This window comes from Vibrio sp. CUB2, assembly GCF_001557945.1.
GTDB classification, from domain to species: domain Bacteria; phylum Pseudomonadota; class Gammaproteobacteria; order Enterobacterales; family Vibrionaceae; genus Vibrio; species Vibrio owensii.
The window spans coordinates 57,672-173,014 of record NZ_LNRB01000008.1 but is presented as its reverse complement, the minus strand read 5'-3'; the positions used below and the strand labels follow the sequence as shown (position 1 = coordinate 173,014).

Genomic DNA, 115,343 nt, shown 5'->3' with positions numbered 1-115,343 from the left:
GTCTGCGTACTGTGTCGCCATTAGCTGCGACGATCGACATCTCCACGTCCGATGTATAGGAAACATATCCGGTATCTCGACTGATCATTTCCTTTGCTACATCGAACCCGGAGACACCCTCAGCGGCGGCCGTTGCTGAGAGTGTCATGAGCAATCCGAAAAACATCCTCATAGTTAACTCCTTGTTGAAGGACGAGTTTTGTTGTGCAAGTTACAAGAAATTAGACAGGGTTGAACCTGTACGAGTGGACAGTTTCAGCGGGTATTCGGACAGGATAAAAATAGAAACACAGGAGGTAGCATAAAAACTCCGCAACCAATGTGATTCGCACAAGGAGTATTTGTTTTTATGGAGCTTAATCTTTCAGGTAAGGAAATTAACGAGGTGGTCACCAGTATTGATGACATTTTGGGTCCCTCGGAACAGCGCTACTTCGGTGAAGGCTACAAGCGCACTCAATATGAATGCAACATCAACTACGACACGGATTCCGCACAAGGATTAGTCAGTGTTGCGTATCGAACAGATTGGTCACAAAAGAAGACGCAATCTCGTCGGCCTCATCTTAGTACGATTGATGCGTTTCTGATTGCTGGTCGTGTCTCCTACGCGATCATCAAACGCCATTATCAGTTGTCAGCCCACCAGTCGTCTCAAGCGTGGATCCGCCACGTGTCGATTAAAGCTGGCGCAGAAGCGTTAGAGGATCTTGATGCGGTGCGCTTTTCTGCCCAGTTACTTGATACCAGCAGTTCACAAGACAGCTTGTTTGGCACATTAACTCGCGTCAAAACCAAGCTCGACAGTATGGAAATTGAAGTGATCATCGATCATGAGGCGGAAGCGGATCACTCGCAATCTGTCGTGTCATTTTCGGATGAGGATGAGTACTTCAACAGTGATTTCCGTTTGCGTCATTGCCACCTTGCGAACAACACCTTTTGTGACGCCATTTGTGCAGTCTCCAGTGACTTGCTGTTTCAATGCCCAGGCAAACCATCAACGGGCGCGATGGGGCATTACCCCAATGCATTGATGATGGTGGATTGGCTGACGTGTTTTGCTCAGCTGTCGCAGTTGGTGATGTATCGCCTCGATAAGCTGGATCGTAATGAGACTCACAACTTGTGGATGCGCTCTGTCACGGTCACAACGCCGTATCCCATCATCCCTCGTCGTAAACACACACTCACACTTCGTAGCATGAAGAATTCTCTAGTGAAAAAGAAAGACTCTTCATGGCGACTTGCCACCGTAAACGGCTCGGTTTCCGGCCATCCAGAATTCAATCTAACTGCAAAACTATGCCATCAATTACCACAAGGAGAACCAGCGTGAAAATTGCCATTTCAGGAACGTACTCAACCGGAAAAACGACATTAACGGAAGCGCTGGCGATCGCGACTCAAGTTCCACGGACTCAGGCGCGCACCATGCGTGAGATTCTGCCAGATGCGGTGCCGGGTAAAACCTTAGAGCAGTGTAATCCTGCGGAGCTACTGAACTTGGGGCTTAGTCGTTTGAGTGAGCGCGTTGTGAATGAAGAGCGATGTGGTGATCGCTTTTTCTCTGATGGTTCTTGTTTGCATGAATGGGTGTATGGGGCTGCGCGCTTGGAAACTGGGATTAACCCAAATGACAGCGACTTGGTTTTGGCTATGAAAAGACTGATAGGCAAACCGTATGCGTCAATTCACCGTGGTTACATTGATGCTTTTGGCAACGTTGCAAAGCGTCATGCGAAAAAGACCTACAGCAAGTTTGTGCACCTGCCGATTGAATTTGACTTGGTGGAAGATGGCCACCGTCCAGTGTCTGAAAGTTTTAGAACGCTCTCTAATGATCTTCTGCTCTCTACTGTGAAAGAGCTCAACATCCCTTACATCACGGTTGGCGGTGATTTGCGTCATCGACTGATTACCATCGCGGAACACTTTGAGTTGCCTTTATATGTCGACCCAGATGAAGCGATCGAAAAAGCGGTGAATAAGGTGAAAGCAGAGGCGATAGAAAAAGCGGTGAATAAGGTGAAAGCAGAGGCGATAGAAATAGAAAACCACCGCCTGTCTGTGCTGGCGACGCAGCAGGCCTAATTCAAAGGAAGTCTCGAATAATGAAAAAATGGACAAAACCCAGAGCCTTGCTCGCCCTTGTGGGGTGGCTCTGCATCATGGCCCTAGCGTTTGTTGGCTTAGGGAAACTCGGCTTAAACAATGACTATAAAGTGTTCTTTAGCGACGACAATCCAGATTTGATCGCGTTTGAGAGCATCGAAGAAAAATACAACAGCAATGACAGCGTATTGATTGTCTTGCACCCGAAATCGGGCGATGTCTTTCAGGAAAATGTGCTGAAAGCGGTCATGGAACTGACGGAATATGCGTGGCAAACACCTCACTCATACCGTGTGGATTCATTGACCAACTATCAATATACCCATGCTCAAAATGATGACCTGATCGTCGAAGATTTTGTAAACGCGAACCAACTCAGTAATACCCAGCTGCTTGCAGAGAAGAAAGCCTATGCACTTAAACAACCTGAGTTGGTCAATCGTTACTTAGCTCAAGATGCGAACTCGACGGCGATCAATGTGTTGGTGCGTTTGACGACGGAGGGTCAGTCCGAAGAAGTGCGTGAGATCGCGCAGTTCTGGCAGGACAAGATTGCTGAAACTCAGACCCGTTACCCTGACGTGCAGTTTTATCTCACTGGTCAGGTGATGCAGAACGACGCGTTTGGTGAGGCGACACAGCGAGATATGGGCAGTTTGGTGCCGGGCGCATTGCTGCTGATTGTCATCGGCACGGGCATTTATCTGCGTAGCTTGTGGAGTTCGGTGGTAGTGACATTAACCATCATCTCTTCAATCTTCATCGCGCTTGGTGCTGCAGGTTGGCTCGGCATGGCTATTACCTCTCCGTCTGCATCTGCACCGCTTATCATTTTGACCATGGCGGTTGCCGACTGCATTCACTATTTGCAAGGCTATAAACACGCGCTGAATAAAGGCGAAACCAAGCTGGTGGCTTTGCAGCAATCGATGGAGAAACATCGTCTACCCATTATTCTGACCAGTTTGACTACTGCGGTTGGTTTCTTGTCGATGAACTTCAGTGACTCTCCTCCGTTTAACGATTTGGGCAACATCACCGCGATGGGCGTGATTGCTGCTATGTTCCTGACGTTGTTCTTCGTACCTGCGCTTTTGGCCTTGTTACCAGCAAGAAAGAGTAAAGTAGTGAAGCGCTCTGGGCTTGCTAAGCCACTTGAATCCATCGCTCGCAGGGCAATGGTGAAGCCTGGATTAAAGATCGCTGTAGTTGTACTTGGTGGTGGCGTAATTGCTGCAAACTTGGTTCGAAACGATATAGATGACACCTTGTTTGAATATTTCGATGAATCCTATGCGGTGCGCCAAGCGAACGATTTCACATACGCTAATTTAACGGGTGTGGCGAGTATTCAATATGCGATTCGACCAGAACAAGGTGAACTTATTACCTCTCCTGATTTCCTGCATAAGTTGGATCAGTTTGTTCAACAGGCTCGCCAAACCGAAGGCGTGTATCACATTCAATCGCTGACTGACATCATGAAGCGCTTGAACAGCAGCTTGCATAACGATGAAGCGGGTGAATATCGTCTCACCAGTGATCCTGAGTTGTCTGCTCAAACACTTTTGCTTTATGACATGTCGCTTCCATACGGATTGAACCTCAGCAACCAGGTCGCATTGGATAAAAAAGAACTGCGCGTTATCGTGACGGCGAAGAAGATGTCGTCCAATGATTTGATTGCTCTGGAGTCAACGTTACGCAGCCAGTTGTTAGGCTTATTTCCTGAAAGCAGCATTAGTCCTGGAGTGAGCGCTGACATCATGTTTGCGCACATTGGCTATCGTAACAACGTGAGCATGTTGACGGCGTCTGCCGCGGCGCTATTGGTGATTTCCTTCCTTATTGGTTTGATTCTGCGTTCCGTTCGCCTTGGTGTGATTAGCATCTTGCCAAACATCTTGCCGGCTTCCATTGCCTTTGGTTTGTGGGGACTGAGCATTGGTGAAGTTGGCTTGAGTCTTTCCGTCATTGCGAGTATGACACTAGGTATCGTCGTGGATGACACCATTCACTTGCTCTATCGTTATCACACGTCTCGTAAGGAAGGGAAGTCGGAAGAAGAATCGATTGTTACCGCCGTTCGAGAAACTGGCGTGGCAATCATAGGTACCACCATAGTGCTCAGTGCAGGCTTCTTTGTGTTGGCGAGCAGTTCCTTCAAGATGAATGCGGACATGGGCCTGATGACCGCAATCACCATCATTATCGCGCTTGTGCTTGATTTGTTGTTGATTCCTGCCTTGCTTAAAGTGACTGGGAAATCAGCCAAAGCGACACAACACAAACCACAAACCGCCTAATTTACTGACACTCTTGGCTTGTACCATTTGGCTTAGGATATTCGTCCTAAGCCTTTTTTAATCCTCGTACCAACCTAACTCGATCGCTTTTGACACGGCATGCGTTCGGTTGTGTACGTCCAACTTACGATAAATATTTTGTAGGTGGTATTTGACAGTACGTTCACTGATGTTAAGTAAGCGGCTGATTTCCCAATTACTCTTACCCAGTTTTAACCAAGGAAGTAACTCACATTCTCGAGTCGTCAGTTGGCTCTCTGGAGCAGGGAGCGTTTCCACTCGGATGTTACGATCACAGACGTAGCTCGAAGCCATATAGAGGTGGGGCGTTAAAAGATACAACGCGTCGATTTCTTCGCTGGAAGGTTGGCGGTCACCAAACGAGGTGAGGTAAATGGCCTTCTTGTCGCCATGATATCCGGCCAGCAGTAAGCGCTTACCGTAATCTGGATGGGTATGTGAGTCCATCAGGGCCATGATGCCGTGATTGGATTGCTGTAATGCCGCGATTAACGGGTCACTTTCGGCGGTTTTTTTACTAAAGCAGTTGGCAAATTGATCTGGAGAGAAACCATAACAGACAGGGTCTGGAGCGTAATCATCACCAAATAAACCGAGGATACTGAATTCAAAATCAATTTCGTTTTGTAGTTCTCCAAACCAAGCATGAATAGCGTCAGAGCTTTCGGCGCACCTGAGCTGGTTGGAGAGTTCGAACAGTCTTAGCTTGTCCATAAGCAAATGCCTTTCCTAGCAACGTTGTTTAATGTGTTGTGGTTATCCACTTTTATTATGCATGTCTTTTAGTATACCCAAGCGGCCTCAAAAAAGGGATTGAGAGTCCGGTTTTCAGAGCGAATTGAGGTAGGTGAATAAGCTAATAAACTTACGACTCACCTGCATGAGTACCTGAAATACTGAGGTTTTTGAGGCCACTGGGCAGTAATTATTGTCTTTAGTGGAGCAAAAACGAGCAATATTATTTTGGAATGACTTCACATTGTTGGTTTTCACCCTACTTTCATCAACCTAACGACATAAATCACAGTGAAGTCTGGGCTTGTTTGTTACGCTTCGGCATCCCATGCGATGGATCTTTGTAGTACTCCAACCGTAAGAGTCGTACTAGGTCTTTAAACATCCATGTGTGCTGTCCTTGTATTTCCAAATTATCGGGCGCACAATCGAAAAAAACGAGTGAAGGAGTGAAGATGGAACTTGCTGATATTCGTCGTGAGTACACAAAAGGTGGCCTGCGTCGTAAAGATTTAAAAGCAGATCCGATTGATCAATTTAACCTGTGGTTAGAACAAGCGGTACAAGCTGGTCTGACTGACCCGACGGCGATGACAGTCGCGACAGTGGACGAAAATGGCATGCCGTTTCAACGTATTGTGCTGCTAAAAAGCGTCGATAAAGATGGTTTTGTGTTCTACACCAACTTGGGCAGTCGTAAAGCGCAGCAGCTTGAGCACAACTGCAACATCAGCCTGCATTTCCCATGGCACCCGCTTGAGCGTCAGGTTCACATTACAGGCGTGGCTGAAAAGCTTACCGCCATGGAAAACATGAAATACTTCACTTCTCGCCCGAAAGACAGCCAACTGGCTGCGATTGCGAGCAAACAAAGTAGCCGTATTTCAGCGCGTGGCGTACTAGAAGGTAAATTCCTCGAACTGAAGCAGAAGTTTGCCAAGGGTGAAATCCCGATGCCGACCTTCTGGGGGGGGTTCCGCGTTAAGCCACAAAGCATTGAATTCTGGCAAGGTGGTGAACATCGTCTGCATGACCGTTTCTTGTTCTCAAATCAAGAAGGTGAGTGGGACATCGACCGTCTTGCGCCGTAGTCACTTCGATGAAGAGATAAAAAAACACCGCCGAAATTGGCGGTGTTTTTGTTTGAACAGAATCAAGAATCAGCGTTCGCCGTTGAGCACAACAGAAAGCTGATGTTTCAGCAGGGTCTTTGGCACAATTGAGCCGTAACCAGCTTCCATCGCTTTATCGATGAGCTCGTTTTTACTGTTGGCTTCAAACTTAGTGCGCAGACGAGCGACATGTCCTTCTACGGTTTTGGTTGAAATCCCCATCACTTGAGAGATGAATTGCGGCTTTTTGCCATACAGCAACAAGAACAAAGTCTCTTGCTCACGGCAAGTTAGCTTCTCCGGCTCGGGTTTAAGGTTAGCGAATCGGAAGATCGACTGCTGATTCGGTGAGCCGCCAATGGCTCGGCAAACCCAATAGCCTACTTCGATGACGGCAGTATCAGTCAGTTCACGACCATAAAATATGGTGCCAATGATGTTGCCATCGTCATCTCGCCAAGGCGTCTTGGTAAAGATGTGCGCGCGCCAATGACCATCTGGATAAGGGTGTATATCGAGGATCTTTAGCGACTCGCCAGTTTCAATCACGTGTTTATCTTGTTCTCGAAACTCTTGCGCACACTCAGTGGTAGGGCTAGCCATTTCAAAGTCTGTTTTACCGATACAGGCTTCAGGTGAATCGTACCCAATTAACTCGGCGTATTCCTGATTCACATAGCGGAATACCGAATCTTTATCTTTGCATCCCCAACAACCCGGTAGCTGTCGAAGGAGCGACTGTTCTATGGTATTGACTGGAATATTCACAATGGACTCACTACTGCTACTCATCGCCTGCATGATTGCAGGTCGGTATTCTCACTTCGTTTATCCTGTGTTTTTAAATGGCAACCATCACCTTGATCATGCTTTCGAGAATCGCGCCAGATAGAACTGGAAGAGAGAAGGTCGAGCAAGATAACTCAGCGTGATGATTAACGTCAGGATACGGTGAGATGGCCGATATATTATCAGCTTATGCCATTGTTTTCATTGGCGATAGGCAAAAAAAAGCCAGCCTGAAGACGGGCTGGCAACACAAGATATAATCTTGTCGACGTGTAGAAGAGGTTCTAAATTACATAGCGAGGGTCTGCTAAGTAAGTTAGAGGTATCAAGTAGATACCGTTGAGCTCAGGGTCGTATGCATCCTAGAGCTCGAGGTCTAATGTATTGAATTGTGAGCATATTGGTAAGGGGGGAAATCCCTCTATCTCCCTGTTTTTCGGGCATTTCACACGCTTTCGATCGTAATTTTGACCTCGTGGCTTACATTGGTTTGCATTTCAACGACAAGGATCTTTGTGAACGGCTTGTCTCATCTTTGGTAATTTTGGCTATCTGTCCGTTTTTGTTAAAAAAATTGGTTGCACATTGACCGTAAGTTACTCTTACATGATCATCGTTCCGGAACTATGATCATGTAGAGTACCTTGATCGTGTTGGTTTGATCTTGTGCGATTAGAAGGGGGAAGATTTGCAACCCAACCGAGAAGGTATATGATGCCAAGGTGTAAGCCGACTGTATAAAGACGACTGTTCGAAATGAGTGATTCAGATAACCCGAAAGCCCCGCCATATAAAGAGATCATGCTGCCTAAACCAGCAGAGTTGATCACGCTTCCGTCTTATATGGATTGCCATGATCATGCTTATACGCAGATCGTGATCGGCTTGAAAGGACAGGCCGAATTTGAGGTTCGTGGTCAGGGTAATTTGGTCGGGCCAGGTCAAGGTTGCATCGTAACGGCGTCTTCTGATCATGCTTTCGGCGGCGTGATTCATCAATCAGACATTTTGGTACTTAATATGCCAAAGCCTGCCAACGATGATCCCGAGATGCTGCAGAAAATCAACAATCTAGAGCGCTCTCATCTTTACTTCCAATTGGATGGTCAAATCCAAAAGCTGATTCAAATGTTAGTGCAAGAGATGCGTAATCATCCGGACGACTTACTGCTTAGCCGCGCATGTAACGATACCGTGATCGCTCTTATGCAGCGTCATATTTCTGCATTTGAAACGTCGAAGAAAGAATCGCGTTTTGATTTGGACGCCATTGACCGCTACATCGAACAGCATTTGAGTCATAAAATCAGTGTGGCGCAATTGGCTGGCAGTGTGTTTTTGGGTGAAAGCCAATTCCATAGCTTGTTCAAAGATCAGATGGGTATTACACCGCATCAGTACGTACTTGGTAAACGCATCGACATGGCGCGCGATTTGATTGAACAAGGCCACTTAACCTTGGGGCAAATTGCCGAATTCACTGGTTTCTCGAGCCAAAGTACCTTCACGCATACTTTTACTCGTTTACAAGGATTATCGCCTTCTCAGTATAAGAAACAGGTTGGTTAATCTTGTTCATTTAGTTGCTCATTTGGAAAGAGCCGCGCATGAGTCGCGGTTTTTTTGTGCTTGCATTTTGCACAGGAAAATCAAATTTTTTTGCGTAATTCTCCGAAAGTTTTCAGCGCTTTTGTTCGTTTCTCACAAAAGCGCAATTTAAATCCTTCTTATTCAAACAAAATCTGTCGAAAACCTGTCTACTTTTGTTGTAAATGACATGCAAAGATGAATTTTTACAACACAATATATTATCTATTTGCATGTGACTATGTAGATGTTTTGTTATAAAAGCGAGTTTTTAGCAAAAAGCTCGGAGTTTTTGACAAGTATTCTTCTCGCCCTCAAAATACACTGCCAGCCATTGATGATCCTCGAAGCGGTTTTCGAGGAGAGAGATTGAGGAAAACGCATGTTTACTGCAACGAACGTGTTAACACCAGAATTTATCGAGCAGCCGCTTGATAAGTTATGGTCACTGATCTCGCCATTGTACATGGTGGACGAGTCTCAATGGCTAGAGCAACTATTGCCACTAGCAACGCCGACAGCGGAAGAAAAATCGGCAATCACGACCCAAACAACCCAGCTTATCGAAGCTATCCGTGCGGATAAGAAGTCAATCCAGATGATTGATGCGCTATTGCTGGAATACAGCCTTGATACCCAAGAAGGTATCTTGCTGATGTGTCTTGCAGAAGCATTGATGCGTATTCCTGATTCAGCAACGGCGGATGCACTGATTAAAGATAAGTTAAGCGTAGCGGATTGGAAATCTCATCTTAAGAGTTCTGATTCCGTGTTCGTTAACGCGTCAACTTGGGGCTTAATGCTAACGGGTAAAGTGATTGGTCTTGGTGAGCAAGAACCCCAGAGCCCTGGTCAGGCTGTAAACCGCCTGGTAAACAAATTCTCAGAACCTGTGATTCGCAAAGCCATGTATCAGGCAATGAAGATCATGGGTCATCAGTTTGTACGTGGTCGTACGATTGAAGAAGCGCAGAAGAACGGTCGCCCAATGCGCGACAAAGGTTTCACCTACTCATTTGATATGTTGGGTGAAGCGGCGCTGGCTACGGCAGACGCAAGCAAGTACTTCAAAGACTACCTAATGGCGATTGAAGCCGTAGGTCGCGAAACGTACGGCAGCGATACAAGTCCTGCGCCTTCTGTTTCTATCAAGCTTTCTGCACTTCACCCACGTTACGAAGTGGCGAATGAAGAACGCGTGATGACAGAGCTTTATGACACTTTAACGCAGCTGCTTAAGCGCGCTATCGAAGTGGATGTTGCCATCACGATTGACGCAGAAGAAGCAGACCGTCTCGAGCTGTCACTCAAACTGTTTGAAAAACTGTACCGCAGCGACCTAGTGAAAGGTTGGGGCAAGTTTGGTCTGGTGGTTCAAGCCTACTCGAAACGTGCACTGCCAGTATTGGTATGGCTAAACGGTCTGGCGAAAGAGCAGGGCGATCTGATCCCGCTTCGTCTAGTAAAAGGCGCGTACTGGGACAGCGAAATCAAGTGGTCACAACAAGCGGGTTACGAGAACTACCCAGTTTACACGCGCAAAGAAGCGACGGATGTTGCTTACCTAGCGTGTGCGCGCTTCCTACTGAGTGAAGGCGTGCGCGGTAATATCTTCCCGCAGTTTGCTAGTCACAACGCGCACACTGTTACGGCGATTGCTGTAATGGCAGAGCACAAAGATTACGAATTCCAACGCCTGCATGGTATGGGCGATTCGCTTTATAACCATGTGATGGACACTTATGGTCAGCCAGTACGCATTTACGCGCCAGTCGGTAGCCATGCGGATCTGCTGCCTTACTTGGTTCGTCGCTTACTAGAAAACGGCGCGAACAGCTCGTTTGTGCACCGTTTGGTGGACGCGCGTTGCCCAATTTCAGAGCTGACGCATCACCCTGTTGATGTGTTGACCTCGTTTGAGACCTTGCACAACGGTCAAATTCCAATGCCAACCGGCATCTTCCCGGAGCGTAAAAACTCATACGGTGTGAACGTTGATATCGATAGCGAAGCGAAGCCGTTTGAAGCGCAGGTTGAAAGCTTCCTAGCCCAGAAGTGGACAGCAGGTCCGATCATCAACGGCGAAAAACATGCTGAAAGCATGATCAAGGAAAACTCCGCAGAGATCATTACTGCCCCTTACGATCGTCGTATTGAAGTGGGCCAGGTGGCTTTCGCAAGCCTTGATCATGTTTCCGCTGCGATCGAAGCGGCTGATGCTGCATTCCCAGAGTGGAAAGGCACGGCGATTGAACAAAAAGCAGTGTGCCTAGATAAGCTTGCGGATCTGATGGAAGAAAACTTGGCTGAGCTGGTGGCGATTTGTCACCAAGAAGCGGGCAAGACTATTCATGACAGCATTGATGAAGTGCGTGAAGCGGTCGATTTCTGTCGTTACTACGCGAAACAAGCGCAAAACCTTCAACCGTTCGAATTGGAAGGTTTTGATGGCGTGAAACGCATTTCTAGCCGCAAAGGGTTAGGTGTCTTCGTTTGCATCAGCCCATGGAACTTCCCACTCGCGATTTTCCTTGGTCAAGTCACAGCAGCATTGGTTGCAGGTAACACCGTTGTGGCTAAGCCTGCTGAGCAAACTAGCTTAATTGCGGCGCGAGCGATCGAATTGATGCTAGAAGCTGGCTTCCCAGCGGGCGTGATTCAGCTATTACCGGGTCGTGGTGGTGAAATTGGTCATGCACTAACCTCTCACGATGCGATTGCAGGCGTGGCATTTACTGGTTCGACAGCAACAGCGCAGCGCATCAATGTGACGCTTGCCGAGCGTAGCGCGAAGCCAGTACCGTTTATCGCTGAAACTGGCGGTCAGAACGCCATGATTGTGGATAGTACGGCACTACCAGAACAAGTTGTGCGTGACGTGATTCGTTCCGCTTTTGCTTCTGCTGGTCAACGCTGTTCTGCTCTGCGCGTTCTGTTCGTTCAAGAGGATGTTGCGGATCGCATCATCAACCTTATCCAAGGTGCAATGAATGAACTGCATGTTGGTATTCCTTACCTACACAAAACCGATGTGGGTCCGGTTATCGACAGCAATGCGAAAAATAAACTCCTTGCTCACCTAGAGCACATGACAAGCACGCAAACCAAAGTTGCTCAATTGCAATTGGACGAAGCGTGTCAGCACGGTGACTTTGTGTCGCCAAGTGCGTTCGAAATCTCGGGCATTGATGTTCTGAAAGAAGAGCAATTCGGTCCTATCTTGCACATTGTTCGTTTTAAAGCGTCTGAGTTGCCAAACGTGGTTGAGCAAATCAACCAAACCGGTTTTGGTCTCACAATGGGCATCCACAGCCGTAACGAAACCACTTACCGTTGGATTGAAAAACACGCTCGCGTGGGTAACTGCTACATCAACCGCGATCAGGTTGGTGCGGTGGTTGGCGTTCAGCCATTCGGTGGTCAAGGTTTGTCAGGTACGGGTCCGAAGGCAGGTGGTCCTCACTACCTATACCGCTTTACTAAACAACATCTTGTTCAAGCAGAGAAGGCGTAAGGAGTCGCATTATGGTTCATCAGATCACGTATTTTAAAGATGCATTCTCTGCGTGGGAGCAGTGGAATCTGACCGATTTTGATTACAAATGTGAGCATTTGCTGGCATTTAAATCTGCGATTGAAGAGCAGCATAGTGTGGTTGGCAAAGTGGTGTCTTACCACTTGCAGCAAGCGTCTGCTCTGCTGGCAGAAACTCATCAGTTAGTTGGCCCTACGGGTGAAACTAACGAGCTGTACGCAGCGGGTCGCGGTGTGGCTTTGGTCGTTTGTGAAAACAACCTAGCAAATACCGAGAACGCTCTGTACAGCACCTTTGCAATGATCACCTGTGCTCTGATTGCAGGCAACAGCGTGGTGATTTGCAGTGACAATACAGAGCTCACTCAATTGGTTAAGCAGGCTGTAGCGTCAGCAAACTTCCCATCTAACTTAGTCCAAGTGGTTGCGTACGATGCGTCTTCCCCGTTGTTAGACAGCGACGTACGTAGTGTGGGTTATGTTGGGCATTCACAGGTTGAGCATGCGCTTAACCTGCAACTGGCTAAGCGTGACGGTGCCATCGTCGGCTTAGTTTCTGAAACGGATTTAGAGTCACCGACATTGACTCATGATCCTCATCTGTCGTTGCGCTTCATTACCGAGCGTACTCGAACGATAAATATTACAGCAGTGGGCGGTAACGCGACTCTACTCGAGTTGGGAAGCGACTCCCACTAACCTGACTTGTGATACCAATCTGAATCAAAAGAGCCTGAGAGCTTACTCGGGTTGGTATCTCTTACTTTGATGTATTGCTGCGATGGCAAAATATCAAAGCGGGCAAGGAAGGAAATAATTATAACGAGGACTATCAAATGATAGAAAATAGCTTTGCTATCACGACCACTTTTGTGGCGTACTTGCTAATTATGGTTGCCATTGGCGTTTACGCGTATAAGAGGACTTCCAATTCATCAGACTACTTCCTAGGTGGTCGTAGCCTTGGTCCATGGCCAGCGGCACTATCTGCGGGTGCATCAGACATGAGTGGCTGGTTGCTACTTGGTCTTCCGGGGTATGCGTATGCAGCAGGTATTGAAGCGTTCTGGCTAGCAGGTGGTCTGCTTGTGGGTACATGGCTAAACTGGTTAATCAGTGCAAAACGCCTACGTACGTACAGCATCCAAACTGATGCGCTAACGCTGCCTGAGTTCCTGTCGCGTCGCTTTAACGATAAGTCGAAACTGATTCAGACAATCTCTGCGTTCTTCATTCTTCTATTCTTCCTTTTCTACACCAGCTCAGGCTTGGTAGCAGGGGGTAAACTGTTTGAGACCGTATTCGGCTTGGATTACAGCATTGCCGTTATCATTGGCACGGTGTGTGTGGTTTCGTACACGCTATTCGGTGGTTTCTTAGCGGTATCTTGGACGGACTTGGTGCAAGGCCTATTGATGGCGGCAGCACTAATGATTGTACCTGTTGCAGTAATGGACGGTGGCCTAGGTCAACTAGCGACGGACATGCACAACATTAACCCAGAGTTACTAACGCTATGGAGCGACGTGAAAGGTGAGCCTCTATCGGCTATCGCGATCATCTCTTTGGTAGCATGGGGTCTAGGTTACTTTGGTCAGCCGCACATCTTAGCGCGTTTTAAAGCTTCTCGTTCAAACAAAGACCTAACAACAGCGCGTCGTATCGCTGTGGGTTGGACTGCCCTTTCTATGGCAGGTGCAATGCTCGTTGGTCTTGTTGGTCTAGTGTGGGTAACAGGTCACCCTGGTACACAGCTAGATGACGGTGAGAAAATCTTCATGCTATTGGTGAACACAGTATTCCACCCAGTGATTGCAGGTATCCTATTGGCGGCAATCCTAGCGGCGGTAATGAGTACTGCGGATTCACAGCTTCTAGTATCTTCATCAGCTCTTGCAGAAGACTTCTACAAGCAAGTGATTAAGCCAGATGCAACGTCTGAAGAAGTGGTAATGATTGGTCGTGTAGGCGTTATCGTGATTTCTCTTATCGCACTATTCCTAGCAATGACGCCAGACAGCTCTGTTCTAGGTCTTGTCTCTTACGCTTGGGCTGGCTTTGGCGCTGCGTTTGGTCCAGCAGTTGTACTTAGCCTTTACTGGAGCGGCATGAACCGTAACGGCGCACTAGCAGGTATCCTAATCGGTGGTGTGACTATCGTGGTTTGGAAACAGCTAACAGGCGGTTGGTTCGATGTGTACGAAATCGTACCGGGCATCATCTTCTCTACTATCGCTATCGTGGTAGTGAGCAAAATGACTGGTGGTGCAGCACAAGAAGTGCTTGAGCAACACAAAGAATACGAGAAGAAATTGGTTGAGCTAGACTAATCAATCTCAAGTGAAAACAAAGCCCGCGTTCGTCGCGGGCTTTTTTGTGCTTACTCTATGGTTGATGGTCGATGGTGATTTGAATGACTACTAACACCTCAATTAGAGAATTTCTGAGGTATAGTAAAAAACGTGTTGACCCGTCTATCAGTGTAGGGCTGATGCTATGTCTGTACCGACAAAAGGAGCCACTATGCTAACCGTAACCCAACTGGCCAGAGAGTGTGGACTCTCTCGTACTACGATTCTTTACTATGAGCGTGAAGGCTTGCTAGCACCTGCACATCGTTCAGAAAACGGTTATCGCTGGTATGGAGAAAAAGAGATTCAGCGTTTAAAAACGATCTCGTCCTATCGTTCTTATGGGTTACCGATTTCCAGCATACGCACTTTGTTGGCACAGAAAGGCAAATCTCAAGCGGAGATCTTGAAAGACCATTTCAATGAACTCGAACGCGAGATTCAAAATCTGCGAGCGCAGCAAAAAGCGATCGTGGTGCTATTACAAGAACCACAACTGATAGAGGATAACATTGTGACTAAAGAACGTTGGGTACAAATCATGCAAGCGGCGGGTTTCTCTGAAAACGACATGGTGACATGGCACCAGAAATTTGAAGAGATGGAGCCTGCTGAGCACCAAAAATTCCTTGAATCTTTGGGTATTGAGCAAGATGAAATTGTGCGCATTCGTGCTCTATAATTAGCGCCTAAGCAGCGTATTAAAAACCGGTTAAACAAAAATAAGCCTCTTCGTGAGGCTTATTTTTTGTGGCGCTATATTTAATAAAAAAGTTTAATCATAAACTGCCTATTGACGGATCTTTGAGTAAACCACAGTGTTACTCAATTCCCCTGAGGTAGAGAGTCGATCGTGTCTCAACTCACCTTCAAAATCATAACCACAACGCTCTGCGACGGCACGGCTTTTTAGGTTGGTTGAATCTGCCGTAATAGCAATGCGCCTTGCACCAAGATCTTCAAACGCGTAACGCTCTAATTCTAACACTGCTTCGGAAATGTAGCCGTTACCAACAGCGATATCATCTAACCAATAGCCAATCTCAAATGCTGGTACTTCCTGATCTTTAATCATTAAGCCAACGGCACCAATTAAGCGATCGCTTTCCTTCTCGATGATGAAGTAACGCAATTCCTCTTCGAAGCTTTCAAAGTTGGTGATGGCTTTTTCTGTTCCCTCTATCATGGCTTCTAGTGTGAGTACATGTGGCACCCAAGGAAGGTACGTTTCGAGCGTCTTCTGGCAACGTACCACGACTTGATGTGCTTCCTCAGCACGTTCCAAACAAGCGGGGATTAGCTTAAGACGTTTCGTTTCCATATCGGCTCTCCTTTGGGTGAAAAATGAACGAAAAATCATTTAATCAGATGTACTTAGAATGATCTAGTCGTTCGTACAATATTATTCGCTTGGTTTGCTTGGAAGAACCTGAGAGAATCGTACGGTTATTAAACCAACTAGGTTCATTATGAAACTTTTAGTAAGAAACTTGGCTCGTGAAACAACCGAGCAAGAGATGCGCAAACTATTCTCAGCGCACGGCAAAGTAGAACTTTGTACTTTGGTTCTTGATCAAGAAACCGGTTTATCGAAAGGCTTCGGCTTTGTGATCATGCCAGATGAAGCAGAGGCGATTGCTGCACTGGAAGCGCTGAACTTGACCAGCGTAGCGAAAAGCAAGATTCGCGTGAAAGTCGCTCAAGACTAAGGGACATAAAAGCCAGCATCATCGCTGGCTTTTATGTCCCTTCAAACTGTCTCGTCCTGAAATGTGTTTACACATTGAGGACTAATTATGACAACTTCAAATACATCCTACATTAAGCGCACTCAGCGTGATTACACACTAGGCTTTAAATTACAGGTCGTTGATGCCGTGGAAAAAGGCGAAATGACCTACAAACAAGCGCAAGCTGTTTATGGTATCCAAGGTCGCTCAACCGTTTTAACTTGGCTAAGAAAGCATGGAAAAATGGATTGGACGCATAACCCAAGGAAGAACGCCATGTATAAAACTACAAAGCCGAATGAGTCACCCGCTCAAAAAATTAAACGTCTTGAAAGAGAGCTCGAAGACGAGCGGATAAGAAACCTGTTCTTGAATGAAGTCGTCGATATTCTTGACTCTGAGCATGGGACAAACCTGAGAAAAAAGTATCTTGCCAAGGAGCGAGAAGCCTTCAAAAACAGAAAGGACTCAGTTTAGCCAGAGTCTGCCGCTTATGTGGAATATCGAGACAAAGTGTTTACCAAAGAGAGAAACGAGCAACTGCGCGGAAAATAGAAATCCAGCCAGTAAAGGAAATGGTCCTAGAGTTGCGCCGTTATATGCCTCGAATTGGAACGAGAAAGCTACACTTTTTACTCAAACCAAAGCTGATAAAGGCTGGCATTAAGCTGGGTAGAGATGCACTTTTTGACTACTTACGTCATGAAAGGCTTCTTATTCGACCAAAGCGCAGCTATACAAAGACAACCAACAGTCGTCATTGGATGAAAAAGCATCCTAACTTGCTTAAGGAGTTTAAGCCTAGTCGCCCCGAAGAAGTATTAGTTAGTGACATTACTTATGTTCAATCAGACGAAGGCGTCCATTACTTGTCACTCGTGACAGATGCATTTAGCCGTAAAGTTATGGGATATGAATTGAGTAATGAGATGAAAGCAACCGATGTTGTAAAAGCATTACGTATGGCGATAAAAGCTCGCCAATATCGGTGTCCATGTATTCATCATTCAGACCGAGGGCTCCAATATTGCTCAAGCGTCTACCAAAGGCTGTTAAAAGTTGGCGATATAAAACCATCAATGACTGATGGATATGACTGTTATCAGAACGCGTTAGCAGAGAGGGTCAACGGGATACTAAAGCAAGAGTTCTTACTTCATAGGAGTCGGAATATCGAAGAGCTCAAACAGCTAGTAAAGCAGTCCGTTTGTATCTATAACAATATGAGGCCGCACCTTAGTCTCGGGATGAGAACCCCAAATGAGGTGCATGAAAAAAGCCAACTGCTGGGGCAGTTGGCTTAGTGAAAAACTGTCAACGTATTTTAGGACGAGACAAACGAACGTTTTTTGATAAACACAAACTTCACGCTCTGCCCCTTTAGGTCCAACCCAAGTGTTTTCGACGTAAGGTACATTGAGTTTGTTTATCACCGATTTGGAACGTTGGTTTTCCACTAAGTGCCGTACCTTAATTCCGGCTAACTCAAAGTCGACACGCGCGAACTCGATGAGTGCGCTCGTAGCTTCAAATGCGTAACCTTTCCCCCAGTAAGGGACACCGAGCCAATAACCTAAAGTGCCATAGCCATCCTCAACTCTCGGTATGCTCACGGCGCCTAATAACTTTCCTGACTCACGCAAGGTAATAGCGTAGACGACACCTCTGCGCTCTTTGTACATTGATGCATGTCCGTCAATCCATGTTTTCGCCATAGGCAGCTCATAAGGATGCGGAATGTTCGCGGTCATATCTGCGATGATTTTTTCACCCGCGAGTAAAGCGACGCGTTCGCTATCTTCATGCTGGAAAGGGCGCAGAATGAGTCGCTCAGTAAAGAGTTTTGGTTGTGTTGGCATAACGGAATCACCTTACAGATTGAATGACCCACACATCGAGATCAGGTCGGTAAGTTGTGTCGAAGTAGCCCAAATCATCGAACGCAAATCGGACTCCAGTTTCGTTGGCTCTTGGTTGGTTGCCACAAATCACATTAAACATCGTGCTGAGGAAGCGTCCGTGGGAAACCACCAAGTAGCGGCCACTGCCACGTCTGATGATAGATTGAAGGGCAAGGCTTGCTCGGGCGTAAAGCTCAACACCGCTTTCCCCTTCATTGGCAGAGACGACGCAAGGTTGGTACGGGTTGACGAAATCAGCCATAGGGTATTTGTGTTGAGATTCGCTAAAAGGTAACCCTTGCAACGGGCCGTTATCACGCTCCATTAATTCATCATGCGTGGTCATAGGGACATTTAGGTGTGTAGAAAATATCTCTCCAACATGGCGTGCTCGCTGCATTGAGCTACTTAAAATCGCATCGTACTTTCGCCCTTCTTCGGCAAATTGTTTCGCGCGATTTTCGGCTTGTTGAATTCCAATTTCGGTGAGCGGACTGTCGAATCGTCCTTCATGAACGCGTAAATCATCTGCAAGTGAACGTCCATGGCGGACGAAGGTAATATGAATCATCTTACTTCCTTGTTTATCTCTTTAGAACGGCATGTTCTGTACGAAGAGGGAGTTAGCTCCACTGCTTATTTTGCACACAATTCACACTGTAAATTGAAGCCGTTTTGGAGAGATAAATCCGTCTTCTCTCGTAGGCAAGCAGAGCAATATGGGCAATACCGAATGTAAAAAATAAGTACGTACAATCAGTTATGTATGATGTCTCGTAGTATTACATACATAGGTGCTATTTTTCATAATTTGGTCGAAAAATTGAGGTCTGACCAAGGTCTCAGTTTTTGAGTTCTTGGATGTCATTTTTTGGATGTGGAACACAAAAAAGCAAAGGGGCTTTTTTATTGTGGAATTATTTTGAACAAAATATGTCAATTGTCAGTAGCACAGGAAATCAGGGAGAAAGGAAATGCCTAATATTTATTGCTCAGTTTGCAAAAGAACAACGCAGCATAAAGTGATCATGAAGCGTTGTGAACCAGAGCATATCGCTACGCTAACTGGCAAAGTCGTGAGTTTTACTCAGTTGATGGCAAAGTTTGTATCAGGTGAGCATTACTACGAAATGGAACCGCAGTACTACTGCCGTTGCTGTAACCATCGCGCTATCGGTGAAGTGGTTCAACATCCAGCGCGACAGACATCAGCAATCATGTAATCGACTTTTAAGCAGCCAGCTCTTTCTCTGCTGCAAATGGCATTCCATCGATCATAACTGGCCAGCCGTAAGAGGCATATTCAGACGCCAGAGATTTTGCCACTTCGTGTGAAACGGTCGTGTACGTCCATTCACCAACACCAAATGGCTTGTACGCGAGTTGTAGGGTTAACATTGCTTTCTCCTCATTATTTTTGCCTATTATTGCCTTACCATTTGGCTCATTTCTTTTCTTAAAAGCTCATGTTTTTCTATTCAAAGTTCATCATTCCATTTTTTCGTTAACAAAATTATCTTATTAATAAAGTTACCTATATTGTTTGGTCTATTTATAAATTAGATGCATGAATGTTTTCATTTTTAGAATATTTGACGACTTTTTGTTCAGGGCAAACGTTAAATGCCTGCGAGTTTCACACGTTGCTCATTTCACTATTTGCAAACTGAATAGTAACTATTAATCTGGTGATTCCTGAGTTGTTACAAGGATGTGGTGAATGAGTTATCAACTAGACAGAATTGATTTACAGATTTTGAGAGTGTTGCATTCTCGAGGTCGAATTCCAGTGGTGGAATTGGCAAAGCAGGTTAACTTAACCACATCACCATGCTCTGAACGCGTAAAACGGTTGGAAAAAGAAGGCTTCATCAATGGCTATCACGCAGAGCTCAATGCCGAAAAGCTTGGGTTGGATGTGCAGGTCTTTATTCATATTCGTCTTGATCAAACTAGCTTCTCGATTTTCGAGAAATTTGCTAAAGCGGTCGAGTTGATGCCTGAAATTGAAGAGTGCTACTCGCTGTCGGGTGACTTCGATACCATGATCAAAGTGCGAGTGAAGAATATGAAGGCTTATCAGGAATTTATGTCGAGTAAGCTAGGGACGTTACCAGGTGTGATACAAACTCGTAGTGAAGTGGTCATCGAAGAACACAAGACTGGATTTGGTGTAAATCCAGAGCTGCTTGGTTAATACCCACGTTTAGGTTCACATGACAGACACAAAAAAGGAGCCATGGAGGCTCCTTTTCAATTCTCGTATGTAGCTTGTATCAATTAAGCGCTGACGAAAGTGGTCAATACGCCGATCAGGCCACCAAATACGCCACCCCAAACTACGAGCCAGCCAAGATGTTCTTTAATCATCTTCTGTACGATTTCTTTCACCAAAGCTGGTGTCAGTTCGCTAAGGCGCTGATCGATGATGCTTTCGATGTTCTGCTTGATTTCATCCATCATTGCTGGCGATTCCATCTGCTCTTTTAGCGCTTCTTTGATGCTGTCGCTCTTGCTTAGATCGATAATGGATTCTTGCATCTTCTCTACGAATGGTTGGCGCATAGGTTGCAGCGCTTCTGCTCCGCCAAACATCGCTAGCATGCCACCAAACTGAGATCCTTCGATAACTTCAACCAGTGAGTCAAACGCTGGGTTTAGGTCGACTTTCTCAATCACGGGTTCAAGATTGATGTTCACACCACCTGCCATTTCTTTGTTTAAGAAACGGTCGATGTTTGCTTCAGTAAAGAACTGCTCCATCATCAGGTTTTTGATTGCCAGTTTGAACTCTTCGAAGCGCGCTGGAATAACTCCTGAGCCATATAAGCCGGGTACTTTTTCAAACAGCATGTGAATCGCCAGCCAGTTGGTGATCGCGCCAGAAAAAGCGAACAGACCCGCGTACCAAAGGTAATCATTTTGAATGTGATATCCCGCGCCCATCATGGCGATTGCGAGGATATTAGTCAGCAAACTTTTGTTCATAGTGACCGATTATGTATGAGTTGATGAAGTAATAAGTGGGCATGATTTTATACCCAACCGACAGCTAGATGCTAGGTTGAGAACAATAGGATTCATGTGGGCGAGATAGAGTAGGGGCGAAAAAAACAAAACCCGACAATCATTGTCGGGCCACTGCTTTTTCTTAGAAACTCTAAGATTATTTATTATTGTGCTTTTAGAAGCGGAAGACCTTACGGCAAAGTTGGCATTTCCAGCGCTCTGAGTAGCCGAATAATTTATCCGCCCAACTTTGTTTTACTTGTACGATCTGCATTGAACCACATTTACACATAAGCTAATTACCTTATTATTAGATTAATAACTAAGCCATCAATTGAGTATAGCTGTTTCTCAAAAAGTGAAATTACAAATGAATCCAGCGAGATACTCTGCGTTGTGTCCACTGCTAACGAATACGCAACGGGGCGCTATACTAGCAGAAAAAGTGTGATTTGCATTCATAAAGTTGTTTCATAGTTGAGACTTTAAGTGATCATGATCACGTATTGTGTCGAGTGTGAGAATTTTGAGAAGAATAAAAATCGGAAAAAACATGCATTTGTTTTTGTGTTAGATTGGACACTCTAATGCTTTTTATGTGTTTAAAATCAATATGATAATAGAGCTTTCATTTGGCGCGTGAGTATATGAAGTTTAGTCAGTTTCTTATCTTATTTGTGGCAGTGTTGGTTGCAACGTCCAGCATTGTTGGTGTCTTCGGGGTAACAACGCTTGGCGTCCTTTACTACTGCTGATAAAAAACCGACGCCTGTTAGCGTCGGTTTTTTTGTTTGTTATTGAGTTTCTAACTCTTTTAACTTTTGCTGAACGAGTGGGAAGAGATCTTCAAATGGCATGTAGCCAGGAATCACTTCTCCATCAATGAGAATGGCTGGGGTGCCACTCGCCCCCAACTTCATAAATAGCTCATAGTTCTTTTCAATAATCGCTGTGCTCGCATCATCGGTAGAAACATATTGAGCCACATCGTTTGTGGTGGCTACTTTCATGATAGAACGGGCGTTGTGTATTCCCGGCTTACTCATCATAGTTTTTTCCACTTGCTTGAACTTATCGTTGTCACCTTTCCAAACATTAAGTGCGAAAGTAGCAGAGTTAGAGCCATTTCCTCTTTCTTTCAAAGGAACGTATAAATTTACAACTTTGATGTCATTCGGAAGCTCTTTGACGATCTGGTGAAGAACCGGGTCTAGCTTTTTACACCATGGACAACTCAAGTCGGTAAAGACTGCAATGGTGAGCTTTGGATCGGCTGCACCAAACCACGGAATATCAGGGTTGTTAAACATGTAATCGTGATTGTCCGCGAGTGTCTTTTCGAAACCATCTCGTTGCTCGATATAGAGTTCAAGACTCTCGTGCAATGAGTCGACAATCTCCCCGTTGTTTCTAAGAAGTTGCGCAATTTCTTCAATTTTCTGCTCCTGAGTTTTTGCGAAAGACACGGGAGTGAAAGTGAATGCTGCAATCAGTGCAGCGATTAGTGTGAAGTTCAATTTCATGTTTGTTACCAATTAGAATTTTGTCATCGATAAACGGGCAATTAACCCGACAGGTGTTGTGATACCGCTTGTTACGCTCTTTATCTCGCCGTCTTTTATAATGGCGATGGTGGGTGTGACTGCTATTCCCCATTGCTTTGAGATTTCACCACGTAAGTCGTTAATATTGTTGAAGGCATAGTCTTTAGCTGTCATGTAGCGCCTAACTCGCTCATCTGAACCGGAGTTGAGAGAAACCCCAATAACTTGATAGTGATTGCCGAACCAATCGACGGTAGGAGTGACGAACTTACATGCTGCACACCATGTTGCCCAAAAATACACAATCACGGGTTCATCCTTACTCATCTCCATGACATCCAGATACTGCCCAGAAAGGGAATTGCCGGCGAGATGAGGGACATCAAACACCGGAATGTCTTTGGTTCTCCATGTATCCACGGCAAAGACCAATACCCCCGCAAATAAAACGTAGAGGATGGATTCTTCTATCCATGACCTCTTTAGACGTTGCTTTTTCATTATTCACCACGTGCTTTTTCAATGGCGCTAATGACATCGTCACTGGTCAGAATGACAGGCAATTCAATGCCATTTGGTGCTCCTGGCCCAAAGACGATATTGAATGGCACGCCAAACCGGTCGTAGCTTTGTAGGTAGGACGTCACGCTATCACTTGGAACAGTCCAGTCGCCTTGCATAGCCACGATATCTGTACTGTTGAGTTCGCTATAAACGGGCTCTTGCAGTAGAACGCCAACCTTGTTTGCTTTGCAGGTCACACACCAATCTGCAGTGACATCGACAAACACAACTTTTCCCTCTTCAACATATTGGTCGATGGCTTGCGCTGATAGAGTTTCCCACTTTGGCTCTGGAGGCAGGACATTGGTATTGGATTCTTTTGCCACAATCGTTACACCCAAAGTCGCAATCAATAGAGCACTGCAGATTAGGGTGGCTTTGACTCCGTGCACTTGAACCATGCGAGCAAACAGTGCACTCGCGCTGATAGCAATCAATCCGTAGAGCCACTCTTCAGAGAGGTGGTTTGCGAGCAATGACATCAGCCAAATACTGGTGATGAGCATCATCACGCCAAAGGCGTATTTGATTCGATTCATCCACTGACCAGGTTTTGGTAGTGCCATTGCGATGGAAGGAAAGAGCGCGACAGCAATCCAAGGCAACGCCATTCCAAGTGCAAGAGCAGTGAAAATACCAAACATGGTTGGAATGTTGGTCGCAAGTGCGAAAGCGACGGCGGTGCCAAGGAAAGGCGCAGAGCATGGTGTTGCCAATAGTGTGGCAAACATACCTTGTGTGAAATGCCCTATATAGCTGTTGTCACCCTTCGAGGCTAGCCAAGTATTGGTATTCGATGACAACCGAACCTCAAACAATCCCAACATGTTTGCGCCGAACAGAGCAGTAATTAAGAACATAACACCGATGAACCAACCACTTTGGAACTGAATTCCCCATCCAATGGCACTGCCTGATAGCTTAAGTACCGTGAGGAAAAGTGCGATGAGCCAAAACGAAGCAAGAATCCCAACTGCCGAGGCTAAAAACTGGAATCTGACCTGCTTCTTCGCCATACCTTGCGCTAATACAACGCTACTTAGCTTCATGCCAAGTACAGGGAAAACGCACGGCATGATATTCAAAATGAACCCGCCCAACAGCGCGAAAAGCAACATACTGAGAAGGGATGTGTTATCCGATGCAATGGCTCCAGCAACGACGGTTGTCGGTTGTTCAGCCACAAACTCGTCGTCTTTGACGCTAATTGAGATCGCTTCTCCCACTAGGTTTGGTGTTTCCATCCAACTGCTGACGTCAAAAGTCGCAACCAGCTTATTCTGTTCGATTTGGATGTTAGGCAGGGAGAAATTGGCGTCTTGCATTTCTATCGATTGACCATCGACAATCACGTCTGGCTTTTGCCAACCCAGTTGGTGAGTTGCAGTCACTTGAAGTTGCGATTTGCTTTGGTCCCAACTTGCGGTGATGTCGCTTAGCAGTGGTGATGGTTTTGGCACTTTGCTCATGGTTTGAGCAAATTGAAACGCTGCTTCATCCGCTGGAATCAATTCATCAGGCGTGAATTGAAGTTGGATTGGGAAGTCAGTTAAAACACAAATCTCGGTGCACGATGACATAGTCAAAACGGCATCTAAATTTACTGGCTTTGAGATATCTTCCACATGAATCTTCATCGGGAAGATGGCGTTATGTTTGTAGCCTAATGTATCAATACCCAACAGGTCAAAGCGCTCAGGGAAGGTCCAAAACCACTCGACATCAGTGATGTTTTGAGACTTATCCCAATCCATTTTAGGGGCGATACCACCCTCACCGGGGCTTCGCCAGTAGGTTTTCCATTCACCAGCCAAGCGAGCTTCTAAATAGCCGGCCACGGTTTTTTCTTTAGGGTTGGTTCGTCCTGTTAGGATAAATCGAGTTTCGATGTAGGGATGATTTGCTTCTTGCATCCAGCCTGTCGATACAGGTTCTGCAGAAGCAGCAGCTTGCACGCTTAATGTGAACATGGCGTACAAGGTCGCGAATAGCCACAATATGGCTAAACGTAGCGACGTTTTTGAATTTTTCATTTATGAGTTTCCTTAAAGATGAATTTTTTGAGTGTTACTAGAACGCTCGAAAACTCATTCTCTAAAGACACATATCTTGAGGTGTACTCGCCTACCCTTATGTAAGATCGGCTCAGTAAATGGTGGGAAATAAGGTGTTGTCGATAACAGCCACAGGATGAGTGCTAGCGCTATCGTATAAACCAACACTGCCTGATCAGCGATATGATGTTGGTCGAGGTTAATCAGGTGTTCTGATAACTCACATTTCGATGCAGTCTCTTCTCCACTGTCGGTTGCTTGCATCAGAGTTTGTGCAACAGCGCCATCTTCGGAGTATTCAAGCACGCAACTCTGGATAAAGCCGATGTTGTTTGCCAGACACACACCAACGACCCACCACACGAGCAGTAGTGTCCATTTCGTCAGGTTTTGCCTGTGCTTGAAAGAGATCATGAGAAGGGGGTTATTGATGGCTGAATACAAAACATGGAGTATCAGACAAAGCTAATATGAGAAAGTTTCGCGCCTTACTTAATAATTAAGAATTTTTTATGCCGCAGCTTTTCTGGCGCAGTCCGTGCTTAAAGCAAAATTCTTTTAACAAGGCTGTTAGAAGGCAGATATAGAAAAGGCGACTCGGTGGCTTAAACCGAATCGCCTTTGATTGTATTGCTTAGTGCAATGGGGCAGTAGAAAGATTAACTCTCCAACTCTTCCCCAAGGAAGCCACCTGTCTGGTGCGCCCATAGCTGAGCGTAAATGCCGTTGTTGGCAATAAGCTCTTTGTGTGTACCTTGTTCGACGATGTTGCCTTTATCAAGCACAATCAAACGATCCATTTGTGCAATGGTCGACAAACGGTGCGCGATGGCGATAACGGTTTTGCCTTGCATTAGCTCGTTCAAGCTTTCTTGAATGGCAGCTTCAACTTCTGAATCCAGTGCTGAAGTCGCTTCATCAAGTACCAGCAAAGGTGCGTCTTTTAGCAGCACGCGTGAAATTGCAATACGCTGGCGTTGACCACCAGACAGTTTCACACCGCGCTCACCCACTTGCGCATCGTAACCCACGTTGCCGAACGGGTCGGTTAGGGTTTCGATAAACTCGTGTGCGTGCGCTTGCTTAGTCGCTTTAATCAGGTCTTCTTCACTTGCATCTGGATTGCCATACAAGATATTGTCGCGGATTGAGCGGTGTAGCAAAGACGTATCTTGCGTCACCATACCAATATTCGAGCGCAGCGAGTCTTGCGTGACGCTCGAGATTTCCTGCCCATCAATCTTGATGCAGCCTTCTTCTACATCGTGGAAGCGCAATAACAAGTTCACTAAGGTGGATTTACCTGCGCCAGATCGTCCAACTAAGCCCACTTTCTCACCCGGTTTGATATTAAGGTCGAGGTTGTTAATCACGCCTTTTTTCTCACCATAATGGAAGCTAACGTTATCGAAGTGGATGCCGCCTTGAGAAACTTGCAGATCTTTCGCATCGGCTTTGTCTTTGATGTCGATAGGTTTAGACAGCGTTTTCATGCCATCTACTACAGTACCCAAGTTTTCGAATAGGGCCCCGACTTCCCACATGATCCACATCGACATACCGTTGATACGCAGAGCTAAGCTGACAGCAATCGCAATGGCACCAACGCTAATCGCGCTATCCAGCCACAAATAAATCGACAGCGCAGCCACTGAGAACACCAAGAGATAATTGGAGATCTCTACCGCTACGTCGAAGCCGGTCACCAAGCGCATTTGGCGATACACGGTATTCAAGAAGCCTTTCATGCCTTCTTCGGCGTACTCGGTTTCTCGTTTACTGTGCGAGAACAACTTCACGGTTTGAATGTTGGTGTAGCTGTCGACAATGCGCCCAGTCATGGTGGAGCGTGCATCGGCTTGCTCAGTAGCCACGGCCTTTAGTTTCGGAACAAAGTGGATCTGAATAGCGATGTACGCCATTAGCCAAACCAACATTGGGATCATCAAGCGCCAGTCAGCCGCCGCCAGCATCACGATAATACTGGTGAAGTAAACCAAGACATAAACAAACACGTCCATCGTCTTCATGACGGTTTCTCGCACCGCCAAAGAGGTTTGCATCACCTTGGTGGCGACACGCCCTGCAAAATCATCCTGATAGAAGTTCAGACTTTGATTAAGCAAGTAACGGTGTGCAAGCCAACGTACCGACATCGGGTAGTTACCCAGCAAAGTTTGGTGAATCAGCAACGAGTAAACCACCACTAAAACTGGCATGACAACCAGCAATAAAGAGCCGTAGAAAATAAGGTCCGCTTTGTTGTCTTGCAAAAAGGTTTCTGGATTGCTGGTGGATAGCCAATCAACCAACTGACCCATGGCACCAAACAGAGACACTTCTACGATTGCCACAATCGTCGACATGATCGACATGATGATCAGCGGTTTCTCAAAGCCACGCGTGTAATGGCGTAAGAAGGCGTAAATCCCAGTTGGGGGTTGGTCAGGCTGTGATTTGGGGAACGGCTCAGTAAAGCCTTCAAATCGTTTAAACATAACTCATCCTAAAGTTAAAACATTGCCACGTCAGAGAGTGAATTCATCAATTCTTTCTACCTTGGACGAGGTCGAAACACTGAACGTGGTGATAAGACATATTGAGGTCTGCTAGCCAGAAAAGCAGACAAATTACGTATGTGAGAGAGGCGAAAAAATAGTCTAACCGATTGCATTTTAAATGTAACTAGTTGGTTATAAAGAATTCACTTGTGCATTGTTCTTGAGATTGTCATTCACACGCCACAAAACCGTAAATCAGCACGGTGACAATAAAAAGTCGGGCAAAAAGAGTTTTTGTCAGAAATATTTACCTTTGGCTGATGAATTTATTATTAAAAACAGCAAAACCGAAGTTAACAATAAATTTACAATCTCATCATTCTAGTGAAAAGGAATGTTTGGATGCTATTACACGAATCAGTGCCTCAGAATGCACATGGAAAAGAAGAAAGCACGCAAAGTGCTCTGCGTCATACCGCAAATTGCGTTGTGATGGTGCCGCCGAAAGAGTTTCGCTTTAACGAAGAAACCGCGCAAGATAACGAGTTTCAACACCAAGTTTCTCTGACTCAAGAAGAGGTCTCACGTAACACCATGGCTGAATTTTCCGCGATGGTTGAAACATTGCGTAAAGAAGGCGTGCAAGTCGTTGAGTTTGATTACCCTCAATCGGATATTGCCACGCCAGATGCTGTGTTCCCGAATAACTGGTTTAGCACCACTCCAGAAGGCACTTTGTATACCTTCCCGATGGCGTGTGAAAACCGTCAGCATGAAGTTCGCCCAGATGCGCTGGTCGCCGCATTAGCAAAAGCGGGTCGTGAAGTGCATCAACAAGATTCATTAACCGAATACCTCGGAGAAGAAGCCTACCTAGAAAGCACAGGCGTGATGGTGTTCGACCACTTCAACAAAACCGTTTATGCCGCGCTTTCACAGCGTTGTGATCGTCTGGTGTTAGAAGATTATGCCAAGCGCATTGGTTACGATCGCGTGATTTCTTTCCAAACCCGTTTGCCTTCTGGCGCGCCGATTTACCACACTAACGTGATGATGGCGGTGGGTGAGCAGTTCTGCGTGATTTGTGATGAAGTGATCCCTGAGTTTGAGCGTCGCTTTGTGCTTAAATCATTGGCGAAAGATAAGCAGGTGATCTCGATTTCTCTTGAGCAGATGAACCAGTTCTGCGGCAACATCCTTCAGCTGGAAACGGTACGTGGCGATAAGGTTATTGCTATGTCTCAATCGGCTTACGATGCGTTCTCACCAGCACAAAAAAATCAACTGGCGACCCACGGCAAATTGCTGCCATTCGACGTTTCTACCATCGAATCGATCGGCGGTGGCTCTGTACGCTGCATGTTAGGCGAAGTGTTCTTACCAAGCCGCAAAGCCGTGCTATAAACCGCCCCTGAATTTCCCCCCCAAAAGCACCATGTTGAAAGATGTGGTGCTTTTTTATTTGTATCGCAGAAAATGCCCAAATGAATAGCAAAACACTTGTTTCATCCTAATGTGCTCTGAGTATGATTTTGCCCATACATCATGCAGGTGTATTATTTAGCTGCTATTTATGTGTATTGTGTTTCATATAAAAATAAAGGCTAGGTTATGGTTATGATCAACACGTGCAGAAGGGCGGGGTTGTATTGCCTGATGGGAGTGATGTCTTTGCTTGCCATCTCAGGCTGTAATGACTCTACCACTGAAACGACCACCTCATTAACGTCTCAAATCTCTCACCAACAAAGCTTGTCACTTAATGTCTCTAATCGAGTTGATGAGACCGAAATGTCTAATCTAGAACTGCTGTTTGTTTTCGATGTTGCCAATCAGAATGAGACGTTTACCGTTCGAGTACAAGATGTTCTAGGAAGAGAAGTGGCTGGTTTCGATCAGGGGGAAGCATTTCAAAGTAACGTTGTGGTAGTGCCTGAATCTGGCATTGTGCCATTCACATTCGATGTCGATAACGCCAGCGATGTGAATGGTGGTGTGGCTAAGATGACGGTGATTGTGAGAGGGGATGGTTTTTTCTCTAACTCTCAAGTGTTTGATCTGACCCAAACCAAGATGTCCGATAACTATTGGATTGAAATTGTTCCTAAGTCAGAAAAGGCTGAAGAGGCAACTACTTTTGCGGAAGAACGTGTTGACTTAGATGGTCACGTCACCAGTTCTCAGGTGGATGTCGCGACAGTTAGCAAAGATGACAGCACGGATGGAGGAAAAATCCTTGATGGCGCAACTGCCAAGTTATCGATTCCTGCTGGCACGGGGTTCATCGGTGAAGATGGGCAGCCTTTTACGCCTTTAGGAGAGGTTTCTGTTTCGATGATGCTGTTTTCAGCGGATCCAAAAGGCCTAGCTGATGATGAGAATAACCCGCTATACCTTTTCCCTGGTGGTTTATCACCAGATGGATTTGATGGTGAGCTCCCAAGCGATATTACCTCTCCTGACAGCGTGACCTTTATTTCTGCTGGTTTTGTTGCGATTGAGATTGGTGATGAGAGCGGCAACAAAGTGTCATCGTTTGATGGCGAAGGGGTTACCTTGGCATTTGAAGTTCCAAAATCCACGATAAATCCGCAAACAGGTGAACCACTATCTTTGGATGACGGCACGATTCCTATTTGGAGCTATACCGACTCTACGGGTAAATGGCGCTATGAAGGTGATGCCGTCATAGAGCAAGAAAACGAAAACACCTTTACCGTCTCGAAACCAATCACTCACCTCTCATACTACAATCTGGATTGGTATGGACAAGATCGTTGTCAACTTGATGTCGACGTTGTGGATGCGAATGGCGCCCCCAATAATCAAAAATTACGCCTTTCCTTCGCCAAAGCCGGCGGTGGTTGGGCTTACAAGCCTTCTGGGTGGGGCGATGACCCTGAAAAGTTAAACATCAATCGAGTGCCTGCCTTTGCTGGCCATTTTGATCTGCTCGACAGCCAAGGTAATAGCTTACTGGCGTCGATCGAAGTGGACGGTGAGGTAATTGAAGTAGCCGATGGTTCAGAAGGGCTCGATCTCGATGACTTTTGTTTTGGTGTATCGAGTGACTCCACTAAATCGTTCAAGGCGACCTTGAATATTGTAAACCCTCCTCGTATTGATATCGAAACAGGGCTGTCGTTAGTTTGCCCAATCGACGAAACGAAAACTCAGACAGTCGACTCCGGCTATTACTACTTATATTCCGGTTATTCTTATGAAAGTTCGGGTGAAGTAAATGGGGATAGCATTACGTTTTCCAACTTGGTTGAAGACGGGTTATATCGACTCTATTACTACGGTGGGCAGACTTGGGCACAAGTAGAATTTACCGCCAAAGCAGACACGACCACTATTTCACTTATGTCACTTCAATTGTGTGACAAAATTGACCAAGCCATTAAAACCCGCTTGGTATGTACCGACGACGATATGGCCGTCACGCGCTTTAAAGCCGCACCTGAAGCGTATTTTTGGATGTACAACCAAGACTATTCTCACTATTTATGGGGGAGAACAGACTCTGATGGTAACGCCACGCAAAGTGATGCGGTCGAGTCGATTGAATACATGGGCTCAGCCTATTCTTACTTTGAGAACCGTTATTACTGGGGTGAACGTACAACCGCCACGACGAGCGCCGATAATGCGATCACTTTTGATATTCAGTTACCAAGCTCCAATGAATATTGTCTTGCCGAATTACCGATTGATTACCTTCAAACGTTCGTTTTTGCTGAGAACACAGAAGCGCTGGCGGACGGTGTCGCTGAAATCATTATTACCGTTCAGGAGCGCGATGAGTTTGGTACGGCTCGTGAATCGAATTCAGGTGATCTTACCTTGAGTGCTGAACCTGCTGAAGAGGTCATGATTTCTGGGGTTACTTCGAATGGCGATGGTACTTATAGCGCCAAGGTGACGTCTACAAAAGCGCAAGAAGTCGTTATCTCCGGTAAGATTGATGACAATGCCTTAGGAGGCTCTGCGACAGTAGAGTTTATTCCTGTGTTAGATACCAACAGCGCTGACTTCTCACTTGATAAGAGTTCAGCAAGCGCAGATGGTGTTGACGTTATTACCGTGACCTTGCAGCTAAAAGACAAAGAGGGGGATGATTACACCAGTTCTGGCGGTGCAGTCGTTTTTGATACACCAAATGGGTTAACTAAGTTCGACAGCCAAGATAATGGCGATGGCTCTTATACTGTGAAGTACAAAAGCTCTACGTCAGGCTCCTACACAGTGGGAGCTTCGCTAGACGGCAGTAAATTTGCTGAATCCATTTCCTTTGAATTTACTCCAGTTCTTGACCTCAGCAACACTGAATTTACTCGTGATAAAAGTTCTGCGAATGCCGACGGATCCGATGTGATCACAGTAACCATTCAATTGAAAGATACGGAAGGTAACAACTACACAAGTTCAGGCGGCACTCTTCAGCTCTCATTACCAGCAGGCGTGAGTGTAGTTACTTCTCAAGATAATAGTGATGGTACTTATACTGTGAGTTTCTCTAGTTCGAGCTCCGGTACTAAATCAGCAGGAGTGTCGATTGGTGGCAACCAGTTATCCAGCTCTATTTCTTTGTCTTATGCTCAAGTCTTAAATCTATCTGCAGCAGCGTTCAGCCGTGATAAAGACTCCGCGAATGCAGATGGTAGTGACCAGATCACCGTAATGGTTCAGCTAAAAGACACCAATGGTGCTGACTATACATCGTCCGCGGGGGAGATTTCATTCTCTGTGCCTAGTGGGGTAACGGAAGTATCAAATACAGACAACGGTGATGGTTCGTATACTGCTGTCTTTACAACGGTGAACGCAGGTACTTATACCTGTGGTGCGAGAATAGGTAGCACTCAGTTGGCTAACGATGTTGAGCTCACTTTTAATGCCGTCATTGATTTATCGCAGTCGACATTGCAAGCCGATATCACCACTATTGCAGCAGATGGCAACAGCACTGCTCAGTTGACAGTCACGCTGAAAGACTACGCTGGTAATGCGTTTGTACCATCATCGAACGGTCCTGAGCTCACGATTACAGCGGGCCATGCTGATAAGACGGAATTAGTGAATACAGGCGATGGGGTGTATACAAGCAGTGTTAGCGCTAGCGTTGCTGGAGAGGTCACTGTTACCGCGACCTATGACTCTGGAACCATTGGTACATTAAACCTCACATTTGAGGCGGTAGCGCCAAGCGCTTCTCAGTCTACCATCACGAGTGATATTTCCACTTTTGGTGTGGGGGGCGCTCATAGTGCAGTTATCACGGTTGCTTTAAAGAAAGCTGATGGCAGTGCTTACACACAAAGCTACGGAGAGTTGGTGCTGAGTCCACAAGGTACGGGTTTAAGCTATGGCACCCCCGTAGATAATGGTGATGGTACATACACGGTGTCAGTTACTGCAGATACAGCAGGCAGTTATGTCGTGAGTGCAGCTGTTGGGGATCTCTCATTGAGTAATTCGTTGCCTTTAACGGTTACCCAAGTCGATGCTGCAGAAAGTGTTGTAACACCTACGGAGTTAAATGGTTCAGGTGATATCACAATCACGCTTAAAGATTCGAGTGGTACCGATTTAGGGCATGGAGGGCACGTAGTGACTGTTGACTCTTCTTCGGACGCATTCATATTCACAGCTGGGGGATTTGGCTCATTTAGTGATATTGTGGATAACAATGATGGAACCTACTCGGTTTCAGTGACATGTCTCAAATCAACCAATGGCAATAGTTTTAACATTGAAGTCCAAGCCGATAGTACTTTGGTTGGTAGTGTAGATGTAACCTGCCCGTAAATCTCAGACAATACAAAGAAAAATGCCACTCAACATAGAGTGGCATTTTTATGCTTCGTCGCTGTTTGATTTGTTTAATCTAAAGCGACCAATTCTTTCTCACGGGTGTTTTCGCCCACTTCATGACAGCAATGGTTGTGGTGATCCTCGTAGCCATCATACGCGCATTCGCCAATATTGTTTCTAGGACAGATAAGATAGTGACTTCTATCGATCAACTCTGTTTGACATATTGGACAGTACTTTTCCATAGCAACCTCCCACAACTAACGATTGAAAATTTCGTCCGTAGACACGAGTTCAAGGGTAATTTTAGACCCTAGATTATGACCGTGATGTGAAGGTTTTATGTGAGGAGAAGAGTGTGTTCTCTGTCTTGACAAAGCTCTGACAGAGGGCGGAGTGAGGGTTCTTCCCGCATTTTCATTAGAAGTCTGATTTCAAAAGAAAAGGGGAGATTTAAAGCGTCGCTTTATACTTGATGCTTTGCTGTATCACGCCATAATTTTGCAGCTTCTTTTAGAAGGCACATCACAAAGATATTTGTCTTCATTTCGCGCAAAATTGTTGGAGTATTTTGGCTGTTTATAGGTGCGCTTTGAAGTCTTGGGTTTTGGCAATATGTCTTGCAAACAAAACACGGGAAAAAAACAAGGTCAGCGGTTGGGCTGACCTTTTTTCTCGATAATTTTATGAGGCTCAGTAGCTAAGCTCTTCTTTTGGAAATGTGCCTTCACCATTAGAAACGATAGCGTCTATTTGGATAGAAGCGTCCATAAAGATTTCTGATACACCGATGACAGTGCGCGCTGGAAGTTCTTTATAAAAGTAGCTTGCTAAAACATCCTCCACGACTTGCAAGTCACTGATATCTTTGAGCTGAATATTCAGCTTCACGATGTCGTCCATTACATGGTGCACGCTTTTGATGATGGCTTTGATGTTGTCTAAGCATTGCATGGTTTGCTCGCCTATGTCATTGGCAATGACTTTGCCACTCGACGGATGGATTGGCAGTTGTGCAGAAACGTTATTGTAATGCGAGAAAGCGACAGTTTGAGTTGAGAACTTGCTGATTGGTGCCGCCTCTGTGTTGTGGGCGCGAATCACAATCCCATGTCGATCTTCAACGGCTTGTGGTGGCGTTCCGTCTCCATGAGAAACCGTCGCGTCTATTTGCACTAAGGCGTCCATTGGTAACCCCTCAGCTTTGATGATAGTACGAGCGGGCACGTAGGCAACGCTTCTTGCTATCGCTGAGTCTGGAAAAAATGTGCTGTAGACTTGATTGACAGCAAAGGCGTCGTCGAGACTTCTCAGATGGATATTGAGTTTAACAATGTCATCAAAAGGGACATCAATACTATTCAGTATGCTCTTGATGTTTTTCAAACATTGTCGAGTTTGCGCTTTGATCCCGCCCTCAGCAATATTGCCTGTTTCTGGTTCGATCGGCAGTTGGGCTGAAATGTGGTTGTAATGTGAGAACGCAACACTTTGGCTCGACAGCAAACTGGCTGGGGCTTTTACTGTGTTTCTTACCAGCTTGATCAGCTCGCAAGGTTCTTGAGGGTGTGTTCCTTCGCCGTTCGAAATCAGCGCGTCGATTTGAACTAAAGCGCCTTCCAAAGGCAGTGCAGCAACGGCAATTACGCTTCGAGTTGGAAGGTGGCTGATGAAGTATTGTTTATAAACTTCATCGACAGCATCCAGATCGGTCATAGATTTAAGATAAATCGTGATTTTAACGACGTCATTTAAGCTGTGCTCAATGCTATCCACGATTGACCTAATATTGCTTAAGCATTGCTTAGTTTGCTCTTTGATGCCTCCTTCCACTAACTTTTGGCTTTCTGGGTCAATCGGCAGTTGCGCTGAGATATTGTTGTAATGGGAGAAAGCCACTGATTGAGTTGAGCCGTCGTTGATTGGTGCATTTTCTGTATTTCTAGAGACTTTGATGATTTCGCCGTGCATTTCGAATGTTCTCCAATTCTGGCTGCTGTCGGAACGCTGTGGGTGTGTTCCTCCAGGCAATAGATAGCCAGACTAACCACGCGAAACAGAGGCAAGTCTGGCTATGTGTGCCGAATAAAAACGTTAGTTAGTGAATGAGATCGTTATAGGGTGCTGAGGAAGGTCAGGATTTTGTCTTCGTGACGCTTGATGGTTTCTTCGCTTGGCGTGATTGCATCTTTATGAGTGAAGTAAACCAAGATGGCCATTTGCGCCGTTAGGCGGTTCTCTGCTTCGTCGAATGCCACAGAGTATTCACTTTCTAGCGCACCGCGAGTGACTTCCTCTTTATCGTTCGCAGGTAAGCAGTGCAGAAGCATTGCACCTGGCTTCGCTTTTGCCATTAACTCTTCAGTGATCACGTAATCAGGCATGAAGGCAGCTAAGCGCTCTTCTTTCTCATCCATTTGAGTAACCCAGTAGAAGCTGTCGCCGTAGACCACATCACAATCGCTAATTCGCTCCACATCATCGGTGATCTCAATATGACCGCCAGACTCTTTGCAGAACGATTCTGCAAGCTCGACCCATTCTGGTTCCATGTGGTATCTAACCGGCCCAATTTGTTTAAAGCCCATGCCGTATTTCGCACAAGTTAGCATTAATGAACGGCATACATCGGTAGCGTCACCCATGAATGCCAACGTCAGTTCATTAAGCTGACGACCATCAGTGATGTGCTCGCGAATGGTAAATAAGTCAGCCAGCATTTGCGTTGGATGGAAACGGGTATCTAGGCCGTTGATAACCGGTACGGTAGACATGTTTAACAAACCATCTAGCGTTTCAGGGCTGTTAGTGCGAGCCATGATCACATCACACATGCGTGACAAAACACGTGAGGTATCATCAATCGATTCTTTGCCGCCAAGATGGATGTCTTTTGGCGATAGGAACAAAGCGTGACCACCAAGTAGCGTTGCGGCAACTTCAAATGAAACGCGTGTGCGAGTCGAGCCGGCTTCGAAAATCATCCCTACTGACTTTCCTTTGAACAGTTGTGGTACAGCATTGTCTTTACGCGCTTGTTTTAGGTAGCTCATCAATTCCATCATGTTGTCCATTTCTCGGACTGAGAAATCTTTCATAGACACCATATGCTCAATGTTTGCTTTGTGTAGGTCAGTTGCACTTGAAGAAGGTAATTTCATAATCATATTCCTATTTTCATTTGGGGCTTACCTAAGCTCGCCCCTTTTATTTTGAGTCGTTGGATTCGTATGGATTTAAACTTGAGGTACTTGTTGAGTAATGCAGTGGATATTTCCGCCACCGAGCAAAATCTCACGAGCAGGCACACCGTTTACTTCATAGCCAGGGTAGAGCTCCTCTAAGAGCGCAATCACCTCTGCGTCGTATCGCTTATCGAGTAGAGGTAGAACAATCTGGTTGTTCGTGATGAGATAGTTCGCGTATGAGGCGGCCAGACGCTCACCGGCTTCACGCTCCATCCCTTCGGCAATATCAATCCCTGCTGCTTCTTCTTTTGCCATGTACAAAGGACCTGGCATTGGCAGCTTATGGACTTTGATTTTTCGGTCTTTCGCGTCTCTTTGATTTGTTAGGCAGTCGTAGGCTTCGCGACTGATTTCGTACTGCGGATCAGTCGGGTCATCACACCAAGTCAAAACCACTTCTCCGGGTTTGACGATGTGGAGAATGTTATCGACGTGGCCATTGGTTTCGTCGTTGTATAAGCCACGAGGCAACCAAACTATTTTCTCCACATTAAGGTGCTCACGGAGAATTTTGCTCAGATCTTCCTTACTAAGATCTGGGTTACGGCTCTCGTCCAGTAGGCACTCTTCTGTGGTGTACAAGGTGCCTTCGCCATCGATGTGGATTGAGCCACCTTCAAGGATTATTGGCGCTCTGTAACGTGCATCAGCGGTAATTTCACACATTTTCTGAGCCACTTGATCATCGCGTTTCCATGGCCAGTACAGACCATCAACAAACCCACCCCAAGCATTAAACTCCCAGTCGACACCACGACGCTCACCGTTGTCATTTACGACATAGCTTGCGCCGATATCACGCATCCAAGAGTCATCGGTCGACACTTCTAAAACGCGAATATCATCAGGTAAGCGAGATACCGCATTGTCATATTGCTCAGCGCTTACCAGCATGGTGACAGGTGTGGTTTTGTTGATTTGCTTTGCGACGTCGGCAAACACTTTTTGCGCAGGCTTAGCACCGTTACGCCAGTTATCCGTGCGCTCTGGCCAAGCCATCCAAATTTCACTCTGAGGTTCGTGCTCACCAGGCATTCTGAACCCGTCTTGCTTTGGTGTGGTTTCTAATAGCTTTTTCATTGTCTATCTCCTGAACTAAGCCTCAGCTTTTTGTTTCATTTGTTGATTTTTGCGTTTCAAGGCACCGAGTAAGATCCACTCGCCAATTAAGATCGTGGTGATGACGCCGATTAATACCGGAGCGGTGTAGTTCCAATCGGCAACGGTTAGGTCAAGTGCTTCCGGGAAGATGAAGAGCACCACTGCTTGTAAAATCACGAAGAAGCACACAATGGACATCACAAACTGCAACCCTATGCCGCCAGGGACTTTAAATGGGCGTTCGCGTTCACCATCTACCAAGCGCAGCTTGAGATAAGCAGGGAACATGAACAGATAAGGCAATAAGAAAATGCAGCTTGAAAAGGCGAAGATGGACCAAAACAAATCGTCATTACCTTGAGCAAATAGGGCGTATGACAAGATCACCACGGTAGAAACAGTGCCAGTGATATTGTTCGCACCCACTGGGGATCCTTTGTCCGATACCTTTGCAACAGCGGCCGGTAGTTCGCCCTCTTGTGCTGCTTCAGCGGCGGCACGGCTTGCGCCCATTGTCCAACTCACCATGTTGCCGATGAGCGTTAATAGAGCGCAGACACCAAAGAAATACACCATGGCATTGCCCAGCGGACCATCACCAAACAGGGTCTTGAAGGTATCGATTAAGCCTGCAACCAAGCCGATGCTCTCTACAGGTAACGCCATCAGAATGCCAATGGTTCCAAAGATGTAGAGGAACGCAGTGATACCAATAGAAAGGAATACGGCTTTTGGCATATCGCGTACGTCTTTCATCTCTTTGGTCATAGTTGCAACCAATTCGAATCCCATTAGGTTGAATACAATGGCAGGAAGAAATGCCACCGCTGAATCAAGCGTAGGAACCATTGCTGCAAGCGTGAATTCATTCGCCACACCGTGCTTCATCGCATAGATAAAACCGCCTACACCCAATGTGCCGATCACCAAGATTTTTAGAATTGCACCGATGTTGGTGACCCAAACCCCAATGTCCGCTGAGACGTTACAGATCCAAACGGTAAGCCATGTGAGTGCAATACAAATCGCAATTTGTCCCCACAATGAAAGGTCGGGCATAAACAGCTCGGCGAACATACCTGCGAACATGATGTATACCGCAGGCATCCAGAGACCGACGTTGATCCAATAGAACCAAGTGGTACGAACTGCCCATTTAAAATTGAACGCCTCTTTTACCCAATCATAAATACCGCCGTCACCAGGGTAGGTCGTGCTTAATTCCGAGGTGATGAATCCATAGGGAATGACAAAAAAGATCAGCATTACGACCCACCACCCGATTGAGCTGACCCCGATACTGGCGGATGCCGTGAGTGTGTCGACCACCAGTACTGCACATAACGTAAATAGTGCAATACTCATGACCCCCATTTTTCCTTGAGTTTCGTTGCTCATTGTTTCGCTCCTTAACTACCGAATATGGCAATTATTAAAAGTGAAATTTATGTAACGAACCTTGATGCGAATTTAATATCGGCTTTGGAGAGGTTAATTGCGCTGGAAATTAAAAGAAGTTAGGCATTTTTAGAGGAAAAAAACGTAATTATCGAAATACTTGTTCTTGATCAATTTATGAAATTCAGATTTTTCTTACTTAGCTAAGCACAAAAATATATACGAGATCACATATCGAGTTTCAGTGTACTAATAATAATGAGTTCGTGATATCAATAAGGTTTTCTAAGCCAAAATATGGACAGGAATCGAATTGTGATTTTTATCTCCAATCCTTTGCTGTGAATTCATTACAGTGAATTGAGTCTATTCTGACGTCACTTATTTGGAGATTTAGATATGTCAAAACCTATTATTGTTGTGGCTGTTGGGGGGAACGCTCTATTGCAACGTGGAGAGGTGATGAGTTGTGAAAACCAACAGAAAAGTATCGCGCAAACCGCGAGTTCACTGGCTGAATTGAGTAAAAACTACCGTTTAGTCATTGTGCATGGTAATGGTCCTCAAGTCGGTCTGCTTTCTTTGCAGAATAATGCTTACAAAGACTGTCCTCCTTATCCTTTTGATGTTCTTGGAGCAGAGACGCAAGGCATGATTGGTTATTTGATACAGCAAGGTCTTAATGCTGCGATTGAAGACCGCTATACCACGACGATACTGACGCGAATTGTTGTCGATGAAAACGATCCTGCCGTTGCAGACCCCTCCAAGTTCATCGGTCCAGTTTATACCGAGGATCAAGCGAAACAACTTGCTGAGGCAAATCATTGGGTTGTGAAACCTGATGGTGCGCATTGGCGTCGTGTCGTCCCTTCTCCTAAACCACAAGAGATCTTAGAAATCAAAGCAATCAAAGACTTACTTGAAAAAGAACACCTGATTATTTGTGGTGGTGGTGGCGGTGCGCCAGTGATCGAAAAAGATGGGGCATATGTCGGTTTTGAAGCGGTTATTGATAAGGACATGACAGCGGCATTAATCGCAGAACAAATTGGGGCGGAGCATTTGTTGATTCTGACCGATGGCACCCACGTTTGTCTTAACTGGGGAACACCACAAGAGCAAAAGCTAGAGAATGTGACCATTGAGCAAATGAAGCAATATTCTTTCCCTGCAGGATCGATGGGACCAAAAGTTGATGCATGCTGCCAGTTTGTTGAAAAAACAGGACAAAGTGGTCATATCGGTGATTTATCTTTTGCGTTAGAAATCATTGAAGGGAAGTCTGGTACACATATACAAGCATAATATGCAAATAAGTTAATTCACAAATCAATAAGGTCGCATGTCAAAGTTACGGTCGCTTTTGGCGGACATTGATAGTGTGACCTTATATATTAGGTGTTAATTAAAATTTGGAAGGACAACATCACGATGCGAAAAGTTAGTACGGAAACAAAATTGTTGAAAATTAACGAAGCAGTTGTCCGCTTGATGGAAAGGCGAGAAGCGACAGATATTTCGATGTACGACGTTGCTAAAGAGTGCGGAATGGCAACGTCAACGGTTTATCATCATTATCCGAATATAGAAAACTTATTTCATAGTTTATTGGAGAATGTTTTTGTCGATTTCGATTTATTATTAAAGCAATGTGTTGATGAAGAACAAGTTCTACATTGGACCGATATTAATCGAATGATAGAAACCGCTTATGTGAATTACTACAATAACAATCCAATTGCCAAAAAGTTGATATTAGGGCGCCACACGTTTGCAGAGTTAGGTCATGCAGATACAGAACACGATCTTGAGCTAGGGCATCAAGTTGAGATGATTTATCGCCAGTTCTTCGACATTCCTCAGTTACCTCAACCGATTAATATTTTTGCTATATCCCTGCAAGTTGCCGACAAAATCTATTCTCTCTCTTACCGCAAATATGGCTACATCACCCCTGAACTGGCAAAAGAAGCCCTTCGTCTGTCCGAGTCTTATCTTCAACTCTACATTCCCCCTATTTGTCAGAAGGTTGATTTTCATTCGGCGTAAGTTGGTTAGCTCTTGTGAATTAGCATATTTAACAAGTTTCATTCTGATTCATCTTAGTTTGATACAAGCGATAGATGGTCAGTAAATTGGTGATGATAAATGTACTCTCGACCAATGAACCACCGATAGAGCCAAGCCAAATATTGTGGCTGACCCAACAGAAGGAATTAAACAAAATTAAGCTGCGTAGGGTGATGCCTTGTTTGGAAAAAAGCGCCCAAGTGGCGACGGATGATCCTATCACCGTGAGTAGCTCAAAAAAGTGAGTGATGTTTGGAAGGGTCATCAGCCACATCAGAGCAATGAAGAACCACATTACTTTACGTGATTGAGTTTTGATTGAGGCGAAACTGCGAATGCCATTAATGATCACACCAATGGTGGCGACGGTTGCGCCCATCAGGGTAAAGTGAATACCCATGATGAAACAAAACGCCATCATCTGATAGCGAAAGCGCATGTCGTCTTTTTGCCAGAATGCCATCACGCCAACCATAAACGCAATGCCACCAATGCCTTGTGCTAACCAGTTTTCCATTTGTTTCCCTAGAGTGTTGTATCTGGAGCCATGCTTTGAACGAATCAGCCCTCCACAAAGGGAGGGCTGGGCACTTTATCTAAACTGCTAAGGGGTTCCCCAAGAGTCTAAGATTACTTACCAATCATTACTCATTCACAAGTGCTACTGCTTCGCGAGTTAGGCGAGCAAGTTCTTCCCAGTTGCCCGCTTCGATCAGCTTCTTGTCTACCATCCACGTACCACCACATGCCAATACGCGCGGGATAGCTAAGTAATCTTTGATGTTCGCAGGGTTAATGCCACCAGTAGGCATCAGTTCAATGTCGGTGTATGGCGCGAGCAGTGATTTGACCATATTGATGCCGCCAGAAGCTTCGGCAGGGAAGAACTTCAAGGTGGTTAATCCCATTTCCAGTGCGGCTTCAACTGTGCTTGGGTTGTTCACACCCGGTACGATATCAATCCCGATTTCTTGGCACGCTTTAACGGTATTTGGGTTAAAGCCAGGCGATACGATAAAGGTTGCGCCTGCTTCTTTTGCAGCAATTGCTTGCTCGCGGTTTAGTACCGTACCTGCGCCAATCAGCATGTCTGGCTGGGTTTCACGCAGTAGACGAATCGCTTCTGCAGCCGCTGCTGAACGGAAGGTGATTTCAGCCGCTGGTAATCCGTTTTCTGCCAGTACTTTACCCAGTGGGATAATGTCTTCTGCTTTATCAATGGCGATAACTGGGATGACTTTCAGAGCTTTCAATTGTTCTTTAATGCTAGACATGAATGTTCCTTAAACGACGCCAAGCGCCGGTTGTGTGAATGCTTTGGGAATGATGGCACCGCGATGTTGAATCACAGCACCTGCTAGGGCGTTGCCTCTTTGACATGAAGTCGCGAGATCGGCGCCAGCAAGGTAAGCCGATAAAAAGCCACCATTGAATGAGTCGCCCGCCGATGTGGTGTCCACCACTTGAGCGATAGGTTGGGTTGGCACGGCTTGTGGAGCCAGAGCCGCGCTCGAACCCTGATTTGTTGAGTCTTGAACTAAGCAGCCATCTGCGCCGAGCTTGACGATGCATTTGCCCACGCCAAGAGAGGCAAGGCGTTCAATGGTTTGCTCTGGTGCTTCGTCACCCCAGATCAATTGCTCATCATCGAAAGTCACCAAGGCAACGTCCGTCAGTTGATACATGGCTTGGTAAACGTTTTTGACGGTTTGATTATCGTCTTGAGGCCATAGTGCTGGGCGGAAGTTACTATCAAACGCGATTTCAACGCCCTGGGCTTTCAGTTCGACCAATAAGTTGAGCAGTGAAATTCGGTCTTCTTCTGGCAAGATGGCCAAAGAGATACCGCTGAGAAACACCGCATCCACTTGAGTTAATGCTTGCTTAACCAGACCAAAGTTAGGATGTTGAAGTAAGTAACGCGCAGCTGATTGGTTACGCCAATATAAAAATGTACGTTCGCCTTGGTCATCAAGCTGAATCAAGTACAAACCCGGCGTGCGAGTCTCATCGCGCAGCACTAAGTCTGTTGATACGCCTTCGTCTTCCCAGCGAGTCAGCATGCCCGTACTGATTGGGTCATTGCCAAGTGCTGTAACGTAAGAAACTTTAACTTCATCAGGCTTGCTATTGGCTTCGCAGCCGCGGCTCAAATAAACCGCAGCGTTGAGCGTATCCCCACCAAATGTTTGATGCATTGAGCCGAACGGTTTGCCATTCAGCTCAATCATACATTCACCAATAATGGCGATGTGCTTCATTGGTTACGCCCTCTCTTCAAAGTAGCGTTTTGCGTTACCAAAACAGATGTCTTCGACCATAGGGCCAAGCAACGATAGGTCATTTGGAACTTCGCCGTTCTCTGCCCAACGACCAATCATGTCACACAAGATGCGGCGGAAGTATTCGTGGCGAGTGTAAGACAAGAAGCTGCGCGAGTCGGTTAACATGCCGACGAATTGGCTGAGCAAACCAAGTTGAGAAAGCTGTTCCATTTGGCGTTGCATACCGTCTTTCTGATCGTTGAACCACCAACCCGAGCCAAACTGCACTTTGCCCGCGATGCCGCCACCTTGGAAGTTACCAATCATGGTCGCCATCATTTCGTTATCGCGAGGGTTCAAACAGTAAAGAATGGTGCGAGGCAGCTCGTTAGTTTGGTCCATTTCATCCAATAGATGTGCCAGTTCAAAAGCAAATGGGCGATCGCCAATCGAGTCAAAGCCAGCATCAGCGCCTAGTAGTTGGAACATGCGCGTGCTGTTGTTGCGCTGTGCGCCAATATGAAGCTGCATTACCCAGCCCAACTGCGCGTAGCGTTTGCCGAGCCACACTTGAACCGCGGTAGAGAACTGCGCACATTCAAGCTCTGACAGTACTTCGCCACTCAAACGACGAGCCAGCAACGCATCTAAATCAGCCTCGCTTGGGATCGGTGCGTAACGGACGATCTCAATGCCGTGGTCTGCCGCACGACAACCACGTGCATCGAAGTGTGCCAAACGTTTATCAAGCGCACTCAATAAATCATCAAAGCGGCGAATTTCAATGTCTGCTACTTCGCCCAGTTTGTGCATGTAATCCGCAAAGACGTCCAATTCAATCTTGAACGCTTTATCCGGACGCCAGCTCGGCAGCACTTTAACGTTAAAGGTGTCGTCTTCTGCGATTGCTTTGTGGTGTTCTAGTGAATCGATAGGATCATCGGTCGTGCCTGCCATTACGACGTTCATTTGCTGCATGATGCCGCGAGCTGTGAACTCAGGTGTCGCCAGTAACTCATTACATTGGTGCCAAATTTGGTCAGCGGTGTCTGGGCTAAACAGCGTATTGGTAATGCCGAATGGGCGACGCAGTTCTAGGTGCGTCCAGTGGTAAAGCGGGTTGCCCAAGGTTTGAGGAACCGTCTTTGCCCACGCCATGTATTTGTCGTAATCGCTCGCATCACCCGTAATCAAACGCTCTTCAATGCCTGCCGAGCGCATACCACGCCATTTATAGTGATCGCCTTCAAGCCAGATTTGACCCAAGTTATCGAACTGACGATTTTGCGCCACTTCCGCTGGGTTTAGGTGGCAGTGGTAATCATAAATTGGCTGGTGGAACGCATGCTCATGGTACAAGCGACGTGCAGTTTCGTTTGAGAGTAAAAAGTCTTCACACAGGAAATTCTTCATCGTTAACTCCTATTACAACGCAGCGACAGTGGCACGAGCACCGTTATCGATTAGCGATTGGTAAGCACTGCTCACCGCATCTATCACTTGTGGGTTTTGACCAAGCTCTGCAGGGAAGATGGCTTCAACAGCGAGCAACGCAGACACAACAGAAACGTTCAAGCCGTGTTGGTCGCAGGTCTGACGTAGTGTCTCTGCCATTGGATCGCGAACATCAATGTCGTTGCCTTGCTCGTCCACGCCGGATACGTAGCGCATCCAACCTGCAATCGCTGTTGCTAACCAAGAGAAGTTAGAACCTTGAGCAAGATGGAATCGTAAGCTGCCGCCCATGCGTTGTGGGATCTTCTGGCTGCCATCCATCGCGATTTGCCATGTTTTGTGTTTCAAGCTTGGGTTAGTGAAGCGCTCGATAAGCAGCTTGGCGTAGCCTTCTAAATCAGTGCCTTCTGGCATGGTTAGCGAAGGGGCTTGCGCTTGCATCATCATGTCGAATGCCGCTTTGCGGTAGCCTTCATCTGTCATGGTGTCAGAGATGTGCGCGTAACCACCAAGGTAGCCTAGGTAGGCTAAGAACGAGTGGCTACCATTTAGCATGCGAAGCTTCATTTCTTCGTAAGGCACAACGTCAGCAACAAATTCTGCGCCAGCCACGTTCCAATCCGGGCGACCTGCCACGAAGTTATCCTCGATAACCCATTGGCGGAATGGTTCACAAGCGATACCACATGGATCTTCACAGCCAAGTAGCTCAGCGATTTCGGTCAGTGTCTCTTCGGTTGCTGCTGGCACAATGCGGTCAACCATGGTGCAAGGGAAGGTAACGTTGGTTTCAATCCAGTCGCGCAATTCTGGGTCAAGCAATTGAGCGAACTCAAGTACCGCTGCTTTTGCTACGTGACCGTTCTCTTGCACGTTATCGCAAGACATCACGGTAAATGGCGTTAGGCCGCGTTCACGGCGTATCTTCAGTGCTTGCACGATGTAACCCAGTGCTGACTTTGGTTCAGTTGGGTTGGCAAGGTCAGCAATGACTAGCGGGTTGTTTTTATCAAGCGTGCCCGTCGCTGGGTCGGCGCAGTAGCCTTTCTCGGTAATCGTCATTGAAACGATCGCCACTTGTGGCTCTGCCATTTTTTCTAACACCGCTTGAATGCTGTCGAGGCTTGGGTGGAGTGATTCGGTGACTGAACCAATCACTTTTACCTCAGTCGATTCTGCGCCTTTCTCTGCCACAGTGTAGAGGTGGTCTTGCGCGCGCAGCGATTGAATTAAGTCTTCACCACCAAATAGGTTGATTTCGCAAATGCCCCAGTCAGAGCCCGTTTTGCTCAACATTTCATTGGTGAATAGAGCTTGGTGCGCACGGTGGAAAGCACCGAAACCAAGGTGAACAATACGGCTTTTAAGTGTTGAGCGGTCGTAGTCCGGAAGCAGAACGTGGTCATTCAGAGTGGAGTTCGAAATAGTCTTCATTTTGGTATCCCTTTTCCCGCAGGCGAACCTGCGGGATGGTGTATTTTAATAATGCGTAATCTAAAACTTATAACCAAGCGCTTAGTAGCCAAGAACAAGGTTAGGCAAGAACAGGCTTAGCTGAGGAATAAAGGTTACGGCCATTAGGGCTGCAATCAGTGCAACGTAGAATGGAAGTAGAGGCTTAATCACTTTGTCGATGGCAACGTTCGCCACAGAACAACCGATGAACAACGCGCTACCTACTGGTGGGGTACAGATACCGATAGCCAAGTTGAAGGTCATCATGATGCCGAAGTGTACAGGGTCAATACCCATATCCAGTGCGATTGGCAGGAAGATAGGCGTAAAGATCAGTACCGCTGGTGTCATGTCCATGAAGATACCGACAATCAGCAGAATGACGTTGATGATAAGTAGAATCATCATTGGGTTGTCAGAGATAGCAAGTAGGGCATCTGCAATCATGTAAGGAATATCGGCGTTCGCCATCGCCCAAGACATGCCCATTGATGCGCCAACCAGTAGCAATACGATAGAAGTGGTCACCGCAGACTCTAGGATGATCTTTGGAATGTCACGCCATTTCACTTCGCGGTAAATCAACACCGCTAGCACAAAGGTATAAACCACCGCGATAGCTGAGGCTTCTGTTGCCGTAAAGATACCGCCAATGATGCCACCCATGATGATCACAATCAGTGCCAAAGATGGGGCTGCTTTCAAGAAGGTATTCCAAACCATAGCCAGAGAAGGGCGTGCTGCCACTGGGTAGCCACGGCGTTTTGCAATGATACCTGCTACCACCATGATGCTTAGCCCCATCAAGATGCCAGGAATGTAACCCGCTAGGAACAGTGCCGCGATAGACGTACCACCTGATACCAATGAGAACACGATCAGTGTGTTACTTGGTGGAATCAACAAACCAGACGGGCAAGAAGTGATGTTCACTGCTGCAGAGAAGTTTTCATCGTAGCCATCTTTCTTTTGCAGAGGAGACATGGTGCCGCCCACCGCTGCTGCAGACGCTACCGCAGAGCCAGAAATCGAACCAAACATCATGTTCGCCATTACGTTCACGTGTGCAAGTGAACCAGGAAGGCGGCCACCAAGCACTTTTGCAAAGTTGATAAGACGCAGCGCGATACCACCTTGGTTCATGATGTTACCCGCCAAGATAAAGAACGGGATTGCCAGTAGAGCAAAGTTATCAAGGCCTGCCGCCATACGCTGCGCGACAACGGCGATCGCAGGTTCTAGCGGTAAGCTCATTAAAATAGTGGCTAGCGATGACAAACCGATAGCGAAAGAAACTGGTACGCCAATCGTCAATAAGACCGCGAAGCTACCGAATAGGGTGAGAATTAATTGCCATTCCATTGTGGAACCCTCGATTAATCAAGTTGTGTGTCGGTGAGTAGGGCTTCACCAGACGTCAATTGTTTTACACGGTCGAAAGCAAATACCGCAGAGTAGAAGATCATCAGTGCGCCACTGATTGGTAGGCAGAAGTAGATGTAGCCCATTTCCAAGCCAAGCGCTGGTGTTAACTGGCCAGTTGCCAGTGTTTTCAGTGCGAGTTGTGTACCGCCGTGAACCAACACCACGTAAGAGAACAGTGCGATGGCAATTTGGATGACGATTTCATTGATGAGTTTGCGCTTGCCTTGCAGCTTCATTGTTAGCAAGTCGATAGCAAGGTGGCGTTTAAGACCAGTGGTGTATGCCGCGCCAATTAACGCAACCCACATAAAGAGATAGCGAGCAAGTTCGTCAGTAACGGTGCTTGGTTTGCCAATCACATAGCGTGATAACACTTGCCAGACTACGCAAATGACGAGGAAGGTCGAGAGAGAGACCGTAAAGGCGGCCAGCCCCCTGTTGATGTATTTGACCAATTTATTCATTTTTATTTCCTTTAAGTAAATACGCGTACCTCATAACAACTGGTTAACCAATGTAAGAAGTTGTTTCTGTGTAGGGCAGTAACATACGCTAATCTTTCTGGTCGGATTATAAGTTAGCCGATTTGGTTGTCACGTGAGCAGGTTCACAATTGGATTGGTTGACCAATTTAAGGGTTGTGATTGTGATTTTGGTCAATCAATTTGCATTTTTGTTTTGACGATAGGTTTTTTGATCGCCAATAATGGCCTCGAAACAAGAAATACCGTTAAAAAATTAAAACTACCCTACATATTGGACAACCAATCCAAGGAGAATAGAACAATGATGACGCGTAAGACTCTTTTAAGCGCTGTAGTCGGTGCTGCAATGACCTTCGGCGCCACCGCTTCTGCTTATGCTGCGACCACTTTGAAGCTGAGTCACAACCACCCTCGTGACCATGCCGTGCATAAAGCAATGGACTTTATGGCAAAAGAAGTTCGTGAAATGACAGACGGTGAAGTTCGTATCCGCATTTACCCTGATGCACAGCTAGGTACACAGCGTGAATCGATGGAGCTAATGCAAAACGGCGCTCTAGATATGGTGAAGAGCAACGCAGCAGAATTGGAAGCTTTCTCCCCAGCTTACGCAGCATTCAACATGCCTTACTTGTTCCGCGATAAAGACCACTACTACAAAGTGACAGACGGTGAAGTAGGTCGTGAAATCCTGAATTCTTCAGCGGACAGCGGCTTTATTGGTGTGACTTACTACGATGCGGGTGCGCGTAGCTTCTACACCAACAAACCAATTAATACACCGGAAGATCTAAAAGGTCTGAAAGTGCGCGTACAGCCAAGCCCATCAGCGATTGCGATGGTAAAAGCGTTAGGTGGTAACCCAACACCATTGGCATACGGTGAGCTATACACGGCATTGCAACAAGGCGTGGTCGATGCGGCGGAAAATAACATCCCATCGTTCAGCTTGAGCCGTCACAGTGAAGTATCGAAGTACTTCAGCTTAGATGAGCACACTATGGTTCCGGATGTTTTGGTTATCTCAACGAAGACTTACGACAAGCTAACGCCTGAGCAGCAAAAAGCACTGATGAAAGCAGCGGCAGACTCTTCGGAATACATGAAGAAGCTATGGGCTGAGTCTGAAGCGAAAGAGCGCGCGAAAGCAGAGAAGATGGGCGTGACTTTTGTAGAGCCAAATAAAGCGGCATTTGCTGAAGCGGTTCAACCAATGTATGCAGACCTAGAAAAGACAAATCCTGAATTAAATGAATTGGTTGAGAAAATTAAAGCCGTTCAATAATTCACAATTTAATTAGTACGAAACAATCGAAAACAAGGTGTTACCACATTCTGGTACATAGAGGTTGACCAATTGTTATTGGTCGTTATGATGGCGTGAGAAGTTAGATGGAATATAGTGATAATATCATCATGATGCCTTTTGAACCGAAAAGACCGTATCAAGAAACCGGTCTAGTCCTAAGACAAGAGTTAATCAACGGCCTGTACAAGGTTGGTGATAGGTTGCCGCCTGAGCGCGATATCGCAGAACGTCTCGACGTTAGCCGCACAGTAGTGCGTGAAGCGATCATCATGCTTGAGCTGGAAAACCTTGTCGAAGTGAAGAAAGGTTCTGGGGTATATGTCATCAATATTCCATCTCAACCGAACTCCCGTGAAAACGTGATCAGCGATGATGCCGGTCCGTTTGAAATGCTCCAAGCTCGCCAGTTGCTTGAAAGTAACATTGCGGAATTTGCAGCGATGCAAGTAACGCCAGGCGACATCGTGAAAATGCGTGCAGCACTTGAGTTAGAACGAGAAGAACTCGCCAGTGGCACCGCAGACTGCAACGGTGATGAGAAGTTTCACATGTGCATTGCAGAGGCAACTCAAAACTCTGTGCTGGTGGACATGCTGAAGCAATCTTGGGAGCGACGCGAGAGCAGCCCAATGTGGAAGAAACTTCATTCCCACATTGCTGGTCAAGACTACCGTGAAGAGTGGTTAGACGATCACGCCAAAATCCTTGCCGCATTGCAGCGCAAAGATCCAATCGCTGCAAAAAATGCCATGTGGCAACACCTTGAAAACGTTAAACAGCGCCTGTTGGAGCTGTCTGACATCGATGACCCAAATTTTGATGGTTACTTATTCAGTTCCAACCCTGTTGTTCTGCAGGGCGCTGAAAACGGTTAACCACATTGCCGGCTTCGGTCGGCTCTAGTCAGCGCAGCAGCATTATCGTGGCTGCATATTAAGAAGTCGTTGTGCACTTAGTTTGAATAATTCGAGCGGGCTGAGTGCGTCTTAAAAAAGGTGAGTGTCATGGAACAAACTTGGCGTTGGTACGGTCCGAATGACCCAGTGTCGCTAGACGATATTCGTCAAGCTGGCGCAACAGGCATCGTGAATGCCTTACACCACATTCCAAATGGTGAAGTGTGGTCGAAAGAAGAGATTTTAAAACGTAAAGCCATCATCGAAGAGAAAGGCTTAACGTGGTCGGTGGTTGAAAGTGTTCCTGTTCACGAAGAAATCAAAACTCAGACGGGCAACTTCCAACAATGGATCGACAACTACAAACAAACGCTGCGTAATCTTGCAGAGTGCGGCGTAGATACGGTCTGCTACAACTTTATGCCAGTACTAGACTGGACACGTACTGACCTTGAATTTGAAATGCCAGATGGTTCTCGAGCGCTACGCTTTGACCAAATTGCATTTGCGGCATTTGAGCTACACATTCTTAAACGCCCGGGCGCAGAAGCGGATTACACCGAAGCTGAGCAAGCCCAAGCGCTTGAGTACTTCAACAACATGACGGCGGAGCAAATCCAACAACTGACAAGCAACATCATCGCTGGTTTGCCTGGTGCTGAAGAAGGTTACACGTTAGAAGAGTTCCAAGCACAATTGGACCGCTATGCTGGTATTAGCAAAGACAAACTGCGTGAGCACATGGCGTACTTCTTGGCGGAGTTAATGCCAGTGTGTGAATCGCATGGTTTGAAGCTAGCAGTACACCCAGACGATCCACCGCGTCCAATTCTTGGTTTGCCGCGTATCGTTTCGACCATCGAAGACATCGACTGGTTAACCGAAAAAGTACCGAGTAAGATGAACGGCTTAACCATGTGTACCGGCTCTTACGGTGTGCGTGGTGACAACGACCTAGTGAAAATGATTAAAAAGCACGGTGACCGTGTTTACTTCACTCACTTGCGTTCAACCAAGCGTGAAGAAAGTAACCCAATGACATTCCACGAAGCCGCGCACCTAGATGGCGATGTGGATATGTACAACGTGGTGATGGCGATTCTGGATGAAGAACAACGCCGCGCAGAAGTAGGCGATCACCGTTTGATTCCAATGCGTCCCGACCATGGTCACCAAATGCTGGATGATTTGAAGAAAAAGACTAACCCTGGTTACTCGGCTATCGGTCGCTTGAAAGGCCTTGCTGAAGTGCGTGGTTTAGAAATGGCACTGAAGCGCGCGTTCTACACCAAGTAACGATTTACAATGTAAAACTACTTTAAAAAGCGCAGAGTCTCGGTTCTGCGCTTTTTTATGCGAAGAGAGCCTTTAAGTGTTGGGCAGTTTGTCTTTCAGATAATCAATCAAGCAGCGAACTTTAAGAGGTGTATATCGGCTTTGTAAGTACACGGCATTGAAAGGCAAGTTTTGCCCTAAGTAATCACTCATGATTTGTTTGAGTCGGCCCGCTTTAATGTGCGATTCCACCATCCAAATGGGTAATATCACTATACCCATTCCGGTGAGTGCAACGTCTAACAGCACATCGCCGTTGTCACTTTGAAAGTTACCACTAACCGCCACCGAGTGTTCTTTATCTTCTTTTGTAAAACGCCAAATATTGACCTCTTGCATGTCAGAATAGATCAAACAGTTGTGTTGTGTCAGATCATCTGGTTTTTTCGGGGTTTCATTTCTGTCTAAATAACTCGGAGCCGCTAAGACTAACATCGGGTTATCAAATAAATGGCGTGCAACCAGCGTTGAATCCTCTAATTGTCTCGCTCGAATTGCCACGTCAATGCCATCGCTGATCAAGTCTGTGTGTCGGTCACTGAGTCGTAAATCCACTTTGATATCCGGATAGCGCTGGAAAAACTCGGCCATGATGGGTGCAAGCAGAATGCGACCAAACGCAACGGGAGCAGAGATACGCACTGTTCCTTGGGGAGAAGCTGTCTCCGATCTTGCCGCAGTTTCGGCTTCATCCAGTTCACCTAAAATATCAACGCAAGTTTGATAATACCTCGCGCCTGCTGGCGTTAAAGCATGATCGCGACTGCTTCGAGCAAGAAGTTTGACGCCGATTTTTTTCTCTAACGCTGCCACTTTTTTGCTGATTGTCGTTTGTGAGGTATTCATCTCACGACCCGTGGCAGAAAAGCTGCCCGTCTGTACCACTCGAACAAATGCACGCATTGCGCTTAGTTGGTCCATTAGTGTTCTCAATTATTCTAAATACGAATAGATAGTAGTCATTGTAGTTTAGTTTTAGTCGCTTTTGTTTAGTTCTATTATCCCTACCAAGCCGCAAGACAACGCAGCACTAAGAATTACTAAGATTAGATAGCCACTGGAGGCACTCATGGATATACAACAAAAACTACAACAACTACTTGATAAACAGGACATTACAGAAGTTATTTTTCGTCATGCTCGTTCTTTAGATCGTATGGACGCAGAGCTGATGAAGTCCACTTATTGGGAAGATGCCATTGAAGACCATCAAGACCCTATTTTCCCAGACTTATTTTTCTACAACGATAATGCTCACGCTTTTGTAGAACCAGCAATGAAAGGTTTTGAAGCGATTAAGGTCACTCAGCACCGTATCAGCAACGTTCTCATCGAAGTGGATGGTGATACTGCAACAGCAGAGAGCTATGTGTGGGCGTATCACGTGCACGAAGAAGATGGTGTCGACAAAGAGGGCATTTTAGGTGGCCGTCACTTGTACCGCTTTGAACGCCGTGATGGTGTTTGGAAAATGGTGCATCGCTTTACTGTTTTCGATTGGAACCAAAACCAAAATGCGAGCGCAGTATGGTCTCCTGATTTTGAGAACAAATACGTTGGTAAACGTGACGAGGCAGATGAGAGCTATAAGTACATCAGTCGTTGATTTCATCCTATAGCATGTAGACCGCTCAAGCTATGAGCTGATCGCTTATATTTACCCTTGCGTTTAAACGACTTGGCGCAAGGTTTGCTGCTTCAAAATCGATACTAGTTATTGTATCGGGAGGAAACTTCCATGAAATACCAAAATATGATGCTCCCTTTTGTAACCGCATTATTAGGCTTAAGCACCTTAACATCGGGATTTGCATATGCTGATGATGCATCTCAAGGTAGCGCATCGCACCAGACTAACCCTTTGATTGAGAGTCAATCATCAACAGGAATACGTAGTCGGATTGATCCTGCGCTAACCGCACCGTTATCTATGTTACCTCCCCAGTTGAGCGACATTACCCGAGACTCTGTTGACGAAGTTCGAGAACTGATGGCACCAATGCTGAAAGCCAAAGGTGTTGCAGGCGTTACCGTGACAAAACGTCAAATAGAGACAAAAGATGGAAAGGTTAATATTTATATCTATCAACCTGATGGGATACTAAGTACCGCTAAATCTGGATTGTTTTGGATCCATGGTGGTGGCTTCATCTTTGGTAGTGCTGAAACTGATTTTGCCGGCATGTTTGCTAAAGCAGTCAATGCGACCGTTGTTTCAGTTGAATACCGATTAGCACCTGAGCACCCATTTCCAGCTGGCCATAATGACAGCTACGCGGCTTTCTTATGGATGGTCAGCCACGCAAAAGAGTTGGGCGTTGATCCACAACGTATAGCAATTGGAGGCGAGAGCGCTGGCGCTGGCATGGCGGCTAGTTTGGCTTTGCGTAATCGTGATGAACACGGACCAAAAATTGCCCTGCAGCTATTGTTGTACCCGATGCTAGATAACTTGCATGCAACACCATCAGGATCAGTCGAGGACTATCCAGTTTGGAATCGCCAAACCTCTTTTAATGCGTGGGAGATGTATTTAAATGGCACGCCTGGTGAAGATGCCTCTCCGTATGCGGCCGCCGCAAGAGCAAAAGATGTCACTGGACTACCAAAAACTTACATTACGGTGGGCACGGTTGACTTGTTCCGTGACGAAGTGATTGATTATGCTCAAAGGCTCATGGATGCAGGTGTGTCGACTGAGCTTGCCGTATTCCCTGGCGTATATCACGGTGGTCAGATGTTTGTGCCAGATGCTTCGGTATCTAAGCAGATGTCTAAAAGTTATATCAATGCCTTACAGAATGCCCTTAATGATGCTCGTTAGAGCAAAAGGAAAAATGACAATGAACAAATTCAACGCAGGTGATTTATTTCCGTCTATTTCTTTGCCAACCTTTGATGGCAATACTATTGAGGTGGGTCAGCCATCTGAACCAGCTACTTGGCGATTAGTGGTGGTGTATCGAGGCAAACATTGCCCATTATGTACACGCTACTTGAACGAGTTAGAAGGGCTTAAAGCGAAGTTCTTAGAAATTGGTGTTGATATTGTGGCGGTATCAGCGGACAGCAAAGAGCAGGTCGCGAAACATAGGGAACAGATCTCAGTGAACTTTCCTATTGCTTACGGCTTGAGTTTAGAACAGATGCAAACCCTTGGTCTGTATATCTCAGAGCCGCGTTCAGAAAAAGAAACGGACCACTTGTTTGCTGAGCCGGGTTTGTTTGTGGTTAATGATAAAGGTCGAGTGCAAATTATTGATATCTCGAACGGTCCATTTGTTCGTCCAGATCTAAATGTGCTGCTTTCCGGCATAGCATTCATTCGCGATCCTGAGAACAACTACCCAATCCGAGGTACTTACCAACCATCGAAATAGTGTTTCATGTCGAAGGGGCTGGTATAAAATTGGATGGTTCCTAAAAAGATTGTGGTAAAGTCCGCGCCTGCGATTTACCGCATCTTTTACTGCCTCTTCAATCAAAAGCACAAGGTTAAGCTAATGCCATTTTCTACTCTCTCTTTGAGTTCTGAGCTGATTCACGCACTGCCAAAAGACTTCAAGAAGCCAACCGATATTCAGGCTTTGGCAATTCCTGAGCTACTCAGTGGTAAAGACGTATTGGCATTAGCAAACACGGGCAGCGGCAAAACCCTTGCTTATGGTTTGCCTTTGTTGGAAAAGCTAAGTGTGAATCCAGAGCACAAAGCGCTGATTCTAGTACCAACGCGTGAGCTGGCAACGCAAGTAAGCGAGGCGATTAACCAAGTTGGTCAAGCTATTGGTCTCAACGCAGTGTATTTGTGTGGTGGCGTTGATAAAGAGGCGCAACTACAAGCACTTGCGGCAAACCCTAAAATTCTTGTGGCGACAACAGGTCGTTTAGTTGATCTGGCGAACAACGGTTTGGACCTGAGTAATATCCATTACCTAGTGTTGGATGAAGCGGATCGCTTGTTGGATATGGGCTTTTGGCCTGACGTGCAAAATATTGCAGGGCAGGTTTCAAACCAGCGTCAAACCGCAATGTTCTCAGCAACGTTTTCAGATGAGTTGAAGGGCAAAGCCAAGCAGCTGATGCATGCGCCAAAACAGGTAGCAGCTCATCAAGAAAACAGCACCAATCAAGATATTGTCGAAACGCTATATCTCGTCAACAAAGGCAGCAAAACCAAAGCGTTGATTGAACTTATCAAGCAAAATGCATGGGCGCAGGTATTGGTATTCATTGGCGCGAAAGAGAACGCTGATGGTTTGGCGAAGAAGTTGAACAAAGCTGGAATCACAACCAATGCGCTGCACGGTAATAAGAGCCAAGCAGAGCGAGAAGACGCGCTGGCGCAGTTTAAATCTGGGCAAACACAGGTGTTGATCGCTACCGATCTATTAGCTCGCGGTATTCACATCGAGCAACTGCCGGTGGTGATTAACTTTGAGCTGCCAATGCACGCAGAGACTTACGTTCACCGAGTTGGGCGTACAGCCCGTGCAGGTGAGCAAGGTGTCGCAATGTCGCTGGTCTGTCATGGCGAAGCCGAAGCTCTTACCGCGATCCGTAACTTGACGCAACGTGAATTGCCAACGCAAGATCTTGAAGGTTTCCCAGTAACGGATAAGCCATCAACAGGCGAAAGCAAACGCGCCCCACGCGATAAAAAAGCCAACCGCCGAACCAATGCCAAAAAGAGCATTAAGCAGTTCCAAGGCAAGCCGAAGCGCCAAGCGCCTAAAGCTAAATAAACACAGCCAAATAAACAAAAGCCACGCTTCAATACGAGAAGCGTGGCTTTGTTTTATCTGTTGTTTGTATGGTTAGCTTAGTGCATGTTTGATTCTTACCAAGGCTTCATCCAGTGTGCCAGCTGGGCAGCCTAGGTTAAGGCGAACAAAGCCTGAGCCTTCTTTACCGAAAGCTATGCCCATGCTCGGGACAAGCCCTGCCGATACAAATTTTTGTTCCAGCTCGGAGTCGGTCACTTTAAGCGCACGACAATCTAACCAAGCCAAATAGCCTGCTTGTGGGGCGACAAATCTCACATCTGGCAGTTCCGTTTCTACAAACAGCTCAAGTTTGGCGATATTAGCTCGCAGGTAGTCTTTTAAGTCCACCAACCAACCGGAGCACTCTTGATAAGCAATAGTCGCGGCACTCATCGATAGGCTATTGAACACGTCCATGCCATGCGCATCTAGCCTGCGAGTAAACTGTGCTCGGAGTGATTCATCTGGAATCATAAAGTTAGAGATTCGCAGTGAAGACAAGCCAAACGTCTTGCTTGCAGCCGTAGCCACGATCAGACGTTTTGTGAGATTTTGTGGAAGACGCAAAGCCGAGTAGTACTGCGCATCGCCAACCACTAAATCGCCCCATATTTCATCACTTAGCAGCCACACTTGGTATTGCTCACACAGTTCGGCAACCTTTGTCATTTCGCTTTCAGACCAAACTCGCCCCGTTGGGTTATGTGGATTGCAGAAGATCATTGCTTTTGCACCATTAGCAAAGCAGGTTTCGAGATGATCAAAGTCGAGTTGATAGTCGCCGTTGGTTTCCGTCAGTGGGTTCTCGACGACAACACGATCGTTGAATTCAATGATCTTACGGAAGGAGCCATATCCCGGACTTTGCATTACGATGCCATCGCCTTTTTCGGTGAGCATTTGTAATGCCATCGCGAGCCCAGGAAGTACGCCATGTACCGTAGTGATCCAGTCACGCTCAACGTTGGTAGCATGTTGGTTTTGATACCAATCGATAGTGGCTTGGTAGTACGCATCATCGCGTTCTGCGTAACCAAAAATCCCATGCTTCACACGTTGTTGTAGTGCGTCTAACACCACTTGTGGCGCTTTAAAATCATAATCGGACACCCACATCGGGAGTAAATCCGTCCCAGCCAATCCCAGCTTTTGCTGCATAAAGTCCCATTTAACAGAGCCACTTTCCTTGCGGTTCAGAATTTGGTCGAAAGCGTTCATCAATGATTTACCTTATTTTGTTTCTACTGCTGGTGTATTTGAATGCTCTTCAGCAATCAGTTGTTCGTTTTGTTCTGGCTTTGCTTTTGCGATACCAAAGCCGGTGAAGCCATAAATCAGAGCGAAGATGACGCCGGTGTAACATTGAATCGCCCATGGTAGGTAATCCAAGGTTGCCACGCCTAGCGTACCTGCCATGTAGATACCCGCTGCTGTCCAAGGAACCAATGGCTCGATAATGGTGCCGGCGTCTTCGATGGTTCGAGACAGATTCTTCGTGTCTAAGCCCATTTTGCGGTAAGCGTTTTGGAACAACTCACCCGGAATCAACAGCGCTAACTTGCCGTCAGAAGTGGTGAAAACCACAGTGATGGTTGCCACAACGGTCGAAGCAATCAGCTGACCTGTGGTGTGAATCGCATGTAGGAATTTGCCTAGCACCACGTTTAGTGCGCCGGTTAGGCTCAAAATACCAGCGAAGGCAAAGGCACAGAATACTAACAAAATCGTGCTCATCATTGAGAACAGACCGCCACGGTTAAGCAGCTTGGCGATATCTGGCACTAAGCCATTTACGCTGTGACCATTTGCCTCAAAAATGGCTAGGTTGAAGCCGTCTACGTAGGCTTGGAAGCCTTGTTTTAGTGTGAAGTCTTGGAAAAACATGCCTAAAACAATCGCGATAGCCGATGCGCCAAGCATTAATGGCAGAACTGGCTTCTTAGTTAACGCGCCCCATAGGATCATCACTGGCGGGATAAGAAGGAGAATGTTGAAGTTGTATAGATTATCTAAGCCCGAGATGATTTGAACAACTTTCTCTGGCTCGTGAATGTTCGCGATATCAGCGCTTTGACCCGCAAAGAAGAACACCACAGATGCAATCACAAAACCCGGCAGAGTGGTGTAAAGCATGTGTTGAATGTGTTCATACAAGGTGGTACCTGAAACGACAGGCGCAAAGTTGGTTGAATCTGATAACGGTGAGATTTTGTCACCAAAGTACGCGCCAGATACCACTGCACCAGCCGCAGCTGCGAGCGAGACGTCAAGACCTGCTGCCACTCCCATCAGTGCGACACCAACAGTACCTGCAGAACCCCAAGACGTACCGGTACAAACGGAAACGACACTGGTTACAAAGAAAGCGGCAATAAGAATGTATTCAGGGCTGATGACTTTTAGTCCCCAGTAAACCATGTAAGGGATTGTGCCGCTGACCATCCAGCTGGCAATCAAACCACCAACCGAGACCAAAATCAGAATAACTGGCATCGCCTTCGCCAGCTTTTCTACGATGGCGTTAATGATGTCATCCCAGTTGTAACCGATCTTCCACGCGATAAGACCAGTAAAGGCAGCTGAAATCAGCAACAGAACTTCAATGCGAAGTCCGAGTATTCCGTATCCGACAGCCAGAAGTGCAAACATCACCGCAATAGGGGCGAGTGCTAATCCGAACGACGGCAGAGGCTTAGAATTTGTCATGTTATTTATCCTCAGGATCGATGTAGGGTTTGTTCGGAATGGATAGTAACGGTCACATAATAGGCAAAATGAGAGCGGTGTGTTGTTTTCATGTAAGCGCTTACATGAGGTGTGCGAATGTAAGATTCATCACATTTTTATCCGATCTTTTTTATTGCTTTGACGGTTTGACGGCAGACTAAGCTTGCTTCGAATTGATGTAAGTTCGGTGGAGAATAACCATCTTTACTCAAATTTAGCGCCAGTTTCGCTGCATAAGTCGACATTTCATCAATCGGGTTATGCATGGTGGTCAATCTTGGATAGAGGTAGCGAGCAAGCAACACATCATCAAATCCAACCACGGAGATATCATCTGGGACCGACAAACCCTGCTCATGCAAACTTGCCATTAAGCCAGCTGCCATTACGTCGTTAAACGTCACCACCGCAGTGACGCCCGGACAGGATTGAATAAGCTGGCGACCTGCTTGTTCTCCTCCAGACTCGCTGAAGTTTTGGTTGATTACCCAACCCGTTGGGATCGCCAAATTGGCTGCATTCATCGCGTCTCGATAACCTTCAAGGCGGTCGGTTCGATCTTCAATGGGCAAATCACTGGTGACACAGGCGATCTTGCGATGACCTTGCTCAATCAAAAATTCGACCGATTTGCGCGCACCGACTCGGTTGTCTACCCAGACTGAACGATTGGAGATTTGTGCAATGGTGCGGTTGAGTAACACCATCGCCGGAAGCTGTGCAGCGTATTGCATCAGCGTGGTGTCATCGAGCATCTTTGAGTGTACGACCATCGCCTCACAGCCCTGACTGATGAGAAAGTCGAGCCCTTCTTTTTCTCGTTGTGCATTGTGCCCGCCACTGACTACGACCAACTGGCAACCATTGGCACGGGCCACTTCTTCAACGCTCTTGGCGATCAAAGCGAAGAACGGATCGGCTAAGTTGCCAGTTAATAGGCCAAGCGTATTATTGCTGCGGTTCGCCAGCGCTGTTGCTCGTGCATCGCGGCGGTAGTTGAGTTCTTTAATCGCGCGCTCGACTCGTTCTTGTGTCACTGGTTCAACATAACTGGTGCGATTGATAACACGCGAGACTGTTGCCGTAGATACGCCAGCCATGTCCGCGACGTCTTTCATGGTTGCCACTCGATTTCTCCAAGAGGGTAACAGGGTAAACAAAGGAAGATGAAACGTGGCTGAGTGTAGCGGCTATTTATCGTTGGTTATGTTAGTAAGCTCAAAGGATAGAACTTTAGAAAAAGAGGCTGGTTGCTTGTGTCGATAATTCAACAAGATAGGAAGAACAAAAAGCCACAAACCTGACGATATCAGGTGTGTGGCTTATAAGTTTGGTCACTTTAGGGAAGAGAGGAAGGAATTAACCCGCAGTCGGACCAACCAAACGCATTTCCCAATCTTCGACTTCACCGGTTTCTAGGCGGCGTTCAACAAGCTTGCCCCAAGATTCAACCAATGGAAGTTCCGCCAGTTGGCTTAGCTCCGTTTTATCTAGGCAACCAGTAAATACTGCGCCCATGATGCGAGCCAATGACCAGTCTGGGTAAGGTCTTTCGCATAGAATAATTTCGTCACCTGCGCCGATATCGCCTTCTTGCAACACTCGGAAGTACCAGCCTGTTCGAAGCGTGTCTTGCAGTCTTCTCGCCATGTCGTTTTGCTCGAAGCGCACGTTGAGTTTCCAGCAAGGCATGCGCCCTTGGGATACTTCTAACAAGGTTGAGCCGATGCGGATTTTATCTTTCAGGCAAATGGACGCTTCTGTTACGCCGCTTGAGCTTAAGTTCTCACCGAACGCGCCAGCTGATTGGAAAATTGCTTTATCGCCTAACTCTTTCTGCCAAACGGGATAGTGCTCACTTGGGTAAATATGAAGGGCTTTTTGAATCCCACCATGAAAGCGCGGATCGCCTTGTTCGTCGCTGGTAAAACCCAGTTCTGTTGCGTGCTGACGCTGCGGTAGAACCTGTTTGTTAATCGCACTTTTCGCACCATGTGCAAAGACAACGGTTTTACCTGCTAATACGCTGTTAACTACGCCTAACTTCTTCATATTCTTTCCTTATCGCTAAAACTGATTTGCCAAACGGCGTGAGACAAGACCACGTTAGCGCTCGCCCAATGATTTGAATACCGGAATCGCTGCCAGTACTTCAATGCGCTTTTCTGTGCTTTTTAAGTAACGCGTTTCGCTATCTGAAACCAACACATGACGTTGATAACCTTCTGTTTTAGGAAACTTGGTCAACACGGTTTCGAGCGATGCTTCGCACTTATCTTGGTTGATGTTATCAATATCGACTTTGAATAAGAGTTGGTTTTCTTTGGATATTTCAACTTGATACCGCATACGTCGCACCTCACGGCTTCATTCACTTTGCCGAGCATGATAGCCTAGTGAACTCGTGTCAGAGTAGGGATGTAAGGACAGTTAATGATGCCAACCCGCCAAATCGATTCTCACTCCGGTGTCATGACCTCCAATGAGATGATGGCTGCCAATCCCCACTCACCGGCACTGGTTAAGACCATCGATATGCCGAAAGGTTACATTGATGCGATGCACCAACACACGTGGCATCAAGTCATCTTCCCTATCAAAGGGCTGTTGCAAACCAAAACCGATCACTACCAACACCTTGTGCCCCATACCTCTGCGCTGTTTGTACCTGCGGGTATTCAACATGAATCCATCGCGCTAAGCCATACGACATTTGTTGGTATCTATCTGAACCCTGAGTTTGGTACTGAGTACGAGCATCAAGTTAGAACCATCACTCTCACTCCTTTCTTGAACGAGCTGCTACAGGAAATACGCCGTCAATGCGAAGGGTTCGTCAGTGATGAGGAAGTCTCACGATTGCTAGGCGTGCTCAACGATCAGATCATGAAAGACAACGTGCAGACCTTTCAGTTACTGCTGCCAGAAGACAGACGCTTAAAGCTGATATTTGAAGCGCTGACCGACACGCCAGCATTGGATTGGTCACTCAAACAGTGGGGAGAGAAAGTCGGTGCATCCGAGCGAACTCTGTCGCGCTTGTTCTCCAAAGAGTTCAACACCTCTTTTCAACTTTGGCGGCAACAAATTCGGCTGATTTATTCACTCTCTTTGCTGGACGAAGAGCTCTCCATCCAAAGCATTGCAGATCAAGTGGGGTATCAAAACGACTCTTCTTACATCAAAGCATTTAAAGCCTATTTTGAAGTCACCCCACAACAGTTTCGCGTGAATGGTCGACGGGGGACTCTGTCTCTCCTTAGTTCGAAATACTGTTAGTTGATATAGAACCAGCATTAACTCATAAAATCAGCATTTTGCGAGACCATTAACGAAAAACACATCATATGATAAATGAAAGTATCATTTCATAAGGTTATGATTCACATCGGATTTACAGTATGAAATCAAAGCCAAACTTACTGTGAAGTGAGGACGGAAAACCACGGGTCTTAAAGGTGCGAGATAGCCGGGTTGCATTATATCAATGGATACGCCCATCAATAAGGGCGTGAGCTTTATCACTTGGAGTGTGAACAATGTCAAATCGGCTAATCGCGGCATTTACCCTGCCATTCTTGTTGTCTGCTTGCGGAGGAGGAGGATCTGATGACAACCCACCCCCACCCGATACTAATCCTCCTTCGATAACGTTATTCGGCAATGCCACTACGTATGTCGAGTATCAAAATACCTATAGCGAGCCTGGAGCCCTTGCCGTCGATGATGTGGATGGTGAAGTTGATGTCTCTATTACTGGTGTTGTAGACACCAATCAACTTGGTAGTTATGAAATTGTTTACTTTGCCCAAGATAGTAGTAACAACAGCTCGACCGTGGTTAGAACAGTTGAAGTTGTCGATAGCACTGCTCCGATTGTCACGCTGCAAGGTGAAAATCCAATTGATGTTGCTTTCGGTACAGACTTTTCTGACCTTGGTGCAACAGCGATGGACAATGTTGATGGACCTGTCGAGGTTACTATTTCTGGCTTTGTGGATACCAATCAACTCGGTCGTTACGAAGTGGCTTACTTTGCACAAGACAGCAGAGCTAATAGTGCTACGGTCATTCGAACTATCAATGTCGTGGATCGTGAGGCGCCAGTTTTAATTTTGCAAGGAAACAACCCCCTCGAGGTTGCCTTGGGTAGCAACTTTAATGATCCGGGAGCAACCGTTACGGATAATGCTGACGATATGGTTGAAATTGCCGTTAATGGAAGTGTAGATGTTAACACTGTGGGCAGTTATGAAGTGTCATACTCTGCAATAGATGCTTCAGGGAATGAATCTAGCACTACGCGAGAAGTCGTTGTTAAGGATCTTGAAGCGCCCGTTATTAACCTAAATGGTGAAAGTAATATCATGCTCTTTGTCGGTGATATTTATGAGGAGCAAGGCGCAACAGCTTTGGATAACTTGGACGGTGACCTTACAAATGAAGTTGTTTCATCAGGCATAGTCGACCACACTTTAGCAGGAACTTATTATGTGGAGTATTCTGTTTATGATACAGCTGGGAACTTTGGTGAGGCCACACGTGAGGTAATCGTTGTAGAGAAGTCATATGACATTACTTTTAGGGATAGTGACTTAACATTGTACGAAAATGAGTACACCCATCGCTTCTGGTTCGATTTCGTTGAAGAGCAAAATACCTCTCGTAGTTTGACGTTTAAGGTATCAGCGCAATCAACCGCTGATCGTTTTGACTTTACTTTAGATCGCACGTTTAACCCAACAATGGAATCGAGCGGTTACATCGAGCTCACAATTTTTGATGATACCGTTTTTGAAGGTCAAGAAATCATCAGTATTGAAGTTCTAGATGAAGATCAGGAGTTAGTGACGCTAGTCGATATTAAGCTGGAAGACGAGAGCTCTCAACCAATTCGACACGCGCCTTTAAAAACAGATTTTCTAGACACAAGCTCTGCGGTATTCGATGACATACTTTACGTGACGGACGGTCAGAAAGTAGTGAAGTATGACCTAACAAAAGAGCAGAATATCGCATACGCTGAAAATATATTTACTCCGTATTTTTTCCTAGGAGATAGTATTGCTCACAATGGTGAGATGTACTATTTTGCTGATGGCGTTTTGCGGCGTTTAAATAAAGAGTTGCTAACATTTGAATTTGTTTCGTCTGCCCCAGAGGCTCTTGGCGGGAGCTCTCAAATTCAGGTAATCGAAAACAAAATCTATATGGTTGGGGGATTCAATGAACATGGAGATATTACCCGCTCGGCATACAGTTATGATCTTGAAGCACGAGAGTGGAAAACTTTAGCTTCTGCTAATGTTGAGCGCTATGATTCTGCTACCGCTGTTATTGGAGATACCCTTTATGTTTTTGGCGGTAACTACAGTAATTTTGAATACTCAAGCTACAATACACAGAGTGACTCATGGACCTCTTTAGGTACATATCATCCTTTAAACCGTGATAAACATACCGCGGTTACATCAGGAAAATACATATACGTATTGAAAACTGAGCTGTATGGCTATGGCTATCAAGAAGTAATGCGTTACGACACAGAGCTAGATACATGGCAAATACGCTACTTTGATGTCCTTAATTATGCATATCGAGATACATTCATTTATAAAGGCCGCATTTATCTTGTTGGTGGTGATGATGGCATAGAGGGCAGCTCCAGAGTAGACTCTGTTTACTGGGGAGATGACTAAACTCAATTTAAGTTTCATTTATAGCCAGCGTGAGATCGCTGGCTTGTGCTTTAGATTGAAAGAATTACTCTAGCGGCAACTGGAATGTACTCTTGATTTCCTTAACGGAGACGTTGGATTGAATGGCGCTGATGCCTTTTACGCGGCGAATTGTACTGATGTGGTCAAAGTATTCGTCCAAGTCTCTCGCCACCACTTGCACCATGTAATCTGCGCTGCCAGCAATGCAGTGACACATTAAGATCCAATCGGTTTCTGCTACGAAGTCTTCAAAAGGCGTGGTGTTTTCCACTTCATGACTGCCTAGTGTCACCAGTGTAAAACCAGAGACTTGGAAGCCGAGCTTTTTGCGGTTCAACTTCGCCGCGTAACCCTCAATGTAACCTTCCTCTTCCATCTTTTTCCAGCGTCGCCAGCAGGGCGTTTCACTCAGGTTAACGGTCTCTGCGAGCTTGGAATTACTCATGCGACCATCTTTCTGAATATGGTCAAGAATGGCGAAATCGGTACTATCCAATTCAAAGTTGGTGGATTCTTTCTTTTTCATGGTTATTTTGGAAATAGTCTGCTCAAATTGACTTTTATCGTAGCGCAGATAGCAATTTTCTTTCTACCCAAATCGTTAGACTGTTTCACATATTCGTTGATTACTTTTTGGGAGAGAGAGCATGAGTGCTCAATTGTTGGCGGCATTTTTGTTGTTTGCCGTTTCTATTTCTTTAACGCCGGGAGCTGGTAACGTCGCGCTGTTAGGTATTTCAAGCCGATATGGGTTTTCTGCGACCGTGCCGTTTGTATTAGGCAACGCAGTCGGGGTGATCATCATGTTGCTTGGTGCAAGTGTGGGGCTTGTCAGTTTGTTTACTCTTTACCCAGATTTGTACACGGCGTTAAAGTGGATTGGCGCGGCGTACCTACTGTATCTCGCATGGTCGATTGCTACGATGGAACTCGACAATGATTCGAATGCAAAAAAGTCCGGCTTTTTATCTGGCGTTTGGGTGCAAATTCTTAATCCGAAAAGTTGGGTTGCATCGCTGACGGTGTTCTCTCAATTTATCTCACCAAACAATGATTACCTGACTCAAGTGGTGATCATCATAAGTGTGATGGTGGGAACTGGTGTGCTGGGGATGTTTGCTTGGGCGTACTTTGGCACCGTATTGAACCGCTTTATTCAGTCACCACAAAAGGTGGTATGGGTGAACCGATGTATGGGCAGCAGCCTCGCTTTAGTGGTGGTGTTTATGTTGAGTCAGCCCGTTTAGGCTCTTATCCAATTTGACGCGCGCGCCGAGAAAACGTTATATACCCGTTTCGCTATGGCGCGTCATACTTCCTCTAGCAATCCCGTGGTATCCAGATGAGCTTAATTAAGACCAACTCGGCCAAGACAAACACTCGCGTTAATCAACTGAGCTTTGGTTCGCCAAGTGAATCGTTGGTGTTTGAGCATGTTGAGCTAGAGCCACTCGCTTTGGGTAAAGTGCGTGTGCAAATCGAAGCCACAAACATTAATCCAAGTGACCGATTGTCGATTCAGGGAGTAGGGCAGTATCGTCGCACCCATGTACCGCCGCGAGTCCCCGGCTTTGAAGCGGTTGGGCGTGTGGTAGAGATAAACGATCCGCATCAAACCGAATTTCACATCGGGCAAAAGGTGCTGGTGGTACAAAGCGGGACTTGGCAAAGCTATGTCGATGCGCTTGCGGAGAATGTCTTTGCTGTGCCGGAAGAACTTGAGAGTGGCTACGCTTGCCAATTGTATATCAATGCCCTGACGGCTTGGGTGATCACCACTCACGTTGCCAAGTTAGGTAAAGAGGATGTGGTGATCATTAACGCGGGCAAGTCTGCGATTGGTAAGATCTTCGCTCAGTTATCGCACTCTCTCGGATTTACTTTTATTGCGATGAGCTCCGCGCCAGAGCGTTATCCATACGACTCTATTGCAGTGTTAGATAGCAAGCAGGATCTGCAATCTCAAATTAATGCCCGAGAGTTGCTTCAACCGAATGTCGTGTTCGATGCTATTGGCGGCAAAGTGGGAACAGAACTCATCCAAGTTGTGCGCAATTCGGGAACATACATCAATTACGGAACGCTTTCACTTACCCCTTACGAGCCAGCTTTTTTCGCTTGTATGAAGCAAAGCAATATCGACTTCAGTACGTTCTTTTTGCGTTATTGGGAAGAGTCAGTTGGTAAGACCGTTCGCAAACAAGTCTTTGCCGAGATGCTAGAACACTTTATGGAACACCAGATACAACTCGATGTGGATCGTTACCTTCCGTTAGAACAGTTCCAGCGCGCCTTCGAGCTGATAGAAGATGAGTCGGTCACGCTGCAAGGCAAAATTATTCTGACCATGTAGTAACTGTATTCAAACACCTTGAGGTTACTGGGTAAATTGAAGAATAAAAAAGGGATGGAATTCACCATCCCTTTTGCGTTTTTGTTAGGGTTAACGGAACTGTGGCATGTAGTCGAGGTTGGCTTCAATTGTCTCTTCTAGAGCCTTTTCTAGAATCGTCCCAGTGGTCACGAGCGGGTTCAAAATCAATGCTCGATGCGCGGCATTGCGGTCGCCTGTGACAGCCGCTTCTACCGTGAGTGATTCAAAGTCTTTCATCAATTGAATCAAGCGTAGCGTATCGCTTGGGAATGGCGCGACGTTTAAAGCCACAGGTCCCGATTTTGTGATCATGCAGCTGACTTCCACCGCGCAATCGTCAGGTAAACCTGCAATGGCACCGTTGTTACGGGTGTTTACGTGCATGATGGTGCGCTTATCGTTGTAGATAGAGCTCATCAGCTCGCAGGCAGCTTCTGAGTAGTATTGACCACCACGCTTTTCGAGCTCTTTTGGTTTCTCGTTGAGTTCTGGATTGCGGTAGATATCGAACAGTCGTTTCTCCATAGCTTTGACCACTTCACCGCGCGTACCTTCGCCGTTCGCTTCTTCAATCTCTTGGCTCATGATGTCTTCGCTGGTGTAGTAATAGCGCAGGTAAGCACACGGGATCATCCCCATATTGCGCAATAGCTCTTGTGGCCAGTCGAATGGAGGAATGTTTTGCGGCACCAAAGGATCGTTGCCAGATAGGATCTCTTCGACCACTTCTTGAAGTTTGTCACGACCCTCGTGCAGGATCTGGCGTGCCCAGATAAAGTGGTTCAAACCCGCAACTTGCAGTACAAACTCTTGCTCGTTAGCACCGAGCATTTGGGCAATGCCTTTTTGCATGATCACTGGTACGTTACATAAACCGACCGCTTTCACTTTGGTGTGTTTGAGAATCGCTTCTGTCACCATGCCTGATGGGTTGGTAAAGTTTAGCAACCAAGCATCTGGACACAACACTTCCATCTCTTTACAGATTTCCAGCGCAATAGGAATAGTACGACAGGCATTGGCAAAGCCGCCTAACCCGTTGGTCTCCTGACCGATCATGCCGTACTTCAGCGAGATACGTTCATCACGGATTCGACCTTCCAAGCAGCCAGCGCGAAATTGAGAACATACAAAGTCTGCGTCTTTCAAAGCAGGTTTGCGATCCAAAGTGACGTGTACATCAATATGCGACATGTCGTTTTTAGCCAACATGCGACGTGTTAAATCGCCAATGATGCTGACTTTCTCTGCGCCATCTTCAATATCAACCAACCACAGTTCGCCGATTGGCAGTTCATGATTTCGTTTGATCAGACCTTCGATGAGCTCTGGTGTGTAGCTAGAGCCTGCGCCTATGATGGTAATTTTAAGATTCTTTTTCATCGTGATGTTCTCGTTATGGATAAGACAGTTTGATTAAAAAGCATCCTGATGAGCTTCACAAACCAAACAAATCTTGCTATGGATTAGTACAGCTAATTTATAGAGGGTCGAGTGATGGACAGAAAGCAGCAGATGCTCTCCAATATGTACACTTTTGCGATTGCAGGTAAGTTTCTTAGCTTTACCAAAGCAGCGGAAGAGCTCTTCATTACCCAAGGAGCGGTGAGCCAGCGAATCAAATCGTTAGAAGAGCAACTGGGCTTCAGTTTGTTTGTGCGCATGACGAGACGATTAGAACTGACCAAAGAAGGTGAGCGATTACTGCATGCATTAAACCAATCGTTCGACGTTATTTTCTCTGAGCTCGAAGACATCAAGTTCAATGAACTGCGCGGTGAGTTATATATTGGAGCAGCGCCGACGTTCGCCCAGAGTTGGCTATTGCCAAGGTTGCCAGATTTCCAACGTTTGTATCCGCATCTCAATATTAAACTGAGGGTGAAAGCGAGCCGTTTGGACTTTCAGCATGAGCCCGTCGATATCGCAATTTACTACAGCGATAGCGAACATCCGGGTTTTTACCATCAGCGTTTATTTGATGAAGTGCTGTTGCCGGTTTGTAGCCCCAAATACTTTAACGACCATTTTACTGGGCCAGCACCATTGCTTGAGCAGTTGGCCAGCGTGACTTTTATTCATTGCTCTGAATCATTAGAGGCGAGTGAACCCAATCAAGAATGGGCGATGTGGTTGGACAAACAATCTAACCCGCTACTCAACACACTTAATGTGATGGACAGAACGTACTTGTTTAATCACGCCGATATGGCAATGACAGCGGCTAAGAACGGAATGGGGTTGGGGATCGCCCGTGAATCTTTAGTGAAAAGCAGCTTAGAAAACGGTGAGCTAGTGGCACCTTTTGAGCGCGTATGTGCAGAGCGAGGCTATGATTTGATCTGTCTAAACGGGCAACAACACAGACCAAAGAATGCTGCATTTATTGAGTGGCTTGAGACGCAATTGCCAAAGAATGGATAAGGGATGATAGGGAAGGTAAGTCCAACCTCCTCCCTTGATTCATTGGATGAGAAGGGAGGAGGAACAAGTCTTGAAATTAACTTGCGATAATCTCTTCCATCAAAAGGTCTATCTGAACGACGACTTGTTCGCTGGCGTCTTCCATCGCGTTAATTGCGGTCACCATGCCGGCCATGTTGCCAGATTTGGCTTGGCTCATTGCTTCACGTCCGCTGTCATGCACGCCTTTGTGTGGTTCTTCAAGTAACGCATAGCTTCTTAGGTGGCTGTAAGCTTTGCCATCGCCACGGTAGTACCACTGGCCTAAGCGACACTCTGAGTGGCTATTCACCGTTTCACCGAATGCGCCGCTTTGTAGGAGGCGGTAAACGTTGTTTTTCCAGATGGCGTGGTCGAGTTTGACCGTATCTAAGAAAGCACGCGTTGAAGCAATGTGAATCACTTGCTTCATGTGTTCTGACTTCACCACCACTTCATTCACGATGGTGCCAATTTGAGCCGAAGAGGCAGAGACTTCTTCCGCGCAAGTTTGGTTTTCGTCGATGGAGTTTTTAATTGCGCTGACTTGCGTGAGCACTTGGTTAACCAACGAATCAATTTTCTCACTGGCTTCGCTCGCTTTACCTGCAAGTGTTCTCACTTCGTCTGCGACCACGGCAAATCCACGTCCGGCTTCACCGGCTCGTGCGGCCTCAATGGCGGCATTGAGAGCGAGCAAGTTGGTTTGGTCAGAAATCTCTTGAATAGTAGATACAAGGTGCGAAATAGAAGTGGCGGTGTTATCTAATATTTGAACAGATTCAATGCTTTGTGAGGCTTGAGTGCTGATTTTTACAGCTCTGTTATCAAGTCGTGCTAAGGCCTGATGTGTCTGCTTAAACATTTCATCAAGCTGTTGCAGTTCTTGGTTTTCATGCGCCATAGACTGAGCACTTTCGACCATTTCAGTTCGAATGGTTTGGAGCATATCGCCCCCTTTCAAGCTGCTCGACATTAACTCATCACAGTTGTGGTGATCTTGTTGTGCTGAGCCAACAAGTTGTTGGGCTTCTTGGAGCTGATTTTCTAGAACGACAACATCGGTTTGATACTTCTGCTTAAGGTCTGCTAACTCTTGCTTTAGCGCCTCATTTTCTGCTTTGATTCGTTTTAATCCAAACATAGGTTTTATAAATATTACAGAATATTAAAAAATCCATGTTAATCGAGTTGAGTATCGAATACACGATGACTTTCATATCTTTGCTCGGTCGAATCACACTTTTTCTGTAAGGTTATAACCAAGCAGAGGCGTCAGTTCTTAAGAAAGATCTGACAGCCTCTACCTACTTACACTTAGTTGTTATAGCTTTAGAGCTCTTGCATCAATTGGATGTAGTTTCCGCAAGTATCATCTAGCACGGCAATCATCACTGTGCCCGCCTCTCTTGGCTCAATAGAGAACTGTACGCCAAGCGAAGTCAGTCTTTCATACTCACCATTGAGATCATCGACAGCGAAGGAAGTCCACGGAATACCCGCTTCTTTTAGGGAGGCTTGATACACTTTCGCTGGACCAAATGCCATCGGTTCTAACAATAGCTCCACACCCGATTGCTCTTGTGGAGAGACGACGGTTAGCCATTTATGTTCACCGATTGGTACCTCGGTCTTTTTGATAAAGCCAAGAACGTTAGTGTAAAAATCGAGGGCTTTGTCCTGATCGTCCACAGGTATGCTGGTTAGGGAAATTCTGATCACGGGTATTTACCTTTGCTGGATTTGGATGAGGAAAAGATACTGAAAGTGAGGCTCAAAAACTTATTCTAGATTGCTTTTCTGCATTTTTTGAAACGCTTTGGGTGAGTAACCTGTACTCTTTCTAAAGACACTCGAAAACGTGGTTAAGCTCTCATAACCAACCTGAAAACAAGTATCCGTGATTGAGTGACCTTCCCTGAGTAGCGCTTTGGCTTTCTTAATCCGCATATCTCTTAAATAGCTTCGTGGCGTTACGCCATACATCTGTTTGAAAATTCGCACATAGTGAAAGCGCGACATAAAGGCGGCTTTAGCTAAGTCGTTTAATTCGATGTTTTCTGAGTGATGCTTTTCCATAAACGCTTTCGATTGCCTGATCAGGAGAAACTGCTTTGGACTCAACGACATCTCGCTGTATATGCGGTCAATTTCTTGTTCATAGAAGGTCTTTGGGCGAGATGACATCGTATTTCCACATTCTGAAAGCATCGTATTGAGTCTAACACTGCTTCGGCAAGATTGGACATAAGTGCTCGACCTTGCGCGAAATACCTTTCATGCCTCACCCCAACCTCCTTCCTAAATGCGGATTATTTGATGATGATTTGCTCGATCTGATTAAAAATAAATCACTCATTAACGTAAAGAATGTAAATGAGATTAATTATCATTAAGTTCATGTATTATGCTGCGCTCCCTCGTTATTGTTTATAAAATATAAGTAGTATTATGAAACTGAAGTCACTTTCCGCAGCCATCACCTTTGCGATTGCCTCTTTTGCTGCTCACGCTTCTGACGAAAACATCGTCGTTGTCGGTTCTGCTCTTGATCAACTTGTTCAAACTGAAATCAACTCAGAGACATTAGAACAAAAACAAGCGTCTGATATTAAAGACATCCTGAACACCATGCCGAGTGTAACGGTTGACGGTAACGCACGTTACTCGCGCAAGGTTTACATTCGCGGTATGGAAGACAAATACTCGGTTGTCACCATTGATGGTGCACGCCAAGAAGGTCAGTTATTCCACCACTCTGGCGATCAGACCTTTGACCCAGCCATGCTTAAATCTGCTGAAATCACCCTAGGCGGTAACTCGGTACTGTCGGGTGCGGGCGCGATTAACGGCTCATTCAGCTACGAAACGAAAGATCCCAGTGACCTCCTTGCAGAAGACGAAAGCATCGGTGCTCGCGTTAAAACGGGGTATCAAACGGCTTACGAACGCTTCACGACGAACGTTGCGGTTTACGCGAAACTGAACGATGAACTCCAACTGATGGGTATTGCGAACTACTCAGATGACGGTGAGTTGTACATTCCGGGTAAAGATGATGTGACTTCTAAGCAAGGTAAGCTGAAGTCTGGCTTGGTGAAAGTGGTGTTCGTACCAAACGACGCGAACGAGTTCAAACTGTCTTACGACACGTACCAAGACGGTGGTAAACGTCAGCTATCGGGTGAGAAAGCGGGTGCGCTGTACGCACATGATGAGCACAACTACCACTCGATTAACCGAGATACTGTGACGTTCATGCATCGCTACGACAATGGCAGTGATTTGGTGAATCTAAAGACGAACCTATACTACAACCGTCAGTACATGGATCGTGATGCGCTAACTGAAGAGTATGGCGATTGGAACCAAGTGAATGGCGCTTGGGAATTCACCAAAGACGGTGACCTATCAATTCCTTCTCGTGAGTACAACGTGACGACAATTGGTGGTGATATCCGCAACATCTCTTGGGTGGGCGAGCATGAGTTGACTTATGGCTTCGAGGGTTACAAATCAGAGCAGTGGGTTGATTCTGGCCTTGGTCATTACACGTCGGGCTCGAAACTCGGTGAGACGAAGAACTACGACATCGACGGCGGTACAGTAACGGCTTACGGCATCTACGCGCAAGACGCATTCGAGATTAATGACTTCCGCTTTGTTACCGGTCTTCGTTATGACGTGCATGAGCTAGGTGGTGTATTTCAAGGTAAATACGACCAGCTGTCGCCTAAGTTCCAAGGTGAATACCAAACCACAGATAACCTGAGACTGCGTGTTGGTTACGGTCGTCTATTCAAAGGCGCTTCACTACCTGAAACACTGACAATGAAAGCGGCGGCTGACGTAACTCAGGCAGACACCAAAGCCATGACAGGTAACAACTACGAAGCGGGCTTCGATTACGACATGTCTGGTTTGTTGATGGCGGATAATGCGATTCTTGGCTTCACTGCATACCAGTACGATCTGGATAACCAAATGCACCCAACCAAGAACAACAGAACCTTGGCTAACCAAAATGATGTAGAAGTCTGGGGTGTAGAAACCGTATTTACTTACAGCATTGAAGATTTCGACCTTTACGCAAACCACTCATACTCTGATGGTGAGCAAACCAGTCTAGAAAGCGGCAAGACGAGCCACATGAACAAGACGGGTATTCACAACATCAAGGCGGGCTTTAAGTACGACGTAACCAGTGAAGTGGTGTTCGGTTGGGATTCACGCTTCGTTCCGGGTAACGATTACACAGACGAAGACGGCGAAAAAGTGGAGCGCCCTGGTTTCGCAACGCATAACCTTTGGGCTGTGTACGTACCAGATTTCGCGAAAGACCTATCAGTTAACCTAGCGGTTGATAACGTGTTCAATAAGCTATATGCAGAGCACACAGGCTTTGGTATCTCTTGGGGTTCAGAGAAATACACCAGCTACGAAGTGGGTCGTAACTTTAAAGCGTCTGTGGCTTACAGCTTCTAATCACGTTTAACTAAATCACTCCAAAAAACAAAACCCCGATAATTGGTGATCAACTATCGGGGTTCTTTTTATCTCACTTTGCCTATCAAGGCGGAACCAGCATTATTTGGTATGAAAAATCTGCTCAGTCTCTAGCGACGTCATTGCGCGAACTTGGCGCCAGATGTAGTAGAAAATACCAAACATCATCAACATGCTCGGAATCGCAATCATTGGGTAGCTGTACAGCGTTAGTTTACCCAGTTCTTCATTGAACGCTGCTGTACCTGCTGGGCTGGTTACAATCCACGTTGCAAGGAAGTAGTTCATCGCTGAAGAGAATGCGAACGTACTTGCGAACATGTAGTTTGAAGACATTAGGCAGCGGTCAAACGCTTGTGTTTTGCCATTCTGAGCCAGACGCTCGTTAATCAGCGGCAGGTTCAAAATCGTGTCATTCAACAGCATCTTTTGCATCAACGGGTAGCGAGTGAAGGTTGAGCCCAACACTGCAAGACCGATCAAGCCTGGGATTAAGGCTTCTTTCAATGCCAACCAGCGCGTGTCTAGCTCTAACAGGCCAATACCACCGGTTAAGAGCACGCTGATAAAGCCCAGTGCAGAGATGAAGTTAAACTTTTTGTTGCGGATAAGATCCATACCGCCGTACACCAAAGGGAACATCAAAGCGACAACCAATGCCAATGCTGTACCTAGGTGCTCTTCACCACTGAACTTCATCAAAATGAATGAAGGAATGATGACGTTAAACAGGATCTCGAATAATGGATTCGACTTTTTCGCCGTCGTGTTACTCATAATTTTACTGACTCTACTATGTCGGCTGCGATTTTACTTTGGTGGGAAGTGTTCATCTCATTGCGCCAGATGTAAAGCCCTAAAGCCCCGAGTTGTGTAACGACTTATGAAATGAACGCCCAATTATCCACATATATGGGGATCTCTGTTCTTATTTACGAGTGGTGGGGCAAAAATGTGCTGCATCGCGATCTCAAAAGTCGTGTTCGCTTAAGACGCTAAATTTGGCAGTGTTCACCAAGTACTAAAAAGCGCATTCTAATCGCCCTATATTGAATTGGGTTACAACCTCTCGTTGATGCCGCGCCTTATTCAGGTGATGCGTATTTATTTGTTCGTCATGACATGGGCAGGTTGAAAGACCACATTACATCACCGCCGCTCCCTTCGTAACTTATTAAGCTTCATCACTAACTTGAGAGCCTCTTCGCGAGTTTCCCCTGCTGTAATGCTCTTGGGAGTGGCAAACGTGTATTCATCATCCAATAAAACACCTGCTTTTAGGGCGCCTTGTTTCATCATGGCGAGGCTTCTGGATTTTCCATGGCAATGGCCAGATACCAAACCGACCACCTGTGAGCCTTTTGAGGTGATGATTTGGCAAGCGTGTTCTATCGCGCCGGAGGTATTAAAACCACCACTAACGGTGTTGGTTGCTACGTCGTGTTTGGTGTAGGTTTTCTGGTTGGGGATAGGGCTAGAGGATGAGTGCCCCGTTAACGACAAGACGTAATCTCTACTGCTGTCTATCATGCCTTTTAGAGCCGCTTCGCTATCTGGGCTAAGACGTCCATCTTTTTGAAAAGTAGGGACAATATCCACAATATCTCTATGATCCCGTCGAGTGCCAAGATGAAGAGAAGCGACTTTTCTCACAGGCACTTGGGCTGCACCTGTTCGTCGTCTTTCAGCGTCTACTCTTGTTCGATTCGCTGCCCACCTTTGTTGGTCTGCATCGGTAAATCGAAGCTCTTCTGCTCGCGCTCGCCTTTGTCTGGTCAAGCGAGCGGACATCGTATCTTCTCTCCGAGGCTGACTGGTACTCTGATGCACTGCGGGATGCTGAGATTGATACGCACCGCCCGAAGAAGTGTGTGGTCTACCGTCTCGCCTTGTTGGGTTTCTTCCATCCATAGTTGCCTCGACTGAAACAATCAAAGACTAAGAGTGTAGACGCCGTTAGAGCTTCGGTTATGCGTGCCAATGAAAAGGCTCGTTCTGACTATCAAAAAGCGCGTTTAGTCGGCGTATTGAGGCGCTTTCTCTCTCTTCAGTACGATGGTTTTAACTTTTGTTAAGGCCAATGCCACACAGATCGGTTAGCATCTCCAAATACATAATCGAAAGAGGCAGTCGCATGGCAAATAACATAAGTTTTAGATCCTTCTTACCAAGTGATAAAGGGGATTGCCTGCGCATTTTCGATGAAAACTGCCCTGAATATTTTGCAATCAATGAAAGAGAAGATTACGCGGAGTTTCTTGATAGTGATCCTCAAGGTTATGAGGTGTGTTTTCTAAATGGTGAACTCGTTGGTGCTTATGGTTTGAGTGGCAAAACACAGGCATTTCATAGTTTGAACTGGATTTTAATCTCACCAAAAGCGCAAGGAATGAAGATAGGGCATGAGTTTATGAGCCGAGCTATTGATCGTGCTAAGCGCTTAAACGTCCCGCAAATCAAAATTGCTGCAAGTCATTTGTCTGCGCCGTTTTTTGCCAAATACAGTGCCGTAGAACTGAACCACATTCTCGATGGATGGGGCAAAGATATGCACCGTATTGATATGGAATTGAACCTCCCAAAGTAGCCAGATTCGGCTATTGAAAACGCCACGTGAGTATTTGGTCAAAACACTCTGCACCATATGGCGCTCAAATGAATTTTTGTTAGGTTATTGATCTTGGTTATCGAAAGCGTATTTTGCCTTTCGTTATGAATATAAGGACAGACAATGCCAACAAAGATCTTAGTGCCAGCATTGGCGCTACTTCTCAGCGCATGTGGCGGCGATGGAGACTCGTCATCACCTGCAGACAGCGGCTCACAATCCCCAGATACACCACCGACAGAAACCACTTTTGCCGAGCAGATGCTGGCCGCCGTAAACGATGCTCGATCTAAAACTCAGCAGTGTGGGTCTAAAATAATGCCACCAGTTGGCGCACTGACTTGGAGCTACGATCTCGAAAGCGCCGCTTATGGGCACTCCAGTGATATGGCAAACAGTGATTTTATGAGCCACACAGGGTCGGATGGCAGTACGCTTTCAAGCCGAGTCAACGCGACGGGTTACGCTTGGAGTCGACTGGGTGAGAACGTGGCTGCCGGGCAAAGCTCAATTAATGCCGTGATGAACTCTTGGCTGTCAAGTGAAGGCCACTGCCTCAATATTATGAATGCCAACTTCGACCAGATGGGCGCCTCCATGGTTGAAAACCAGTCAGCAAGCTATCGCTACTATTGGACTCAAGTGTTCGCTAAGCAGCGTTAAGGCTTAACGTTGGGTGAGGTGCTTGCAACCTTCTTTCACTTTTGTTTGTTCGTGTTCTTGCTAATCATTTTCGATCGAGTTTGTGGTGAGTAGATTCCCAGTCTCACTTAGGTTTGCGGGAATGACTCGGATAGAGCGGTATTCATACTGCGTCATTCTGAAGGAGCCTAAGCGATTATTCAGAATCTACTTTCAGCGCATTGTGATGTTGCATTGTGAATTGAACTATCTGCGAACACGAAACCAGTTCCTCCCCTTTGAGCTCAGCGTGTTGAAAGCTTCGGAGTTTGATACAAGGGGAGGTTAGGTGGGGTTGGTGGTTTGATGCTGAATGTTGGGTTATGTGCTTGCAACCCCCTCCAACTCCCCCCTTTTCTCGACTTGGTTTGCCAAGCATTTGGATGCGGTTATCAAGGGGGGAGGGTATTTTTTTGCTGCTAGCTCAGTGCTTTCCCATCGTCATTCTGAAGGAGCCTAAGCGAGTATTCAGAATCTATTTTCAGCGCGTTGTGATGCTGACAGTGCGAATTGAATTATCCATGAATGCAGAACCAGTCCCTCCCCTTTGAACTCGTTGTGTTGAGATCTTCGGAGCTTGATACAAGGGGAGGTTAGGTGGGGTTGCTGGTTTGAGGTTCAACGTTGGGGGGATGTGCTTGCAACCCCCTCCAACTCCCCCTTTTCTCGACATGGTTTGCCAAGCATTTGGATGCGGTTATCAAGGGGGAGGGTTTTCTTTTTTGCTGTGAGTTCAGTGCTTTCCCACCGTCACTCTGAAAGAGCCTAAGCGATTATTCAGAATCTACTTTCAGCGCGTTGCGATGCTGACAGTGTGAATTTAAATTATCCGCGAGCACAGACCAGTTCCTCCCCTTTGAGCTCGTTGCTTTGAGAGCTTCGGAGTTTGATACAAGGGGAGGTTAGGTGGGGTTGCTGGTTTGAGGCTGAATGTTGGGTTAGGTGCTTGCAACCCCCTCCAACTCCCCCTTTTCTCGACATGGTTTGCCATGCATTTGAATATGGTTATCAAGGGGGAGGGTTATTCTTCGCTGCTGTGAGATCAGGCTTTCCCACCGTCATTCTGAAGGAGCCTAAGCGAGTATTCTGAATCTGTTTTCCGCGTGTTGTGATGTCACATTGCGAACTGAACTATCTGCGAACACGAAACCAGTTCCTCCCCTTTGAGATCGGAGTATTGAGAGCTTCGGAGTTTGATACAAGGGGAGGTTAGGTGGGGGTTGGTGGTTTGAGGCTTAACGTTGGGTTATGTGCTTGCAACCCCCTCCAACTCCCCCTTTTCTTGACTTGGTTTGCCAAGCATTTGAATGCGGTTATCAAGGGGGATAGTGTTCTTTGCTGCTGTGAGAACAGTGCTTTCCCATCGTCATTCTGAAAGAACCTAAAGCGAATATTCAGAGTCTACTTGTAGAGTGTAAGAGATCTATTTGTTTGAAATAGATTACCGATCTTTGACTCAATTAATTGAAATCTCATAGTATGCAGCAATAGACCTATCGTGTTGAAGGTTGTTTGTAGGAGTTAATCATTGAAAACTTTATTCGCTAGTAGCTTGACTGCTGATTTGTCTAAGGCTTTCTTTTACTGTCCAGAGAATGGGTTTCCATCAATTCAGATAGGGAATCCTATGGATGGAGACCTCATTTTTTGGCTCAAATATAACGAAGAATGTATTAACAAATGTGCTAGTAGATTGATACAGGAGCTAGGTCATGAGTTAGGTATCAGTAATATTCAAAGTGCAAAGGAGATGCTTCTACAATTCTGTTCGTATGTATTTAATATCATCGATGCGGATTTTTCATTGTTAACCAGTTTGGATGAACCGATAAGTATCGTATTGTCACCACAACATAAGAAGAACCTAAGTGCGTTGTTCGTTGATTACATCGACTCTCAGAAAACTCTTAAACCTTACGTTTATACTATTCGATATGTGAACTCTATAGGTGTACATAGGCTCAGCAATGAGTTGTGTATTTATGGATCAGGCCAGATAGAAAGCTTACTGGATGATATGCGAGTTAGAACAGGAATAAACCTTCCGTTAGAAGCACTTAATGACACAAACTTACGCCGAAATCCTATCGTTAAATATAAGTCATTGCCTGATAGCTCCGCTGTTTTGATTTATGCCCGCTCAATAAATGAAGCTGTTGAAGAGTTAGACAGGTTGTTTGGTGCATTGTGTACGACAATTAGTGCTCCTTTGAGAATCAATCAAGATACGGTTGATTGTAGGATAAACTCTTTCGACTCTACGCATATCACCATGCGTGAAATAAGGTCTAACCTTCCTTCTGTGTACGAGATAAACTTGAATGATGAAGTTGTTGGTAACCTAAAGAAGATTTTTTCTTCTCCAACCAAGAGAATGAAATCAGCGCTCTCGTTTATCGCACATGGTTGGACTCACGACAAAAGAGAGAGGTTCTTAAACCAGTTTATCGCCTTAGATTCGTTGTATGGTTCAGAGAGAAGTAACAAAGCTTCTATTGTTGGTGGGGTCGCTAGAGATGCAAGTGATATCATCGGTATTGAATCAAAAATAAAAGCTATCTACGAACTAAGGAGTAAGTTTGTACATGGCGAAATTTCAACATTTTCAAATCATGGCACGTACCCCAAGTTTGTTAATGAACATGGTGTTGACCCAATAGAATCCTTGTTTGAAATCGTACGCGCGTGCGTTCTGAACTATCGAGGGGAGTTTAAGGTAAAACAATCCGATACCATTAATCTTCAAGTACCCAAAGAGCTAGTTAAAGAATTTAAAACGAAGATAAGCGAATACTATAGAGAATAACCCTCCCCCCAAAACCAAAAAAGCCAGCAGTTAATACCTGCTGGCAAAGTCTTTGGGCTTCTAGGTTTTTTGATTTTATTTCTTGTTACTCATCGCTGTCACGGTGCCCCGATTGGTTTTCCGGGGAAGAAAACACAGCACCGTGCGCTTTGTGCTCAAGAAATTGGAGATTAACCTTGTTTACGGATTAGGTAGTCAAATGCGCCTAAGCTTGCTTTTGCACCTTCACCCATCGCAATGATGATCTGTTTGTAAGGAACGGTTGTTGCGTCACCGGCTGCGAAGACACCTTCTAGGCTAGTATCGCCACGGCTACCGACTTCAATTTCGCCGCGCTCAGATAGCGCTACTTCTGAATCTTTTAACCATTCTGTGTTTGGTACTAGACCGATTTGAACAAAGATACCTGACAGTTCAATCTCTTTGATTTCATCTGTGTTGCGGTCTTTGTACTTCAAGCTTGTTACGCGAGTACCGTCACCCACTACTTCTGTTGTTTGCGCCATCGTGATGATGTCTACGTTTGGTAGTGAGTTCGCTTTGTCGATAAGTACTTGGTCTGCGCGAAGTACGTCTGCGAATTCAAGAACCGTTACGTGTTCTACGATACCAGCGAGGTCGATAGCTGCTTCGATGCCTGAGTTACCACCACCGATAACCGCAGTTTTCTTGCCTTTGAACAGTGGACCGTCACAGTGTGGGCAGTACGCGACACCTTTGTTACGGTACTCTTGCTCACCCGGAACGTTCATTTCACGCCAGCGTGCACCAGGGCTTAGGATGACACTCTTACTCTTCAGCGTTGCGCCGCTTTCAAGTTGGATGTGAATCAAACCATCTTCTGTGTGTGCTGAGCCCATTAGCTTCTCAGCTTGTTGTTCAGTTACTACGTCTACGTCGTATTCTTTTAGGTGTTCTGCTAGGTCTGTTGCCAGTTTTGGACCTTCAGTACGTTTTACTGAAATGAAGTTCTCAATTGCCATGGTGTCCATAACCTGACCACCAAAGCGCTTAGCAACAACGCCAGTGCGAATACCTTTACGAGCAGCGTATAGAGCAGCTGCGCTACCACCAGGACCACCGCCGACAACAAGTACGTCGTATGGGTCTTTTTCGCTCAGTGCTTTTGCGGCTTTCTCGCTTGCTCCGTCATCCACTTTGTTCAGGATTTCAGTCAGAGACATACGACCTTGACCAAATAGCTCGCCGTTCACGAATACACTTGGTACTGCCATGATGTCGCGTTGCTTCACTTCATCTTGGAACAAACCACCGTCGATCATGGTTGCTTTTACTTTCGGGTTGATCGCCGCCATCATGTTGAACGCTTGAACCACGTCCGGACAGTTTTGACACGACAGTGAAATGAAGATTTCTACGTCTAGATCTTTGTCTAGTGCTGCGATTTGCTCAATCACTTCTGGTTCTAGTTTGATTGGGTGACCGCCAGAATGAAGCAGTGCCAATACTAGAGAGGTAAATTCGTGACCCATTGGCAAGCCTGCAAAGCGCAGTGCTGTGCCTTTTGCTGGGTTAGTTACCGCCATCACTGGTTTACGTGCGCTTGCGTTGTCGTCACGTTCAACGGTGATTAGGTCGCTCATCTCTGCGATTTGGTTCGCTAGAGACAAAATGTCATTCGATGCTTTGCTTTCATCTAGACTAACCACTAAACGAACTTCTTCTTTTACATTAGCCAGATATTGTTTGAGTTGTTGTTGGATCGCTTGGTCTAACATAGTTGTTACTACCTTAATTAAAACTAAAAAGTGGTTACTGTAGATAAAACCTGAGGGGGAGAGAGCAAATCAGGCAGAAGGTCGTCAAGGTATCTAACCTGAAGTGCTCTCTAATTCAGTTCTAATCAGAAAAAGGAAATCGGGAACTGATTAGAACTTAAATTTCAGTGGCTTAGATTTTGCCAACTAGGTCTAGTGATGGAGCTAGAGTCTCTTCACCTTCTTTCCATTTAGCTGGGCAAACTTCGCCTGGGTGTGCTGCTACGTATTGAGCTGCTTTCACTTTGCGTAGTAGGTCTTCTGCGTCACGACCGATACCTTCAGCAGTGATTTCCATTGCTTGGATAGTACCTTCTGGGTCGATTAGGAACGTTGCACGGTCTGCAAGACCTTGACCTTCACGCATCACACCGAAGTTGTTTGTGATGTTGCCTGTTTGGTCACCAAGCATGTAGTACTGAATCTTACCGATTGTGTCTGAGCTGTCGTGCCATGCTTTGTGAGTGAAGTGTGTGTCAGTTGATACTGAGTACACTTCTACGCCACGTTTTTGTAGCTCTTCGTAGTGGTCTGCTAGGTCGCCCAGTTCTGTTGGACATACAAACGTAAAGTCTGCTGGGTAGAAGAAGAATACTGCCCATTTACCTAGAACGTCTTGTTCTGTTACTTCGACGAATTCGCCGTTTTTGTACGCTGTAGCTGCAAATGGTTTGATTTGAGTATTAATCATAATTTACTTTCCTTTGAATGTTTTAAGCTGAGCTGTTGTTGCTTTCGGAAAGTATATTCTCATCGGAGTGTGTTTAAGGAAAATCGCTTGTAGCTATCCTATTGATAGCCATTTCCTATTTCACTTGATAGGGAAATCCGATGTAAGTGAGTTTGCTTTGATAGGTTTTATTGAAGATGAAGGCAGATTAGCAATAGAGAATACCGATGATGACCTTAAGTGGATCGTCTGGCTAAGATCGAAAGAGCCTGCATCTCGGCAGGCTCTTTCTTATCGGAAGTGGGGAAGCGGATGCTTCTATCTTGTTAGCTCAGATTGTCGAGCACTTTGCCACACAACTTCTTCAGCATGATCATTTCATCTATCTCTAAGGTGATTTTACACATCATGGCGTTTGGCACTGACTTGGCTTGCTCTTTAAGGTCACGACCTTGCTTGGTTAGGTTGAGTACGCGAACGCGTTCATCGGTTTCACTTCGGCCGCGCTCTACATAGCCTTTTGCTTCTAAGCGTTTAAGTAGTGGCGTGAGTGTGCCTGAGTCCAAATGCAGTTGAGACCCCAATTCTTTTACGCTGGCACCGTCTTTTTCCCACAGCACCATCATCACTAAGTACTGCGAATAAGTCAGATCAAGCTCGTCCAGCAACGGGCGGTAAGCTCGGATCACTGCATTTGCTGCGCTGTAGAGCGGGAAGCAAACTTGGTTTTCGAGTAAGAGTTTATCGTCGTCGGTCATGGTGTTGTCGGTGTAACACTGGCTCATTGGTGTTGCCTACCTGCTTACAGAGAAAGAGAGTTATAAAATAAATTGCGCACAATATAGTTGCAAACTATCTTCACTTCGATATAAGATTGCAAGCAATTAAATTGTGCGCAACTTAAATTAAGAAGGACACTCGCATGACTACTCTATACAAAACTCAAGCTACCGCTTTGGCTGGTCGTAATGGTCAAGTAAAAACTGATGACGGTCTTCTCGATCTAGAGCTGTCATACCCGAAGGAAATGGGCGGCACAGGAGCAGCAACTAACCCAGAACAGCTTTTTGCAGCGGGCTATTCAGCATGTTTTTCTAACGCGATTTTGCACGTAGCGCGTGAAGGTAAAGTAAATCTGAAAAGTGCACCCGTAACAGCGGAAGTGGGCATTGGTCCGAACGATAACGGCGGCTTCGCTCTAACAGTGAGCCTAGCGGTAGAGCTAGACATGCCACAAGAACAAGCGCTAGAGCTAACGCGCATTGCACACCAAGTTTGCCCATATTCAAACGCAGTTCGTGGCAACATTGATGTGGCAGTAACGGTAAACGGCGAAGCAATTTAAGCGGTTCTTATCACTGCACAAAGATAAGAAAGCCTGCAAGTACGCAGGCTTTTTTTGATTGGTATGAGTCGAGAATACTTAACGCGACTCTAGCGGGTAAGAGCGGTAGCTCCACATGCCGTAAGTACGCAGTGCATCGCGGTAGATACCAAGCAGCTCGCCTTCGCTGGCTTTGGCTAATTCTTTCAGTGGTTTGTCTGGGTAGCTCACAGTGTCGAAAGTGATGCCTTGTGGGCCAGTTTGCCAGCTTGCGATTTCAAACAAGGTTTGACCACGGCGTACATGGCTCGCTGAGCTTATGATGGTCGCGTTTTTAATGTTATGACGCGCCAATGCGTAGCTGCTAAATAGAGCGTTACCTACCGTACTGGTGGCGTAGTTTTCTTCAATGATGCGATCTTTGCTGATGCCTTTTTCGATCAGCCAATCCGCCATTAACTTGCCTTCGGTTTTGTGGTTCTTCGGTACACCACCCGTCAATACGATCAACGCGTCTGGGTTTGCTTTCGCCATGGCTAGCGTGGTTTCCAAACGCTCAACCAAGATTTGGTGCATTGAACCATCTGGGTTCAGCGCGTATCCCAATATGACGATTGCGCCTCTGTCATCCAGTTTGCCTTTGTCGGCTTTCTCTTTCAGTGGCGTTGCAAGTACGCGGTCTACGGTGTCGAAGATGCGTTGGATGTCTGCGGCTTTACCTGCATTGAGCTTAGTGAGTGTCGCCATGTGTTTCGCTGATTCTGCTTGGTTTCCCTCAAAGCGTTGCCATACCGCTAAGTAAGCGTGCAAATCCACATCGTCTGGCGCGACAGAAAGGGCTTGTTCAAACAGTTCAATCGCGCGGTCTGCATTCTTGTTGTAGATCTGCGCGTTTGCTGCAGAAATCAGTAGATCAGTACGATATGGCTCAAGTTTGTAGGCTTCTAGTAAGCGGTCGGTAACAATCTCCATGTTGCTCGGCATTTTGGCGGTAAAACCCGCATGCGAGATACGCGCAGGGGATTTGAATGCCTGTACCGCGTCACTCAGCAGTTGGTCGACAACCTGACGTTTGGTGACGATCTGTGAGTAGTCGGCGGAAGATTGGACGGCAGCATCGTTAGCCGCGATAGAGTATGGGGCAGCAGTCAGCGCAATCACGCTACCAAGAGCAATGGCAAGTAAGTTCTTCTTCATGGAATGTCCTAGAGGTGCTGTAGTACCTAGTTTTTATTGTGCCTAGCGTTGTAGGTCGAACGGGGTCGATAGAATTTTTTCAGTCTAGGTTCGCTTCATGAATAATCTGTGAAATGAATCCCAACTCAGCCGAGCAAATGAATGCGCGTGGTCAAAACGCGAAGTAGGATCACGAAAATACTGAGGTATTCGTTCGTGTTCTAAGTAATTGGATTAAAAGATAAACAGCGTTTGGAAGAACGAATTTAAGCAACCAGAGTAAGAAATGAAAAAGCCTGCAACGATGCAGGCTTTTGGTTTATTTGATGGCAGTGCAGAAGCTAACGTCTGCATGGTGCGTTTGTGGGTCAAAGCTGTGGTAAAGCTCAAAGCAAGGGCGGTCGTCGTTCTCAATACCGGATTCAATTATCTTGCTCATGACATCATCCCACGCTTTTGAGTATTGGCTCGGGTCAGTAATGTGCTGGCGCATCACCGCATATTGACCGCCGGGGAAGTCTTGCAGCTCAATGCCTTTCGGAACTTCGGTATCTTCTGGCACCATCAAGCAGATATCAGTGCGACACTTCTCGTCTGGCGTGATTTCTGGGTTGTCATGGTAGATGAAGATGCAGGTATTGCCCGCCAAACCTTTCATTCCTGCCCATTGATACAGGTGACCTGATGGCTCTTCATAGCCTTGGCCGTAAGGGCCGTTTACACGAATGTAAGCCAGTTTTGCTTTTTCAAAGTTTTGCGTTTCCATTGTCGTGCTCCATTTGGTGAGTTCAGAGCCAGTATATGAATCGCTTGGTGTTACTTCGTTTCCATTCTTGCGCAACGTGTGTCCAATCTTGCTGTTTCGTGCTAATTCAGAAAACTGCTGATAGTTTTCGCAGTCACGAAAGGCTGTAGGTGTGACGCCATAATGTTGTTTGAAGGCTTTGGCTAAGCTCTGTGAGCTAGAAAATCCGTACTCTAGGGCAATGTTCAATACCGGTTGTTTGGATTTGAATAAGTCATCGGCGGCGGCTTCTAGACGCAAACGTCGAGTGAAATCGGCTAATGTCTCGCCTTGCACGGCTTTGAAGGTGCGATGAAAGTGATAAGGGGAAAGGTTCGCCAGCGCGGCCACTTCTGGCAGGTTGAGTGGCTCATTAAAGTGTTGTTCTAGATAACGAATCACAGGAACCAGTCGTTGGTGGTAGTCGACGCGCATCGTGGTATTTCCTTGTTCTGTTCAGCTTGTTTTCTCTGCTCAAAGCCTACCGCAATCCAACAAGCTTGCAAGGGAGCAGGGTGAGAAATGCGTGGCGAGATGAGCGTCAATCAGTCACACTCAACGAGCAGATGTTTAAGCAAAAACGTTGCGCTCATTATCTTTACTAACCGCTAGGACAATCATGATAGCTTGGAAACACACTCTGCCAGAGTACGAATGGCTCATTCATCAAATTTGGTACTTGGAAGTGCCAGAGGGTGAAGTCATTGACCCCAAGCCGCACCTTATCCCAAACCCGCGCGCTCATTTACTCTTTACGCCATCAGAGCAAGGCTACAGCTACGACACGGGAGACACAAAGCTTACTGGCATAGGCTGCCATTTATTGACGGCTAACGAACACTTGCTGCTGTTGGAAGATACGGCTCCCATCAAGCGTATTGGTATCACCTTTCGCCCAGAGGGTTTGTATGCCATTGAGTCACGGTTTCGTGATGCATCCCAAGTTAGCGCAATTAACCAATGCGAATGGTTTGATTGGCTCAGCGCGGTGTTTGATGAGCGCTTTCAACAGGGCCTATGGCTGCTAGAGTTGCAAGATTCACCGCAATGTTTGCTGAACTACATCAAACAACATCTAGATGCGTTAGATATCGAACCTTGCCGTACCAAACCGTTTTTGGCATCGAAAAAAGCGGTGTCCGTGATGGACGCTCAAGCGCTACGTTCACCTGAGTTAGCGATGGATATTGATGAGATAGCCAAACAGTGCGCCTGTTCTCGCAGAACGCTTGAGCGCAGTTTCAAGCAGGTGGTGGGGTTGAGTGTTAAGCAGTATCAACAAATGGTACGTCTGGAGCAGATGATTTTGACCCTCTACAAGCAACAAGAGGCGATTGATTGGGCGAGCTTCTCACAGCAATTTGGTTTCAGTGACCAATCGCATTTGATTCGTACCCTCAAACAGCAGCTAAGAAAAACACCGAACAAGTACTTGAAAAAGCGTGACTTAACCATCGATATCTATGGCGACTTTGAGTCGTAATACATTGCTAATCAGCCCGAAAGTTGTCGCAAAAATCCAATTTTTCTCTTTTCCGCTGGGCTACTATCTTCAGCAGATAACGAGGTAACACATGTCATATCAAAAACTAAAACAAGGCGAAGCCATCCCATTTAATGAATCGTTGACTATCCAACTGATTCAAGGCTCTGATCTACAAGATATTATCGAGATGTTGAACGACGATAAGGTCAATCGGTATCTGTTCTTCGCACCTGCTGACAACAGCCTATATGAGGGTTTCTTTGGCCCTATTATTGAAAATACGGCACAAGCGATCAAAGACGGTGTTTGGCCAGACAGTCCAACGTTCGTGATTCGTGGCCAACAAGGTCAGTACATGGGAATGTGTGCAGTGACCGCAGTGATGTTCTTAACTGGCAACTACGAAGTGGGTTATCAGTTACCTACTTGCGCATGGGGCAAAGGCGTTGCGACTCGCGCTTGCCAAATGATGACCGAGATTGGCTTTACTGAGTTAAACGCCCATAAAGTCAGTGCCGATTGCTACGCTTCTAATGCTGGCTCTTACAAGACGTTAGAGAAAAATGGTTTTACGCAAGAAGGCCGTCAGAAAGACTACTACAAACTAGAGCAAGGCTTTGACGACAAGCTTTACTACGGCATGACCGCAGAACAATTCGCGTTTTTAAATCGCTAATAATTAGCTAACAAAAAAGTAGCTAACAACAACGTAGTGAACAAAAAGGCCGCTAACCCACATGCTTGGGTTAACGGCCTTTTCTATATTCAGCGCTAGATGGCTAAGACTTAGTTGCCTTGGTTTTGGCTTTGAAGCTTCTCTTTTGCTTCTTCAACCTTTGAGAAATCCAATCCCAACTCGTCTACGGCTTCTTTGATTAGCGCAGGGTTTTGCATCACTTGCGCCATCAACATTTGTAGTTTGTCTTGTGGCAAACCTAGTTGGCTGATTGTTGCCATTGCCGCTAGAGGGTTTTGCGTCAGAGTCTGAAAAATCTCGTTGATTTGTTCGTCGCTGATGTTGTTCTCTTTTAGCAGCGCAATAATCGGGTTCATCGTATTTCCTTTTAATCACAGAATGAAATAGAACCCGAGTTTATCATTTGGCTTTGCTTGGTTGAACTAGCAACTGCGCTTGTTGTTCGATGTTTGATGCCATGGCTCTGCGACGATAAATCAGCAGCATGCTCAAACTGATCACCGCAGTGAGTGCTTCAGCAAATACGATGCTTGCCCAAATACCGTCTTGTGGGAACAGTTTAGGCAGTATCAGTACGCCCAGTGCAACAAACACAAATCCGCGGCTCAATGAAATCAGTGTGGCTTGTTTTGGTTTTGCAATCGCTTGGAACAAGTTCGCAATCACCATGTTAAAGCCCATCAAAGGCACACCGAGAAAGAAGAAACTGACGGCAGTTGAAGCCAATGTGATGAGACCATCATTGCTGCCAAGATACGCTGCGGCGATGTTTGGAGCGAACAGCCAAACTATAATCAAAAACACGCTTCCACTACCAATTGCGGCTTTTAATCCCAGCTTTAAGATGTCATCGATACGCTCAGGGCGTGCAGCACCGTGGTTAAAACTGATGATTGGCTGACACGCTTGTGCGATGCCGACCATGACAAACAGAGCAAGAACGCCAACGTTGGTGGTTAAGCCATAAGCGATGATATGGCTCTCGCCGAACTGTGTTAGCAACACATAGTTGAACAAAACGATGGTCATAGCAGACGTCACTTCGATAAAGAAGGTTGGAACTCCAATGCTGATGATCTCTTTGGTTTTGTCCAGACCAATGCCTTTCAAGCTTAACTCTAACGACCCTTTCTTACGTGCAAAGTGGCTAAGCAGAATCACCGCGATGACGACTTGAGAAATCGCTGTCGCGTACGCAGCGCCTTTCATTCCCATCCCCATTTCAATAATGAAGATGTAGTCAAAAAACAGGTTAGCAACCGCACCAAGTGACATGGCGTAAGTTGCCAGTTTTGGGTTGGCATCGTTACGTACAAAGCACGACAGCACCCACGCTAAGGAGTACAAAACAAAGAATGGCAGCAATACGACCAGGTAATCATGAGCCAGTTGCGCCATGTTGCCTGAGGCACCCATAAAGGCGATCAACTCATCAAGCCAAGTTAACGCAGCAACCACAGTGATGGTGGAAAGGATCGCGGTAAGCAACATGGATTGGCTGAACCAAAGTTGGCTCGAATCCATGTTACCTTTGCCTATCTCTATCGACATTTTAGCTGCGCCACCAATGCCAACCATCATGGCAATTGCGGTGAAAATGGAAAATGGCGGAATGATCAACGAGATCGCACCAAGGCCATCTGGCCCCACGCCCATGCCGATAAAAAAGGCATCGCCCATGATAAAGAGTGACTTTATCACCATGCCTGTTAATGCTGGCCACAGGTACTGATAAAAAGATTTTGAAATGGGATCAGTTTTGAGATTGATAGCCATAATGTGCAAATAAAACCCGTTTGTGGTGAATTGATTGGCGGGTATTATCAGTACATATCGGTGCGGCTAAAAGGGATTATCCGCCTATAGTGTTGTACTATCTACACATCTTAATCGGAATTCTGCGGGTGATTCGCTCATTTGCTTTCGGTAAAAGCGGCTAAAGTAAGCGGGATCGTCAAAACCTAACTCAAAAGCGATGGTTTTGATGGTTTTGGCTGAAAACACCAGATCGCGGTTAGCCTCAAGCATGATACGATCATGAATCAGTTGGGTGACGGTTTTTCCTCTCTCGGCTTTTACAATTTCGTTGAGTCGTTTGCTGGTGAGGGCGAGCTTTGATGCGTAGAACTCACATTTTTTCTCTTGTTTGTAATGCTGGTCGATAAGCTCGACCAGTTGCCCCACGCGCATGTCGCGTTGTTCGCCTTTTCGGTCAGACGCTTTTGCATGGCGAAGTAAGTAGCGCAAAAAGCAATTGATGAGTGATTCCACCAACCCCCAGTCGCAGTCTTTTTCTCCCCGCTCACACTCTTGCTTTAACATGCCGAATAGCGGCTCTAGATGTCGAATCCCTTCTTCGCTGCAATCGATGTAAGGAGGGCGGTCACTGTGAGTGGCAAAGACGCTTTCGACTAATTGCGTGCTGCGTTTGTTGGTTTCAACAAAGCCAGCAGCAAACACAAGTAAACGAATATTGTTACCCATAAACTCAGATAGGTGCACCTGCCCCGGCGCGATGGTGAATAAGCGATTAGCTCGGTTTTCATATTCGACAAAATCGATGCTTTGTGTGCCTTTATCTTCTTTGCACCAAACCAGTTCCCAATACTCGTGACGGTGAGGCTCTAGAAACGGGTCGTCTTCATCGTCAGTAATTTCTATCGCTCGGCAAGGCTGACCAAGGATTAATCGCACTCTGGGAATGATCGGTTTGTTGCTGTTCATGATAACTGTCGAATTTGCTCTGCTGGTGGACCTATTTATTATGAATCGAACCACTGAAATTCTGCACGGATTTTTTACTTAGCCTCTCACTTAGAGGGTTTAATACCCTGTTAACTCCATATAACCTGTACCTGAATGAGAACCCTCAATACGTATAGGGCCTTCCCAATAAGGTACCGAAAGCGGCATTTTCGCGTTCGGGTTGAGTGCAGAAACCGTAAGCTCGATTTGCTGACTAGGAATCGATACTTGCCACTGGGTTGGATACTTTCGACCTTGGATTTCTGTTTGCTTGGTCGCCTCTAACTGAATGTCTTTTTGTGAGATAGCGATACCAGAACCATCTTGCTGCATCAGCCTTGCGCTGGAGTAACTGGCTTGTCCGGTTTTGGAATCACGCAATTGGAATACCACTAAGCTGGTTTCGTCACTCAACCTTAAGGCAAACCAGTCCCAGCCTTGTTGTGAGTCGAGTAAGAATTGCGAGCTCCACTCTCGGTCTATCCAACCTTTGCCGGATACTTGATGGTTTTTGCCGTCGATCGTGACTTCACCGGAGACTTCAATAAACGGTTGGCTGTAGTAATACGAAGCCACCTGACCATCGGCACTTTTGGTGCTGTACCCTTGTTCGCCTTGCTTTTGATAAGGTGCGCTACTGGTAAGCGTCAGCGAATAGCCAAACTGTTCGGAGTTCGCCTTCAATGTGGCAGGGAAGAGGTCGGTGGTTGAAGAAGTCCACTGCCAATCATCGAGGTAAACACGAAACGGTGAAGTGTCGACGCCGGCTAGAGAGGCTTGAGCGCGTGACCATTTTTCATCGGCGTAGTGTTTGTCCGTTGTAGTGACCGCGCTGTGCGCCATGTAGATTTGTTGAGCTTGCCATTCGGTTTTCTTTACGTCATCTTCGCCCGTTGGCGGCGCAGCAGCAAAGCGAAATTGTGTCCACTGGACGCCAAGTGGGTTGCCGTCTGCATCGATTAAGTTGGCGGTTAAATACCACCATTCATGACGAAAATTCGGGTGTGCTTGATGGTCTGCTGGGAAGGTGAGTTCAACCCCTTTTTCTACGGGTGTGAATGGGTTGCTCTCGCTTTGCGTATCTCCACTGCCCAGCAAAGCGCCCATATTTTGCGTACCCATATTTTTTTGTTGGGGATCTTCACAACCGAACAGGAATAAGCTGCTTATGAGTAGAGTAAGCTTGCTTGCTAATCGAACCATCACAACACCTCGCTTTGCAAACTGGACACGACAGGCTTGCTGACTAATCGCCACAGCGGAATCAAGGTCGCAATCACTGCCACCAAGATGGTGATCGCCGCAATGCTGAGGGCGTCACTCCAATTCCACAGATAATTTAAGCTCCAACCAAAAGCTCGTAAGGTGACGATGTCTGTCAGCACATAACCCACCATGGCTCCGAGGGGCAGGGCGATAACCAGAGTAAAACTGACCAGAGCAACGATCTGTCCGACCACCATGGTCATTAATTTGCGACGACTAACACCAAGTGCGTACAGCCTTGCAATGGCGGCTTTGCGCGCATCGAGCAACATGAAACAAGCACTGAACAAGCCAATCACCGCGACCATCAACGTCACGCCGTTGAGCGCACGCGTTATGGCGAAGGTCTGCGAGAATATATCCAACGCGATGGATTTGATTTGCGCCTGATCGTAAAGCTGACTTGGATGCAGATTCAGTTGCTCGCGCAGTTGCTCGTAGACGATTTGTGGGTCCCCCGAGACTTTAATGCCAAGGCTTGTCGGCAAGTCCGTAAAGCCGCTCTCTTGCCATAGCTTTGGTGCTAATAAGACTTCACCGTTAGGTGAGCCGTAATCATGGAATATCGCACCCACAAGCAGGCTCTTATTTGGAATGGCATCAAGCGTGAGCGCGCTACCCAGTGATAAACCCAGTTTGACCGCGGTTGGCTCACTGATAGCGACTAACTCACCTTGGTAAAAGCGTGGCCAGAAGTTCTCCAAATGCGATTTGAACACCATGGTTTGTTCTAAGGTGTCTTTGTCTTTGGTACCAAGCAAAATCGGTAAACCTTGCAGGTTATCGTCGACGTAGTATTGCTTGTAGACGGTCTCAACCTTGTCGAACTGCCCTAACGCGCGCTCTACGTCAGCGATTTCTCCTTGGGCAGGGCTGACGTAAATATCGGCGTGCAGTCTTTGTTCTAACCACTGTTTTAGGGTGGACTCGAAGCTACCAACTAGCGTGTTCATCCCCATATTGGCAGTAACGGCGAGTAGCAGTGCCATCATGGCGAGAGAAAGCGGAGAAATCAGCTCGCGCAGCTCTGCAAACAGATACTGCATCAAACCGGAACTGGTGCGTTTTTCACACCAATTGGCTAATACGCTGAGTGTTTTGGGTAGATACAAAGGAATCGACACCACAAGCACGCCGAGCCACGCCATGGTAAATCGGTGATGTTCACTCAGCCATAACCCTGCAAGTGCGAGAGTCGTCAACGCAGCACCCATCACGAACAATTGGTTTTCGTTAGAGGCTTCAGGTGCTTGATAAAATCCGCCATGAGAAGAGAGCGGTTGGCGCACTCGTTGTTTAAAGTGCTGCCAACATGCTAATAGGGTGGCGGCTAACGTGAGCAGCAGCGCTTGCGCCCACCATTGCCACTGCCAAGTGCCGGGCAGAAGTGTCGCGCCATAAAGTTGTTCTAGAGTCAGTGCCACGGTCGGGTGTAACCAATGGCTGAGCTGCATGCCCAATACAAAACCGAGGGAAGCGCCGATGGTAACGAGAAGAGTGAGTTCAACTAACAGTGCAGAGAACACAATGCTCGGCGCAACACCCGCCTGTTGAATCTGCACTAACAGCCGATTGCGTTTAAGCAAGCTGTACTTTACGCCGTTGTAGGCAATGAACAGCCCAACTAAAAAGGCGAGTAAGCTCATTGCCGTGAGATTGAGGTGAAAGCTGTCGGTCAGTGAGCCAAGGTCTGTGCTTTGATTATTGGAAATCCATTGTCCTTGCTCGCCAATCAGTTTCTGCCAATTTGCTTGCGTGTCTTTATTCCCTTTATCACCCGAATGGAAAACCGCAATGTAACTGAGCTGTCCTTGTTTATTGAGCAGTTGCTGCGCAAAACCAATGTCCATCAACATTCGGCTACCTAACTGCCATTCGTCAGGTAGCACCACCACTTGGGTTGGGATGTCGTCCAGAGTTAGGGTTTCTACCTCTCCTAAGTTTTGATGTTGAGATTGGCTCATCATCACGATTGGCTTGCCAGCTAAAAGCTCAGGCAAAGGTAAAGCACTGTCGAACAAAGACACGTTTTGCTCACTATCCGATGAATAGCGCGAACGTGAAGAGATGGCGGCAATTAACTCGCTACCTTGTACTGACCAACGACGACCTTGTTCGTCTCTGACTCGCCCTTCGATTACAGGTAGTGTTGCACTGAGTCCGTTTTGTCTGAGGGTGAAGTAGAGCGATTCGGGCAGATAGTTTTGCCCTGCGGGTGGAATAATTAAGTTCTGAGCTTGTGCGCTAAGCTGCTCGGTAGACTCCGCATAACTGCGCTTGGCATTGAGGTTGATGGCTTGTACCGCAACAAACAAGGTCACAGCCAGCACGATACCGATCAGAATTGCGGCGGCTTGCAGTGGCGCCTGTCGATAGTGCGCCGCAAATAGATTCAGGGCGAGTCGAGTATGCATGAATCTGGTATTTGGTTGCTTAGCTTGCTTCATGGCGAAGCTCATGTTTGTTTTGGTGATGACTGTTCTGTAGCTGACTATTATCCAATCGCAGCCGTGTTTTCATAAACTCCGCGCAGTCAGGACTGTGGGTGACTAACAGCACTGCCGTATTGCCTTGGGTGGTGATTTCACTGAGTAGCTTCATCACTTCTAAGCCGGCTTTTTGGTCGAGGTTACCTGTGGGTTCATCAGCAAGTAGCAGTTTAGGTTTGTGTGCCAATGCGCGTGCGATAGCGACTCGTTGCTGTTGACCGCCGGAAAGGGCAGAAACATGTCTATCGAGCAGTTGGCTGATGCCTAGAGTCTCGACCAAATAATCGCACCAGTCATTCCATTTCTGTTGATTCAAATGCAAAGGGAAGGCGATGTTTTGCTGCACGTTGAGCGGCGTTAACAGATTGAATTGCTGAAAGATAACACCGAGTTTTTGGTGTCGAAATCGGCTCCATTGTGGGTCTTTCCAAGCCGTTGTGTTATCACCATCTAACCACAACTCACCATCGGAAAGTGGCTCAAAGCCAGCGATGACATTGAGCAGGGTACTTTTGCCGCTGCCACTTGCGCCCGTTAGCGCAACACTCGCTCCTGTGTTCAACGTAAAGTCGACGCCTTCTAACACGCGATGTGTCTCTTTGCCATCGACAAAGCTTTTGCTGGCGTGTTTGAGTGTGACAAGTGGGCTTTCCATTTCCTCTCCCTGTATTAAAAAGGTGTCGTTTCTTTTGGCAATGGTTATTGCAGTTAGTCCTTTAGAAACTTTAGACAACAATTAGATAAAAACAGCGATTTACATCGATTTCTTAATAACTTGTACTGAAAAGAAGAGGGAAGAGATTAAATGAGGAAGGGATATGACAGGCATTAAAAAAGCCCGAGTTAAACTCGAGCTTTCGAATACATTCAGCGTGGTCAGCTTACACGTAGTACGCTTCAACTTCGCCTTTAAGCTTGATTAGCATTGGGTTACCGAAACGGTCTTTTGCTTTAGGAGAAGCAATTTTTACCCAACCTTCGCTGATGCAGTATTCTTCTACGTCAGTACGCTCTTGGCCGTTGATACGAATACCGATTTGGTGCTCGAAGCATTCTTTGATGAAGAATGGGCTACGTGGGTTACCCGCTAGGCGATCTGGTAGAGCTGGTTTAGCTGTATCTGTCATGTTTGTGACCTTGAAGTCATTAAAAAAAGTGCGCCATTGTAGTCAGTGCAAGGCGAGTGTTCAAGGATTCTCATCGCGTTTAATGACATCCTTCCTTAGGCAACACGGTGTATGTTTTCGATCAAGTAGTCAATAAGCAAACGAACTCGATTGGGTAAGTACTGCCTTGAAGAATAATAGACCCAAATGGTGGCAGGTTCTCCCCAATAAGGCTGCAAGATAGGGACGATGGTCTGCTGACGCAATTCCTCTTTAAATAACCAACTGCCTAGCATAGTGATCCCTGCTCCCGCCAGCGCGGCTTGTTTCGCTGCGGCGAAGTTATTCATGATCAGCTTGCCACTGGGCTCATAGAGCTTTGCGTTGCCCCCTTCGTTGATTCGCCAGTAATGGAAACGTCCAGTTGTGAGTGAGCGAATAGGTAAACACTTGTGGTGGCTTAACGCCTCTATGCTCTTTGGCTCTCCGTACTTTTGCAAATAATCTGGAGAGGCATAGATACCGACATCTTGAGTAAGTAAAGGACGAGCAATCAAGCGTGAATCTTGGTTTATGGCTGTGCCGATACCGAGGTCAAAACCATGCTCAACCAAATCAACATTCCTATCATCAAAATGCAGCTCACAGGTCACCTCTGGGTAGATTTCCATGAATTCGATTACCAGCGGCAAGATATGCTCTCGCCCTATTGAGCTTGCGGGTAGGTTCACTTTCACCGTTCCGCCGGAACTTTGCTCAGTATCGGAAAGCTGTGTAATGGTGCTTTGAATCGCCTCCAAAGAAGGGGTTAACTCATCGAAAAGTTGTTGGCCTGTTTGCGTCAAACTCAATGAGTGAGATGAGCGAAAAAACAGTTTCACTTGCCACTCTTCTTCGAGCTTGGTGATCGCTTTACTGACCGCCGGTGCAGAGATCCCCAGCGCTCGGGCTGCTTTGGCAAAGCTGCCGTTTTTCGCGACTTGAATGAAGATAGGAAGTTGGGATGGAAGTGATTTCATTAACTTTTACTCATCTTAAAAGTAACCATTTGCAATCTACAGGTTAATGAAATTTTGTTCAATACTATCCCCATTGAAGCAAAGCGCAGCAGCAACGGGGTCATCATGAACTTACCAGCATTACATCAAAGCATTGTCGATAATCACTATGAGCAGTTTGTTGGATTGATTGAGCAGGGGGCAGACGTAAACCAACTCGATCCTGTGATGGGGAACGCACCACTGCATATTGCCGCGCAACAAAGCTCAACGCAGTGGGTAAGCAAGTTGTTGGAATCGGGCGCGTTTATCAATCTTCAAACACCAAAGCATGGCGTGACACCTTTGATGGTGGCGGTTTGGCATCGTAAACCAGACATAGTGAGAGTGCTGCTCGCGCAACCAGATGTGAACACCGAGATTGTCTCTACCTTCGGAGCAAAAGCTGCCCAACTCGTCGACTTTGGCGCGAGCCGAGGTGATGTTTTTGGTCAGCAACAAGCCAAAGACATGGGGGACATATTTGCCGACTACCAACAAACATTCGCAGCCAAGCAAGCCCAATTGTCTGCTTATCAAGTCGTGACAGACGTGCAATCTAGCGATGAGCAAATGGCAGCGGCGCTTGACGCTTTGCAGGACTGGTCGACACTCAATGTAGCATCACCAGTCAATGCGTCGGGGAATGACGAGCACACGGCGGTAATGGTTGCTGCACGTGATGGCCATACCCAGAGCTTACGTATATTGATGGAAAAAGGGGGTGACCAAACCATTCCCGATCATTACATGAAGGCGATCCCACTGCATAAAGCCGCCTACAACGGTCGCGCTGATGTGATTCGAGTGTTGGCTAACTACGCTGGATTCCATGAAACGTTAAACGCACAGGGGCCAAATAACGGCTACACCCCTTTGCATGATGCGGTTTGGCACGGACATACCGATGCGGCGAAAGCCCTTATTGAAGCAGGTGCAGAGCTGGAATTAAAAGGTTTTGACGGCAAAACACCACTCGACCTCGCGAAAGAATACCACTACGCCGAGATTGTTGAATTATTGGAGAACAAATAATGAATGTACTTGTTGTTTATTGGCACCCAGAACCTAAGAGCTTTAACGGCGCAATGTTCCAAACGGCAATTGAAGCGTTAGAAGGTGCAGGGCATAAGGTCAAAACATCGGACTTACACGCGATGAACTTTGATCCTGTTTCGGGTCGCCATAACTTCACGACGACCAACGATCCGGAGTTCTTCAAGCAACAGTTAGAAGAGATGTACGCGACCGGTAATGATGGCTTCGCACCTGAGATTGAGGCTGAAATTCAAAAGCTCGAATGGTGTGATCTGGTGATCTTCCAATTCCCACTTTGGTGGTTTGGGATGCCAGCTATGCTCAAAGGTTGGGTGGATCGGGTGTTTGCAATGGGGCGCACCTACGGCGGCGGTCGCTTCTATGAAAATGGCGTTTACAAAGGCAAAAAAGCCATGGTCAGTGTCACCATGGGTGGCCCAGAAGAGTTGTATGTTAAAGACGGGTGGAATGGTGATTTAGATGCGATTCTTCGCCCAATTCATCGCGGTGTGTTTGAGTTCAATGGTTTCTCGGTGCTTGAGCCGCATAAGGTGTTTGGCCCAGCAAGAAAAACGCAAGACGAACGCAAAGCTGAACTAGACAATTACGCGCAGCGACTCACGTCCATCTTTGAAGAACCTTCGATCAAAATTGGTCAGTACTAATTCCTTTTGCACACGGAAGTTGGCTTTTTCAACTTAGTTGGGAGTCCACTATGAACTCAGAAAAAACACATCAAGCCCTGATCGCGTGGGGGGCGAATAAGAACCAAATCGCCAAGCTTTTACCAAGCGATATGGATGAACAAGAAGCGCTGCAACGTGAGCAGCATATCTTGGCAATTGAAGAGTGTTTGCAACTGCTTTTTCGTCAACCAGAAGCGCGCAAAACCTTTATGAACAGCGCAAGCAAAAGTGTGTTCTTTGAAGGTAGAAAGCCACTAGAAGTCATCGCATCTGGCAGTCTCGACGACTTAGCAGAAGCACACAGAATCATTCGCAGTATGTTGTGTATTTAAGAAGAGAAAGGGTGACATGAAAGTCACCCTTTGTTGTTATTGAGGTAGTTTGAGTTTTAGTGCTTTGCTGTAGAGGGGCTAGATTACTCAGGACAAGTCGCTAACTTCTCTTTTGTTCTTGGCGTCACTGTGACATTTCCATATTTGTCTGTTGGGCAGTATGGAACAAACACTTGAGCCATAAACGGTACATTATTTAAATCTTGCAGCATTTTGCTCTCAAGTTTGTAGAAAGAGGTGACAATCCAGTTACCGCTACCGCGTACTTCTCGTAGAATCAGGTCACTTTTATCTTTGCCGTCATAGATGATCGACCAACCCAGTTTTGCATCGCGCTTCATTGAACCACGAGTAAGCTCAATACCAGCTTGGTTTTCGATGCTCTCAACGCTGAGTATTGGGAGTGCTTCGTTGAGTGCTCTTTTCTCGTTTCTGCCTTGTACTTTTAAAACGGGGGCTTTCGCTCCGCCAGCGTCACGAGTATTTGAAACGGTTAAGGTCGATTCCATGTTGTTATCGCCTTTTAAAACCAAACCGCCATCAGATTCGACATCCCAGCCCACACGAGCGCCTGCAACATCATTGGCTTGATCGATGGTGTTAAAATTTTCGCCTTGAAGTGCAAAGGCACTTGTCGATAGGAAGAGTGATGAAATGACGATTGTAGTGATTGAATTTTTCATTTTTCGGATTCCAAGTTCCGCAACCCGGCTGTCTTAATTCCTTTTTATCTTGAACAGATAAGACCCGTGGCTTTCCGTCCTCACCTCACGATGAGTTTGGCAATGAAGTTACTGATATGTGTGTCATATCGCATCTACTACTTTAGGATTAATTAATGTATGCGCAATGAAGTGGACTGAAATATCGCTTTTATGAAGTATGCATACTGTTTGTTTTGGGTGCTTGCTCACGCTATGTATGGGTGTTTTAAATGTTAAAAATCAACGTGATATAACTATTAATAAAAATGTTAAAATTAGGCTAGCGAAGCAATTTTAACGTGTTTCTGAGCTTAAACTTGCTCTCGCTCTGACTCAATTCCAGACAGTTAGCAATAAAGTACAAATCTTCAGGCAACAATCTTCAATCCTCCTTCTCCATGCGTTGCTAATCTTATTACCAAGCAATCGAGGTGACTCGAAACACACACAAATCGCGTTTTGTTGCTGAGGTCAGCAGCAAGAGAATTGGAGAAGAATCATGTCAAATGGCAACTTTGCAGCAATCAAACAAATCGGTTACGGCGCAATGGGTCTTGAGGGGTATTACGGTGAGAGTGATGACGCAGTGGCGGTGCAAAATCTGGTTCATGCTATTGAACAAGGCATGATGATCGACACGGCTGACGCTTACGGTGCAGGACACAACGAAGATTTGATCAAAAAAGCCATCGCGCAAACCAATCAAAAAGCGTTTATTGCGACCAAATTTGGCATCGTGTTTGAAGAAGGCCAAACAGGCAGCACGCTAGATACTGGTTGGGGGTTTCCTTTAACCATCAATGGTACAAAAGAGTATGTTGCTCGTGCGATTGATAACAGTCTAGAGCGTTTGGGTGTGGAACAAATTGACTTACTTTACGCACACTACCTAGATCCACAAATTCCGCTTGAAGAAACGGTCGCTGCAATGGCAGACGCTGTGAAAGCAGGGAAAGTAAAAGCGATTGGTCTGTCTAACGTTACAGCGGAGCAAGTGTTGCGCGCGAATGAAATCCACCCAATTTCGGCGGTGCAATACGAATATTCACTGTTCCGTCGTGAAGCGGAAACGGACATCCTACCTGCGGTAAACCAAATCGGTGCTGCGCTGGTTTGTTGGTCGCCACTTGGGGCTGGTTTTCTGACTGGTCAGGTCAAAGAGTTGGACGAAAATGATTTTCGCAACAACAACCCAAAAATGCAGGGTGATAACTTCACAAGCAATTTAGCGCGCTTAGAAGAGATCAAGAATATTGCTGCTGAGTATGACATCACTCCAGCACAACTTGCTTTGGCATGGTTGGTCGCGCAAGGCGATAACATCATCCCAATTCCGGGTAGCCGTAAAACATCTCGCATTGATGAAAACCTGGGTGCTCTAAACGTCACTTTGAGCCAAGAAACCCTTGCGAAGCTTGATGAAATTGCTCCGATCGGCGCTTTCAAAGGCGCGACACTGGTTTAAGTCTTTTACTGTGTCCCGCATTTATCCCATCACTTGTTGAATGAGTGATGGGCTTTTTGTTTCCTAAAGAATGGTGTCGTTAAAACAAAAAAGATACCGCCTATCAAGACGGTATCGGATGTTATGAATTTGGATGGTTAACGCTGATTAATCAGACTGTTAAGAACAACTATCAATCAACGTCCAGCCTGAGTATGGGTCGGCCGGAGTCAGCGTCGAGTCTGTCCAACGGTCGGCTTCATACAAGCTGCCTTGGTAGGTCACTTGTTCGCCCGGTTGGTACTGTCTTTGCTCGAACTCTGGGATGTCGGCACAAATACCATCACCGCCACCGCTGTTATCACCAACGACTTTCAATGAAGTTGAATCTGAGGCATTTAGCTCGCCATCAGAAACCTGCACTGAAATTGAGAAAGTGAGGTCTGGGTCTGTGACCGGAGCCGTTACCACTAGCGTGTCGCTATTGGCGTCGCCGACAACTGTCAGGTCAGAAGGAACCTCCCATTGATAGCTAATCACGTCGCCATCCGGATCAGAAGCGTTAGCCGTGATGGTTACGCTTTCGCCGCTGTTCACCTGATAGTTCGGAGACAGTGAAACGCTTGGTGGATTATTGTCGACTGGTGGCTTATCGCCGCCGTCACCCCCCCAAATTGAGCCGTCACAATCGTTGCCAACCAAACACGTTGGATTTTGTGCGTAAGCGTCGACTTTGTTGTCTAGCCAGCCGTTGTCCGTGCCGTTTGAGCCAATGGTAACGACCGCCGTAGTTGAGCCACCACCCCAAAGTAAGGCAAACACGTTGCTCTTCGGTAGATCTTGCATAGCCACATGAGACCAGTCGTAGCCTGCGTCTTTTTCTAGCAATTCTCGAACGTTACTCGCACCGTTGTAAGTGGTTGGATTGAGCTGTTTGTCGAGTAGGCCAGTACGTACGTTGTTGATGTCCGTTCCGATGCGTGCATCACCCATAAAGTAAGAGCCGCCAGACGCCTCATGCTCAACGTTGATCAATGTATTGCCTTCATCTTGAGTCGGCATGTGACCACCTGGGATTTGCCAAATCATGGCTGGAGACTCAACGCCATCACTGATGGTTTTCACATACGATAGGTAACGCGTCCAGCTGGTGGCGTTGTACGCGTAGTTCGCGATCGCTTCTGAGCCGAAACCGTCGCGCTCATACTTATCGAACACAATGTAATCTGGTTGGTAAGTGCCAGTGTAAACATCCAGCGAGTTGACGAAGTTCGCCACTTCTTGGCCTTTGTCAGCTGATTGGTCGTCGGTCTGGTGAATCCAGTTGGCAGAGCCTACCGCCCACAAGTTGATTTGCCAGCCGTACGTTACGTCTTCTGCTAAGCCATTCATGATGAAGTTGAGTGACGCAATGTAGCCTTTCAGTGTGTTCTCGAATTGAGGCACGGCCACTGGTGGTTGATAACCGTAAGTCGTCTTCATGTAATCCAACGCACGAGCGAGTTGGTCATTCACGTTGACTGCGCCCGCTTGGTTTAGGTCATCCACATGGCTCGGGTTTTTCTGTAGTTCACCTAAGAAGTCAGGGTTAAGCACAAACGACATTGGCGAGCTGCCATCGCCAGCCGCGTACTCTTGCGCCGCGATAGCTTGAGTAATGAAAGTCGCGTAATGTTTGTAGAGCAATTCATCATCGACTAAGTCTGTCCAGCTTGCACCACCACTAGCATTTGCAGTGTAAACCACCATGACTGGCAGTACGTGATGGCCTGAAAGATCTGAAGCGCTTTGTGCGTTCGCGTAAGTTCTATGTAGCGGAAGCTCATCTTTCGCCAAGATCACACCCGGATCACCCGAGCCACTTAAGCCCGCGTATTTGAAGATGGCATTGACCTTGGTTGCACCGATTTCATTGGTGGTCTGTTCGCTGTCGTTCGTCACTGTGCCATTTGCTACGTAATCTGGGAAGCCTTTGACTGCAAGACTCATCGCTTCACGAAATGGTAGCGTTAGCAACAACGGAGCATCACTTTGCGTGACAGAGACGGATTCATCCCCGTCATAGGCGTAACGCGTGTCTCCAGCAAACACCGAATCGATTTGGATATCGTACTCACCCGGCTTAACTTCGTCAGGCAAGGTGAATGGCGAGCTAGTAATTTCGTAGCTGTAGCGACTAGAGCCATCTTTCGCGACAAGGTTGAGCACAATTGGCATCGCTTCTTGAGGTAAGTCGACAATGCTTGCTTGAACGGTAGTGAAGTCGTCACTCGCGATCGGCGTGTCAACGATGTTAGTGCTGATTTCTGTCGCCGTGTCTTTGTTGACCAATACATCGAGGTTGTCGCTCGGTTGGTAAAGCACGTTGTTCACCGTAATCGGTGAGTAGGAGAGATCGTATTTGTGGTTATCAAGCAGTTTGCTGATGTCGATCTCGCCGCCAAATGGCACCACTAGGCTGCGTTCAACGTCTTGCGTTCCTGCCGCTTTCACGGTGGCATCTGTGGTTAGGCTTGCCGTAATGCCATCCAGTGCAGGCATTGTGAGCGAGATGGTAGCGTAGTAGATAAACGCATCGTATTGCACGAAAACACTCGGCTGCGTTGCATCGCTATCGACAGTCACGGTTGAGGTTGGCGAGGAGGCGTGGGCAATCCCCATTTCGCTCGTTACATCTTGAGCGGTGACTTGATATTCGCCATCTTGGAGGTGCTCTAGAACGAAGCTGCTTCCCCACGGCACAGACACGGCCTCACTGTAGTTCTCACCCTCGACCAAAATCGATGCCGCGGCTAGGCTGGCGTGTGGTGCACTTGGTGCCTGTAAGGTGATCTTGCCTTGAAGCGCAGGATCATTCTTGATGATCACCTTCTCGATGTGCACGTCGTTTCCATCGATGTAATCACCATTGCTGGCATTAAGGCCAAAGAAGATTTGAGCCGTTTGGTCATCGTTTAGAATTTGTGACGTGCTGTCATGAGTAAAGACAAACGTATTGGGAGCAGGGCTGCTGACATTAAAAGGTGCGCCCCATGAGCTATTCACCGTCGCGTCTTTGTCTGAGGTAACCCAAATCTCTGCGTCCGCCAAGTCTAATTGCTGACCTGAGATATTCTTCAAATCGACCTGCGCTTGTGAGTACCACTGGTCAACCTGTGGCACGGTTATCGTGGCAGAGACTGACTCGCTTTGAGCGGCCGTTATGATGTTTTCTTGTGTTGCGCCGAGTGCAGAGGTGGCCATGATTGGGGAACCCATGAGCACCGCTGTTACCATCAAACTGATTGTTGTTTTCTTCATTGTTGAATCCTCATCACTTGCTTTAAAAAGCTAAGTGACTGTCCTTGTTGATTTTCTATTCGTGGGGGATTTCCGGCGAGGACTTCAAACACTAAGCAAACGTCACAAAGAGAGGGAAGCCCCTTGATCTAACCACTGCCGAAATCACTCATATTTTTTGCTTACATCCAGTTACAAATGAAAAGAAACAACTCAAAATTTGAAGGCCGATTCAGAAAAAAATCACCATATGCACTTAGGTTTATAAACTGAGCTAGTTTATTGATTGGGATGAATATTGATGTCAATTATTGGTGATTAGAGTATTTACTTGATTAATACTTTTGGTTGGGTGGGAGAGCATTGTTGGGGCGAATAAAATGAATTGCTAATACGATGAGAAAAGTGGATCTTGAGCCCAAAAATAGGCTGGTACAGAGTCAGAATAAGCGGGATAAAGTGATAAATTGGACGGCGATTTTGGTGTTCAAACGGCCATCCAAGAGGTAAAAATCAAGAGCAAAATCGCTTTGAAAGGGTTAAGCGCGATAAAACTTACTGTCGTTGAAAACATCACGATCACGCGGATCGTTCGATAGGAACATCCATATCTCTTTCATGCTTTGTTCAAAGAACTCTTCTTCAAACACCACCATAGAACAATGCTCACCAAGCCCAGTCACGAAGGGTTCGAGCGCTTCAAACCCAATGCGTTCGATGTCTTCAATATCAATGAAATACAGCTTCTTATCGGTTCTTTGTGCGCTTTCTGCGGGTAATTCGCCTTTACCAAGCACTGAAAAGTTAAGCTCAACGGTTAAACCCGTACGGTTTTGTTTGAGCTCATAAACCGCTTCCATTTGAGCCATCACGCTGTAGTTCAAATCATCAAAGTAGCTCAGTGTTTCTTGTTTCATTGGGTGCATAAGTCTTCCATAAATTGTGCAGTTGAATCTGATGAGATTCCGTTACAAGCCTTTCAAGTATTGAGCGTTTGCCGTTGGGTGAATCACGGTATTAAGTGCTTCAACATGCTGCTCATTGTGTTCATTCAGAAGAGCGGTAAAGGCATCGATCAATTCAGGTTTGGTCATCGTGACTTTGGTTTCTGTCTGGATGTCGCGCAGGTCGATCAATACGTCAGTTAACAGCTGCGGCAAATCCTGTAGCACTTGCAGGTTCAATACGTTGTGCTCGCTGTAGATTGAGTTGTGACTGCCTTTTTGTTTTTGCACCACATATGGGTTGTCTTTTAGGTTGATGATCGAAGTGCGCTTGTCACAACGCTTCAAACAGCCTTTGTTGACCTTAATCTTGCGGCAACCTTCGGTTTGTTGGAACAAACACTGGCGACTGGTGAGAAGAGTGTTCGGGTGGTAAATACTGTAGTAGCTGCGCATGTTGTGCGGGCGCTTAATGTGGCGCATCTGCTTCATGTTCAGCTCGTTAGAGATAAACGCACCGCTTGCGGCGAACTCTTCTTGCAAACATTTGAACGAGTAGGAGTTCACCGTGTTCATCTGCGGGCCTGCAACCCAACCTAATCCCAGCTCTTGAGCCAACATGCCCACGCCAGAGTTATTGGTGATCGACAATTCTGGCTTCACTGCTTCTAAGAATGCACGTGCGGCTTGGTAATCGTCACCAATCAAAATCGCAGGGAACCAAGGTTTCAATCTTGGGTTTGCTTGGAACAACTCAATCATCGCATTCAGTTCACCCGCCAACCCCATTGGTAGTTGGAAGTACACATCGACATTGCTGTCTTCGCATAGTGCAGTGTCTTCTACTGATGAAATCAAGACAGATAGCTTCGGAGCGCCTTCGCGAATATCTGGTTGAGGCAGCGTTGGCAAAGTCGGTACATCAATCGCGCCTTTTAGGCTGCTGCCAGAGGCTTGCGTTGAAGTCACATCAAAATCTTGAGTCTTCTCTGCAACCTTCTCAATGATTGCGGTTTTGTCGTCGTAGAGCTTTTTCTTCACGCCTTGCACATCATCGGCGGATTCGCATTTGTAGATCTTCGAGAAGTGTTTTACGGCGTGATCGCGAGGGTTGTCGATGTACATCGCTTTACCGAAATCACCTTGCAAAAACGCGTTAGAGAAATCACGGTTAAATACGGTGTACAACTCTGTGGTGTCGTTTGACAGTTCTACGCCATCACACAAGCGGTCAATCTGTTTGCGCCAGTTATCGACCACGGTATAAACGTAGTGAGATTTCTTAATGCGGCCTTCCACTTTCAACGAATACACGCCCGCATCGGCAAGCGCTTCTAAATCGCCAAATGCCGAGTTGTCCTTCATGTTGAGAGGGTAGCTGTTGCCTGTTTTGGTGGTTTCGTATTGCTCACGACAAGGCTGGCTGCAGCGACCACGGTTGCCCGAAGCACCGTTTCGCGCAGAGCTGATGTAGCAAATGCCTGAGAAACCGATGCAGTAAGAGCCATGCACAAACACTTCCATCATCACATCATGTTCACGACCAAACTGAGCCAGATGCTTGATCTCATTGATGTTCAGTTCACGAGAGAGGTTCACGCGGCTCGCCGTCAACTGATTAAGGAACAAGATCTGCCCTTCGTTGTGCGTGTTGAGCTGGGTTGAAGCGTGTATGTCTAGATCTGGGAAATGATTCTTGAGAATGTAAGCCAAACCAAGATCTTGCACGATCACGCCATCAATCGCAGTGGTGTTTAACTGGCTGAGCAAACGCACGATGGCTGGAATTTCGCTTTCCAGTATCAATACGTTCAGAGTCAGGAAGATCTTACAGTTGTGCTGATGAGCTAGCGTCAGCACGCCATTCAAGTTATCTAAAGTGAGGTTGGTCGCTCGGTTGCGGGCATTAAAACGGTCTAGTCCGCAGTAGATAGCATCGGCACCTGCAGCAATGGCTGCTTTGATGGAATCCAGATCGCCGCCCGGGGCTAATAACTCAAATTGATCGCGTGTCACTAGTTAACTCTTACTCAGTAAAATAGGACGCGTATTTTATGTGCTTCACGGTTTTAATGTTGGACTGATTAACGCTTTATTAATCTGAATCAATTTTCACTCTGAGTCGGTCTATTGTTGATAAGGAAAGCCGAAAATCAAACACGTACAAGTCGCGAGTCTGGGTCTTGGCTTCTATAGTTTTTGGGTAGTGAGATCGAAGCATAAGGAATCAGCAGATGGTAAAAGCAATAACGGTAGGATTGGTCGCAGTGTTGGCGTCGTTTTCCTCTTTGGCAGAAGACAGTGTGGTACGAGTTGCGAGTCAACATTCGGTGCAAGATACGGCGAATAAGTTTGTCGAAATCGCGCAAAGTAAGGGCTTAAACGTGTTTGCGCGTGTGAATCACCAAGAGAATGCGGCTAAGGTCGATATGGATCTAAGACCAACCGAGGTGATTGTGTTTGGTAATCCCAAAGTGGGCACACCGTTGATGCAATGTGCCCAAGAGGTAGCGATCGATTTGCCGCAAAAAGTGCTGGTTTATGAAGATGCAGAAGGCAAAACTTGGCTCGCTTACAACAACCCTATGTATTTAAAAGAGCGCCACAAGATTGAAGGGTGTGACGAGGTGTTGACCAAAGTCAGTGGTGTGCTGAGTAAGCTCACAGGCGCAGCAGCGAAGTAGTTTCGTCATGCTGCTCGCGGTCTCTCCATGTGTGAGCAGCATTCTGCAAGCCAACCGTTACGGTGAGCGGCATTGTAAGCACCTCGACAACAGCGCAGCCAATCTCGTTTACTTGAGAAATAGGATGCGCTGCCTTTACAGATCTTAAGCGTCCATTTTGAACGTGCAGAACGCATGTGGGCGCAGCACCTTTTCATCCAATTATTTCGGTGCGCGGCGAAGTAGGCTCCGCTGCATCCTTCTTGCCACGCTGTTCGTGTTTTGTACTCTGCCGCGCTTCTCATGCAGGCATCCAGCGTCCATTTCTTTTGTGTTCTTGGTTCCCCCATATGAGCGCAGCATTGCTCTAACCACCCTCGGTTTCTTGCCGCTTGATAGGCGCTTTTACAATGGCTAATCCATTCCGTACGAGTTTTGAACGGTCGGGCGCTTTGGACACAGGCTGATAAGTTCCACTTCAGTTCGATTGGTTTCATGTGGGCACAGCAGTCTTCCAACCAACCATTACGGTTAGCCGCGTTGTAAGCGCCGCTGCATCCGCGCTGCCAGTCGGAGCGAGTTTTGTACCGTTTGGCGTTTTCTGCACAGGTTTCAAATGTCCACTTTTTCCCTGTCCGAGAAGGGAGCATGTGGGCGCAGCAATCTTCAACCCATCCGTTTTTTCTGGCGGCATGGTAAGCGCTCTTACAACCATGATTCCATGCAGAACGAGTCTTGTATTCAGAGGCGCTTTGTTTGCATTTTTCGTACGTCCATTTCAAGCCAACGCGCTGCATATGAGCGCAACATTGGTCGAGCCAGCCGTTGCGATACGCCGCGCTATAAGCCGCTTTGCATCCTTCACACCACTCCGTGCGAGTCTTGAATTTTGCTGCACTTTGTTTGCACAGCTCTAGGTTCCATTTGCCCCGTTTTTTGGGTAGGTCCATAAGATTCATAAGCGCACCCCTTCAAAGTTTCTGAATAAGGTTGAAAAGCCGTTTCCCTAAAAGTTTTGCCTATCTTGTTCTCTGAGGAACTTACTGATGTTGATAGGCGATAATGTTGATTGTGTTGCTTTTATGTACGGCTATTCGGGGCTTTCGGGTCAAATTAAGCCGAATTTACAGGCGGGAAAAACAACAAACCCCGCAACATGACGGGGTTTGAAATTAATGGTTGAAGTGGGTACTACGCCAGTTTGAAGGTTGCCACTTTCGAGTTGAGATCTTCTGCTTGAGACTTCAACTCAGATGACTGATTCATCGACTCTTCTGCACCGATAACCAAGTGGTCCGTCACGTCTTTGATTGAAGTAACGTTTTGGGTGATTTCATTGGTCACGTGGGTTTGCTCTTCCGCGGCGGTGGCGATTTGGGTCGCCATATCGCTGATCATCGCCACTGCCGAGTTGATTTCATCCAGCGCTTGAGAAGCACGGTCAGCATCTTCTACCGAGCCTACTGCCAGTTCAGAGCTGCGTTCCATCAAAGTAACAGCACGCTGAGTCGTTCGTTGTAGCGTTTCGATGGTGGATTTGATCTCTTCTGTCGATGTATGAGTGCGTTGAGATAGAACACGAACTTCATCCGCAACCACAGCAAAACCACGGCCTTGTTCGCCTGCACGTGCGGCTTCGATCGCGGCGTTCAATGCAAGTAGGTTAGTCTGCTCTGCAATGTCACGAATGGTCGACAGCACGGTATTGATGTCTTGAGCGTGCTGGTTTAGTTCACTGATCACGCCGCTGGCTTGGTTCACTTCCGAAGACAGGTTGTTGATCGAGTCTTTGGTGTTCACTACCAACGCATGACCATTTTGTGTGCTCACGGAAGAGTCCTGTGCCACTTTCGCCGTTTGCTCAGCATGAGAAGCGATCTCTTGCGTCGCAGAAGCCATTTCCGTTACTGCCGTTGCCACAAGTGTGATTTCTTGTTGCTGGTGGTTGAGCTCGTCAACAGATTGGTTTGCACGTTTGGTGCTCAGCTCTGACTGATGATTCAAGTCTTCCGCTTGGTGACGAATGTGGCCGATAAGTTGCTGAAGGCTGGCAACAAACTGGTTGAAGTTCTCTGCCAACTCACCCACTTCATCGCGGTTTTCGACTTTGATGCGCTGAGTCAAATCACCGCTACCATTGGCGATTTGGGATAGAGCATTTGAAACGTTGTAAAGTGGACGGAATAGGATGTTACACAGCAAGTTAAACAAGGCCACACAGATGATCACTACGATCGTTGTCGCGATGATTTGGCCCCAAACTGCGTCGTAAAGTGGGGCAACCAAAGAGTCATTATCCAGAACCGTGACTGTTGTTAGCTTAGTGCCGTCGATGGCTTTCGCGTAAACCACGAAGTCTTTGCCGTTGATGGACACGGTACGATCTTGACCAGAGTTTGCTGCCGCTGTGATATCGCTGTTGTTCAGCCCCAATTTGCTGACAGGCTGGTTAAGCAGTTTGCTGTCATTGTGGGTGAAGATATTGCCTTGGTCGTTGGCGATAAACATGTAACCTTCACCAGGCAGAATCACTTGGTTCAGGCTATTTAGGATGTCACCGATTTCCACGTCTGCACCTAGCACGCTGGTTTGACCGTGAAGTTGCAATGCTTTACCCAAAGACACCACGTTCGCGCCAGTTGCTGCAGCGACAGTAGGGTTGTCCATAAAGACTCTCGAAGGGTTTGCGATTGCGTTGGTGTACCAACCCCATTGACGAGGGTCGTCGTTACCCGGTGGCAGGACAACACCGTTCGCGTTGTCTTGAGAACCGTCTGGATACGCAAGGAAGACGTTATCAAACGCAGCAGAATCACGAACTTGTTTTAGATGGGTCACAATGGCGGATTTCTCTGCGTCTTGTGACAGTGATGTGAGTGCGCGCTCTTTCGACAGCAGCCAATCGCTCACATATTGATTGTAAGATGCGCTGGTACTTTCTAGGCGTTGCGCGACTTCAACGTCAAGTCGCTCTAAAGCATCACGGAAAGACAGCCCCTCCACCAACACTCCCCCGAGGATGATGGCAGCACTGGCAGAAATCGCCAGCTTGTTCTTCAAAGATAAATTCTTAAGCATAAAGGTATCGTTGGCTCTTATATTTATAAAAATGGGTGTTTCGCGCGAACATTATATTTTAGTGGTCAAAATAAATTCCGATCTATGTCGCGTATTTGAGTCGCATTAACTTCAGCGCGCAAATATTAAACAATGTGGTTTGCCTTTTTGCGCTAACTTGATTAATAGCGAAGAGTTATCTAAGACGTTGTAAAACCTTCTCATTTTATAAAATGCGAGCTAGATCTTACTATTCAGGCGTAGTTTTCATATTAAATATCAAGCATATGGCGTGCTCGATATATTGCCTCAATTGATTATTATTAGGGACGATAGTTATGCGTAGCACGTTGTTACTCACCGCATTGTTGCTGTCAGGGTGTGCTCTGACTCCCCAATCGACACCGCTTCAAACCGATCCGAATTGGTACGTTGATCAACTGCCTAATGGGATGAAATACCACATTTATCCAACCCAAGATGAAGAAGTCTCGGTACGTTTGATGATGAACGTTGGCTCCTTCCAAGAAGATGCGACTCAAAAAGGCTACGCGCACTTTATTGAGCATATGGCGTTCAACGGCAGCACTCACTTTTCTGGCAATGATGTTGTAAAGCTGTTTGAAGCATCAGGCGGCAGCTTTGGTGCAGATATTAATGCCACGACCACTTATCAACAGACGACCTACAAGCTTGATCTTGCTAATCCGAGTAAACTGGATGATGCGTTAACGTGGATGCGTGATATCAGTGATGGCATCGAGTTCGACCCAACGCAGGTAGAAAAAGAGAAAGGGGTGATATTAGGGGAGTGGCGCCGTGCGCGACCTGATGATAAATCCCTATCTTTTAACGCGTACCAAGCTTCGATTGAAGGCACGCCTTATGCGGAGCACGATCCGATTGGCACGCGCAGCTCAATAGAGAACACGACATCGCCAGCACTAAAAGCCTTCTATGACAAGTGGTATCAGCCGCAATACGCTGAGTTAATTGTCACAGGTAATGTTGATGTCGAATCTATCTCAAAGATCATTGAGAACAAGTTCTCTAACTGGGAGAGCGTTTCTAATGCGGCAGTAGAGAAGCGTCGTGATATTCGAGTGAATAACGCTAATCGCATTCTACCAAGCAGTAAGATGGAATCACCGAGCCTGCATTTGGTCATCGATCGGGATTCTGTTACTCGACAAACCATGCAGCAACAACACAAAGCTTGGCAAGATGAGTTGAGCGCCCAGTTGATCCAACAACGCTTACTCACGGTGTTGAATGATGCGGCGGAATCGTTCCAATACGCTTATGCGCAACCTTATTCTTCCAACTATCATCGCATGATGTCGGCGGGGGTTTCTTTTGCTCCTGAGCGCCGTGACAACATCCAACAAATCTTCTTGAATACACTGACCTCGCTGCGTGATTACGGTGTGACTCAAGAGGAACTGAATGGTGTGATGTCGGGTTGGTATGGCGAACTGTCTAACCTAGATGCCGATTGGGCGAAGCGAAAGCCTGCTGGTTATGCAGAAGCGCGAGTGTATCAATTGGAGCGAGATTCAGTATCGCAATCCAAACAAGGGTATGAGCAAAGCTTAGCCACCTTTGTCGCTGCCAATGACCTTAACCACGCGAACGATGAGCTAGAAGCCCTGTTATCGGAACCGGCGAATTTTGTGGTGGGGTTAGGTAGAACGGAAAACAAAGAACAGTTCGCAGGTGAGTTTGCGTTGTTAAGCGCAGCTTACGCACAAGCCGGTGAAAAGCCGCTTGAGATGTACACGAAAACTGATGGTTTTATTCAGCCAACTAAAGAAGGTGACATCACCGCCGTTCGAGAAGAGAAGGGCGGTTTCCAAGTTTACTCACTCTCAAATGGCATCGAAGTTTGGTTCCAGAAAGATGAGAAAGCGGCGAACCGAGCCTACATTTACTTGGCTAGCCAAGGTGGTAAGGCTGCACTTGATAAATCACTCTATCCTGCGTTTGAAGTGGCGACCATGGCAGCGGCACGCAGTGGGTTGGGGGATTTCTCAGGTTCTGAACTCGACAGCTACTTGCGCAAAAACGACATTTCACTCTTCCCGATCCTCGGCTCGACGAATCACGGCATTGAGGTCATCACACCCAAAGTACATTTAGCCAGTGCCATGAATGGTCTGTATAACGTGGCGACGGAAATCAAAGTCGATGAGCGTCAACTCGAAGCGGTAAAACGTGAATACGTTCAACAGCGACGTGCTTTCTTTGAATCACCAATGGGCCAGTGGATTAAAGCTGCAAATGAAAACGCATACTTGCCGAACAGTCGCCATCGCCTTTTGTCCATCAATGGCGCAGAGAACGTCACACCGGATCAAGTGTTTGCGATGCACGAAGCCTTGTTCAAGCATAACTACGGTTACAAAATGATCATCGTAGCCGATGTCGAACCTGAACAGATCACACCATTGCTGCGTAAGTATGTTGCATCGATTGATCTAAAACCGGCCGCGCCTGTCGATTACCATATTGAGTTTGATCCCAATGCGAAGAGTCGTTTGGTCATGGCCGCAGGTAACGAGCCATCTTCGCTGTATTTGCTGCGGTTAACTAATGAGCGTGAGTCACCGAGAATGGCGCGTGACACGGTGGTTGAAGACATGCTGCAACGCATCGCTGCTGCGCGTGTTACCGCACAATTACGTGAAGAAGCAAGCTTGGACTACAGCCCTGGCATCTACCCAATTACACAAGATAGAGAACAGGTTTCTGATTGGTTCTTTGAATCACAAATCGATCCAAAAGACGTCGACAAGATGGACGCTCAGCTGGATAAAATCTTTGATGGTCTAGCGAAAAACATCACGCAAAAAGAAGTCGATACGGCTGCCAAGCAACTTGCGGTTTCTATGAAAGACATGGATGACAATCCGGGACAGCGCAGTTGGTCATACACTCGCTACTTAGTGCATGATTACGGGCTTGATGTCTTGCTAGATGTTGATAAAGCAGCGCAAAGCGTCACGTTAGAAGAGGTGAGGGCGAAAGCGAAACAGGCCTTTGGTAGCAAAGCCAAACGCACCACCATCATTTTAAATCCGCAACAATAATCATCAAAAAGGGCGACATTCGTGTCGCCCTTTGTTTTTGCGCGGTAAGGTAAACTCGATTACCCGTTTTAACCGCACTGGCAAGGTGTGGTTTCGCCTGTCTTTATTTGTTGCTTGTACGCTTTAACGGCTTCTTTTCTTGCTGCATCAAGATCAGGCCGACGCACCACGACTTTCATCCCCGATTTAGGTTTTACCTTGCAAGCGTAACGAGGCTCACCGTCCACTTCCACTTTGCATGCATGGCAACAACCGTGTTTACGTTTGTTCTTCAAGCAAGGTGCGGCGATATTCACTTTGACCTTGCGTGCCACCTCAACCAGATTTTGGTCGTCAGGTGAAAGGGTGATTTGGTGGTGATCAATCTCGATGATTGCAGGTTTAAAGGTAAACATAAGCTCTTAAATTACTGTTATACCCAAGTGACTTCAAGATGCAGGATTCAGAGCGTTGTCATTGATTCGAGGTCAAGGAAAACAACGCAGCGTAATAGCCAGCTCTTTCCAAGTTGTTTGACGCAGAAATCGGGTCAATGACACGCTCCCGAAGGGCGAGTTGACTTGGCTTGTATACTTTGTTGTCGATTCTTGATTTGGACCCACCAAACCTTTAAATCGCCGCCGCGTCTACAAACCAAGTCATTCTCGCTGAACCTAGCATCTCGAGGTTACTTGGGTATAAATAATGACTAAGACGACGGACAAAAGAAAAAGACGAAGGAAATTGGAAATTATTTGTCGTTTTTGTCATATCAGTCTTTGCTTATTTTTGTGACGGAAAGTCTCATATTTGTCAGGCACAGGAAACC

98 protein-coding genes, 1 pseudogene and 2 riboswitches (1 of these 101 only partly in view) are annotated in these 115,343 nt (G+C 46.5%); of the genes and pseudogenes, 42 read left to right on the top strand and 57 right to left on the bottom strand.

Annotation, left to right across the window (positions count from 1 at the left end; translation table 11 throughout):
* On the bottom strand, window positions 1–166 hold the start of the coding sequence (locus tag ATB78_RS14790; RefSeq protein WP_061009047.1) for an outer membrane lipoprotein-sorting protein. The gene continues 605 nt to the left of window position 1, outside the view; the window shows 166 of its 771 coding nt (coding positions 1–166); it begins with the start codon at window positions 164–166; the stop codon falls past the left edge of the window.
* Between the two features lie 183 nt (window positions 167–349).
* On the opposite strand from ATB78_RS14790, the gene ATB78_RS14785 reads away from it, so the two are divergent.
* From ATB78_RS14785 to ATB78_RS14775, 3 genes are read left to right on the top strand one after another with little or no spacing between them, the layout of a single operon-like run.
* Window positions 350–1,339 (top strand): AvrD family protein, encoded by a 990-nt coding sequence (locus ATB78_RS14785; protein ID WP_061009046.1) that lies wholly within the window; start codon window positions 350–352, stop codon window positions 1,337–1,339.
* Window positions 1,336–2,094 (top strand): ATP-binding protein, encoded by a 759-nt coding sequence (locus ATB78_RS14780; RefSeq protein WP_061009045.1) that lies wholly within the window; start codon window positions 1,336–1,338, stop codon window positions 2,092–2,094. The genes ATB78_RS14785 and ATB78_RS14780 overlap by 4 nt, the downstream gene beginning before the upstream one ends.
* Window positions 2,095–2,114: 20 nt before the next feature.
* Window positions 2,115–4,421, top strand: coding sequence for an MMPL family transporter (locus tag ATB78_RS14775; RefSeq protein WP_061009044.1), 2,307 nt, complete (start codon window positions 2,115–2,117; stop codon window positions 4,419–4,421).
* Window positions 4,422–4,478: 57 nt separating this feature from the next.
* Here the strand turns inward: ATB78_RS14775 and ATB78_RS14770 are convergent, their stop codons facing one another.
* Window positions 4,479–5,156 carry a helix-turn-helix domain-containing protein gene (locus ATB78_RS14770; protein ID WP_005435794.1) on the bottom strand — a complete coding sequence of 226 codons (678 nt, stop codon included), beginning with the start codon at window positions 5,154–5,156 and terminating at the stop codon, window positions 4,479–4,481.
* A gap of 476 nt (window positions 5,157–5,632) precedes the next feature.
* Here ATB78_RS14770 and pdxH point away from each other — a divergent pair, with 476 nt between their 5' ends.
* A complete protein-coding gene (gene pdxH, locus ATB78_RS14765) occupies window positions 5,633–6,268 on the top strand; it encodes a pyridoxamine 5'-phosphate oxidase (RefSeq protein ID WP_041059287.1) in 636 nt (211 codons plus the stop codon).
* A 69-nt stretch (window positions 6,269–6,337) separates the two neighbouring features.
* Here the strand turns inward: pdxH and ATB78_RS14760 are convergent, their stop codons facing one another.
* Window positions 6,338–7,090, bottom strand: coding sequence for a helix-turn-helix transcriptional regulator (locus ATB78_RS14760; RefSeq protein ID WP_005435790.1), 753 nt, complete (start codon window positions 7,088–7,090; stop codon window positions 6,338–6,340).
* 744 nt (window positions 7,091–7,834) lie between these two features.
* Here ATB78_RS14760 and ATB78_RS14755 point away from each other — a divergent pair.
* From ATB78_RS14755 to ATB78_RS14735, 5 genes are all read left to right on the top strand, one after another.
* Window positions 7,835–8,647, top strand: a complete 813-nt coding sequence (locus ATB78_RS14755) for an AraC family transcriptional regulator (RefSeq protein WP_005435788.1) — start codon at window positions 7,835–7,837, stop codon at window positions 8,645–8,647.
* 400 nt (window positions 8,648–9,047) lie between these two features.
* On the top strand, window positions 9,048–12,179 hold the full coding sequence (putA, locus tag ATB78_RS14750; protein ID WP_061009043.1) for a bifunctional proline dehydrogenase/L-glutamate gamma-semialdehyde dehydrogenase PutA: 3,132 nt from the start codon (window positions 9,048–9,050) through the stop codon (window positions 12,177–12,179).
* Between the two features lie 11 nt (window positions 12,180–12,190).
* The gene (locus ATB78_RS14745; RefSeq protein WP_009706663.1) at window positions 12,191–12,898 is read left to right on the top strand and encodes a 1-pyrroline-5-carboxylate dehydrogenase; all 708 of its coding nucleotides are present in this window, start codon (window positions 12,191–12,193) and stop codon (window positions 12,896–12,898) included.
* Window positions 12,899–13,035: 137 nt separating this feature from the next.
* Window positions 13,036–14,529 (top strand): sodium/proline symporter PutP, encoded by a 1,494-nt coding sequence (gene putP, locus ATB78_RS14740; protein WP_041059275.1) that lies wholly within the window; start codon window positions 13,036–13,038, stop codon window positions 14,527–14,529.
* A 193-nt stretch (window positions 14,530–14,722) separates the two neighbouring features.
* Window positions 14,723–15,232, top strand: coding sequence for a MerR family transcriptional regulator (locus ATB78_RS14735; protein ID WP_038895068.1), 510 nt, complete (start codon window positions 14,723–14,725; stop codon window positions 15,230–15,232).
* A 108-nt stretch (window positions 15,233–15,340) separates the two neighbouring features.
* On the opposite strand, the gene ATB78_RS14730 is transcribed toward ATB78_RS14735, so the two are convergent.
* Window positions 15,341–15,871, bottom strand: a complete 531-nt coding sequence (locus tag ATB78_RS14730) for a GNAT family N-acetyltransferase (RefSeq protein WP_061009042.1) — start codon at window positions 15,869–15,871, stop codon at window positions 15,341–15,343.
* Between the two features lie 148 nt (window positions 15,872–16,019).
* Between ATB78_RS14730 and ATB78_RS14725 the strand changes: the two genes are divergently transcribed.
* A complete protein-coding gene (locus ATB78_RS14725; protein ID WP_009706659.1) occupies window positions 16,020–16,259 on the top strand; it encodes an RNA recognition motif family protein in 240 nt (79 codons plus the stop codon).
* Window positions 16,260–16,346: 87 nt separating this feature from the next.
* A protein-coding gene (locus ATB78_RS28480) for an IS3 family transposase (RefSeq protein ID WP_155647809.1) occupies window positions 16,347–17,584 on the top strand; the annotation gives its coding sequence in 2 pieces (ribosomal slippage) (window positions 16,347–16,719 and window positions 16,719–17,584; 1,239 coding nt in all).
* Window positions 17,585–17,617: 33 nt separating this feature from the next.
* Here ATB78_RS28480 and ATB78_RS14715 read toward each other — a convergent pair.
* Window positions 17,618–18,139 (bottom strand): annotated as a pseudogene (locus ATB78_RS14715) (GNAT family N-acetyltransferase); the annotation flags it as partial.
* Between the two features lie 7 nt (window positions 18,140–18,146).
* Window positions 18,147–18,752, bottom strand: a complete 606-nt coding sequence (locus ATB78_RS14710) for a histidine phosphatase family protein (RefSeq protein ID WP_009706657.1) — start codon at window positions 18,750–18,752, stop codon at window positions 18,147–18,149.
* Window positions 18,753–19,155: 403 nt separating this feature from the next.
* On the opposite strand from ATB78_RS14710, the gene ATB78_RS14705 reads away from it, so the two are divergent.
* On the top strand, window positions 19,156–19,404 hold the full coding sequence (locus ATB78_RS14705; protein WP_020194154.1) for a hypothetical protein: 249 nt from the start codon (window positions 19,156–19,158) through the stop codon (window positions 19,402–19,404).
* 7 nt (window positions 19,405–19,411) lie between these two features.
* Here the strand turns inward: ATB78_RS14705 and ATB78_RS29460 are convergent, their stop codons facing one another.
* Window positions 19,412–19,579 carry a hypothetical protein gene (locus ATB78_RS29460; RefSeq protein ID WP_009706656.1) on the bottom strand — a complete coding sequence of 56 codons (168 nt, stop codon included), beginning with the start codon at window positions 19,577–19,579 and terminating at the stop codon, window positions 19,412–19,414.
* A gap of 322 nt (window positions 19,580–19,901) precedes the next feature.
* Between ATB78_RS29460 and ATB78_RS14700 the strand changes: the two genes are divergently transcribed.
* On the top strand, window positions 19,902–20,378 hold the full coding sequence (locus ATB78_RS14700) for an Lrp/AsnC ligand binding domain-containing protein (RefSeq protein WP_033005158.1): 477 nt from the start codon (window positions 19,902–19,904) through the stop codon (window positions 20,376–20,378).
* A gap of 83 nt (window positions 20,379–20,461) precedes the next feature.
* Here ATB78_RS14700 and ATB78_RS14695 read toward each other — a convergent pair whose 3' ends face one another.
* From ATB78_RS14695 to ATB78_RS14670, 6 genes are all read right to left on the bottom strand, one after another.
* The gene (locus ATB78_RS14695; RefSeq protein ID WP_005435770.1) at window positions 20,462–21,169 is read right to left on the bottom strand and encodes a hypothetical protein; all 708 of its coding nucleotides are present in this window, start codon (window positions 21,167–21,169) and stop codon (window positions 20,462–20,464) included.
* Between the two features lie 815 nt (window positions 21,170–21,984).
* On the bottom strand, window positions 21,985–22,713 hold the full coding sequence (locus tag ATB78_RS14690; protein ID WP_061009041.1) for a DsbA family protein: 729 nt from the start codon (window positions 22,711–22,713) through the stop codon (window positions 21,985–21,987).
* A gap of 12 nt (window positions 22,714–22,725) precedes the next feature.
* Entirely contained in the window at window positions 22,726–23,235 is a 510-nt protein-coding gene (locus ATB78_RS14685; RefSeq protein ID WP_155647808.1) for a protein disulfide oxidoreductase, read from the bottom strand.
* Window positions 23,235–25,331, bottom strand: coding sequence for a protein-disulfide reductase DsbD domain-containing protein (locus ATB78_RS14680; RefSeq protein WP_061009039.1), 2,097 nt, complete (start codon window positions 25,329–25,331; stop codon window positions 23,235–23,237). Before ATB78_RS14680 ends, ATB78_RS14685 begins: the two co-directional genes overlap by 1 nt.
* Window positions 25,332–25,385: 54 nt before the next feature.
* A complete protein-coding gene (locus ATB78_RS14675) occupies window positions 25,386–25,715 on the bottom strand; it encodes a hypothetical protein (RefSeq protein WP_230599488.1) in 330 nt (109 codons plus the stop codon).
* A gap of 296 nt (window positions 25,716–26,011) precedes the next feature.
* Complete coding sequence (locus ATB78_RS14670) at window positions 26,012–27,850, bottom strand: ABC transporter ATP-binding protein (RefSeq protein ID WP_061009038.1); 1,839 nt, start codon at window positions 27,848–27,850, stop codon at window positions 26,012–26,014.
* A gap of 405 nt (window positions 27,851–28,255) precedes the next feature.
* On the opposite strand from ATB78_RS14670, the gene ATB78_RS14665 reads away from it, so the two are divergent.
* The gene (locus ATB78_RS14665) at window positions 28,256–29,257 is read left to right on the top strand and encodes an arginine deiminase-related protein (RefSeq protein ID WP_061009037.1); all 1,002 of its coding nucleotides are present in this window, start codon (window positions 28,256–28,258) and stop codon (window positions 29,255–29,257) included.
* 387 nt (window positions 29,258–29,644) lie between these two features.
* Entirely contained in the window at window positions 29,645–33,664 is a 4,020-nt protein-coding gene (locus ATB78_RS14660; protein WP_240537402.1) for an Ig-like domain-containing protein, read from the top strand.
* A 699-nt stretch (window positions 33,665–34,363) separates the two neighbouring features.
* Here the strand turns inward: ATB78_RS14660 and ATB78_RS14655 are convergent.
* The 4 genes from ATB78_RS14655 to ATB78_RS14640 form a co-directional block, all read right to left on the bottom strand.
* The gene (locus ATB78_RS14655) at window positions 34,364–35,641 is read right to left on the bottom strand and encodes a RidA family protein (RefSeq protein ID WP_061009035.1); all 1,278 of its coding nucleotides are present in this window, start codon (window positions 35,639–35,641) and stop codon (window positions 34,364–34,366) included.
* A gap of 143 nt (window positions 35,642–35,784) precedes the next feature.
* A complete protein-coding gene (argF, locus tag ATB78_RS14650) occupies window positions 35,785–36,831 on the bottom strand; it encodes an ornithine carbamoyltransferase (RefSeq protein WP_061009034.1) in 1,047 nt (348 codons plus the stop codon).
* A 75-nt stretch (window positions 36,832–36,906) separates the two neighbouring features.
* On the bottom strand, window positions 36,907–37,998 hold the full coding sequence (gene aguA / locus ATB78_RS14645) for an agmatine deiminase (RefSeq protein ID WP_061009033.1): 1,092 nt from the start codon (window positions 37,996–37,998) through the stop codon (window positions 36,907–36,909).
* A gap of 15 nt (window positions 37,999–38,013) precedes the next feature.
* Entirely contained in the window at window positions 38,014–39,417 is a 1,404-nt protein-coding gene (locus ATB78_RS14640; RefSeq protein WP_061009032.1) for an APC family permease, read from the bottom strand.
* Window positions 39,418–39,816: 399 nt separating this feature from the next.
* Here ATB78_RS14640 and arcC point away from each other — a divergent pair, with 399 nt between their 5' ends.
* Together arcC and ATB78_RS14630 are read left to right on the top strand one after the other, a co-directional pair.
* On the top strand, window positions 39,817–40,725 hold the full coding sequence (gene arcC / locus ATB78_RS14635; protein WP_061009031.1) for a carbamate kinase: 909 nt from the start codon (window positions 39,817–39,819) through the stop codon (window positions 40,723–40,725).
* Between the two features lie 126 nt (window positions 40,726–40,851).
* Entirely contained in the window at window positions 40,852–41,469 is a 618-nt protein-coding gene (locus tag ATB78_RS14630) for a TetR/AcrR family transcriptional regulator (protein ID WP_020194162.1), read from the top strand.
* A gap of 28 nt (window positions 41,470–41,497) precedes the next feature.
* On the opposite strand, the gene ATB78_RS14625 is transcribed toward ATB78_RS14630, so the two are convergent.
* The 7 genes from ATB78_RS14625 to ATB78_RS14595 all read right to left on the bottom strand — a co-directional run bounded on the left by ATB78_RS14625 (window position 41,498) and on the right by ATB78_RS14595 (window position 48,553).
* Entirely contained in the window at window positions 41,498–42,007 is a 510-nt protein-coding gene (locus tag ATB78_RS14625; protein ID WP_061009030.1) for a YgjV family protein, read from the bottom strand.
* A 127-nt stretch (window positions 42,008–42,134) separates the two neighbouring features.
* Entirely contained in the window at window positions 42,135–42,764 is a 630-nt protein-coding gene (locus ATB78_RS14620) for a bifunctional 4-hydroxy-2-oxoglutarate aldolase/2-dehydro-3-deoxy-phosphogluconate aldolase (protein ID WP_005429019.1), read from the bottom strand.
* A gap of 9 nt (window positions 42,765–42,773) precedes the next feature.
* On the bottom strand, window positions 42,774–43,751 hold the full coding sequence (locus ATB78_RS14615) for a sugar kinase (RefSeq protein WP_061009029.1): 978 nt from the start codon (window positions 43,749–43,751) through the stop codon (window positions 42,774–42,776).
* Between the two features lie 3 nt (window positions 43,752–43,754).
* Complete coding sequence (gene uxaC, locus ATB78_RS14610; protein WP_061009028.1) at window positions 43,755–45,167, bottom strand: glucuronate isomerase; 1,413 nt, start codon at window positions 45,165–45,167, stop codon at window positions 43,755–43,757.
* A 12-nt stretch (window positions 45,168–45,179) separates the two neighbouring features.
* Window positions 45,180–46,643: a fructuronate reductase gene (locus ATB78_RS14605; RefSeq protein WP_061009027.1), complete on the bottom strand. Its 1,464-nt coding sequence runs from the start codon at window positions 46,641–46,643 to the stop codon at window positions 45,180–45,182.
* 81 nt (window positions 46,644–46,724) lie between these two features.
* Window positions 46,725–48,026 carry a TRAP transporter large permease gene (locus ATB78_RS14600; protein ID WP_009706640.1) on the bottom strand — a complete coding sequence of 434 codons (1,302 nt, stop codon included), beginning with the start codon at window positions 48,024–48,026 and terminating at the stop codon, window positions 46,725–46,727.
* A 14-nt stretch (window positions 48,027–48,040) separates the two neighbouring features.
* Window positions 48,041–48,553: a TRAP transporter small permease gene (locus ATB78_RS14595; protein ID WP_009706639.1), complete on the bottom strand. Its 513-nt coding sequence runs from the start codon at window positions 48,551–48,553 to the stop codon at window positions 48,041–48,043.
* Between the two features lie 322 nt (window positions 48,554–48,875).
* On the opposite strand from ATB78_RS14595, the gene ATB78_RS14590 reads away from it, so the two are divergent.
* From ATB78_RS14590 to uxuA, 3 genes are all read left to right on the top strand, one after another.
* Window positions 48,876–49,859, top strand: coding sequence for a TRAP transporter substrate-binding protein (locus ATB78_RS14590; RefSeq protein ID WP_061009026.1), 984 nt, complete (start codon window positions 48,876–48,878; stop codon window positions 49,857–49,859).
* Between the two features lie 107 nt (window positions 49,860–49,966).
* Entirely contained in the window at window positions 49,967–50,758 is a 792-nt protein-coding gene (locus tag ATB78_RS14585; protein WP_009706637.1) for an FCD domain-containing protein, read from the top strand.
* 129 nt (window positions 50,759–50,887) lie between these two features.
* Window positions 50,888–52,075, top strand: a complete 1,188-nt coding sequence (gene uxuA / locus ATB78_RS14580) for a mannonate dehydratase (protein ID WP_061009025.1) — start codon at window positions 50,888–50,890, stop codon at window positions 52,073–52,075.
* Window positions 52,076–52,147: 72 nt separating this feature from the next.
* On the opposite strand, the gene ATB78_RS14575 is transcribed toward uxuA, so the two are convergent.
* Window positions 52,148–53,035: a LysR family transcriptional regulator gene (locus ATB78_RS14575; protein WP_061009024.1), complete on the bottom strand. Its 888-nt coding sequence runs from the start codon at window positions 53,033–53,035 to the stop codon at window positions 52,148–52,150.
* 148 nt (window positions 53,036–53,183) lie between these two features.
* Here ATB78_RS14575 and ATB78_RS14570 point away from each other — a divergent pair, with 148 nt between their 5' ends.
* The 4 genes from ATB78_RS14570 to ATB78_RS14555 all read left to right on the top strand — a co-directional run bounded on the left by ATB78_RS14570 (window position 53,184) and on the right by ATB78_RS14555 (window position 56,856).
* Window positions 53,184–53,720, top strand: coding sequence for a nuclear transport factor 2 family protein (locus tag ATB78_RS14570; protein ID WP_061009023.1), 537 nt, complete (start codon window positions 53,184–53,186; stop codon window positions 53,718–53,720).
* A gap of 132 nt (window positions 53,721–53,852) precedes the next feature.
* Window positions 53,853–54,938: an alpha/beta hydrolase gene (locus tag ATB78_RS14565; RefSeq protein ID WP_061009022.1), complete on the top strand. Its 1,086-nt coding sequence runs from the start codon at window positions 53,853–53,855 to the stop codon at window positions 54,936–54,938.
* 13 nt (window positions 54,939–54,951) lie between these two features.
* Window positions 54,952–55,494: a peroxiredoxin-like family protein gene (locus tag ATB78_RS14560; RefSeq protein ID WP_061009021.1), complete on the top strand. Its 543-nt coding sequence runs from the start codon at window positions 54,952–54,954 to the stop codon at window positions 55,492–55,494.
* 123 nt (window positions 55,495–55,617) lie between these two features.
* Entirely contained in the window at window positions 55,618–56,856 is a 1,239-nt protein-coding gene (locus tag ATB78_RS14555) for a DEAD/DEAH box helicase (RefSeq protein WP_061009125.1), read from the top strand.
* A gap of 72 nt (window positions 56,857–56,928) precedes the next feature.
* On the opposite strand, the gene ATB78_RS14550 is transcribed toward ATB78_RS14555, so the two are convergent.
* The 5 genes from ATB78_RS14550 to ATB78_RS14530 all read right to left on the bottom strand — a co-directional run bounded on the left by ATB78_RS14550 (window position 56,929) and on the right by ATB78_RS14530 (window position 61,953).
* Window positions 56,929–58,095 (bottom strand): MalY/PatB family protein, encoded by a 1,167-nt coding sequence (locus ATB78_RS14550; protein WP_020195534.1) that lies wholly within the window; start codon window positions 58,093–58,095, stop codon window positions 56,929–56,931.
* A 12-nt stretch (window positions 58,096–58,107) separates the two neighbouring features.
* Complete coding sequence (gene nhaC, locus ATB78_RS14545; RefSeq protein WP_061009020.1) at window positions 58,108–59,583, bottom strand: Na+/H+ antiporter NhaC; 1,476 nt, start codon at window positions 59,581–59,583, stop codon at window positions 58,108–58,110.
* A gap of 137 nt (window positions 59,584–59,720) precedes the next feature.
* The gene (locus ATB78_RS14540; protein WP_061009019.1) at window positions 59,721–60,731 is read right to left on the bottom strand and encodes a LacI family DNA-binding transcriptional regulator; all 1,011 of its coding nucleotides are present in this window, start codon (window positions 60,729–60,731) and stop codon (window positions 59,721–59,723) included.
* Window positions 60,732–60,963: 232 nt separating this feature from the next.
* Complete coding sequence (locus ATB78_RS14535; RefSeq protein ID WP_061009018.1) at window positions 60,964–61,656, bottom strand: MOSC domain-containing protein; 693 nt, start codon at window positions 61,654–61,656, stop codon at window positions 60,964–60,966.
* A 54-nt stretch (window positions 61,657–61,710) separates the two neighbouring features.
* Window positions 61,711–61,953: a hypothetical protein gene (locus ATB78_RS14530; protein ID WP_009706629.1), complete on the bottom strand. Its 243-nt coding sequence runs from the start codon at window positions 61,951–61,953 to the stop codon at window positions 61,711–61,713.
* A gap of 84 nt (window positions 61,954–62,037) precedes the next feature.
* Between ATB78_RS14530 and ATB78_RS14525 the strand changes: the two genes are divergently transcribed.
* Both ATB78_RS14525 and ATB78_RS14520 read left to right on the top strand, forming a co-directional pair.
* On the top strand, window positions 62,038–62,883 hold the full coding sequence (locus ATB78_RS14525; protein ID WP_061009017.1) for a helix-turn-helix transcriptional regulator: 846 nt from the start codon (window positions 62,038–62,040) through the stop codon (window positions 62,881–62,883).
* A gap of 123 nt (window positions 62,884–63,006) precedes the next feature.
* Window positions 63,007–63,086: riboswitch (cyclic di-GMP riboswitch) on the top strand.
* Between the two features lie 57 nt (window positions 63,087–63,143).
* Window positions 63,144–65,303: a DUF5011 domain-containing protein gene (locus tag ATB78_RS14520; RefSeq protein WP_081096600.1), complete on the top strand. Its 2,160-nt coding sequence runs from the start codon at window positions 63,144–63,146 to the stop codon at window positions 65,301–65,303.
* Window positions 65,304–65,367: 64 nt separating this feature from the next.
* On the opposite strand, the gene ATB78_RS14515 is transcribed toward ATB78_RS14520, so the two are convergent.
* Window positions 65,368–65,850: an Lrp/AsnC family transcriptional regulator gene (locus ATB78_RS14515; RefSeq protein ID WP_061009015.1), complete on the bottom strand. Its 483-nt coding sequence runs from the start codon at window positions 65,848–65,850 to the stop codon at window positions 65,368–65,370.
* Window positions 65,851–65,971: 121 nt separating this feature from the next.
* On the opposite strand from ATB78_RS14515, the gene ATB78_RS14510 reads away from it, so the two are divergent.
* Together ATB78_RS14510 and ATB78_RS14505 are read left to right on the top strand one after the other, a co-directional pair.
* The gene (locus tag ATB78_RS14510) at window positions 65,972–66,571 is read left to right on the top strand and encodes a LysE family translocator (protein WP_045484341.1); all 600 of its coding nucleotides are present in this window, start codon (window positions 65,972–65,974) and stop codon (window positions 66,569–66,571) included.
* Between the two features lie 95 nt (window positions 66,572–66,666).
* Entirely contained in the window at window positions 66,667–67,677 is a 1,011-nt protein-coding gene (locus ATB78_RS14505) for a zinc-dependent alcohol dehydrogenase family protein (protein WP_061009014.1), read from the top strand.
* Between the two features lie 90 nt (window positions 67,678–67,767).
* Here ATB78_RS14505 and ATB78_RS14500 read toward each other — a convergent pair whose 3' ends face one another.
* Complete coding sequence (locus tag ATB78_RS14500) at window positions 67,768–69,081, bottom strand: 6-phospho-beta-glucosidase (protein WP_045415224.1); 1,314 nt, start codon at window positions 69,079–69,081, stop codon at window positions 67,768–67,770.
* A 114-nt stretch (window positions 69,082–69,195) separates the two neighbouring features.
* Between ATB78_RS14500 and ATB78_RS14495 the strand changes: the two genes are divergently transcribed.
* A complete protein-coding gene (locus ATB78_RS14495) occupies window positions 69,196–70,122 on the top strand; it encodes a LysR substrate-binding domain-containing protein (protein WP_061009013.1) in 927 nt (308 codons plus the stop codon).
* A 76-nt stretch (window positions 70,123–70,198) separates the two neighbouring features.
* Here the strand turns inward: ATB78_RS14495 and ATB78_RS14490 are convergent, their stop codons facing one another.
* From ATB78_RS14490 to ATB78_RS14480, 3 genes are all read right to left on the bottom strand, one after another.
* Window positions 70,199–71,284 (bottom strand): methyl-accepting chemotaxis protein, encoded by a 1,086-nt coding sequence (locus ATB78_RS14490; RefSeq protein ID WP_061009012.1) that lies wholly within the window; start codon window positions 71,282–71,284, stop codon window positions 70,199–70,201.
* Window positions 71,285–71,472: 188 nt separating this feature from the next.
* A complete protein-coding gene (locus tag ATB78_RS14485) occupies window positions 71,473–71,862 on the bottom strand; it encodes a VOC family protein (RefSeq protein WP_061009011.1) in 390 nt (129 codons plus the stop codon).
* A gap of 60 nt (window positions 71,863–71,922) precedes the next feature.
* Window positions 71,923–72,327: a helix-turn-helix transcriptional regulator gene (locus tag ATB78_RS14480; protein ID WP_061009010.1), complete on the bottom strand. Its 405-nt coding sequence runs from the start codon at window positions 72,325–72,327 to the stop codon at window positions 71,923–71,925.
* 264 nt (window positions 72,328–72,591) lie between these two features.
* Here ATB78_RS14480 and ATB78_RS14475 point away from each other — a divergent pair, with 264 nt between their 5' ends.
* Complete coding sequence (locus tag ATB78_RS14475) at window positions 72,592–74,625, top strand: TonB-dependent receptor (protein WP_061009009.1); 2,034 nt, start codon at window positions 72,592–72,594, stop codon at window positions 74,623–74,625.
* Window positions 74,626–74,727: 102 nt separating this feature from the next.
* On the opposite strand, the gene ATB78_RS14470 is transcribed toward ATB78_RS14475, so the two are convergent.
* On the bottom strand, window positions 74,728–75,423 hold the full coding sequence (locus tag ATB78_RS14470; protein WP_005434212.1) for a VC0807 family protein: 696 nt from the start codon (window positions 75,421–75,423) through the stop codon (window positions 74,728–74,730).
* Between the two features lie 372 nt (window positions 75,424–75,795).
* Window positions 75,796–76,557 (bottom strand): hypothetical protein, encoded by a 762-nt coding sequence (locus ATB78_RS14465; protein WP_061009008.1) that lies wholly within the window; start codon window positions 76,555–76,557, stop codon window positions 75,796–75,798.
* A 223-nt stretch (window positions 76,558–76,780) separates the two neighbouring features.
* On the opposite strand from ATB78_RS14465, the gene ATB78_RS14460 reads away from it, so the two are divergent.
* From ATB78_RS14460 to ATB78_RS14450, 3 genes are all read left to right on the top strand, one after another.
* A complete protein-coding gene (locus tag ATB78_RS14460; RefSeq protein WP_061009007.1) occupies window positions 76,781–77,233 on the top strand; it encodes a GNAT family N-acetyltransferase in 453 nt (150 codons plus the stop codon).
* Window positions 77,234–77,377: 144 nt separating this feature from the next.
* Window positions 77,378–77,917, top strand: a complete 540-nt coding sequence (locus tag ATB78_RS14455; protein ID WP_061009006.1) for a CAP domain-containing protein — start codon at window positions 77,378–77,380, stop codon at window positions 77,915–77,917.
* Window positions 77,918–79,463: 1,546 nt separating this feature from the next.
* Window positions 79,464–80,741: a HEPN domain-containing protein gene (locus ATB78_RS14450; RefSeq protein ID WP_061009005.1), complete on the top strand. Its 1,278-nt coding sequence runs from the start codon at window positions 79,464–79,466 to the stop codon at window positions 80,739–80,741.
* A gap of 170 nt (window positions 80,742–80,911) precedes the next feature.
* Here the strand turns inward: ATB78_RS14450 and ahpF are convergent, their stop codons facing one another.
* The 3 genes from ahpF to ATB78_RS14435 form a co-directional block, all read right to left on the bottom strand.
* Window positions 80,912–82,480 carry an alkyl hydroperoxide reductase subunit F gene (gene ahpF / locus ATB78_RS14445; protein WP_050902219.1) on the bottom strand — a complete coding sequence of 523 codons (1,569 nt, stop codon included), beginning with the start codon at window positions 82,478–82,480 and terminating at the stop codon, window positions 80,912–80,914.
* Between the two features lie 172 nt (window positions 82,481–82,652).
* Window positions 82,653–83,210 carry an alkyl hydroperoxide reductase subunit C gene (ahpC, locus tag ATB78_RS14440; protein WP_005374632.1) on the bottom strand — a complete coding sequence of 186 codons (558 nt, stop codon included), beginning with the start codon at window positions 83,208–83,210 and terminating at the stop codon, window positions 82,653–82,655.
* A gap of 305 nt (window positions 83,211–83,515) precedes the next feature.
* A complete protein-coding gene (locus tag ATB78_RS14435) occupies window positions 83,516–83,974 on the bottom strand; it encodes a MarR family transcriptional regulator (protein ID WP_061009004.1) in 459 nt (152 codons plus the stop codon).
* Window positions 83,975–84,111: 137 nt separating this feature from the next.
* Here ATB78_RS14435 and ATB78_RS14430 point away from each other — a divergent pair, with 137 nt between their 5' ends.
* Complete coding sequence (locus ATB78_RS14430) at window positions 84,112–84,534, top strand: organic hydroperoxide resistance protein (protein ID WP_005374640.1); 423 nt, start codon at window positions 84,112–84,114, stop codon at window positions 84,532–84,534.
* A gap of 78 nt (window positions 84,535–84,612) precedes the next feature.
* Here ATB78_RS14430 and ATB78_RS14425 read toward each other — a convergent pair whose 3' ends face one another.
* Together ATB78_RS14425 and ATB78_RS14420 are read right to left on the bottom strand one after the other, a co-directional pair.
* Complete coding sequence (locus ATB78_RS14425) at window positions 84,613–85,710, bottom strand: YdcF family protein (protein ID WP_061009003.1); 1,098 nt, start codon at window positions 85,708–85,710, stop codon at window positions 84,613–84,615.
* 298 nt (window positions 85,711–86,008) lie between these two features.
* Window positions 86,009–86,908, bottom strand: coding sequence for an AraC family transcriptional regulator (locus ATB78_RS14420; protein WP_061009002.1), 900 nt, complete (start codon window positions 86,906–86,908; stop codon window positions 86,009–86,011).
* A gap of 184 nt (window positions 86,909–87,092) precedes the next feature.
* Here ATB78_RS14420 and ATB78_RS14415 point away from each other — a divergent pair, with 184 nt between their 5' ends.
* Both ATB78_RS14415 and ATB78_RS14410 read left to right on the top strand, forming a co-directional pair.
* Window positions 87,093–87,956, top strand: coding sequence for a helix-turn-helix transcriptional regulator (locus ATB78_RS14415; RefSeq protein ID WP_061009001.1), 864 nt, complete (start codon window positions 87,093–87,095; stop codon window positions 87,954–87,956).
* 91 nt (window positions 87,957–88,047) lie between these two features.
* A complete protein-coding gene (locus ATB78_RS14410) occupies window positions 88,048–88,635 on the top strand; it encodes a GNAT family protein (RefSeq protein WP_061009000.1) in 588 nt (195 codons plus the stop codon).
* A 110-nt stretch (window positions 88,636–88,745) separates the two neighbouring features.
* On the opposite strand, the gene ATB78_RS14405 is transcribed toward ATB78_RS14410, so the two are convergent.
* From ATB78_RS14405 to ATB78_RS14370, 8 genes are all read right to left on the bottom strand, one after another.
* On the bottom strand, window positions 88,746–89,012 hold the full coding sequence (locus tag ATB78_RS14405) for a DUF2999 family protein (protein ID WP_004746427.1): 267 nt from the start codon (window positions 89,010–89,012) through the stop codon (window positions 88,746–88,748).
* A 43-nt stretch (window positions 89,013–89,055) separates the two neighbouring features.
* Window positions 89,056–90,432, bottom strand: a complete 1,377-nt coding sequence (locus ATB78_RS14400; RefSeq protein WP_061008999.1) for an MATE family efflux transporter — start codon at window positions 90,430–90,432, stop codon at window positions 89,056–89,058.
* Between the two features lie 84 nt (window positions 90,433–90,516).
* Window positions 90,517–91,380, bottom strand: a complete 864-nt coding sequence (locus tag ATB78_RS14395; RefSeq protein WP_061008998.1) for a helix-turn-helix domain-containing protein — start codon at window positions 91,378–91,380, stop codon at window positions 90,517–90,519.
* Window positions 91,381–91,479: 99 nt separating this feature from the next.
* A complete protein-coding gene (locus ATB78_RS14390; protein WP_061008997.1) occupies window positions 91,480–92,604 on the bottom strand; it encodes a lipocalin-like domain-containing protein in 1,125 nt (374 codons plus the stop codon).
* Window positions 92,604–95,114 carry an ABC transporter permease gene (locus tag ATB78_RS14385; RefSeq protein WP_061008996.1) on the bottom strand — a complete coding sequence of 837 codons (2,511 nt, stop codon included), beginning with the start codon at window positions 95,112–95,114 and terminating at the stop codon, window positions 92,604–92,606. Before ATB78_RS14385 ends, ATB78_RS14390 begins: the two co-directional genes overlap by 1 nt.
* On the bottom strand, window positions 95,101–95,811 hold the full coding sequence (locus ATB78_RS14380) for an ABC transporter ATP-binding protein (protein ID WP_061008995.1): 711 nt from the start codon (window positions 95,809–95,811) through the stop codon (window positions 95,101–95,103). Before ATB78_RS14380 ends, ATB78_RS14385 begins: the two co-directional genes overlap by 14 nt.
* A gap of 226 nt (window positions 95,812–96,037) precedes the next feature.
* The gene (locus tag ATB78_RS14375; protein ID WP_005374689.1) at window positions 96,038–96,283 is read right to left on the bottom strand and encodes a DUF3297 family protein; all 246 of its coding nucleotides are present in this window, start codon (window positions 96,281–96,283) and stop codon (window positions 96,038–96,040) included.
* A gap of 95 nt (window positions 96,284–96,378) precedes the next feature.
* On the bottom strand, window positions 96,379–97,281 hold the full coding sequence (locus ATB78_RS14370; protein WP_061008994.1) for a LysR family transcriptional regulator: 903 nt from the start codon (window positions 97,279–97,281) through the stop codon (window positions 96,379–96,381).
* Between the two features lie 105 nt (window positions 97,282–97,386).
* On the opposite strand from ATB78_RS14370, the gene ATB78_RS14365 reads away from it, so the two are divergent.
* The 3 genes from ATB78_RS14365 to ATB78_RS14355 are packed head-to-tail and all read left to right on the top strand — an operon-like array spanning window position 97,387 to window position 99,355.
* Window positions 97,387–98,334 carry an ankyrin repeat domain-containing protein gene (locus tag ATB78_RS14365; RefSeq protein WP_061009124.1) on the top strand — a complete coding sequence of 316 codons (948 nt, stop codon included), beginning with the start codon at window positions 97,387–97,389 and terminating at the stop codon, window positions 98,332–98,334.
* Window positions 98,334–99,002: an NAD(P)H-dependent oxidoreductase gene (locus ATB78_RS14360; RefSeq protein WP_061008993.1), complete on the top strand. Its 669-nt coding sequence runs from the start codon at window positions 98,334–98,336 to the stop codon at window positions 99,000–99,002. The genes ATB78_RS14365 and ATB78_RS14360 overlap by 1 nt, the downstream gene beginning before the upstream one ends.
* 50 nt (window positions 99,003–99,052) lie before the next feature.
* The gene (locus tag ATB78_RS14355) at window positions 99,053–99,355 is read left to right on the top strand and encodes a hypothetical protein (RefSeq protein WP_061008992.1); all 303 of its coding nucleotides are present in this window, start codon (window positions 99,053–99,055) and stop codon (window positions 99,353–99,355) included.
* A gap of 83 nt (window positions 99,356–99,438) precedes the next feature.
* Here the strand turns inward: ATB78_RS14355 and ATB78_RS14350 are convergent, their stop codons facing one another.
* Window positions 99,439–100,038: a hypothetical protein gene (locus ATB78_RS14350; protein WP_061008991.1), complete on the bottom strand. Its 600-nt coding sequence runs from the start codon at window positions 100,036–100,038 to the stop codon at window positions 99,439–99,441.
* Window positions 100,039–100,053: 15 nt separating this feature from the next.
* Window positions 100,054–100,149: riboswitch (cyclic di-GMP riboswitch) on the bottom strand.
* A 409-nt stretch (window positions 100,150–100,558) separates the two neighbouring features.
* Here ATB78_RS14350 and ATB78_RS14345 point away from each other — a divergent pair.
* Entirely contained in the window at window positions 100,559–101,524 is a 966-nt protein-coding gene (locus tag ATB78_RS14345) for an aldo/keto reductase (protein WP_061008990.1), read from the top strand.
* Between the two features lie 159 nt (window positions 101,525–101,683).
* Here the strand turns inward: ATB78_RS14345 and ATB78_RS14340 are convergent, their stop codons facing one another.
* From ATB78_RS14340 to ATB78_RS14330, 3 genes are all read right to left on the bottom strand, one after another.
* On the bottom strand, window positions 101,684–104,803 hold the full coding sequence (locus tag ATB78_RS14340; RefSeq protein ID WP_061008989.1) for a hydrogenase expression protein: 3,120 nt from the start codon (window positions 104,801–104,803) through the stop codon (window positions 101,684–101,686).
* Window positions 104,804–105,321: 518 nt separating this feature from the next.
* Window positions 105,322–105,708: a hypothetical protein gene (locus tag ATB78_RS14335; protein WP_061008988.1), complete on the bottom strand. Its 387-nt coding sequence runs from the start codon at window positions 105,706–105,708 to the stop codon at window positions 105,322–105,324.
* A 42-nt stretch (window positions 105,709–105,750) separates the two neighbouring features.
* A complete protein-coding gene (locus tag ATB78_RS14330; RefSeq protein ID WP_061008987.1) occupies window positions 105,751–107,742 on the bottom strand; it encodes a peptidase U32 family protein in 1,992 nt (663 codons plus the stop codon).
* Between the two features lie 218 nt (window positions 107,743–107,960).
* On the opposite strand from ATB78_RS14330, the gene ATB78_RS14325 reads away from it, so the two are divergent.
* Window positions 107,961–108,410 (top strand): DUF302 domain-containing protein, encoded by a 450-nt coding sequence (locus tag ATB78_RS14325; RefSeq protein WP_045484240.1) that lies wholly within the window; start codon window positions 107,961–107,963, stop codon window positions 108,408–108,410.
* Window positions 108,411–108,415: 5 nt separating this feature from the next.
* Here ATB78_RS14325 and ATB78_RS14320 read toward each other — a convergent pair whose 3' ends face one another.
* Both ATB78_RS14320 and ATB78_RS14315 read right to left on the bottom strand, forming a co-directional pair.
* Entirely contained in the window at window positions 108,416–109,348 is a 933-nt protein-coding gene (locus ATB78_RS14320; RefSeq protein WP_061008986.1) for a hypothetical protein, read from the bottom strand.
* A gap of 232 nt (window positions 109,349–109,580) precedes the next feature.
* The gene (locus ATB78_RS14315) at window positions 109,581–111,467 is read right to left on the bottom strand and encodes a methyl-accepting chemotaxis protein (protein ID WP_061008985.1); all 1,887 of its coding nucleotides are present in this window, start codon (window positions 111,465–111,467) and stop codon (window positions 109,581–109,583) included.
* Between the two features lie 317 nt (window positions 111,468–111,784).
* Here ATB78_RS14315 and ATB78_RS14310 point away from each other — a divergent pair, with 317 nt between their 5' ends.
* Window positions 111,785–114,535 carry a M16 family metallopeptidase gene (locus ATB78_RS14310; RefSeq protein WP_061008984.1) on the top strand — a complete coding sequence of 917 codons (2,751 nt, stop codon included), beginning with the start codon at window positions 111,785–111,787 and terminating at the stop codon, window positions 114,533–114,535.
* A 68-nt stretch (window positions 114,536–114,603) separates the two neighbouring features.
* Here the strand turns inward: ATB78_RS14310 and ATB78_RS14305 are convergent, their stop codons facing one another.
* A complete protein-coding gene (locus tag ATB78_RS14305) occupies window positions 114,604–114,930 on the bottom strand; it encodes a 2Fe-2S iron-sulfur cluster-binding protein (protein ID WP_039988983.1) in 327 nt (108 codons plus the stop codon).
* Between the last annotated feature and the right edge of the window lie 413 nt (window positions 114,931–115,343).

Coding starts and splice junctions, on each gene's coding strand:
- ATB78_RS14500 (WP_045415224.1), bottom strand. CDS start 69,081: ATGAAAAAGAATCTTAAAATTACCATCATAGGCGCAGGCTCTAGCTAC.
- ATB78_RS14575 (WP_061009024.1), bottom strand. CDS start 53,035: ATGGACCAACTAAGCGCAATGCGTGCATTTGTTCGAGTGGTACAGACG.
- ATB78_RS14755 (WP_005435788.1), top strand. CDS start 7,835: ATGAGTGATTCAGATAACCCGAAAGCCCCGCCATATAAAGAGATCATG.
- ATB78_RS14355 (WP_061008992.1), top strand. CDS start 99,053: ATGAACTCAGAAAAAACACATCAAGCCCTGATCGCGTGGGGGGCGAAT.
- ATB78_RS14600 (WP_009706640.1), bottom strand. CDS start 48,026: ATGGAATGGCAATTAATTCTCACCCTATTCGGTAGCTTCGCGGTCTTA.
- ATB78_RS14475 (WP_061009009.1), top strand. CDS start 72,592: ATGAAACTGAAGTCACTTTCCGCAGCCATCACCTTTGCGATTGCCTCT.
- ATB78_RS14560 (WP_061009021.1), top strand. CDS start 54,952: ATGACAATGAACAAATTCAACGCAGGTGATTTATTTCCGTCTATTTCT.
- ATB78_RS14410 (WP_061009000.1), top strand. CDS start 88,048: ATGTCATATCAAAAACTAAAACAAGGCGAAGCCATCCCATTTAATGAA.
- uxuA (WP_061009025.1), top strand. CDS start 50,888: ATGGAACAAACTTGGCGTTGGTACGGTCCGAATGACCCAGTGTCGCTA.
- ATB78_RS14535 (WP_061009018.1), bottom strand. CDS start 61,656: ATGAAGAAGTTAGGCGTAGTTAACAGCGTATTAGCAGGTAAAACCGTT.
- ATB78_RS14685 (WP_155647808.1), bottom strand. CDS start 23,235: ATGAAAAAGCAACGTCTAAAGAGGTCATGGATAGAAGAATCCATCCTC.
- ATB78_RS14470 (WP_005434212.1), bottom strand. CDS start 75,423: ATGAGTAACACGACGGCGAAAAAGTCGAATCCATTATTCGAGATCCTG.
- ATB78_RS14785 (WP_061009046.1), top strand. CDS start 350: ATGGAGCTTAATCTTTCAGGTAAGGAAATTAACGAGGTGGTCACCAGT.
- ATB78_RS14460 (WP_061009007.1), top strand. CDS start 76,781: ATGGCAAATAACATAAGTTTTAGATCCTTCTTACCAAGTGATAAAGGG.
- ATB78_RS14705 (WP_020194154.1), top strand. CDS start 19,156: ATGCCTAATATTTATTGCTCAGTTTGCAAAAGAACAACGCAGCATAAA.
- ATB78_RS14340 (WP_061008989.1), bottom strand. CDS start 104,803: ATGAAGAAAACAACAATCAGTTTGATGGTAACAGCGGTGCTCATGGGT.
- ATB78_RS14480 (WP_061009010.1), bottom strand. CDS start 72,327: ATGTCATCTCGCCCAAAGACCTTCTATGAACAAGAAATTGACCGCATA.
- ATB78_RS14315 (WP_061008985.1), bottom strand. CDS start 111,467: ATGCTTAAGAATTTATCTTTGAAGAACAAGCTGGCGATTTCTGCCAGT.
- ATB78_RS14690 (WP_061009041.1), bottom strand. CDS start 22,713: ATGAAATTGAACTTCACACTAATCGCTGCACTGATTGCAGCATTCACT.
- ATB78_RS14515 (WP_061009015.1), bottom strand. CDS start 65,850: ATGAAAAAGAAAGAATCCACCAACTTTGAATTGGATAGTACCGATTTC.
- ATB78_RS14400 (WP_061008999.1), bottom strand. CDS start 90,432: ATGGCTATCAATCTCAAAACTGATCCCATTTCAAAATCTTTTTATCAG.
- ATB78_RS14420 (WP_061009002.1), bottom strand. CDS start 86,908: ATGCGCGTCGACTACCACCAACGACTGGTTCCTGTGATTCGTTATCTA.
- ATB78_RS14760 (WP_005435790.1), bottom strand. CDS start 7,090: ATGCAGGCGATGAGTAGCAGTAGTGAGTCCATTGTGAATATTCCAGTC.
- ATB78_RS14455 (WP_061009006.1), top strand. CDS start 77,378: ATGCCAACAAAGATCTTAGTGCCAGCATTGGCGCTACTTCTCAGCGCA.
- ahpF (WP_050902219.1), bottom strand. CDS start 82,480: ATGTTAGACCAAGCGATCCAACAACAACTCAAACAATATCTGGCTAAT.
- ATB78_RS14490 (WP_061009012.1), bottom strand. CDS start 71,284: ATGTTTGGATTAAAACGAATCAAAGCAGAAAATGAGGCGCTAAAGCAA.
- ATB78_RS14670 (WP_061009038.1), bottom strand. CDS start 27,850: ATGTTTAAACGATTTGAAGGCTTTACTGAGCCGTTCCCCAAATCACAG.
- argF (WP_061009034.1), bottom strand. CDS start 36,831: ATGAAATTACCTTCTTCAAGTGCAACTGACCTACACAAAGCAAACATT.
- ATB78_RS14390 (WP_061008997.1), bottom strand. CDS start 92,604: ATGGTTCGATTAGCAAGCAAGCTTACTCTACTCATAAGCAGCTTATTC.
- ATB78_RS14320 (WP_061008986.1), bottom strand. CDS start 109,348: ATGAATCTTATGGACCTACCCAAAAAACGGGGCAAATGGAACCTAGAG.
- ATB78_RS14700 (WP_033005158.1), top strand. CDS start 19,902: ATGAGTTATCAACTAGACAGAATTGATTTACAGATTTTGAGAGTGTTG.
- ATB78_RS14385 (WP_061008996.1), bottom strand. CDS start 95,114: ATGAAGCAAGCTAAGCAACCAAATACCAGATTCATGCATACTCGACTC.
- ATB78_RS14640 (WP_061009032.1), bottom strand. CDS start 39,417: ATGAGCAACGAAACTCAAGGAAAAATGGGGGTCATGAGTATTGCACTA.
- ATB78_RS14375 (WP_005374689.1), bottom strand. CDS start 96,283: ATGACAGATACAGCTAAACCAGCTCTACCAGATCGCCTAGCGGGTAAC.
- ATB78_RS14590 (WP_061009026.1), top strand. CDS start 48,876: ATGATGACGCGTAAGACTCTTTTAAGCGCTGTAGTCGGTGCTGCAATG.
- ATB78_RS14305 (WP_039988983.1), bottom strand. CDS start 114,930: ATGTTTACCTTTAAACCTGCAATCATCGAGATTGATCACCACCAAATC.
- ATB78_RS14660 (WP_240537402.1), top strand. CDS start 29,645: ATGTCTAATCTAGAACTGCTGTTTGTTTTCGATGTTGCCAATCAGAAT.
- ATB78_RS14565 (WP_061009022.1), top strand. CDS start 53,853: ATGAAATACCAAAATATGATGCTCCCTTTTGTAACCGCATTATTAGGC.
- ATB78_RS14310 (WP_061008984.1), top strand. CDS start 111,785: ATGCGTAGCACGTTGTTACTCACCGCATTGTTGCTGTCAGGGTGTGCT.
- ATB78_RS14595 (WP_009706639.1), bottom strand. CDS start 48,553: ATGAATAAATTGGTCAAATACATCAACAGGGGGCTGGCCGCCTTTACG.
- ATB78_RS14555 (WP_061009125.1), top strand. CDS start 55,618: ATGCCATTTTCTACTCTCTCTTTGAGTTCTGAGCTGATTCACGCACTG.
- ATB78_RS14620 (WP_005429019.1), bottom strand. CDS start 42,764: ATGTCTAGCATTAAAGAACAATTGAAAGCTCTGAAAGTCATCCCAGTT.
- ATB78_RS14655 (WP_061009035.1), bottom strand. CDS start 35,641: ATGCACGGCGAAATCATCAAAGTCTCTAGAAATACAGAAAATGCACCA.
- uxaC (WP_061009028.1), bottom strand. CDS start 45,167: ATGAAGAATTTCCTGTGTGAAGACTTTTTACTCTCAAACGAAACTGCA.
- ATB78_RS14775 (WP_061009044.1), top strand. CDS start 2,115: ATGAAAAAATGGACAAAACCCAGAGCCTTGCTCGCCCTTGTGGGGTGG.
- ATB78_RS14680 (WP_061009039.1), bottom strand. CDS start 25,331: ATGAAAAATTCAAAAACGTCGCTACGTTTAGCCATATTGTGGCTATTC.
- ATB78_RS14405 (WP_004746427.1), bottom strand. CDS start 89,012: ATGAACCCGATTATTGCGCTGCTAAAAGAGAACAACATCAGCGACGAA.
- ATB78_RS14615 (WP_061009029.1), bottom strand. CDS start 43,751: ATGAAGCACATCGCCATTATTGGTGAATGTATGATTGAGCTGAATGGC.
- ATB78_RS14530 (WP_009706629.1), bottom strand. CDS start 61,953: ATGCGGTATCAAGTTGAAATATCCAAAGAAAACCAACTCTTATTCAAA.
- ATB78_RS14360 (WP_061008993.1), top strand. CDS start 98,334: ATGAATGTACTTGTTGTTTATTGGCACCCAGAACCTAAGAGCTTTAAC.
- ATB78_RS14730 (WP_061009042.1), bottom strand. CDS start 15,871: ATGGAAACGAAACGTCTTAAGCTAATCCCCGCTTGTTTGGAACGTGCT.
- ATB78_RS14510 (WP_045484341.1), top strand. CDS start 65,972: ATGAGTGCTCAATTGTTGGCGGCATTTTTGTTGTTTGCCGTTTCTATT.
- ATB78_RS14710 (WP_009706657.1), bottom strand. CDS start 18,752: ATGATTCATATTACCTTCGTCCGCCATGGACGTTCACTTGCAGATGAT.
- aguA (WP_061009033.1), bottom strand. CDS start 37,998: ATGAAAAAGCTATTAGAAACCACACCAAAGCAAGACGGGTTCAGAATG.
- ATB78_RS14665 (WP_061009037.1), top strand. CDS start 28,256: ATGCTATTACACGAATCAGTGCCTCAGAATGCACATGGAAAAGAAGAA.
- ATB78_RS14345 (WP_061008990.1), top strand. CDS start 100,559: ATGTCAAATGGCAACTTTGCAGCAATCAAACAAATCGGTTACGGCGCA.
- ATB78_RS14435 (WP_061009004.1), bottom strand. CDS start 83,974: ATGAGCCAGTGTTACACCGACAACACCATGACCGACGACGATAAACTC.
- ATB78_RS14520 (WP_081096600.1), top strand. CDS start 63,144: ATGTCAAATCGGCTAATCGCGGCATTTACCCTGCCATTCTTGTTGTCT.
- ATB78_RS14350 (WP_061008991.1), bottom strand. CDS start 100,038: ATGAAAAATTCAATCACTACAATCGTCATTTCATCACTCTTCCTATCG.
- ATB78_RS14735 (WP_038895068.1), top strand. CDS start 14,723: ATGCTAACCGTAACCCAACTGGCCAGAGAGTGTGGACTCTCTCGTACT.
- ATB78_RS14695 (WP_005435770.1), bottom strand. CDS start 21,169: ATGAACAAAAGTTTGCTGACTAATATCCTCGCAATCGCCATGATGGGC.
- ATB78_RS14550 (WP_020195534.1), bottom strand. CDS start 58,095: ATGAACGCTTTCGACCAAATTCTGAACCGCAAGGAAAGTGGCTCTGTT.
- ATB78_RS14425 (WP_061009003.1), bottom strand. CDS start 85,710: ATGAAGAAGAACTTACTTGCCATTGCTCTTGGTAGCGTGATTGCGCTG.
- ahpC (WP_005374632.1), bottom strand. CDS start 83,210: ATGATTAATACTCAAATCAAACCATTTGCAGCTACAGCGTACAAAAAC.
- putA (WP_061009043.1), top strand. CDS start 9,048: ATGTTTACTGCAACGAACGTGTTAACACCAGAATTTATCGAGCAGCCG.
- ATB78_RS14745 (WP_009706663.1), top strand. CDS start 12,191: ATGGTTCATCAGATCACGTATTTTAAAGATGCATTCTCTGCGTGGGAG.
- ATB78_RS14505 (WP_061009014.1), top strand. CDS start 66,667: ATGAGCTTAATTAAGACCAACTCGGCCAAGACAAACACTCGCGTTAAT.
- ATB78_RS14495 (WP_061009013.1), top strand. CDS start 69,196: ATGGACAGAAAGCAGCAGATGCTCTCCAATATGTACACTTTTGCGATT.
- ATB78_RS14525 (WP_061009017.1), top strand. CDS start 62,038: ATGATGCCAACCCGCCAAATCGATTCTCACTCCGGTGTCATGACCTCC.
- ATB78_RS29460 (WP_009706656.1), bottom strand. CDS start 19,579: ATGTTAACCCTACAACTCGCGTACAAGCCATTTGGTGTTGGTGAATGG.
- ATB78_RS14415 (WP_061009001.1), top strand. CDS start 87,093: ATGATAGCTTGGAAACACACTCTGCCAGAGTACGAATGGCTCATTCAT.
- nhaC (WP_061009020.1), bottom strand. CDS start 59,583: ATGACAAATTCTAAGCCTCTGCCGTCGTTCGGATTAGCACTCGCCCCT.
- ATB78_RS14365 (WP_061009124.1), top strand. CDS start 97,387: ATGAACTTACCAGCATTACATCAAAGCATTGTCGATAATCACTATGAG.
- ATB78_RS14605 (WP_061009027.1), bottom strand. CDS start 46,643: ATGAAGACTATTTCGAACTCCACTCTGAATGACCACGTTCTGCTTCCG.
- ATB78_RS14380 (WP_061008995.1), bottom strand. CDS start 95,811: ATGGAAAGCCCACTTGTCACACTCAAACACGCCAGCAAAAGCTTTGTC.
- ATB78_RS14325 (WP_045484240.1), top strand. CDS start 107,961: ATGGTAAAAGCAATAACGGTAGGATTGGTCGCAGTGTTGGCGTCGTTT.
- ATB78_RS14585 (WP_009706637.1), top strand. CDS start 49,967: ATGGAATATAGTGATAATATCATCATGATGCCTTTTGAACCGAAAAGA.
- putP (WP_041059275.1), top strand. CDS start 13,036: ATGATAGAAAATAGCTTTGCTATCACGACCACTTTTGTGGCGTACTTG.
- ATB78_RS14395 (WP_061008998.1), bottom strand. CDS start 91,380: ATGAACAGCAACAAACCGATCATTCCCAGAGTGCGATTAATCCTTGGT.
- ATB78_RS14725 (WP_009706659.1), top strand. CDS start 16,020: ATGAAACTTTTAGTAAGAAACTTGGCTCGTGAAACAACCGAGCAAGAG.
- ATB78_RS14570 (WP_061009023.1), top strand. CDS start 53,184: ATGGATATACAACAAAAACTACAACAACTACTTGATAAACAGGACATT.
- ATB78_RS14335 (WP_061008988.1), bottom strand. CDS start 105,708: ATGCACCCAATGAAACAAGAAACACTGAGCTACTTTGATGATTTGAAC.
- arcC (WP_061009031.1), top strand. CDS start 39,817: ATGTCAAAACCTATTATTGTTGTGGCTGTTGGGGGGAACGCTCTATTG.
- ATB78_RS14630 (WP_020194162.1), top strand. CDS start 40,852: ATGCGAAAAGTTAGTACGGAAACAAAATTGTTGAAAATTAACGAAGCA.
- ATB78_RS14370 (WP_061008994.1), bottom strand. CDS start 97,281: ATGAAATCACTTCCATCCCAACTTCCTATCTTCATTCAAGTCGCGAAA.
- ATB78_RS14465 (WP_061009008.1), bottom strand. CDS start 76,557: ATGGATGGAAGAAACCCAACAAGGCGAGACGGTAGACCACACACTTCT.
- ATB78_RS14430 (WP_005374640.1), top strand. CDS start 84,112: ATGACTACTCTATACAAAACTCAAGCTACCGCTTTGGCTGGTCGTAAT.
- ATB78_RS14770 (WP_005435794.1), bottom strand. CDS start 5,156: ATGGACAAGCTAAGACTGTTCGAACTCTCCAACCAGCTCAGGTGCGCC.
- ATB78_RS14625 (WP_061009030.1), bottom strand. CDS start 42,007: ATGGAAAACTGGTTAGCACAAGGCATTGGTGGCATTGCGTTTATGGTT.
- pdxH (WP_041059287.1), top strand. CDS start 5,633: ATGGAACTTGCTGATATTCGTCGTGAGTACACAAAAGGTGGCCTGCGT.